The organism is Vibrio sp. A11 (assembly GCF_013048705.1).
Taxonomy (GTDB): Bacteria; Pseudomonadota; Gammaproteobacteria; order Enterobacterales; family Vibrionaceae; genus Vibrio; species Vibrio metschnikovii.
In genome coordinates this window covers 461,370-570,882 of sequence record NZ_VHSI01000001.1, presented here as the reverse complement: position 1 = coordinate 570,882, position 109,513 = coordinate 461,370, and the positions used below count along the sequence as shown (strand labels likewise).

Here is a 109,513-nt window from a genome sequence, read left to right as displayed (position 1 = left end):
GTTGGGGTTATACTCATTGTTGGAAGGGTATGAAACATTGAAAATCTATTCGGAACCGCCGTATGCGATCCACGCTTGTACGGTGGTGTGAGAGGACGGCGGGAGTGATCCCGCCTCCTACTCGATTTCGAATTCTGATTTTAAATTCAAGCGATTTGGTTTATTTTTAATTACTACTTTATCTTTGTATGATTTTAAAATACCATAAGCTATAATATCATTACCTTGTTTTATATCCTTGCAGTAGTTGGCTAACACCTTTGCTTTTATAAAGTTAATATCACTTTCTTCAATATATTTTTTAATTTTTATAATATCAACAACATTTAATCCTGTTTTTTTACATTTAATTTCCATATTCTATCCCACTAATTAATGTTGTTTATATATGTATTTTTTGTGATAAATACAGTTTTTTATTGTATTTTTGTCGTCGGTTTACAGTTGTTTTATTGACAATTAAAGATAAATTTATTGTAGATTTATTGTAGATTAAATCATGATTTAACTCTAGAGTGAACGTTGTTTTTTGTGATCCTACCAGGGGATTGAAGCGGTTTTTGTGAAGAAGGTTTACTTAACTCTATCATGATCTTTTATCAGAGTGTCGAGACGTGACGTTATTTTGAACAATCCGGTGATAGCAAGGTTTGTTAGATAAAGAAATGAGTAAAATGCGCTGGTATAATAATATATATAGAACATTTAAATTAAATAACTATAAAAATAACAAGATAGTTACCTTCTATGAACAAACAACCATAGAGATAACTAATGAAAGAACTTACTTCAACTAGACATCGTACTCTAACCAATGAAAAGAGATTTCTTTCTCTTCCTGTGATTAACCATCATGGTGGATTAGTGATTAAATATTTATTTTCTATTAAAGAAACCTTGGACTTATCATTATATGAATATAGGAGAGTTTATGTTCAACGAGTTGATCTTAGATATCCTAAATTTTATTTAAATTATAATGGATGTACAATTACTCGATTTATTGAGTCATTGAAATCTAAGATAAAGAATGATTTAAGGCGGAAGGGAAAAATTGGAGAGTGTAATATGAGATACGTATGGGTTAAAGAGCAGAATACGTCAGTGTTACCACATTATCACCTGGCATTGTTCTTTAATAGAGATATCTATTATTGCCCTGGCAACTACCAGCATGACTATGGCAATTTGTCATCTATGATAAAGGAGGCATGGGCGAGTGCTTTAGGGTTAGATTGCTTTGAAGTAAATACTAGTATTCATTTTCCTGAAAACTCTATTTATTATGTCAGTAAAAGTAGTGCGAATTTTTTAGATGAATATAAAGTATGTTTTTATCGTCTAAGTTACTTAGCTAAAGTTGATACAAAAGTATATGCTAGCGGATTAAAAAACTTTTCTACTAGCCGAAAATAAAAAAAGAGGATCTGCCTCTTTTTAATGGTATGTTTATTGTGTTTAAAAACCGAAGATATATCTTATCCCACCAAAGAATAAGCCAGAAACAGAACCAATAACTTTACCTATAGCCTTTCCTGGTTTTCCGAATATAGCCCCTATATCGGAGCCGATAGATGCGCCTTGTAGTGTTGTTTCTACAATGGCTTCCCAAAGACTTAAGCTGGTTTTTTTGTTGTAATCGCTGGCGTCGTTATCTTTCCAATTATTCACGTCATTGGAAATGGTTCGGTTCGCCAGAATTACTCTTTTATTTTGAGGTAACAGCTCGACAATGATATACAACAATTTTGATAAGTTATACGGTCTCTGTCGATTCACACCATCACTGTAGCCAGCAACAAAGTAGATAGGCGCAATGGTTATCTGCGTGGCTTTATGTATTCGTTTAGCTACCGATGTTTGCTGTTTTTCAAGAAAAACTAACGCTTCATCGGTTGGCTCATTATCAATATAGTTCCATGCCTTTGGGCCTTTCAACGCTACATCTGCTTGGTTAATACCAACAATCAGTCGTTTTTCTGCTTCATCTCCTAAATGTGGGATAATGATGTCATTAATGAGAGTTAATGGCGTACCTAGATCACGAGACCCGCCATCAAGTATTACTAGTACTAAATCAATTACTAGCTGGTCATGAGCGTCCTTCTTGTTGAGCAAGTGTTTGATCGCCTTTATGTGTCTTGTATCTTCTTCTATACCATCACCTAACCCAGGGGTATCCCACAGTACAAGGTTATTTAATTGGTAATGCTGAACACACTCAGTATGAGGCTCACTATTAATTCCTACTTCAGCTATCGGTATGTTAAATAGTGCGTTAATGGTTGAGCTTTTGCCTGCGCCAGTCGCGCCAGTGATCAGGATATTGAGCGTTGTTTTACGGAGTAGGGCTAAATTATTAAATAATAACTGTTTTGTTGTTGTATCTAACGTTGTACTACTAATATTCTTTTCTAGTGATGAAATTAACTCATTGCTTTTCATAACTGTAATCCTTTATGTGCTCGTGATTTAGTAGAAACTACCTGGTCTCTGCTGAATATGGAATGGAGTAACCACTTGCGATGGGTAATTGATCTAATGAGTCGCTAACTCAAAGTGATTTCATCAAATACTCCCATCGCTACATAAGCGAGAAAGTTATGTTCCCACAGTTGATAGAGTGCTTTTGCTTCATGACTGCCCTTGATTGGGTGCCATCCTTGATAAGCTGCGAAGAACTCTCCACGTTGAAAGTCAAAATCTAAGCAGCGTTCAAGCTCAGGGTAGGGATGACCAAAGTAAGCAAACTCGGTCAGATAATCGATATGCCATGCATCCGCCATTTTGCTGAGCGCTATTTCAACCGGATGAAAGCCGCCATTCTCTGCGCTGTAGGCTTTATCTCGAAAGTGAAACACCAGCAAGCATTGAGCTTCTAAAGCGGATGAACTCAGCGATGAGGCACTGAGCTGCTCATTCAATAAGTCATGCAGCTTGTGCGAGATGGGCAACGTAGACGCTGTAAAGGTGAGTTGAGACATAAATCCTCCTTGTGATATTCGGTAGAGCCATTAAGTGATCAGTGGTGTTATTGAGTGGTGATGACACTTACCGTGATCTCATCAAAAGCACGTCGAGCAAGATGCCTAGCGAAACTTGTTGTCCAGACAGACAATAAGGTTTGCACTTCATCATGAGCCAGACTGGCTGAGCCAACATCGGCTTGGTAGCACCAGCCATTGGGAAAATGAAAATAGAGATCGAGTTCTAGTGAAGAGCTTTGCTGATGGGGATAGGAAAAGCTTGCCATCATGACGATGTGCCACACATCCATCGCACTGTGACGGACAAGTTGTAGCTCCATGGGTGTTAATCCTTGTCGGATTCGGTAATAGCTTGTTTGGCGACAGTTCATTATGATCCGCTTGGCATGCTCGGGGATAGTAAAGCGGCGTAGCACTTGAGTCAGTGGCGCGGCTAATGTTGCTTCGACACTCGTAGTGATGGTGTGTTGAACGGTCATAAAAGTCCCCTTTCAGCAAAAGAGACACAACCTTCACCGACCACAATATGATCCAATACCCGAATATCGACTAACGCTAAGGCGTCTTTTAAACGTTGTGTAATGCGCTTGTCGGCCTCTGAAGGCTCAGGCTGACCGGATGGATGATTATGAGCGAATATCACGGCAGCGGCATTACAGGCTAAGGCGGCTTTCACCACTTCACGAGGGTAGACGCTGGCGGCATCAATCGTTCCTTGAAATAACTCATTAAACTCAATCAAACGATGTTGATTATCCAATAACATCACGGAAAATACTTCCCGCTCTAACCCACCTAATTTAAAGCGTAGAAACTCTTTGGTGGCTTCAGGATGACAAAAGGCGCCGGTTCGTAAATAACGATTAGCCAGAATTTGAGCGGCTTGCTCTAGTACTTCATTTTCTTGGTAATGCTGTTGTTGTTGGTATTTTTTCGATGTTGTCATTTCAGTCTCCTTGGTACATCACTTAGGGGTTCACTGAGATGACATATATCTGATTATTTTTTGAATATGAGTTGGCTTAGGCGCCATCTTATTTTTTACAACATCGCTTTATCCCATGAGGACCACAGACATAGGAGAACGTCCCATGAGATTTTTAAAACTAAAAGAAGTGATGGAAAAAACAGCATTAAGCCGTTCAGCGATTTACCGCAAAATGAGTGAGGGAGAGTTTCCGAAATCCGTGAGTTTGGGTGATAGGGCGGTGGCTTGGGTAGAGAGTGAGGTCGATGAGTGGATGGAAGAGTGTTTACTAGGTCGGTAATTATTTTACTGGAGGGTTGATGGTTAATTCATAGGTAAGCGTTCACCAGTAGCATGTTGACTAGGTATTTAGATAAAAACTCGTGTGCTTAAGGTCGAACACATTTGGGTATGGCTGCTGACGAACCACCGCGTTGGCTATGCGTGAAAGCGTATCAAGTGACGATATTTTCCGCTTTTTACAGGCTTTGATGTGATGGACGCACCTCCCTTCTAGCGTCGTTGTACCAAACTAATAGTACAACCATTAAGAGCAGGAGTAACAAGTATGTCTATTAAAGTTGTCGGTATTGATATAGCGAAAAATCTCTTCCAAGTGTGTGTTCTGGGTACAAATGGACAAATTTTATCAAACAGAAAGGTAAAGCGAGATAAGCTTCTCGATACTGTCCGCCAACTACCAGAGCAAACTGCTCTAGCAATGGAGTCATGTGCAACTTCTCATCATTGGGGCAGAATATTTCAAGAGCTAGGATATACAGTGGCTCTTATTCCAGCTCAGCATGTAAAACCATTTGTTGGGCGGCAAAAGAACGATGCTAATGATGCAAGAGCCATTTGCGAAGCCTATTCTAGACCTAATCTTCACTTCGTGCCTGTTAAGTCTGTTGAACAACAAGACCTTAAAGCGATACGCAGTGTCCGTAAACGTTTGGTAGAAAACAGAACTGCCTTGGCGAACCAGATCAGAGGATTGGCTGCTGAATACGGGGTAGTATTTCCTCTCTCTATTAAAGCTTTACGAAGTCATTTACCGCTAGCTCTTGAAGACGCAGAGAATGCCCTTTCCCCAGTAATGAGGAACTTACTGCAAACTTTATACTGTGACTTTGTCAGTCTTAGCGAAGAGATAGATGAAATGACCCAAAGTGTCACCATATTGAGTCAGCAAAATCCAAAATATGAGGCTATTCGGAATATTCCTGGGTTTGGTCCGATTTTGACAGCGGCGCTGATTAGTGAGGTAGGTGTTGGAAACCAATTCAAAAATGGTCGCCAGTTCTCAGCATGGTGTGGCCTAGTTCCAAAACAAAATAGTACAGGCGGAAAAAGTAGTCTTGGCTCTCTATCGAAGAATGGCAATCGCGAATTGAGAGCATTACTTATTCACGGTGCTCGCGCAGTGGTTCGGTGCGGAGCTAACAAAACGGATGCTATGGGAGCATGGTTGAGAGGACTCATTGCACGCCGAGGAAAAGCAAAAGCGATTGTCGCTCTTGCAAACAAGCTCGGTCGGGTAGCATGGCACATCTTGGCGAAAAATAGTGAATACGATATTAATCAGGCATTTAAGCCTGTTTGACTAAAAATACTAAGTTCTAAGGAGATATCCTCAAGAAGCAACTGAGTTTGCAATAGCTGATGAATAAACGGTGAACCATCCTTACTACACTCTGATAACGCAACGAGGTTATTGAAACCGAGGCTTTGAAAAGACAGTGAGGAGCGGATTACATCATGGCGCAGGTCACATAGTAGACCTAGAAAGACGTCGGATATATGTTAGCGACCGTATCATTGAATCAGTCATTGCATCCTGAGGTGCGTCCATATATGTTGCGTAATTCGGTCAGAGAACCAAACTGCCTGCAATTGGTTGATTCTTATACAATACACTGAGTTTCAGGCATACCAAGCCCTGTAAGTTTGTTCAGCGCTTTAATCATCGCGTAAGTTTCACCAACCTGAGCATTGTAGTTTCTCAGACTTAATCGCCCACCTAACAACTGCTTCACTCGATACATTGCTGTCTCTGATAGTGAGCGTTGATGATAGCCGTACCGCTTTTTCCACTTATTGTTGGAGCCGTAGAGCTTCTGGCAACCTACCGCTAAATTCCTAGGGTGACCATTCTCCCAGAAGGCTGCCCCTTCTCTTGGAGGGATGAGTGGAACAGCTCGCTTGAACCGTATGGCATCGTAGCAATCCCTTGTGTCATAAGCGCCATCGCCAGATATCTCGATAATTCTTCGGCGGGTTTGCTTGAGCAAGTTAGGGAGGACTTCTGCATCGGTAACATTAGATAAACTCAGTTCTGCCGCGACGATTTCGTGAGTGCTGGTGTCTACCGCTAAATGCAACTTTCTCCAGACTCTACGCTTCCCGTCAGTACCATGCTTCTTGACCTTCCATTCACCTTCGCCATAAACCTTGAGACCTGTTGCATCAATAGATAGATGCTGTATTGCGCCTCTACTCTTTGGTTTAAATGAAACCTCGACTTGCTTAGCTCTTCGACTGATACAACTGTAATGTGGGCAGACTATAGGGACGTTAGCCAATGAAAAAACAGAATCGATAAATCCTTGCAATGCTCTCAACGGCATTGAGAAAACTCGTTTCACCATAAGCGCAGTAGTAATGGCTAAGTCGCTGAACTGACGAGGTCTACCTCGTTTATTTTGTTTGCTCTGCTTCCACTGGCGAATGGCTTCTTCATCAATCCAGAAAGTGAGTGAACCGCGGTTGATTAAGGCTTTGTTGTACTGTTTCCAGTTCGTTGTTTTGTAGCGAGGTTTCGGCAGTGGTGGTCGCATACTGAATATGATTGATCTGACTGATGTTTATATGACCTTTTTTCTACCCGCTGCACAAGCCGGACGTATTGCGATAGGTAGTGAAGTGCGGATTATTCTGGATGCGGCGCCACATGTTTCTATTCCGGCGCAGATATCCTATGTAGCTGATGTTGCTCAATTTACCCCAAAAACGGTAGAAACTGCCAGCGAACGTGAAAAATTGATGTTCAGGGTGAAAGCTCAAATTCCCCCTGATATATTGCAAAAACATATCACACAGGTAAAAACAGGTTTACCTGGAGTAGCCTGGGTAAAGCTCAGTACCGATGCACAATGGCCTGCACATCTCCCTGAGCGAGTTACGCCATGACTGTCGCTCGAATCAAACGAGTAAGCCTGCACTACGGTAAAAATCAGGCACTGAAAAATATAACGCTTGAAATCCCATCTGGCAAAATGGTGGGGTTACTTGGTCCGGATGGGGTAGGGAAATCCAGTTTATTGTCACTACTGTCTGGTGCAAAAAAGATACAGGATGGGCAGATAGAGGTGTTAGATGGTGATATGAGCAGTAAAGCGCATCGCGACAAAATTTGCCCTCATATTGCTTATATGCCGCAGGGGCTCGGTAAGAATTTATATCCTACCTTGTCGGTGGAAGAAAATTTACAATTTTTTGCCCGTTTGTTTGGTCACTCTACTGCAGAGCGTCGTCGCAGAATTGACGATTTAACTAAATCAACAGGGCTACATAAGTTTCTTGACCGCCCTGCGGGTAAATTATCTGGAGGCATGAAACAAAAGCTTGGATTGTGTTGTGCACTAATCCATGACCCGCAATTTTTAATTCTGGACGAACCGACGACAGGTGTAGATCCACTCGCCCGCAGTCAGTTTTGGCAGTTGATTAGCCGGATTAAACAAGACTATCCGCAGATGAGTGTGGTTGTTGCCACCGCCTATATGGATGAAGCTGCCGCTTTCGATTGGCTGGTTGCCATGGATAATGGTGAAATTCTAGCTACCGGGACTCCAGAGGAAATACTTGTCCGAACCTCATCATCTTCGTTGGAAGATGCCTTTATTAAACTTCTACCGGAAGAAAAGAAACGTGGCTACAAGCCAGTCGAAATAACACCTCTTAGCGGAGATACAACTGATATCGCTATTGAAGCAGAGAGGCTGACGATGCGTTTTGGCGACTTCACTGCCGTTGATAATGTCAGTTTTCGTATTCGTCGTGGCGAGATTTTTGGTTTTTTGGGATCAAATGGTTGTGGTAAATCTACTACGATGAAAATGCTTACCGGCTTGATACCAGCAACCGAAGGTAAGGCTTGGTTATTTGGTAAGGAAGTCGATCCCAGAGATATCAACACCCGTAAACGCGTTGGTTATATGTCACAAGCGTTTTCATTATATGGTGAACTGACAGTAGTACAAAATCTGGTGTTACATGCCCGGCTGTTCCATGTTGCGGAGCAAGATATTCCTGGCAGGGTAGCCGAAATGATCATGCGTTTTGATTTAACTGCAGTGCCAGATGAACTACCGGAAAGCTTACCTCTTGGTATCCGTCAGCGCTTGTCATTGGCTGTTGCTATGGTACATAAGCCAGAGTTACTGATCCTGGATGAGCCGACCTCTGGCGTTGACCCTATTGCCAGGGATAATTTTTGGCGCTTGCTGACTGCTTTATCCAGGCAGGATCAGGTGACTATTTTTATTTCTACCCATTTTATGAATGAAGCCGAACGTTGCGACAGAATGTCGATGATGCATGCCGGAAAAGTGCTGGACAGTGATAAGCCTGCGCTACTGATGCAAAAACGCGGTAAAACAACGTTAGAAGCGGCCTTTATTGATTACTTAATTGAAGCCAGCGGTGACAGTCAAGCAGCAGAGCCTGAAATAGTTGATGTTACGACACCAGCCAAGAGCAAAGTGTTGACCTCGCCAAAACAACTTTTTAGTGTCCAGCGTATGCTCAGTTACATGTGGCGCGAAGCGTTAGAGTTACGCCGCGATCCGGTAAGAAGTACCCTTGGCTTAGTCGGATCACTCATCCTGTTATTTGTAATGGGTTTTGGCATCAGTATGGATGTAGAAGATTTACGCTATGCCGTATTGGACAGAGATCAAACGGTATTAAGCCAGAATTACACCCTTAGCTTGTCGGGATCCCGATATTTCTTAGAACAGGAGCCACTACGAGACTATGCAGAGCTTGATAATAGAATGCGTAGTGGCGAGCTTGCTTTAGTGTTGGAGATACCGTCTGGTTTTGCTAGAGATATTGAACGGGGAACCCCCACTTCGGTTGGAGCCTGGGTAGATGGCGCTATGCCACAACGGGCCGAAACAGTTAAAGGTTATGTACAAGGCATACATCAACATTGGCTGACGGAGCAGGCCCGTCTGCGAACTAACAATAGCGTGAGTAGTGCCGTAGGTATAGAAACTCGTTACCGCTATAACCCTGATGTGCGTAGCCTGCCAGCGATGGTGCCCGGCATTATTCCGCTGTTGTTACTGATGATGCCGGCAATGCTAACGGCGCTGGCAGTAGTGCGGGAAAAAGAACTGGGCTCTATTCTCAACTTGTATGTTACCCCGGTAACAAAAATAGAGTTTATGCTAGGTAAGCAGTTACCCTATGTTGCTTTGGCGATAATCAATTTTTTGTTAATGTGTTTGCTGGCTGTTACTTTGTTTGAGGTGCCCATTACCGGTAGCTTTATCACCCTGCTGTTTGCAGCTGTTTTATATTGCATTATTGCTACAGGCTTGGGGCTTTTAGCTTCAACGATTACTAAAAGCCAGATAGCGGCTATGTTTTTTGCCATGTTAGCCACGATGATCCCAGCAATACAGTTTGCCGGGTTATTGGATCCGGTATCTTCAATGGAAGGCGCTGGCCGCCTTATTGGCGAGCTTTACCCTGCGACTCATATGATTGACATTAGCAGAGGTGTTTTCAGCAAAGCGCTTAATTTCAGTGATTTGTATCATTCGTTTTTACCATTGGTACTGGCAATACCCGTAATTCTTACTGCGGCGGTGTTATTGCTGAAGAAGCAGGAGCGTTAGTATGCGAATATTAGCTAATATTTATCGCTTAGGGGTGAAAGAACTCTGGAGTTTAAGGCGTGATAAAATCATGCTATTTCTGATTTTCTATACCTTTACAATATCGGTTTATACCGGAGCCACTGCTATGCCAGAAACATTGCATAAAGCCCCGATAGCGGTAGTTGATGAAGATGCTTCACCACTTTCTGCCCGAATTGTATCGGCGTTTTATCCGCCCCAGTTTAACATCCCCGAGTTAATTTCTCTGCAGCAGATGGACCCTGGAATGGACTCAGGCCGTTATACTTTTGTGGTTAATATACCACCTAACTTTCAAAGCGATATTCTAGCTGGGAACATAACCAATATACAGCTCAGTACAGATGCAACCCGAATGAGTCAGGCATTTAGCGGCAGCGGTTATATTCAGCAAATTATTATGGCGGAAATCAGCGAATTTTTGCAGCATCAGCGCGGCCTGGCGTCAACCCCTGTAGATCTTGAATTAAGGGTTAGGTTTAACCCCACGTTGGAAAAGGTGTGGTTTGGCTCCGTCATGCAGATTATCAATAATGTGACGATGCTATCGATTATCCTGACTGGCGCCGCCCTGATACGAGAGCGTGAACACGGTACCCTAGAGCATTTGCTGGTAATGCCTGTTACACCCACAGAGATTATGCTGGCAAAAATTTGGTCGATGGGCGTTGTAGTGTTGTTTGCGGCCGCGTTTTCTTTGACTTTTGTGATTCAAGGCGCTTTAAAGGTACCAATTGAAGGTTCTGTCATGCTGTTCCTGCTGGGCGCTGCTTTACATCTGTTTGCAACAACGTCATTAGGTATTTTTATCGCAACCCTGGCTCGGAATATGCCCCAATTTGGCATGCTGATGATACTTATCTTATTGCCGCTACAAATGCTCTCAGGCGGTTCCACGCCAAGAGAAAGTATGCCTGATCTAGTCCAAAATATTATGCTGGCGGCACCCACCACTCATTTTGTTAGCCAAGCGCAGGCTATTCTTTATCGTGGTGCCGGCTTGGATGTTGTTTGGCCCCAATTTCTTTGGCTAGTGATTATCGGCAGTGTTTTATTTACCTTTTCATTATCACGTTTTCGTAAAGCTATTACGCAAATGGCGTGACCAACTGTCTGCTAAGGCCAGCATACGTTTATTTCTTAGGTTTAATTTATAATATTAATGGCTGCAGTGTTTTCTAAATCGTCAAACAGGATACGCTTAATCTCTAAAATAGCCGCAGCGGTTTCCTGAACACTGTGGCCAGAGACAATAACTGTTTCAGATACCGCTTCAGGCAGGTGAGCGCTTTGGTAGGGAACTAAGCCATCATCACTGTCTTCTAGCTTTCCATCAGAGTGCGTTCTGGCAATGATAGAGTGATAGTCCACTGTCGAGGAAATTGGAAGCTTAGCAGAGGCTAAAATAAAGCTATCATCTGCTTTTAAGTTATCAATACTGTTTGGGAGGTATAGCCGATGCTTTGGGTTTGTTCCGCTAGCATCAGCGCTGCCCTGCAGTACATCAGCAAAATCCTCAAGAATAGTTAACGGCAGTTTGATCATGCCTGCGACAAAACGCCCTAATCTTTGTCCTGCAAAGGGAGTACCTCGGTGAGGCGCGGCAATAAAGATTGCCCGAGACACTTCTGGCATTGGATAGAATTGTAATATTGGCTTAATGTGCGCTTCAATGCGTTGCCGACGTTTGGGTTCGAACTCAACATCCCGGAATACTTCGCTCATCAGGTTTTCACTGGACGATACCATTAACCGGGCGATGACACCGCCCATACTGTGGCCCATAACGACCATGTTTTTTGATGCTGTCGCCGAACCTTGTGGATCATAATGATGAAGCACTGCATTGATAGTATTGCGGATCTCGAAGTGATTAATCGGGATAGGAATATTAGTGGGGTAATATACCTGCCACACCTGAAATTTTTTGCGCAGTATTTCATCACCCATTATTTCATTTGCCACGTTTACCCAAGCTTCAGGGCTACTGGCCAGCCCATGGATCATTAAGATAACCCTTCGGTCCGGATCATATGGCTGCATCAAGTATACATGTGGTTTGTCGAAGTTTTGCTCACGGCCCAGTAAGGTACGTATCGACTGCCGGGCAAAACCCGCCTGAGCCAGCCACAGCCCATAGCCTGCGGTAAAGTGTCCGGCTAAAGGGATATGTTGCTCGTATAGCTGGGTAGCAAAGTACCGGTAAGGATCATACACCGCGAAAGTCACTTCAGTAGTGGCTAAAATATCTGCAAGGGAATCACTTTCAAAGCGCAATAAAGCGGTAACAACCGGGTACGGCATCTCGCTCCAGGTCGGTCTGGCTGCAACGTGATCTTTGCTATCGCTATTTCTGGTTAGAACGCCAGCATTAGTTTTCACGCTTCGGTCAGCAACCAACTCTGCACCAAAACCATCGCGTCGATACTGACTGCGAAGCCCCGTAAAAGCTAGAGAGGGAGCGGCAAATAAGTTATGGATCGGTTGCTCACTTTGCGCAATATTGGTTCCTGACAAATCTGTTTTGATTAACCAGCCACTCATGGAAAATGGGGCGATGTCAGGACTGACATTATTACTCCGCTCATGCGCTTCAAACAGAATGGTAGCCGTCTCTTGCACGGCTAAATTGTAATAATCACGTACCTGAGTTTGTCGGTCTTCAAATGCTCGCTCTCCGGCAGAGCGGTTAGTAAAAAACAGATAAGCATAAGCATAGCGGGCAGCTTGCAGCCAGGCATGCAGACGTGCTTCGGCGGCTGTTGTTTGCGATGTTGACAGCGCCTGCTGCACCCACAGTTCTGACAAAGTAGATAAACGTCTTTCATCATTAATGCCGCTTGTTTGCAGCAGTGCGGCAATGCATTCATGGCCCGGGTTATCTAAATTGAGACAGGCGCTAACATCTAATCCAGCTACTTTTATCGTCTCTATAGAGGCCGCACTAGGTCTGTTGCTGGTAAGCACATCGCCCCGTTTAATTCTGATGTACTCGTCAGTATTCATTGAGCGAACGGCAACCGGGCTATCGAACTGCTTTAGGGTACTGCAGGCATTAAGTAAGGCTGAACACAGCAGGATAAAAAATAGCCAGGCAAGTTTGTTAAAGCCTAAGGTCATTACTAATCCTCTTTGGAAATTGCGGCTATATCAGTTCTGATCGCACGGGAAAAATTGGGATCTTCGTTGGCTTGTTGCGCGCGAACATTAATATAACCCGAAGTTTGTAACTGACTATAGCTATAACCTGGTATTAAAGCGCCCTGCTCATAAGCATACTCGGCAAAATGGCCTGACAACAAAAGCCGGTAATCTAGGGGTATACCTGGTGCAATCTGGCGGGCTAGATCAAACACAATGGTTGTACAATTGCTTGTTAGGGTATTGTAAAACTGCGGTGTGGTGCGCAGTGACTCTGCCGTTGTCAGGTAACCCAAAAACAGGGTACGAAGTTGCTGCGGGTTTAATGCCAAAGGATACAGATAAACGTCCTCTTGGCGGGCATTACTTCTGGTTAGGATAATGTCTCGTTCATCTGCTGCAATAATCACTTGCTCAAATTGTCGGAAGAAACCGCCTATGGCGGAAAAGGACTCATGCCGCTCTTTGCGGATCTCTAACGAAAAAACCAGCTGTTGGCCGTTATCAAAACCAAAGGAAACCAGAGTATGTGCAATATGCGGCCCCATCCAATAGGAAAGAATTAAGTCAGCTGAGACCAACTGCTCTAAATTGTAGTGGCGGGTTTCCCAGTTTGCTGTGTAGTCGCTTTCACTACGCCATTTGAAATTACGTACATTATACAGCGTAACCTGGTTACCCTGCATCTCCGATTTAAGCAAATAAGCAACATCATCAGCCCAGTCACGTTGATGAGAGGGGGTAACAGTTTGCCACCAAATGAGTAATATTGCGCCTAAGAGCAGGTAAGCAATCAGCAAGTTGCGCATTCTTCGCCGATATCTATACCCTAGCGTTATTACACAAGCGATACCTAAGACACTCCAGCATGTCAGGACAAACAAGCTTACAGCAAAAGGGAAATCATATAATTGATACCATAGCGCCAGGCTTCCACACGCCGTTGAGATTAAGAGTATCAAGCCAACTAGCAATCGCAACATAGAGATATACATAGAGTTTCCAAAGTTATAGCCAACACCATAGCAACGCAGCTATGTCTAAACCAGTATCTTCGAGACCAACCAGGGGGGCTCGCAACCTAAATAGTTAATCTGCATATTTAAGCCAACAACGGCTTTGGCTTGACATGCTAATTAAACTACGATTAAATTTCGGACTGACTGGTCAGTCCGAAATTTATCTTAACCAAATAGAGTGATATATGAAAGCCAAAATTAATGAGAGTGAACCTAAACGGGTACACAAGAGTGCCGGGCAACGAGAAGATGAGATTCTGTTTGCCGCGTCACAAATTTTTGCTGATCGCGGTTATCAGAGAGCCGATGTTCAAGCGATTGCTGATCTGGCGTGTGTTGGTAAAGGCACGGTTTATCGCTATTTTTCAACTAAAGAAGTGTTATTTAAAGCGGCGATGCATTATCAGTTGAACTTACTAGTCAGTCGTCTTGAGGTCGTGCGAGATAACCATCTTGAGCCGCTGAGCCGGCTTTATGAAATGATGCGAGTATTTCTTAAGTACTTTGACCAGCATCCTGAAACAATAGAACTTTTTGTACATGAGCGCGCCGAGTTTGGCCGTGAAATTATGCCGATATATTTTCAGCTAAAAAATGAAGAATCTCATAAATGGTTGTTTATTTTCGCCGATATCCAGCAACATTACCCAGTAAGACCTGAGCTGAGCACGGAAGAGATGTCTTCACTGTGTGGTGAGTTATTGCACGGTAGCCTCTATATGACCATGGCAAAGCAGCCTCCAGTCACAGCAGTTAGCCGGTTAGAACAAGTTTTTTCATTTTATATACACGGCATTATGCAGATTGACGACCCGCTAAAGCTTATCCAGCGACAGTAACAAGTTTTTTAACATTGTACTTTTTGTAACTACGGAGAAACCCCCTATGACGTTTAATACCAAGCCAACTTTGTCAGGCAGAAAAAGCCTGAGCTGGCTTAACATTGCTGGTATGTTAAGTGCAGTTTTAATGTTAAGCGCCTGCGGTGGTGAAACATCAGAAGAGAAAAGCGCCGCTGCGGCGCCAGCGATGCCGGTAACAATTGCAGAAGTCACGACGCAAGCGGCAACTTACCAAGTGCAATACCCGGCCCGGGTAAGAGGGGCCAGGGAGGTTGAAGTGCGGGCGCAAGTCAGTGGTATTTTGCAACAACGACATTTTGAAGAAGGCAGCTTTGTTGAAAAAGGCCATACCTTATTTCAGTTAGACCCAGAGCCCTTTCAACTGGCGCTCGACACGGCAACAGCAGAGCATGATGAAGCTACAGCTAATCAGCTACAAGCACAGCGAGAATGGGACAGGGTAGCTGAGCTTTTTAGGGAAAATGCGGTGAGTACCCGAGAATATGATCAGGCTCAGGCTCTGTTTGCAGCAGCGAATGCGCGACTTGCCCGTGCCGGTTCAGCTTTAAATGATGCGCAACGAAACCTGCGTTATACCAGAGTAGAGGCACCAATAAGTGGCGTAGTAAAAGTTGAAACTGTGTCTGAAGGAAATCTGATTGCGCAAGGCGCAATTCTTACTGAACTGGTACAGATAGATCCGGTTCAGGTGCATTTTGCTATCCCGCAGACTGATATGTTGCGCTATCGCGATAATACCATTGAGCAGCGTGCTGCAGTTGAAAACATCCAATTCATCTCAGAGCAGGGTGCAGCATTCGCAATAAAAGGCACGCTAAATTATCAGGCGCCTAGCGTTGACCCTGCCACTGGCCGTGTATTGCTAAGGGCGATTGTCAATAACGCCGATAATAACATGCTGCCAGGTCAATTCGTACGTGTCGCACTGAATCTCCAGCACTTCGAGCAGGCTATTTTAGTCGAACCCAGTGCGATCAGCCAAGGGGCAGAAGGCCCACAAGTCTTTGTCGTCAATAACAGTAATCAGGCTGAAGCTAAAAAAGTGACTCTTGGTCCGGTTATCGACGGTAAACAAGTCGTCCTCACGGGCTTACAAGCAGGCGATAAGCTGGTGGTTAATGGTCAGGTTGCCTTGCGCAATGGTGTTGCGGTGCAGATCACTAACGGCTAATCAGCCAACAAGGACTAATAATTATGTTACGTTTTTTTATTGACCGACCGCTTTTTGCATCGGTTATCTCTATTATTATTATGATCGCCGGCATAGTTGCCTTAAGGGCACTGCCCATTGAGCAATATCCCGATGTTGTACCACCGCAAGTCGTGGTCACCGCAACCTACCCAGGGGCCAGCGCTGATGTATTAAGTAACTCAGTGGCGACACTACTGGAGCAAGAAATAAACGGCGTAGATGATATGCTGTATATGGAAACCTCCAGTAACGATTCGGGTATGTTACAAATTATCGTATCTTTTGAAATGGGCACCGATCCGGATCAAGCGACTATTAATGTTAACAATCGGGTGCAAGCGGCTACTGCACGCTTACCGCAGGCAGTAAGAGACTTAGGGGTGAGAGTTGAATCACGCTCCAGCAATATTTTGATGCTTATTGCACTGTACTCTGATGACAACAGCATTAGTGAACTAGATATTAGTAACTATGCACTGCTCAATGTCTTGGATGAGTTGGTGCGGGTAGAGGGGGTAGGTAATGCGTCGTTATTTGGTGCACAAGATTATTCAATGCGCATCTGGACCGATCCGGCTAAATTGGCCGAATATGCTTTAAACCCGGCAGATATTACAAATGTAATCCGTGATCAAAGTGCGCAGTATGCTGCCGGGCGCTTTGGTGCAACACCTAGCCCGTCTGATACGGCGTTTACTTACACAGCCACCACCGATACCCAGTTAACTACGCCGGAACAATTTTCCAATGTGATCCTACGTTCAGACGAAACAGGTAATGCTATTCGACTGGGAGATGTGGCACGGATAGAGTTGGGAGCACAAGATTATGGTTTTTCTGCTACCTTTAATAACCAAGGCAGCGTACCGCTGGGGGTTTATTTGCAGCCTGGTGCCAATGCATTAGAGACAGCTCAGAATATTCACAATGCGTTAAACTATTTACAGCAACAATTCCCGGCCGGATTGTCTTATCAAATCCCATATGACACCACTGAATTTATTCAGATTTCGGTAAATGAAGTGGTTGTCACTTTATTAGTAGCAGTGGTGCTTGTGGTATTGGTTACCTTTTTGTTTTTACAGCATATTCGCGCCACCTTAATTCCGGTTGCGGCGATACCTGTATCACTTATTGGTACATTCGCTGGCATGCTGGCGTTAGGCTTTTCTATTAATATGTTAACGCTGTTTGGTTTAGTGTTGGCCATCGGCATCGTGGTAGATAATGCCATTATTGTCATGGAAAATGTTGAGCGACTTATTGCTGAAAAAGGCATGACAGCGAAAGATGCAGCCATCGAAACCATGAAGCAGGTTTCCGGTGCGGTGCTGTCTTCCACCTTAGTGCTGGTAGCCGTGTTTGCGCCGGTGGCTTTTCTGGGCGGTTTAAGCGGCGAGCTGTATCAGCAGTTTGCGGTAACTATTGCTGTATCAGTCGTGGTGTCTGGTGTAGTTGCACTAACATTAACGCCAGCTATGTGTGCCTTACTGTTAGATAAACAAAGCCATAAAGTCTCGGCGCCTTTTGTACTGTTTAACCGGTTTTTCGATAAGCTGACGAATGGCTATGTTGCTGGTGTATCATTTTTAATCCGGCGCTGGCTGCTTGGCATCGCCCTTTTTATCGGTTTTAGTCTTGTTACCGTGGTGTTAGTCAGCCGTATGCCAACTGGCTTGGTGCCGGCTGAAGATCAAGGTATAGCTCTGGCCGTTGCGCAGTTACCTCCCGCCTCCTCATTGGCACGCAGTGAACAGTTTCGTGATCAGCTGTCAGAACAATTTCTGGCAATGGATGGGGTAGAGGATTTTATTGCCTTTGCAGGTTTTGACATTTTAACCAGCTCGATGCGAACCAACTCGTTGGCAGGTTTTATAAATTTAAAAGACTGGAGTGAACGTACCGGTGCAGGGTTAAGTGCACAGGAAATAGCACAAAAGATTATGGGTATGGGCTTTGGTATGCAGGAAGCCAATGTGTTTGTTTTTGTGCCACCACCCATTCAGGGGCTTTCTTTAACCGGTGGTGTAGAAGGCTATATGCAGTTACGCGGCGACGCTGATCCAGGCACACTCAATAATATTGCGCAGCAGGTGGTTGCGGCAGCAAATCAGCGGCCGGAGTTAGTCGGTGTGCGTAGCATGCTGGAAACCAATGTACCGCGCTATATGCTGCAAGTTGACCGCGAAAAAGCTCAAACTATGGATGTACCGTTAAACTCGCTGTTTAGCACCCTGCAAACTACCTTTGGCTCCAGCTACATAAACGATTTCTCCTACCGAGGTCGCTTATGGCAAGTCAATATGCAAGCAGAGGGGGAATATCGTCAGTCACCAGAAAATCTGCGGGAGGTCTATGTGCGGGCGAATAGCGGGGCAATGGTGCCGGTAAGTGAGCTCGTTACCGCAGAACGCGTGACCGGTGCTGATGTGTTGAATCGCTTTAACCTGTACGCTGCAGCTAAAATTATGGGTGATCCCGCTCCCGGCTATACCTCCGGCCAAGCAAAAATGGCACTAGATGAGGTTATTAACGGTTTTCGCGATCAAGCTAATATTCAAATGGGCTGGGTCGGCGAAGCTTATCAATTAGATGCAGCGTCTGGCGCGGCCGCTTCAGCCTTTGGATTGGGCTTGTTGATGGTTGTGTTAATACTTATTGCGCAGTATGAGCGGATTAATTTGCCGTTTGCTGTTGTTACTGCCGTACCCTTTGGTGTTTTTGGGGCGGCGCTATTTTCAATGCTTCGGGGATTCCCTAACGATGTCTATTTTCAGGTAGGTTTATTAGTGCTTATTGGCTTAGCTGCCAAGAATGCGATTTTGATCGTCGAGTTTGCGGCGCAAAACCGTAAAGAGGGTATGAATTCTACTGAGGCTGCTATTACTGCCGCTCGCCAACGTTTCCGAGCTATTATCATGACCGCTGCAACCTTTATTATTGGATGTTTACCACTGATGTTTGCGTCAGGTGCTGGGGCAGCGAGTCGTCAGGAGATTGGTACTGTGGTAGTAGGTGGCATGATAGCCGCCAGTTCGCTGGCTTTATTCTTTGTGCCGTTGGCCTACAAAGTGTTAGAAGACTTCAGTAGCTGGTATCGCAGTAGAAACGTTAAATCATCCGCTATGCAAGGATTTGAACATGACTAAGCACAGTTTAAATTTAACTTTAGTGGCGCTGAGTATAGCTTCAGTCAGTTTGCTCAGTGGCTGTACTATGGGGCCTGATTATGAAAAAGCGGATATCGCATTGCCAGATCAGTGGTTATCTCCTATCGCTCAGCGTAACGAGCAACAAACCGATTGGCAGAAGTGGTGGCAGCAATACGATGACCCAGCATTGAATGCTTTGGTGGAACGAGCGTTGCAAGATAACCTTAATTTGCGACTGCAGCTGTCCCGTATTGAACAAGCACGCGCAGAACTCGGTTTTGAGCGGGCAAATCGTTGGCCAACCTTGTCGGCACAAGCTGCCGTAAGCCGAGAACAGCAACCCGCTGCTGCTATGGTTGCCTCCCCCGGTGGGAACAGTGTTAATAACCAATACAGCGTGACCGGAATGTTAAGTTACGAAATTGATTTATGGGGGCGCTTAAGCCGGCAACGTGAGGCGGCTGCAGCCTTGTTAGAACAATCAATATTGGCTGCAGACGCAGTCAGGTTAGCTCTGGCTGCTGATGTTATCAGCTATTACTTTAGTGTACAGGCCATACATCAACAATTGATGATCCTTGAAGCTAATATTGATTCGTTAAATCAAACGCTGGCGATAGAGCAGCGTCGCTACGAGCTTGGTGCTACAGACCCTTTGACCCTGCAGCGTAGTAAAGCGGCTTTGGCTGGAGCAACAGCGATGCTGCCCGATTTACAAGAAACACTTCAGTTAAGTCAAAGCGCGCTGGCTATTCTGGTCGGGTATAGTCCACAGGAACTGCTGAGTAAAGTGAGTTTTGGTCAGCGCTCCATGGCGGATTTAAGTATACCGGATAAGCTACCTGCACATACTCCATCAGAACTGTTATTAAACCGACCCGATGTGCGGGCGGCGGAAGCTAATCTGAAGGCCGCCAATGCCCGAATTGGTATTGCGCAAGCCGCCCGATTTCCGAGCTTTAACTTGAATGCTGTAGGAGGTAGCTCTGCACTAAACAGTAGTTATTTATTTAGTTCAGGTGCAGAGCATTGGTCTGTAGCCGGAAATCTAGCGGCGCCACTATTTGATTTCGGTCGTTTAGCGCGTCAGGTAGAAAGTGCAGAGGCGCAGCGTGAGCAGGCTAATGTCGCTTATCAGCAAACAGTACTTGCTGCTGTGGGTGACGCGCAAGATGCTATTTCGCTACTTCACATTTCGGCAACACGCGCACAAGCTTACACAGAGCAACATCAAGCCCTGGCAGAGAGTCACAGGCTGGCGCAGTTACAGTATAAGGCTGGAGCGATAAGTTCTTTTGAGTTATTAGCCAATCAACGCGAGCTATTGAATACTGAAATTGCAGTTACAGATGCCAAGCGTCAGCACTTGTTAGCATATACCACGCTATTTAAGGCTTTTGGTGGTAGTTGGCAAACTGATAACTGAATTAGTAAGCTTTCAGCTAGTATTATTTAGATAAGACCGATAAATTTGCCTGGTTTTACATAGTGTAAGATTGGGCTTTTTTTGCGCCCTGGAAGGCTAGAGAATGTGTAGGAATACAGTTTACCGTGTGGTATGTCTGGATGGATATGTTACAAGACAGCTGAGGGATCCCCACAAATTTCCCCCATAATATCAACTCTTTGCCAATTTGATTAATGCCCAGTCCCACTGAGCAAGCCAGTGCACGATTTGCTTTAGCCCTTGCTGATAATGTTGTCTACGAATGGGCAGCTTAGGTTCATTACAAAGCAATATGCCAAGGAAATTCAGAGCAAGTACCCTTCGACTTTTTACCGTGTTAGCCTGATATCGTAAGTGTACGCCTGCTATTTCACCTGCCGCCCCCAGTAGGTAGTGGAACCAATTTGCCAGTGCCGCCAATAGCAGCAATATATTTAAACGTGATTTGGATTTGGTGCCATGCAAGTCACTCCCTAAGCCATAACGCGGGCTTTTCTGGTCACGGAAGCTTTCTTCAATTTGCATTCGGCTGCTGTAGCATTTAGCGATTTTATTCGCATAGTCATGACACTCAGGTAACGATGAAACCAACAACCAGGGTTCTTTGTAAGACTTATTTTTGTCTCGTTTTAATAGCTTATAGCCTTTACCAACCAGAATAGCGCGGGTTTCATACTGCTGCGTCTGAGTCAGCACGATTGTGCCTAAGTGTTTGGGGGTAGCGCGAGCTTTTTTATAAAGCACATTGACGGTCATAAACTCTGTTTGCTCTGCCAGTTTAAGCTTCACGTTACCTCTGACTCTGGCGACATAATGCCAGCCTAATTTGCGTACCTGCTTAAGCCAGGGCACTTTGAAGCCCGCATCGGTGACGATAACCGGCTTACAGTCTTTGGGTAACATGGCCTTGAGCTGTTTTAAAAATGCGCGGTGTACATGTGGGCAACTATAGTCTTCTGCCGCCGCCACTTTTTGTAATAGCGTGAGTGCTCTGCCATCAGTGGCCATACTGGCCCGCAGAATAAAATGCCGTTTCGCGGTATCGGCGTTGCTCCAGTCAACCAAAATAAGCGGCTGAGATTTACTGCTCACGACAGATTTGGTCATTGCCGCATAGATAAGAGGCAGTTCCCGTTGCAGATTGGCATTGTTGAGTAATCTGTCTGCACGCTTAATGCTGACTTTATCCGACGAGCCTGGCATAGCACGCCCAATAGCTGTAACGGTGCAACGAGCATCTTTAGCAAGCGCAGTAACCGCGTCTAGTAGGACAGAAAATCGGGCTTTATGCATGGTTTGGGGGGTGACAAATCGGAGGAAATCAGCGAGCATAGTTTTAACATTCATGGCGGTACTCTTGGTTAGATGTTTTTGGCGAAAGATCAGATCGGGAAACGCCATGAATGTTCCCTAATCGCCTAACTTTTTATTTTAGCTAATGAATTTCTGGGGATACCTCAGACAAGACAGATAGAATATCTATCCGCCTTGAGCTGGCGATACATAGCACCCGACATGTATGGTAGTATGTCTAATAAGCACCTGGCCTATATCTGGCAGGGGTAATTCAACCATTTACTCTCTTAAACCTGCCTAAATGAGACTAGGATGATTAACTTACTTAGCCGATCAGATCGCAACCTTCTGATTTAGTTCCCTCGAATTACGCAACAAAGCCCAATTGAAGCTGGTAAGAATCTTAAATGTATTGAAATTCCTCCACAAAATAATGAATACGGAATTATTAAGATTAGTGCTGTGACCTGGGGTATTTATGATGAAGAACAAAGTAAAACTCTCCCTAGCCAAGATCTATTTATTGAGTCACGCAGGATTAATGTTGGTGACTTTTTGATCTCTAGAGCAAACACAATGGAGTTATTAGGTAACCCTGTAATAGTTCATCAAGTAACTAAAAACCTTATGTTAAGTGATAAAGTTCTACATTTAGTTATGGAAGAAGAAGATAAACCATGGGTTTGTATGTTTCTTTGTTCTATTGATGGCCGTAACGAAATCGAGTCAAGATCTACAGGAAATCAAATGTCTATGCGTAATATTGGGCAGAAGGCTTTACTAGATATTGATGTACCCAAAGCTCCTATCGAAGAACAAACCGAAATCGTTCGACTTGTAGACCAATATTTCGCTTTTGCCGACACCATTGAAGCGCAAGTAAAAAAAGCCCAAGTATGGGTGGATAACCTGACGCAAAGCATTCTTGCCAAAGCCTTCCGTGGTGAGCTGGTGGCGCAAGACCCAAGCGACGAGCCTGCCGATAAGCTACTAGAGCGCATTGCCAAGGCGCGTGCCGAGGCTGAGCAACTGGCGAAAGCGGCAAAAAAATCGACATTTCATTACTATGCCTCTCAAAAACATTTTGATGGAGAGTCAGGTATGTGTAAATAAGTCAGTTACAGTCAGTATCAAAAACGGGTTATCCGGTTTTTATCTGAGTTTCTCGGTGTACATACGCCATTCTCTTATGAACGTACTCAAAACAACCATCTTAAAGTACTTATAGACGGTGTCTCCAAACCGCTTTATACCGGTTCAACGCCATCGGATATGAAGTCTATCAATAACTTTATGGCAGAAGTTAAACGTGAGTGTCGGGCGGCTCAAACCGAACCTCAAACTGTGTTGGCGATAGCGGAGCCTCCTCAATCGGTAATAACGACTATATATTCCGACAAATTGATTAAAACTTGCGTTAAATCACTGAGAACCCAAGTGAAGGTAATAAAATCCCATGAGGAATCTCAGGTATTAGCGACAAACACCGTCGATGGTCTAGCGGTATACTGGCTGGATACAGTGAAACATTCGATTAAGTTAGCGCTGCAAGCTCGTAAGCAGGGTGGATACATAAAACCCAAAGAGATGAAAGCCATTGAAAAGGCGATTATCAAGCACCTTAATTTTATGTTACCCAGTCTGGCTTATTATGTCGATCTACTTGGCTGTAAGCCAATTGATGTGGATGCTATAAATGATGGATTGGTTGAAGATTATACTCTATAAAGGCTGGTAAACCAGTTGTTTCTCTGACAGAGGCATATAAACGTAAGAAGCAGTCTAGAGAATATACCGCTTCTGCCACCGAAATAGAGCCTAATCAATGCCAGTTGTCTGCGCTATCGGTTGTATCTGAGGCATTACCGCAAAGCTGTGAGTCACCAAGTAAAGTTTCGGATAGCACCCAACTGCTAATGAGTCTACCGCAAGCTAACCGCATCAATCTATTGCGTAAACTGAGTAAAACGCAGGCTTTAAGTCTGATGGAGGATATTCAGCAAGCTATGGCAATTAATCAAAATGAGGATATTGTAGCTGTTGTGGCGATGATCCGTGAAAAAGATCTACCGCTTGAAACAATCATTGCTAGGTATGAAGCGGCTTAACCAGTGGTTACACCGGAGTTTATAGATCCTAAAACCGATCATATTGTGATAAAGAATATATAGAGGTTAGATTAATCATTGGATAAGGAGGCGTAGTGCTCTTGGGTATCTAAGTCCGATTAACTTTGCAAATCGAAATGTCGCTTAATGAAGTGTCCAGTATTGCTGAGGCAGATCACATTCTCTTAGCGGCATTAGTCAAGATAAGGTGTTAAAAAATTAAGTTGAATATTTGATTTAATGAGAGAAATGTGTATTTGGAGGTATTGATGATTCCTTTCATAATTGCAGCAGCAGCAGCAGCAGCTGCTTACAAGTATTGGTCTGACGATGACTCAGATGAGAATAATAATCATAATCTTGGTGATTTTGCAGTATGGGGGCAGCCGGATTCAGGAAAAACAACATTCATCTCAAGGCTAAAAGATGAAGATATTACTCCGGACAATAAGAAGCAAACCACATCCAAGGTGCTTCACACAAATATTATCCTCAAGGGTGGGGATGAGAAAAATTATATAATTAAAGAATTAGTTGACTTACCTGGCAGTCGTGATCGCTTAAATGATTGGCTTAAAGAGGTGGAAAGTAAGTCTAATATTTTCTATATCGTTGACCTAAATAAGTTGAGTAAAACAGATGAAAATTATTCATCGAAAGTCAAATCAGATATTAAAAAGACGGTGGATAAGATTAAGTCAGAAGGGAAAGATAAAAGAGTAAAAATTATTGGGACACATCTGGATGAGTCCCGTTGGAAAGATATTTCTCCTGCGGATGTTAATAATGTAGTAGTAAATGATGATGCTATGAGGCGTATCTACGAAGAATTGTCTGATTGTCAGGGTGTAATATACACAGTTAATCTTCACGATAATAAAAGTTCTTGTAAGTTGATTGAGGATATTATTAATGATTGCAAATAACCATTTAGGGGGCGTTTTTTTCTACGCTCAAACGCTGGACAACTCTGGTGATAGCATTTGTAAGCATGCATATCATATTGATGTTATTAATAATATTGATGATTCTGATCCCTGTCGGGCAATGATGCTTCAGCGTATCGATAAAATTGCGGAAAAGGGGCGTAGCTGGTTGGTATCAGACCCAAGAGTTTCGTTTCGTATATTGCTGAATGGTGATTGCTTGTTAACCATTATACCTTTAACTCTTGATGACTCTGGTCGTTGGGCACCAATTCAGGTTTTGTTTAATGTGTATAATTCTGAACGTAATCTGTATGCTGAATTGATTCATGAGGGGGTACGAAAAATGGGAAGGGTAACTCCTCCAAAGTTTGATGAAAATGTTAAGGTGATGAGTAATATTCTATGTCTCCCATTTTTTCTGATTCTTTTGCATGTGTTCTTTAACAGAGTGAAAAATAATGATTAAACCTATCACGCAGAAAGTTTTCTTTGTTGACAATGAGTTTCTTTGTGAGCTAAAAGAAGCTTCTATTGCAAAGTATGAATATTTTCAGCAACCGTCACTTGATACGCAGATTATTAATCTGTCAATAATAGATGAAAACGCTATTAATAAACTTCATCTACTTATGGATGTTGAACATATACGGCCTGGAAATGTATTAGTGAAAACTCAGTATTCTAACCAGTTTTCACCAATAGATTGCTTTGATGAAGATGTAACGCTTAAAAAATTTATGCTTTGGCAGTTACTATGTATGGCTCTGGGGGCTAAGCAGGTGTCCGTTAATAGTGTTGAATCCATTTTGATTGATTCGGATTCATCCGCCGAATACTCTGCTTCTGCAGAGCTTAAGATGCCTGTCGGTAGTGGTGTTATAGGAGGGAATTACAGTGCTCGTAGTTCAACTGAAAATTTGAAAAAGAAAATGATAGAGATGAAGGCAAAAGCTACCGGTAGTTTACCTGATTTAACCGCTGCTGATGAGATTCTTACTAAGAATGGTTTGATACGTGACGACTTATTTAGAAGTATCCGTGATATGCGCTCATTTCCTTCTAATCAGCTCATACAGCAACATTTTACTTTGGATATGACCAAAGATGTGAAGAAAATGTTTGATTCATCAATGACAGCCAAGCTTGGAGTTGTGGCTCAATTTTATAAAGCTCGTTTCGATGTTTCTGCTATTGAAAAGTCACTGGAAAAATCAAAGGAAGCAATAAAAGTGACGGTATCTGTTGATTTCTGATTGTTCGCTATTGTCATGCTGTATGTTATCGACGGGTCGAGAGGTAGCCGACTTTCTGCGCTACGAACTATGATGGCTTGCTGATGATTGGGTGGGATAATAGCAAATTTAAAATTGGTGATCGGGATTAGGTATTGCTCACTTCCTTAACTCATTTATTACAAATAACCTCAGCTTTTGTCGTAGCAAAGGAGTATACAATGCCATTTCCCCCCCAACCTGGCTTTGTTGCGTAATAGTGATTTCACGCAGAATTGTTACCTACATTTAGAATAAAATTCTTAGGTCACTTCATCTATCTACCAAGCACATAAGGTTTTAGTGGGCTTATCCTCTCTTGAGGAATGACTGGTGAAGTGGATTATTCTTTTACGCAACAAAGCCCCCCAACCTTATAAACTGGTTTGCCCACAGTGTAACTGGAGTTCAGTGCGAGCGCCAAAAAGTGATGTATTGTCACCAAAAGATTTGTCTAATGAATGTCCTCAATGTGGCGGCCACACGTTAAAGAGAGAAGCAGCATCAACGGTAGAAAAAGCAATAGCAGGGCTGTTTAGAAAATTTTAACGTGAGTCGTTTTAGTTAGCTGCGACACAATTTGTCTTGCCTCACGTTATTCTCAATTTAACGATAATTATCCGCTCTGTTGCTTAACTTAGCCTTGCATATTGGGTATAACCTGTATTGGTGCAACAGAGGTAATATAAGGTCGCCATGATGATCTACCGAGCTCGGTTTTTTCTCTGCTTGCAGTGTCAACGTGAGTTTTGTAAATCACATCGCTGCCTCAAGTGCTGCTCATTCAAAGTGAGTGAAAATTACAAAATCATTAACTAAACCCGTAACCTCAGTAAAATGGCATGAGTATGGCGAAACGAGCATCGACCCAAGAATCGTTACATATTGCGTTTGAAGTTTTAAAACGCATTCCCAAAATTGGTCAAATTACCGCTAGTGAAATTCATCAGCAGTTGCTGGCGATCGAGATTCAGCGTGATTTTCGTAGCATACAGCGCACGTTAGATATTCTATCTCAGCATTTTGATATTGAAAGAGATGAACGTACCAAGCCTTACGGCTACCGATGGAGCAAACATAGCCATGGCTTCAGCTTACCCAAATTGTCGCCTTCCGAAGCGTTGTTGCTCTGCCTAGCGGAAGATTATTTAGCCAAACTATTACCAGCCAATCTAGCCGTTTCGCTGGAGAGTTTTTTCCGTGAAGCAAAATATACCTTAGCGCCCACAGCAACCAACAACAAAGAGCGCGAGTGGTTAAAAAAAGTTCGTGTAGTGAGTGAAACGCAGCCCTTACTACCACCGACCATTGACAGCGAGGTATTTCATGCGGTCAGTGAAGCTCTATTTCATGATCGCTTGCTTAACATTAGTTATAACAATGCTAAACAAGAGCAGAAATCCGCCACAGTGTTGCCATTAGGTCTGGCTCAGCAAGGGCATCGGTTATATCTAGTTTGCCGTTTTGATGGTTATGACAATGAGCGTAGCTTAGCATTGCATCGCATCAGTAAAGCCGTAGTGTCAACCTTTAGTTTTGTACGGCCGAAAGAGTTTCGCCTCAGCCAATACGATGGTGATGGGCGTTTTGGCTTTGGCGAAGGAGAGTATTGCCAAGTGCAGTTTAATATCGCTAAATCCGCCGGTTTTCACCTGTTGGAAACACCGTTAGCCGTCGATCAAACCGTCGAAGAATATGACAACCATTTCCACATCTGCGCCACGGTGATTCAATCCAAACAATTGGAACGCTGGCTAAACAGCTTTGGTGACCAAGTGTGGGGGGTAGAGATAATGAGTAGTCAATGAAACCGATTAGCAGAACATATATAGAGAACAGCATGAAAACGAAATTAGTATCACAATGGAAAGTCCCACCTGAATTCGCTGCCCAACTTGGCTTTGAAAGCGACCCGGTAAAAAATGCGAAAAATCTCATTGAACAAGCGGTAGAGCTGTTTCTCGAGCAGAGTCAAACGACTAACCCAATTACTCAACTACTTAATGAGTGCTACCACTCGCTAGAGCAAACATTAGCCGCAGAGCGATGGGTGTGCTTAGAGAATGAGATTTACTTTGATAAAAAAGCCCAAGGATATTGGTTGATCAAAAAGAATATGAGCAACTTTGGAAAGTATGACAGAGGAACAGAACTTGCTCATATCGAAGAGGATATTAATTCCGTTATTTCCGATCCCATTAATCAATGGTCAATTCCCAATAAGGAGGAGTTACTCTGTTTAACTCGTCTAGGTACTGCACCTTTTGCAATAAGCAATGGCAGGCCTACGTATACTTGTGATTACTTGTATTATCAGAATCACTTGTGTCGTTGTTTTAATACAGATTTAAGATCGTTGGGAGATATAAGTGCTGGATTGTTGGGAGATATAAGTGCTGAAGGACATCCACTTCCTTTTTTGCCTTACGGTAGTCGTTATATCACCAATAAAGGTTTATTGGTTGATGTATTACAGTGTGGTTTTATGATCAAGGAAATGGTGGACAATCAAGCTTATGTTATATTACTTAAACTGTTTCATTACGATAAACCTGATCTGTTTACCACTGGGCAATCAGCTGCTGATCAACTGATCGCTCAGTATATAGATAACAAAATTATCAATACACTATTGCAAGCAGATACCCAGCGCGCCGATATCCAGCCGTACCATTCGAAAATGCTCCAAGATACCGAATTAGGCCATTGGTCATTATGGCAAGATGAACTGAATACCGAGGATTATATCTCGATTGATCTACCTAGTCAGATGGTGGCGCGTGACCCGAAAAGTAGTATCCATGATGGTGTAGTGGCCATTGATTTTGGCACTAAAAGTACTGTGGTGGTGTATCAAAAAGACAATGTGACCATTCACCCCATGCGTATCGGCACTGGTGATTTAAGTAAAGAGATTGCTGCTCATCATTACGAAAATCCAACCATTATGGAGTTTATCCATCTCGAACCTTTTATTCAGGCATATTGCGCCCAAGCATATAAACCGGACACTCGTTGGCGAGATCTAACTATTTCACATACCGCACAAAACTCCATGCAAGGCAGTGAATCGAGTAAATTTAATACCTTTCTCGATGCGATCAAGCAGTGGGCGGGGGATAAAAACCGTAAACTTAAAATCGTTGGCCAACACGGTAAAGTGATCGATTTGCCGCCGTTTTTAGAGTTAACCGATCAAGATTTTAACCCAATTGAGATTTATGCCTATTACTTGGGATTGTACATCAATAACCTTAACAACGGTATTTTTATCGACTACATCATGTCGTTCCCGGTGACCTATGAAATGGCGGTGAGAGATAAGATTATCGAGAGCTTTAGAAAGGGGCTTGCTAAATCATTGCCGGGAGAACTTGGTCAAGAGACCATTAATCAATTGTCGGTGAGCAAAGGAGCTAGCGAACCGGCTGCTTATGCGCTCACTGCCTTGCAAGAATATGACATCGAACCTGAGAGTGAAGAGCGTATTTTCTACAGTGTGTTTGATTTTGGCGGTGGGACGACAGATTTCGATTTTGGTATCTATCATGAACCTACTAATGCGAGAGACAAACGCCGCTTTGATTATGTGATAGAGCACTTTGGTGCTGGTGGTGATAAGTTTTTGGGTGGAGAGAACCTACTGGAGCTGCTGGCTTTTGAGGTATTTAAAGCTAATAAAACTCGCTTGCTGGAAAACGGTATTCAATTTGACAAGCACCCTGAAAAAGACGTCTTTGCCGGTAGCGAGCAGTTGATCAGTAGTTCACAAGAAGCCAGAACTAATACCAAACAGCTTTGTATCGCCTTACGACCTTTTTGGGAAGAACATGCTGATTTTGAGTTTGATGCTTCAGGTGAGCTTTCTGTCACCTTAACCGATAAAGATGGAGTGCAGCATTCTGCTTTTGCGCTCGATATTGATGTGCAGCAGTTGGAGCAAATTTTATCGGATCGCATTGAACGTGGGGTAGTCAACTTTTTTGAGGCTTTACGATTAGCGTTCAGTAATAGTCAACAAATGCTGTCGGATATCGATAGTGTGAAAATTTTCTTGGCGGGTAACTCCAGTCAATCTCGCTTTGTAAACCAGCTATTTGAAAAGCATATTGCGCTCCAGCATCAAGAGATGGAGCTTGGCGATGGTCTAAGCCGTTTTGAATTATTTCCTCCTTTGGGCGCCGATAAAAATAACGTTGAAAAACCTACGGGTAAAACCGGTGTGGCATTTGGACTAATCACTTCCCGTGAAGGGGGGCGAATTAAGGTTATGGATCACAATCTTGGTGAGCAAGATATTCGTTTCAAATATTATTTAGGTGAAGCGCGTAAAGGGAAATTTAAACCGTTGATTGACCGTGAAATTACATTTAATCAATGGGTTGAATTCACCTATGCCGATTACCAAAAGTTTGAGATTTTCTATACCGAACAGCCAAGTTGTAGTACAGGTCAAGTGGTGATTAACGATCCGAGCATCAAGAAAAAGACGGTTAAATTGGAATTGACCGATGAGAATGCATCAGTCTATTTGCGAGTTGTCTCCCCTAGCGATATTGAGTATGTCATTGCCCAACCGAATGACATAGCTGAGGGCACTTACTTAAGCGATATTCAACATATTGAACTATAGGAGCAAAAAAATGTTATTTATTCCACCAATGGTACCCAGCATCATTACCAGTGTTATTGTCGCAATCAGTAAATTCGCCACCACACTTGGACCAATGATCACCAAGTATGTGCCAATAATGATTGAAACGCTCGGTAAGCATTTGCCCAAGGTGCTCCAAACGATTGAAGCGATCGGTCTCACTACGAATGTGCTTCGTCCCAATGAACGCACTGAAGAGTTAGGCGCTAAGGCGATGGCGGCCAATAAAACCCCCGAGGATTTTGAGCAGATTAATGATTATATTGATTATCTGAGAAATGAGGTTGAGGTTGATAGTGAAAAGTTAAGCCAAGATCCTGTTGATAGCACGATTCGCCATGTAGTCGGCGCAACCATTGCCTTAAAAGGTGTTGGTGAAGTTATTGGTACAGAGCTATCACTGCCTTTTTTAAGAACAGTTAGCCAGCTAGGGTTAGAGCCAAAACTTATTTTAGCCATAGTCAAATCTTACGCAAAAAGTGGGTTAAGTGCCGATGACGTCGAGCAGTACTTGAGTGATAAATTAACCATCGAGCAGTCGCAACGGCACAGTGAAGCTTTGGTGAGTGCTTATCAATTCGTCGATCCAGAACTAGATCGTCAACAGGCTGAAGACGCCGTGATTAACTTACGTTAGAGAACCAGTAATGTCTAAACAATCACTAATTGAACTGCTAAAAAATACGGCGGCGGGTTGGCTCGCTCCATCGAATATTGAGCCACCAGTTGAAATATTAGGTCATGAGTTTTCACTTTATCATATTAAGCAAGTTACATTTGATGAAGATTCACCACGTAAAGAAGCATTTGAAAATGTGCTCAATGCCTTAGCTATCGAGGGGGTTATTTTTACCTATCTTCTTTTGGGGAACAAAAAACAAGTAAACTTCTATTTTGGTATTGCTAAAAACAAGCGACATCGAGGTTCGCTGTCTCTCGAAGTGGATGATATTGGTGAAATGATCCTGAAACCCTCGTTGGAGGGGAATTTTCGAGGCAGTGTTGTTGAAAAATTAGAAAAAATACAGCGTAATGAAGTAAAGGATATTATTGGCAGTTTTACACATATTTCTAAGTTAGAAGGTGTCCCCAACGTTCATGAAGATAATGAGCAGTTTCAGGGCGTAGATCGCTTAGTGGATATTATGAGTGGCGATGAGTTTTGCCTAGCGGTACTTGCCGACCCGTTATCATTACTTGAGATCAATAAGATCGAAAGCGAATTACATAATATTTATGATAAGTTGATGCCATTAGCAAAGAAAAGTATTCAAAGCGGAGAAAACGAGTCTAAGAGTATTGGTGAAGCGGAAGGTAAAACAGTTACTGATTCCACGGGTACCAATGATAACCTCAGTATTACGCAAAATACCGGTAAATCAGTCTCGGTGACGAGTGGAACTTCAGACAGCGGGAGTAGTAAACAGACCTCAAAAAGTGCCGCAGAAACTGATCATGATAAATATAGAAGTGGTTCTGAAGCGACAAGCAAAGGTACGACAGTTTCAAAAGCTATCGCAATCAATACCGGCAGCAATACTTCAACACAAAGCGGAACATCATCCAGTGAATCAAGGGATTTTACTGATAAAAGTATCCAAGAGTGGCTGAACTATATTGATGAAGTGTTATTAAAAAGGGTTCAGCTTGGGAAGAATAAGGGCTTGTATCTCTCCAACATTTATTTGTTGGCTAATTCCGTTGCCAGTGTTTTGAAATTAGGTAATACCGCACGATCAATTTTTTCAGGGGCTGAAACTAATAAGTCACCACTACAGATTCGAAAAGTAACGGATAATCACGAGATTAATTCGGTGAGAAACTTTCAATTGCCGATATTAAAAATTCGTGAGGCGGAGCAAACGAAAATCACCAGCAGTGAAAGTCAGTTAGCATTGCTGTTATCTAAGAGTCCATTTAATCGTTATGCTTGCAATTGGTTATCGACTAAAGAGCTCAGTGTTGTCGCTGGATTACCACAAAAAGAGGTGGTGGGTTTAACTCTTAAAGAAGAGGTTGAGTTTGGTTTAAATGTTAATGCACAAATCGATGACCAAAACCGTTTGTTCTTAGGCAACCTCGTTAAAAGTGGCTTGCCACAAACGATAGAAGTATTTATGGATAAACGTGAATTGGATAAGCACATTTTTATCGCCGGGGTGACGGGCAGTGGAAAAACCACCACTTGTCACCGTTTGCTCGAATCAGCTCAAATACCTTTTTTGGTGATTGAACCTGCTAAAACTGAATATCGAGTATTGACGAAAAAAAATAAAGATATCCTTATTTTTACCCTAGGCAATGATAACGTAGCTCCCTTTAGGCTTAATCCCTTTGAGTTCTTCCCCCATGAGAATATTACTTCTCGCGTCGATATGATCAAAGCCAGTATTGAGGCCGCTTTTGATATGGAGGCGGCAATCCCTCAATTGATTGAAGCTGCTATCTATCGTTGTTACGAAGAGAAAGGTTGGAACATTGCGACCTCGAAAAATCGGTTGTACGCTGATCCCTTTGCTGATGGCATTTATGCTTTCCCTACTTTAAGTGATTTGATTGCCATGACGGAAGTCGTGGTTAGCGATCAGGGGTTTGATGACCGATTAAAACAAGATTACATCGGTTCCATCAAAGCGCGTTTACAGGGTTTGCTGATAGGCGCAAAAGGATTAATGCTCGATACACCACGTTCAATCAATTTTACGGACTTGGTTCAACGCAATGTAATTCTTGAGTTAGAAGAAATTCGTAATCCAAGCGAAAAATCGCTAATCATGGGCTTTGTATTAGCTAATCTTAACGAGGCGATTCGTGCTAGTTACAAGCAATATCAGCAGCGCGGAGAGAAATTTCGCCATATTACCTTGATTGAAGAAGCACACCGTTTGCTGACAAAATTCGAAGTCGGTGATAGTCCAAATAAGAAGCAAGGGGTTGAAACCTTTGCTGATATGCTGGCTGAAGTGCGTAAATACGGTGAGTCACTGATTATTATTGATCAAATTCCCAATAAATTGACCCCCGAAGTTTTAAAAAATACCAGTACCAAAATCATTCATAAATTATTTGCTCAAGATGATAAAGAGGCGGTGGGGAATACCATGGCTCTATCTGATGAGCAGAAAGATTTTTTATCAAATCTTGAGCCGGGTCGAGTGATCTTATCGAGTTCAGGTATGAGTAAACCTCTGCAAGTACAGATAGAAGAGTTGCTGAGTACCACCACCGAGCAAGATGTTGATCCGACTGAGATTCGGCAGATTGCCCTGCAATATTACGCTGATGCCTATTCAACGGGTTTAATTCAAGGTTTAGAGTGGTTAAGCAGTAAACCTTCAGCAGACGATGTCTCGGACTTCTTACAAGGGGCTGTCGCTGAGTCATGGTATGTTGCGGTAGGTAAATCGAAAGATAGAATAGACTTACTTGAATATCTCAATAAGTTTGGTTGGCAATTTATGTACCAGTATATTTGCTTAACTTGTTATCAGCAAAGTGACAGTAGTGATAGGCTCATACGGGAAAAATCTGTACATGACTTTCTTTGTAAGCTAAATAGTCATCATCAAGAGAGAATATGTATTAATTTGAATGACGTTTTTCGCAAGGATCTTAAAGTTAAATATTAGGAGTCGTTTATGGGATTTTGGAGTAGTGTAGGCTCGGCATTAAGCAGCGTCGTCAGAGGTGCATGTAGTGTGGTTAGCTCTGCGGTATCAATATTGGGTAGTGCTGTAACTAAGGTGGCGACAACCATAGCTGAAATGGGGCTTACTCTTGCAGCGAGAGTGGGCGAGGCGATTAAAGGTGTAGGGATCAGCTTAGGTATTATTAAGCCAGACGATAATTTAGAAGAGTTGGGTGAAAAAGCCATGATGAGCGAGAAAACACCGAAAGATTTCGACTCAATCAATGCTTATATTGCTCACTTGAGAAATGATGTCACTATTGATAGAGAAAAATTTAGTCGCTTAGATGAGAAAGAACTACTGGCGCGTTCAGCGATAGGTTCGGCAATTACTTTGCAAGGGATTAATGAAAAATTAGATACTGTGGTTTGTCCTAAATTTATGGCAATGGTCGCCACGCAACATCTGGAAACGGAAGAGATTATTGCGACAATCAAAGCTTATAAAGCAAAAAATCTTAACACCAGCGAGTATAGCTTGTACCTTAATGATGAACTAAGTATTGAGCAGAGCCAAAAACACAGCAGAGCCAAAAACACAGCAGAGCCTTAGTTGATGCTTATCAACGGCTAGAGCCTGAGTTAAGTATTGAACAGATAGAAGATAAAGTAATGGGGTTAAGGCCATAAATGACAGATTTTATCATTGTATTAAACAATGCTCGTGTCCAAGCACATCGCGTGATTAATAACCAACTCGAACCAATTTTGTTTGCCGGAGAGCTTAAGCTTGATGTGAACGATTTCTGGCAGAAGTTTGAGCAAAAAATTGAGTACACTCAGGATGAAAAATTAGCCTTGATATTAATTGCTGATGATCCAGAGTTTGCCCCAGACCCGCACATTAAAATAGCCGAGCAATTTGAACATGATGCGCAAACTTTGGCATGGCTAATTGAAGAGCTGAGTTTTCCGGCGGCTAGAGTACATGGTTATCCAACTGTTGAAGTGCTGCCCAGTGATTCAAGAATGCTGGTGAAAGCTGAAGTGCCTAATAAAGAGGTTTTGGTCGATGAGCCGCTACCGAATTCGAGTTTGCAAGCTTTCTACCGCAAAAAAACCAGAAATTATCGGGCTAGGTAATCAAGATGGATTTTAAAGAACAACTACTCACAGCACTGAAAGACGAAGAAGTACGCAACCAGTTATGGTTGACCATCAATTCGCTACCTGAGCAATATCAGGATAAATCAATGGACGATCATCTCGACAATGAGTCAGATAAAAACCAAATCTATCAGTCCTTTGAAGAGATGCAAGCAGAGCTTAAGGCTCATGATGAGCAAGTTCAGCAACTGAAGAGTGAGAATCAACAATTGAATCAACTCATTGAAAAAATAAAGCACTTATTGGGGTTAAGCCGAGCGTCTGACTCGAATCTTCTAGAAACGATCAGTCAGTTACGAAAACAACTACAAGATAAAGATATTCAACTCACTGAGTTGGGTAACATACACGATGAACATCAAGCAACGGTTAAGCAGTTACAGCAAGAAAGCCAAGAGCGAGAGAAAAAATTGGCTTTTTATCAAACGCATTTTGCTGATGATTTAAGGCTATCAAGCCTATATCAGGATCTGTCTGAGCAAACTCGCACATCTTTAAGTGGCATTTTTAAAGATACCAGTGTTCAAGGACTGGTTGCTTGCGGTATTCAAGAAAAAAATATTTCTAACTTATGGGATTATGCGAAAAATGAAGTGGTTAACGGCATTAATCCTGATATTGAAAAGATTAGTGCATTATTTGAGTTGTTGTTTAACCGTTTTATTCTTGCTTATCCAATGTTTGCTTTGCAAGCAGTTAAGCAGGGAGATAATTTTGATACGCACTTACATATCAAGCACAATACCAGTTCGAACTCTAGTGGTTCAATCACTAAGGTATTATTGACAGGCTATGTGAACACCAAAACAGAAAAGGTGATTAAGCCATCTGTGGTGGTGATTTAGGGATGACAATAAACGAGAAATGAGCCCTAATAGTTGGTGGGTATATAAGCTAATTCATTAAATGGTTTATCCAGCTCGTGTGGTGTACTGCCTACCGAAGTAAACTTCATAAGAATTGGGGTCATTGCGTTCTTGATAGTTACGCTTCTAATTATAAAATGCCATTTAGCGATTTTATCCGCCATGGATCGGTAGATGAAAAAGTTGCTTCTTTGATAAAGTAGCCATAGAAACGACGAAAGAATAATCTTGGAAAGCGATTTGTTTGCTTAATTTGGTGTGATCTAATGTCAATTTTGATGATTTTCCAAAAGTAATACCTATAGTAATACTTATTGATAATCTTTTTATTAATCTATATTAAAATCAATTGATTAAGTTATTAACCCTGACGTCTCACTCCCGCCATATTCTAAAAAAAGACGCCCTAGGGCGTCTTTTTTTACGCCTTAAGATCATTAAAATTAATGGGTTAGGGTTTCCACATCTTGCTGATCATAAATCACCAGCGTTATTGTCACATGGGATTTTATCTATCTCCATCAGCAGATCCCAACGTATTGGCCTCTTACCCATTTTAAGACCTTTGTCTAGTTATTTGACATGTTTATGTATGCACTGTTTACCTGTTGCCATTAACTAGACATTATGAGTTGAGTTTCAATTTATGCCTAGTTTTTGTGAATCAAAGGTCTAACTTTGTGAATAAGGAAGTGCAATGGTTGCGCCCAAAAGTCTCATCTATCAATTGCATCGCCATTGGGAAGTGGTCGAGCAGCTAACTCGTCTTTCTCGAGAGTTCCCTGCATTTCAGCTCCGCATCCTCGAACAAGTGATAAACCAGTATAAAAATAAAGATGCAGATACTAACACTGTGCTGACGAGTCTTATCAACGCGGACATTTTGCAGCCTATCTGCCGAAGTAGTGATTATCAGATCAACACGTTGGTGGTGGATTTTGTACGTGGTTTGACTCAGGAGCATGAGCTTGGTTTGTCAGCAGTGCTCAAAGCTCGCGTTGAAGCAATCAAAAACGCGACTAGTCAAGTATTAAAGGGACTTGAAGACACCGATAATGATTTACTGCGTACAGGCGCTAACCAATTATCAGAGCTGACGAGAAAAATTACCCAACAATTAACACAAGACAAGCAAGCCATTTTTGACATTGCTGAAGCGGCTAAATCAGCAGACACCAGTGTGCCAATTGAACGGCGCTATCGTGAAGTTCTTGAAGTGTATGACAAGTACGTTGAACCCATGAATGAAATGATGGATAGCGGTCTTGGTGGTAGTTTTTATCCATTGTTGGAAAAAGCGGAAGAAGCGCTCGATAAAGCGGTGGATACTCTGGCAATTCGTGGTTCGTTATATCAACAACGCTTGGCAATGCGTCAGATAGCTTATCAAGTTAAAGATCTACGATACCAAGGACGAATTATCGCTCAACAATGTGCAGATACCTTGTTACCACTGAGAGAGGAAGCGCGGTTACATAACCAGCTTTCTGCTGTGATTAGCAAGCAAATAAGCCAAGTTCGTAAGAAGGGGCTAGTCCGAGGGCTAAACGCGGTCGGCTTACCAATATGGAAAACCAGTCGTACCAGTAAAATCCAAATAGGCAACGAAGTGCGGCAATTGATGGCGGAATTTTTGAATTTCAAACCGAGTTCTATTGTTTTTCCGGATGAAGTATCGCTGCCGGATAACCTCTTAGTGAATTGGATCGATGAACAGCGATTGCGTGAACAACTTTCAGAAGCATTGCCGGTTGAGAATCTCATGATTTGGTTAACGACACACTATCGCTATTTATCTGATACAGAATTACTCCGTCTCTATCATGAGCTGGTACGAGAACCACAATGGCAAAGCCTGTTGGGATCAAATCTTTGTACCACAATGCTCAGCACCGTCTCTGTCACTTATCATCCTCATCAACTAACGACCTTGACTCTCCCAAAAAGTACAAAGGGTATGGATAATGCAAAATAGCAAACTCGACTTAACTGAACTGACACATCTCACAGAACTGTTCGGCTTATTCAATTCAGGTCGACACCTGAACCGTTCGACAGATGCGGCCCTGTGGTATGAACTCGAGCAGCAATCAGAGCAGTATCGACATCTATTTTCTAACCTAGGGTTTGAGCTACGTATCGATGGGCGTGGTTTTGCTTGGTTTCATGACGATGAGGGGAATCAAAACATCAATAAGCAATCGCGTCAGTTGGCTTTGCTGCTGATGGTGATTTTTGATTACCAAGCGGATAATGGTCGTTCTTTGAGTCAGTTTTACCAGTGGAACATTGACAATAAAGTGCTGAATGAGGTCTATGAAAAGCATCAAGGATTGTTGGATGCAGAAGAGTTAGATCAGGGTGCATTGGTAAAAATACTCGAAAATGCGGTGCGAAAAGGCTTTGCGATTCAAGAAAACAACCACTGGCGCTTATTGCCTTCGGTATATCGTTACTTAGACCACTTTGAGGCGATTACCGAGCAAGCCTCTGTCAGCGATGGACTCACTGATAAGGAGGATGAATCATGCTAAATTACGGTTTTCAACGACTAGCATTAATTGGCAGCGCTGGATATCAGCGAGCAGAGCTGCCACTGGATGATTCTGTATCATTAATCGCACCAAATAATCACGGTAAAACCAGTCTAATCAACGCTCTCCAGTTTCTATTGATCATTGACCAAAGAAGAATGGACTTTGGGTCTCATAGCGTTGAAAAGGCACGTCGCTTCTATTTTCCAAACAACAGCGCTTACATTCTGCTCGAAGTTATACTTCCTCAAACCGGAACCGTTGTTTTCGGCTGCGTTGGTAAAGGCGTCGGTCACGAGTATGAATACTTTGCCTACCAAGGTGAATTGAACCTGGATGATTATCGTTTGGCAGATGGTCATATTGTTTCTCAAAACAAACTGGTCAACCATCTGGCTAGCCATCAGCATAGAGTCAATCTATACAATGACAGAGATTTTCGTCATTTGATTTACGGTGGTGCAAAAAGTAAGAGGAGCAGTGATATTGATTTTACGGTATTCAAACTTGAACACGTCAGTGATGCGCGTTCTTTCCAGCAAGTGCTCACCAAAACGCTCAGGTTGGATAAGCTCAATTCCAGCGATGTAAAAGACTACTTGCTCAAGATATTTAGCCGTGAGCTGCCCAATGCGAGTATCGATTTTAAGCAAGAATGGGAGAAGGCATTTCAAGATATCAACTTAGAGCGGGATCAGTATCTAGCGGCGGTGAATAATCTTGCGGCCATCGAAGAACTGGAGCATAAATTTCAGCGTACATTGTCGCTCAGAGGTAAAATCGCTTCGTCACAATCCAAAGTGAATCAACTGTTACAGGATTGGCATGGTTACGTACAAACGATGACCGAAAAGTTATCAAAACAAAAAAATCGGCTTGAAAATACACAAAATGAATTACGAAACCAGGATATCGCTCGTGCTGAAGCTCGCAGTGAATTAAACAACAAGCTCACTGATCTAAAACGTACGGAAGAACAGCATCAAGAGCTTCAAACTCGCTTTGCGTTGATTCCGAATCCAGCCTATTTAGAGAGTCAGCTCAACCTAGCCAAACAACATTATGAAGAACAGACCGCCTTGTGTATTCAATCACAACGTTCTTCTTCATCAGATTTAGCCAGACAATTAAATGAACGGACAGAAAATCGCCAAAGGTTGGAAACGCAACGGCAAACGTTAGATGATAACTTATATCTTCATCTCTCCAAATTGCTCCAAGCACATGAGCTGGAAAAATTGAACAAAGTGCTGAGTCAGCAAGTGATGCAGCGTTCACCCTCGCACTATGTACTCGATATTAATCAACTGCGCGAAATACTGAGTGGTGAAACGGCCTCATCGATCACTGTTTCTGGTTTAACCTTATCTCTTGATGAGCTCATTCCTCAACATGTTCAAAAGACCGAACAAGAGCTGGTGGAAGAGCTAGATAGCGTTAACCAGCAGATAAATAGCCTGACAGAACTGCTAGAGATCAGTCAGCAAAGAGAAGCGGCTGAAAAGAAGAAGAACGAACTGCATCGAGTTGTGAGAGAGTGTGAACAGGCTATCGCCGATTACCGGCAGCTTGAGCAATTAACTGCCAATCAGCCACAACGTTTAGAACAAAAAATCAAGTTCGAGCAAGATCTCTCGGCGATAAATGCTGCCTTAAATAGCGCCAAGGACAACTATCAAGCGCTGACGGATCAAATTAAGCAAGTATCTGAGCAACTGAGTCAATTAACTTTAGATAATGCGAGTGTCGAGAAGCTGAAGAAACAGAGAATCGATGACCAAGCCTTATTTACGGCATTAGTGGAGCAACCTCATACCCCATGGATAGCGACTGAAGAATGGAGTCTAGAGTTATTGCCCATTCGTCTTGAACAGTATATCGAAGACTGTCGAGAACTAGATAAACTAGCTAAAGAATTACGCCAAATAAAAAATGAGTTAGTTCAAAAAGGGCTGACGAAGTTTCACATGGCGTCCACTCAAGATGAAGAGCTAAAAGGCATTATTCAATTTAGCCACTGTTTAGATGATGAAAAGCAAGCCTTAGAGAGAAAAGCGCGTTCTGCGGTGGTTAATGTGACAGCGAGCTTAAGGGAGTTACGTAGTGGTCTGCTTGCTTTGCAAAGTAAAATGAAAGAGTTCAATCGGTTAATTAGCCATCGCCAACTCTCGGATTTAAAAACGTTTAAAATTGAACCGGTTGAGGAAAGTCAGCTAGTGGCAGCGATGAATGTGTTGATACATCAAGCTGAACAGACAGAGAGTGGTCAGAGTTTCGATTTGTTCGATCAAGCGAGCATTTTAGATGATGCTGATCTAGAGCGGGCGAAAAATACGTTAATTGAAGAGGGCAATGCTCGCCAAGGATTAAGAGTCGCAGACTTATTTAGGCTTGAGTTTGTCGTGGCAAAGCAGGGGCAGCAGCAAGAGTCATTTGAAGATATTGATAGCGCCGCGTCTAACGGCACGGTATTGATGGCGAAGTTAGTCACCGGCCTTGCCATGCTGCACCTAATGCAAGACAAACGTCACCAAATGAAAGCAGTCTGTTATTTGGACGAGGCGTTGGCATTGGATACCAAGAACCAAGCCAACTTAATTGAGATAGCCGAGCAATTTGGTTTCGCGTTAATTTTTGCCTCGCCGGCACCGTTAACCACCGCTCGTTATTGTGTGCCGATTCACCAAGTGAATGGTAAAAACGTCATTAGCCGTAATAGCTGGCAGTTATTGTCGTCCATCGAAAGCGGTATCGTGACTCGGCCAATAGTGGAGAAAACACAATGAGTCAGCCATTGATTGCTGCGTTAAAACGGCTCATTAACGCACATCCAGACGCGATTGCAGCGAGTACAATGACGACTGCGCAGAGGCGACAACTCGACGAATTTTGCCGAAAGACTCACAGCATACGTATCTCACCCAGCGGCCGAGGTGTCGCTTACAGTATTCAAGATCTGACCATTGTTAAAGTTACTCTAGAGCAACTCTCACCACACCAAGATCTGCCGCTATCTGTGCCACAAAGAGCCATCAATATAGCCAGTGCCCGAAGCAGTAAACAGGGTAGAGTGACCCACGATATTAGCTATGTTTTAGCAAAAACGTCAGCCAATCCATACTGGGAAATGTGTGGTGTACCCACTCAAGATTTGCATACAGCGACACAATCGTTTGGCGTAATGGCGCTGGAACTCGGTCAAGAAAGAAACCGCAATCTTCACAGTCATCACGCTATTTGGTTAGTGGAGAATCAAGCCCTATTTGATCGACTAGATTGGCTACCAAACAATGAGCCTTGTACCGTTATTTGGTATCGAGGGCAGTTAGATAATAAATTAATCACCTGGTTATCTCTGCCTGAAAGGTCTCCGCTGGTTTATCTTTTTGCTGACTATGATGGCGTTGGGCTAAATAATTACCGCCGATTGAAAGATAAGCTTGGAGAAAGAGCCACTTTTTGGCTAATGCCAAACTGGCAGTCGAGATTAGCGCGCTATGGACAAAATCGGTTATGGGTGGATACCTTTCGTGACTTTGCTATTTTCGAGCGAAATAGCCAACGTCTTTTAGAGCAGTCGCCTCAATTACAAGCTCTGGTGACTGAAATGAAGAAACAAGGTTTAGCTTTGGAGCAGGAAGCGTTTTGGTTAAGTGATTAACTGGTTAGAAAAAGACTTTTCTACAGCAAACGGATAACAAGTAATTCGCTCAATTTCTATCAGCAATCGCCCAAGCGTGATCGGCAACCTAGCACATAAGCAAGATTGCCGATAAGCTGCGTTAAACTCGATTTCAGACTATTTATAAAAAACATCCTGTTAAGTCATCAAGTGAAAAATCCCAAGCGCGGGTGGATAACCTCACGCAAAGTATTTTGGCCAAAGCCTTCCGCGGTGAGCTGGTGGCGCAAGACCCAAACGATGAGCCCGCCGATAAGCTGCTTGAGCACATTGCCCAAGCGCGTAGTGATGCCGAGCAACTGGCGAAAGCGGCGAAAAAAGCCGTGAAAAGTCAGCGATAATCGTTCACTAAGTTTAAGATCGGTGCCCTAATCGGGTGGCCGATCCTAGTCTTTCCACTCGTGATATTACTTTCATAAGCTTATTATCCTCCCCATCCGGCCAAAGCTTGGTTACTCTTTTCGCAACAAGATTGCCAAGGAGAGCCCGCCATGCCCAAGCAAGTTAGCTACACTCAATATCAAAAACGAGTGATCCGCTTCCTGAGCGAATATTTGGGAGCTCAGACGCCATTTACTTATCAACGGACGCAAACCAATCACCTCAAGGTGCTGATTGATGGTGTCGCAAAACCGCTGTATACCGGTTCAACACCTTCAAACATTAAATCGATCAATAACTTGTGAGTGAAAATCATGATTATCAATTGGCCGTAGCCCTATCAGGTTAATGTGATTAACGTACTCAGTGCGTGAGGGACTGAAGTTCATGGGTTTTCTGGTGCTAGGAACAGTGTATTGAATAGGGCGATTTTGTCATCCGCAGATAGTCTTAGCCAAGCGGCGGAGAACCTTGAACAGGGACAAAAAACTATCGACTTATAATCTAACTCAATCGGTCGTGACACGTTCATTTTTCTGTCACGATAATTAATTAGGTTAAATCGTCTTTCAACACATAGCCATTGCTGGTAAAGCTTCATTTTTATCCAACTGGGAATATCAACGATGATTTTTAAACTATTGCTAGTTGTCTTTGTGGCAACGCTCTCTTTTTCTGTGCTCGCCACTGACGTGTACGAAGTTAAACTATTTATCAACCCTGAAACAACCCTAGATCAAGAGGGTAGACCTTCAAATGCGGTGTGGCAGGCGTTTGGTTTTAATAGCAACAAAGTTAATGATCATGTCGTACTGTATATGGATACCGATGCATTGAACTTGCGACAAGAAGGCTGGAGTATACGGATCCGCAAGCGTGATACTCAGGGCAGCCATCGTATTCAGTACAAAAAGCGTTATCCTATTACCAATGGCAATGTCGCTGCTGCCAAATCTCAGGCAGAGTCAGATGGATTTAATTTAAATGATGCGGATTGGAGCATTGAAACTGACTGGGGCTTTACGCAGCAAACGTTCAGTGTTGCTGTTACAGAAAAACAAAAGTTCAAAAATATATCCGCTAGTTTAGGTATGCCAAACTTGGTAGAGGCTATTCATCAAAGTAAACGCAATGCACCGGATGAGTTTAAGTTTTGGTCAGCTACTAACTGGGGGAGCCTTGTATTGGACCAATCTCGGATTTATGGAGAGGTTACCTTTACCCGATTCAATGATGGCAGCATTACTTATAATAATATAGCAATCGCCGATATCAGCCTTGAGATCTGGCGCATTCTGGCAGAGCAAGGGGATGATCATGAGTATCTGATTGAGGTCTCATTTCGAGCTAGAGGCCTACAACAGGCCGATCTTCAGCGTACAGCTCTGATGGAGTTTTTGCTTGCTCAGAATTGGCTAATTTCTGATGATGTACTTAAAACTCAACGGATACTTGAGCGCTATTAATTGTATTTAATGGCAAGCTATGAGCAGGAAGCAAAGATCTATTAAAATCCTGAAAAAATGCTTCAATCCCTTTTTTACTGCACTTAACCGTCATCTTTCTGTCATAGTCAGAAGTTAAAATCTTCGTTTTATTAACGAGTTAGTCATAGCGCATATAGGAAGATCGGTAAAATGAAACGGAATTATTCTTTATTAACCCTAGCTGCTGATGCGGCTCTGTTTGGGGGCATGCCCGTGGTTTTAGCAAATGATCTTACCCGACGAGCCGATGGCAGCAAACCAAGTGAACCAATTGTTCGTATCTGCGGGCTCATACTTAATCATAGTGCTAGAGATAATCATTTAGGGGATATAAAGTTTGGTGATTTATGGTAGCTGAAATGACACCAGCACTACAAATTTCAGGGCTTACCAAGGCTTTTGGCAACCAGGTGGCGTTGCATGAATTGGATTTAACTCTAGAGCGAGGCAAGGTACTGGCTTTACTTGGGCCATCTGGTTGTGGAAAAACCACCTTGCTGCGTTGTATTGCAGGTTTGCTGGAAGCCGATGCAGGTGAGATTAAAATTCAGGGTCAGTGTGTATTTGGCCCGAAAACCAACGCGGCACCAGAGCACCGTCGTCTGGGAATGGTGTTTCAAGACTATGCGTTATGGCCACACATGACGGTCGCTGAGAATGTAGCCTTTCCTTTGATCATGCAGGGGATGAAAAAAGCAGAAATCAAATCTCAAGTTGAGTGGGCACTGGACTTAGTGGGATTGGCGCACTCTGCTGAGAAAGCACCAGGCACCTTATCCGGTGGTCAACAACAGCGCATCGCACTGGCACGGGCAGTTTCTTCCAAGCCTAAGTTGTTGCTTATGGATGAGCCTTTATCTAATTTGGACAAAGGGCTACGTGAAAATCTGGCCGCAGAGATACGTCAGTTGATTGATCGTTTGGCGCTAACGGCCGTGTTTGTGACTCATGATCAACTGGAGGCTTTTGCATTGGCAGATGAGGTTGCTGTCCTAAATCAAGGTTTTTTACAGCAACTGTCAACTCCGGAGGAGCTGTACAAGCACCCATCTACTGCGGAAATTGCGACTTTCATCGATTCTGGTTCAGTGCTCGAAGGGCGCATTGATCATCAAGCAATTCATATTGCTGATCAACGTTTTCAGCTGGGGTTCCACACTCATCAAGGGCCAGTAAAACTGCTTATTCCTCGTCAGGCCGTGACGCTTGATACCAAGCATCAAGCTCGTTTGTTCGGTCAGGTCGTCGGATGTGCTTTTCAGGGAGATTATTACGCCGTGCAATTGCGCCTTGCGGATCAGCAATTGATCACGTTTCGTACTCAACAGCGAGTCTCGCTCAACCAGCCATTAGCAGTTAGCCTTGATTTGTCAAAATTAACTGCTTGGTCTGAGCAGGGACTGGCGTTGGCGTTAACTACTTCTTTTTCTCACACACTTGCGACTAGTGGAGTTTTAGCATGTTAAAAAAATCATTTGCTATCTTAGGACTGTGTTTAGTTTCAGGATTAAGTTTGGCCAGTAACTTGACGGTGTATTCTGTTGGTCCCAATAACCTGATCACGGTGTTAGCTCAGGATTATCAGGCAGCAACTGGGGTAAGAGTCCAGATTTTTCAAGGTACTACAGGGCAGGTGATGTCACGTCTTGAAGCGGAGCAGCGCAATCCGATCGCGGACGTGGTGATTTCGGCCTCTTGGGATTCAGCGGTAGATCTTAAGCAACAGGATCTGTTGGCACCATTACGCTTGCGTAATATGACCCACGTACCTGACTCACTAAAAGATAGTCATTATATTGCTCAAGGAGTTTCTGCCCTGTCGATGGTGTTTAACACCAAAAGTGGTTTGCCTCAGCCTGAGGATTGGTTTGATGTCACCGCAGGCGTTTATCGGAACCAGGTCACTATGCCAGATCCAGCCCAGTCGGGGACGGCTTTTGAGCTTCTGTCTGCACTACTGACTGCCAAAGGTGACGATGCTACTTGGGACTTTTTGGCGACTATGAAGCAGAACCGCATGATTGTACCTGGCCCGAATGCTCGTGCATTGAATCCAGTTTTGCAAGGTGCCAAGAGCGTGGTTTTTGGTGCAGTTGATTATATTGCACTGGGCCATCAGGCACGGGGTGAAAGCATTGAGGTTATTTTTCCTCCAAGTGGCACGGTGATCGCGCCACGGCCAATGATGGTTCTCGCATCCAGCCGTAACCAGGATAGGGCAATGGATTTTGTCGATTTTGTTCTGTCCGAAGCTGGGCAGGCACGAGTTGCTGAAGTTTATTTAATGCCTGCACGAACGGATATTAAAAGTTTGCGCCCAGGAATCAATGATTTGAACATCATTAATATCGATGAAAATCTGACTCAGCAACGGCAGGTTCTGATCAATCGTTTTCGGGCCATCATGGACTAAGTCATGCATCGTTTAACCAACGTTTTTTTAATGCCACTAACCCTGCTCAGCTTGATCGGGCTAGTAGGGCTGCCGTTACTATTTATCCTGTTGCAGGCGATCTTTCCGTATATCACTCGCGGCAGTTTTGCTGAACCCTTTGCGTTGATTCTACCAACTCTCACTGATCCGCTGCTTCTTGAGTTGGTTGGAAATACCCTAGCACTTGGGCTAGCGGTGGTACTTGGATGTTTACTGGTGGCTTTACCTTTGGGTGCGCTTCGAGCGTTAACTCGTGTACCCGGCGGTGCAGTGTGGGACTTGATTTTTCTAATTCCTTTCATGATTCCGCCCTACATTGCAGCATTAGCTTGGATGACGACATTACAAACCCGTGGTTATTCAGAGCAGTTAATGGGGTTTTCTGCCAACGATTTTTTATTTTCATTTTGGGGTATCACTTTTGTGATGGTGCTGAATGTCTTTCCGGTGGTCTATTTTGCCGTATCACGAACTCTGGCCGTAGTTGGTAGTCGTTATGCAGCCGTTGGGCGTGTTTGTGGAGCAGGTGCGTGGCGAGCGTTCTTCAAATTGACATTGCCGCTATCGATTCCCGGTTTGGCCGCGAGCCTACTCTTGGTATTTGCTTTGAGTATTGAAGAATTTGGTACTCCGGCAACTTTAGGAGCACAGGCTGGGTTTAAAGTTCTGGTAACTGGTATTCATGAACGTTTTTCCGACTGGCCGCTGGATATGCCCGGTGCGGCGATTTTATCGCTAATTTTGGTTGGTTTGGCGATGCTTGCTTTTTATCTGCAGCACTGGATAGTGACTCGGCGTTCTTATGTGTCTCAAGGCAGTAAGCCAGCAAGCTTTGAGCCAGTAGAGCTAGGGCGAGCACGCTGGCCGGTTGTTATCCTGTTTGCCTTGGTAGGCGTGATCTCCGTTGGGGTACCGATTTTTTCCGTATTGGCCACTTCTTTGAGTACGACCCTGTCAGGCGGTTTAAGTATTGATAATCTTACCTTTAATCATTATCAAAGCCTATTTGCCAATCAAAGTGGCGCAATGGCAGCATTGACGAATAGCCTTACTTTAGCAACCGGCACGGCCTTGGTTACCGGTGTTTTGGGGGCTTTAGTGGCTTATCTGGTTGTGCGAGCGTCAATTAGTGGTAAGGGTTTGCTCGATCTGCTTTCCTTATTGCCTAATACCTTGCCGGGTATCGTGGTGGCTGTCGGTTTGATTCTGGTCTGGAACCAGCCGGTTTGGTCAATGCCTATCTACAATACGGGTTGGATGCTGCTTTTAGCCTACAGCTGTTTACTGCTCCCTTATCCGGTACGTTATGCCTCAGCGGCTTTACGCCAGATAGGCAGCAATCTTGAGGCAGCGGCACGAGTATCAGGCGCTAGTTTGCTGATCAGTTTTGTACGAATTGTTGTTCCTCTAATGATGCCCGCATTGCTGGTTGCGATGCTATTGGTGTTTGCCATTGCGTCACGAGAGCTGGTTGCTTCGTTGATGGTGGCACCAGCGGGCATGTCAACCGTGTCTACTTTCGTTTTTGGTCAGTTTGAGCAGGGATTGCCGGGAGTGGGGATGGCCATGAGTGTCATGGCCATCTTTTCAACAACAGGGCTATTGGTTTTGCTCACGACTCTGGCTCGAAAGAAGTTGCCCAGCGGGGTGATCTAAACATGTCATGATCACGGCTATATTCAATACTTATTACACCATGACAGCAGCAAGAACGGATTTTTATTATGTCGTATGACGTGCTCATTGATGTGTATATCTTGCTTTTGGCTATGAATGTTTGGCTGTAAATCACGTAAACGTTGTCAACCCGGCTTAATAAGTATTTTGGCTACAGCTAGGTTAGTTCATCTCAGTCACAACTTGAAAACACCGCTATCGAATGAAAATAAAACGCTAGGGCGTGTTGATCTTTGCTGTATGTATTTTGCTCAGCAATACATCGGCAACCACATTATAGTAAACGCCAGCGATACCATACTGGCGTAATTTCTTGCTAACTTATCATATCTCTTTGATATCGCTCGGAAGTGCTTAATCCTCGCGAAAGCATTTTCAACCAAATGTTGATACTTGTAGAGACACCAATCCATGCTTTCTTTGTCGATATCTTGTCCATAATTTCGCTTTGGTATAATCGCTTCACCACCTTTAGAGTCAACATATGTCCTTAAAGCGTCGCTGTCATAGCCTTTATCGGCGATAAATACGTTGACCTCCTTAAGGTGGTCAACAAGACTTTCGGCACGAGCAATATCATTTCTCTGGCCTTCTGATAGCTAGAAATAGATTGGTAATCCACCGCTATCCACGACCAGATGAATTTTCGTTGAGTTACCACCACGACTCTTTCCAATACATTCATTATCTGTGGTCGCAGCTCCAGAGCTATGTTGATGAGTTTTGACTATTGAGTCGTCTGCAAACACCCAGTCATAATCGGAGAGTTTTGATAACTGTTTGAATAATATGTATAACAGGCCTTTCTTCGACCACAGGTTAAAGCGGCGATAAACCGTGTTCCAGTCCCCAAACTCGGTTGGTAGATCACGCCATGGAATTCCTGTTAGCAAGCGGTAAAGGATTTCTTCAAAGGTCATTCTATGTTCAGATTTATTATAAATGCGGCCAGTGTTCTTCATCACTTGAAGTAGCTTTTTCTACCGCTTATCAGTTAGCATTAGTCTCGGCATGGTATGGAGTTACAGTTTATTTTTGGCGAAACAAATTATAACGCCTTACCATGCTGCTCAAAAACTTATCACGAAAGATCAACAGACCCTAGTGAACAAAGTGCGATCCCGCCCTGAAAGAGCGGCATCAAGGGATCTAAACTTTTCTCTCTTTCATTGATTGTTCAAGTCACAAATTTATCAAAATTCTTATTTGTCAAAAATAATTAGATAAAAAGTGTGGTTACTCGCACAGCGGTAACCCTCAAAAACAATTAGAGTTAAAACTCTAAAATAGAGCTTTAACTCTAAAGTGGATCATAATCACCAGCTTAACTAATTGTTTTAAAAAATTTAAATAAACATTTAAAGATTAAATTAACATGGAGGGCGTTATGGAAATACCAACTTGGCAATATGTCATCTCAATGACTTGCTATATTGTTTTTTTGCTCCTTTTAGTTGAAGGAATGAGAAGAACACCACGGTTAACTGCCGTCCTATGGCTCGCATCGTTGTGCACTTTTCCCTTGTGGGCCGATCAACTCGATGGTTGGTTTCGCTGGGTAAAAACAATCAGTGTTCTTTTACCGACAGCGCTTGTGGTAGGATTTGCGAGAGTTGCTTGGTATTACCGCGACAATCCTAATACCATTTTAAAGTTCTTTCGTGGTGATTGGGTACTCAAAGTATTATATGCGGTTCTTTTCCTAAATATTGCAGAAGCCACCTTAAAAGACCTAGTTATAGGAAATTATTTTAACTTTCTATGCGGTATTATTCTTTGTATAACAATCCCATTCCCTCGCTACAAGAATGGAGTTCGTCAATACTGGTTAATATCTAAAGATAAACCAAATGATCTATTATTTTATTCTACAGCAGCATGGAACTTCTTATATACTACCTGGAATCTAGCCTTTGTTTATGGTGAAAATACTGCTTTCTTTGCAAGTTCATTTTGTATATTAATTGCAGCTGAGCTTTATCCTGTTATCAAAAAAACGTCCCGAGCTTTATGTCATAGCCCGAGTTTATACTCTAGCTTTCCACATTTTCATTCGAGCCAATATAGATATTTTCACACCAATCATGGATTCCAGTTCATGGAGAAATGAATCTGTACTTTATTGGTGGGGCGCAATTAATCTACTACTTCATATTCCATTTGCTATTTGGTACTTCCGTAAGAAAAAAGAACAAAAAGAGCCACCTTTTGGTAATAATCCGCCACCATTAACAAAGGATTGCATTAACGAATACGATTTAGCTAATGAAAAAACTGCAATTGAAAAATAATGTTTATCTGCGGCTTACAAAGCCTAAGTCGCAGATTATTAATTAACAAGGAACATCGAGGTTCAATGTGAAATTATTAATTAAAACTTTACTTGTTATGCTATTAGCTATGACAGGTACGATAGCTATCGCCCAAGATCAAGGATACTCAAGCGATCAGTTAATCGGCGAGATTTGGCAAGGAACACATGATGGTGCACCAGGTGAAGGGAGTTTGTTTTTTCGTCTGGAATTTCATTCCGAGGGTCTAGTCAGCGTGATGCGTCAATCTGGAGGTTTCAATAAAACCGAAATACAGAATTGGCATATTAATGACAGCGGAAATGTCGTGATTAAAAGTAACCCAGATGACCAAATCACTAACTTTGATAATGCATCATTACGCTATACTGAACGTGAACAAATGCGTTATACCTTAGATGATAGTTCTAGTAATTTTTATAAGTGGCATAAAACAAATTCATATTTACATATTTTATTTGTCTTATTCGGTCTAATACTACTTAATGAATTATGCCGTCATTGGAAACACGCTAACTATTTACTTTGGTTTATCTTGCCAATTGCTTTAATTCCGATTTTTGCAAGCCATGAGATAACCTACTGGTTTAAATGGGTGAAACTTTATTCTGTCGTAGGTGCTGCTGTATTATTTACTCTCATTCGATTTACCAAAATTGGTAGTATGAAATGGGCTAAGTTTTCTGCTGCTGCATTCCTTGCATTAAATATTTTAGAGGCTGTTTTACAAGACTTCAGTATGGGTAATCTGGCCAACATCCTTAATGCGGTCGGTGGCATTTTATGCATTATTACTCTTGCAGGCTGGGCACAAATTAAAGCCGATGATTCCAAACAGAAAGATATGATATGGCCAGCAATGACCACATTTTGGATCATTGCCTATGACATCTGGAATATCGTTTTTGTTTATCTAAACTTCCCTGGTTCTGCAACGGCACAAGCTATGGTATTGATTGCAGCAACTTTGCCATCTCTACTAATTAAAAAAGGAACTTGGTTGCAAGCAAGAGCATTTACTTTAGCTGGTTCATTTATGTATTACTTCGCATTCCCATCAATGTACGAAAGTCACGTGATTCCGTTACCTCGCAATGATGAATTGATGCTAGCTGCTGGATTAATTAGTTTTATTGTCAACCTAGCTTATGCAATTTTTTTCTTTCGAAAAACAAAAGAGCAGCGTATTGCTTCAGCAGTTGCATAAAAAACATCCATCAATAGCATCTTTTAAATTTAACAATAAATAATATTAATTGGACTAATTTTATGAAAAAACAACTTTTAGCACTAGTAATCACATCAAGTATAATTTCAGTAAATAGCTATGCAAACGACAAAGAGATTGATATGTCTAGCCCCACAGAAGCCTACACAGCCCTTGGAATAGGTTACGGTAACGAAGGGCTTAATTTAAAGGCGATGTACATGCTCTCTGAAGCAGGAGCATCACGAAAGTCAGGTTTTATTTTTGAGGCTAATGATGTCACCGATAAAGAAGGTGGTAACCCAAAATTCTCAGGCATGGGTAGTTCTGGTCCTGAGTTTAATAAAGAAATATCCAATACTAATTATCGCTTTCGGTATGGATCATTGAATACTTTAAATGGTTTAGGGCATATGGTTGATGCCGTAATTAAAGATCACCCTTTCTTTGGTACTACATCAGTAGTACAGGCAGGAGCTGTAGCAACAATTCCAATTGGTAAAAATGCTTATATATGGCCTGTGATACTATTTGGTGGCGTTCTGATGGAGGATAATATGGCTGATCTAACATCGAATCCTGGGGCAAATTTATCTAGTGGTGGTGTTCATTTAGCATCGACTATTTACTCGGCTAAATTTTACGGACGTTATAAATTTAATGACTCATTCTGGTTATTAGGCTCTTGGACATATACCGATGAATTAAATGGTAAAAGTTGGAATAAAGACATACTTGATGGTGGATTACAACTAAGTCCACAACAAATTGAACTGACTCTTGGATATCAGATAACAAATAAACAAAACTTAAGATTTAATTTCTTATCTTATTCAGATAGTGGTGGCTCTGATCGTTTTTGGGTCGAATATAATTACGCATTTTAAATAATTATAATAGGTGAACAGCATGAAAAATAAAATAATCATAGCTTTAACTATTGCCGCAATATCTACATCATCATTAGCAAGAAATATCAGTGGTGTAGAAGTTTTAGAGACGATCCAAGCTAAAAATTTTAGTCTTAATCTAAACGGTGCAGGTGTCCGATCAAAAGTTTTTATGGACCTCTACGTCGGCTCATTATTTACTGAGCAACCAACACAATCTTCTCAACTACTGATCAATGGTGATTATCCGTCCGCCATCCGTTTAAATATTACTTCGGGAATGATCACTGCTAGTAAATTAACTGAAGCATTAAATGAAGGGTTCCAACTTGCTACCAATGGCAATACAGCCATGATTGATGAAAGTATAAATGATTTTATTGAGGCCACATTTAGAGAAGAAGTTAAAAAAGGGGATCAATTTACTTTTGTAAGTGCTCCTAATGATGGACTTTACAGCTACAAAAATGAAATTCTCCTAGATTATAGAAATGATGACGCCTTCCGTAAAGCGCTATTATCTGTTTGGCTTGGAGATAAGCCAACAGATAAAAAATTAAAAAAAACAGATGCTTGGGGGTTGAGTATAATAGCATATACTCTAACAACTTGGAGTTGCAGGTAGGCGGCAAGCGAATTCATCCCCCTGAGAATAGCCAGGCTATTTGATTAGGGTGAACGAATGTAGTCAACACCCCTGCAGCTTCAAGTAGGAAGAGTATAGTTATCCTCTTGGGCGATCAGGGCGACCGCATGAGTGTCTATATTTTCACCACATTATTAAAACCAGCACTTAATACTGCCTCTAGCATCGATGTATTCATCATGCAGCGCTTTTGCTTACCAACAATGCTTAGCTTGGTTGGTTCTTCTCGGAGCATGTTTAAACTCATATGACGTAGGCATGATAGATTCTCTGCACCGTGATCTTTGTATATCTGGCACGCGTCTTCATTCATGGTTACATCAAGCACCCAGTGCATTGATTCTATACCCCAATGTTCTCTGACTGCCATCGCAGCTTGCTCTCCACTAAGCTTTTTAGAACTGGTGTAATAACAGTACTCTAGAGCGACAGATTTTCCTTTCTCAAGGCGAAAATTTTCAACCATAATAATGCTCTGTAAGCCTTTCCAGCGAGAGAAGTTACCTTCAAGTTTCGTACTATCAAAAACATAGCATTGACGAGATTCTATACGGCCGTGTCCTTGCTCTGGAGAAATGTCAGCAACCACATTGGAGCGCTGAGAAGAGAACGCCTTTTCTATTGCTTGACGGAGTTTCCCTTGGTTGCTCTTTACGGCAAGCAAGTAGTCCCCACCTTGCTCTACAATGGTTTTGGCAATTTTGGTTTGGCAGGCCATTGCATCAATGGTGACTAAGGCTCCCTTAATATCGAGCATCTTTATCAGTTCAGGGATCGCGGTAATTTCATTGCTTTTTTCTTCGGTTTTCAGCTGTCCCAACACGAGCTTGTTTGACGATGCATAAGCACTGATAATGTGAATGGTGCTCGCTCTGTCTTCACGATTGTAAGAGCCTCGAAGTGTTTTGCCATCAATTACAATAACTTGACCTTCGGTAAGGGTGTGTATTGATGACATCCAGTTAATGAAGCACTCATGAAACTGCTCGGGTTCAATCGTAGAGATTATTCGAGCAATCGTGTCATCAGCAGGAACACCATGCAAAAACAGGTCATTGCGCTTTGGCGTTGATCGGTAATCGTTTGAAAATGTTCTTTGAAGTGGTCGATGTGCATGATGCTTTCCCTAAAAAGGGAGTATAAGATAACAGCTAAATGTGATCGTCAAATCGATCATGAATTTGATTAAAAAACGTTCGCGATCTCACCCTGCTTGGGCGATGTTTTCATTAGGAATTTAAAAATATTTTTTTTCATTGCCCATAATAAAGATAAATGGGAATAAACTTCCATATTCTACCACTTAATTAATATTTAGGAGTAACCATGAGGCTATTTAAGCTTTGGTGTCGTATATTTGTATTTGATGCTAATAATTGGCCTGATTTAAAAAACATGCTGAAACATTGATGTACTTCACCATGATTTCATTTATAACAGGATTATATAGTTTAATAAAATGGTCATCGGTTGGCTATACTCCATTAGTAATAACCTCGATTTATTGTATAATTTCAGAAATAACGGAAGCCTCATTACTGGGTTAATTAAAATTAAAAACATTTGCGACACATATCGGCTTCTCTGGTATGGTATTTCATGCTTTAAACTTGATCTACCAAACTGGGGGAGTTATTGCATCCCCACAAAGCTTTTGGATCAGCGTACTTTTGGTCGCTTTTTTTTCTTACTGCGGGCCATTATATTGCTTGGGTATGGAGTATTTTAGTGATAGCTTGCTGTAGTATAATGATCTTCAATGATTTATATGGTCAAATGTTACCTAATTTTATACTAAATACGAGCCAAAATAGTCTTGAAGTATGGTCTAGCTTACTCGTACCACTGGCTATTTTGGTTATTGCACAAAGTTATAGCTCTCATAAGCAAAACAAGCATTAAGCAAGCAGCTATAACTCGAGACAAAAGATGGAGTACAGTGCACAGCAAGCACGACAAGGTCAAGAAAAGCTCGAAAAGGTCTTATCACAAGCTCATCTTAACGTCAATAAATTGAATTGTGTGACACAAAATCTTGATAACCAATCCCATTCTTTACGTAACCATATCATAACTTTAAACCAGAACAGCGGTTCACAATCTATTGCTTCGGGACAATTGTCTGAAAGATTATCTCAATTAACTGAAGATATTAATTTTTCAGATCAATCAATTTTGCAGTTAAAACAACGTAGCAATATTATTAATCAACAAGCAACCGTAAGTATAACTTGTTTAAATGCTTCAACTAATGCAATGGATAAAATCCATAATGCTAATCAGAAAATTATTTCAGTAGCTGACTTGATAACTAACATCGCAGATCAGACTAATCTTTTAGCATTGAATGCTGCTATTGAAGCCGCAAGAGTTGGAGAACATGGCCGCGGCTTTGCTGTGGTGGCTGATCAGGTCCGTGAATTGTCAAGTAAAAGTAATTTATTCTCACACGAAATACGAGAGCTACTAAATTCTAGTCGCTTAGAGGTGGAATCTGGTCAACAAATAATTAATTCTACTGAAGCCCAAATAACAAAAATAATTGATGAGATCAGTAATGTTATGACACAATTAGATAAGTTATCCCATTTAATGACTCGAAAAGTATCAACATTATCAGAACTCAGCTCGGCAAGCAATAATGTGGCGGAAAATGTAACCCAAATGAGTATAGTATCAGAATTAGTCTCCGGACAGGAAGAACATTTAAGAGAACAAGTAATAGAATTAAATAATGCTGCTGTTCAACGTACCTCTATTATTGAAAATTATTATTAACTAATACAATTAAGTACACTGTTATATTCATACAATTTAGTCTAGGTTAAATAAACATGTGCAATTAAAATAAGAGTGATAACGAAAAAAAGACAAGAAAAGAAAGTATTTTAACTTCATAGCGTTCACTAATTTTTTAGCAAAGTTTTTTTCTCGACGAGTGTGAGGAAATTAACATTTCTATATTTGGTTAAAGCTAGCTAAAGCTTATGTTGCCAACAAACCTGGTTTCTTTTTAGAAGTTATAGAATATTTGAGGAATACTATCAAAATACAGATCAGTATCTTCCTACCTTTTATATTATTTATCTGTTAATTAAGGGCGCTATACTCAAGGGAAAGAAACTAGCTTGCACCATTTTTTCGGTTAAAATAGATAGTTAATTTTATGGCGTTCAAATTACTACTGAGAAATTCATAACGGGTTAAATCTAATATAATTAAATAAAGTAGTATTCATTAATGATAGTTAATTGGGCCTGTCGATATTTTGTAACGTATCTGCTATTAATAAATAACTAAAAGAACGGTGATAGCCAAAAAACTATAATTAGACGAGCACTTTGGCTGTAACGCAAAGATTAAACCAAAGAAATTAAAGCCAAGAGTCCAATTACCGCCAGTGTCGCGATAGACATTATGGCAGTAATAATTGAGGGGGTAAATTTTTTTCCTAATTTAAGGTTATTTTTTCCATTCAAAATAGATAAAAATGCTGAGTTCATTTTTCACCGTAGACTGTTTATTTAAGCTAAAACTTTATAGATGTATAACAATTATACTATATTTGTGAGCTGAGTCAAATTTTGATGCAAGAGCACTCACGTTTGTACGAAAGGTTAAGCATTTGTGTATTCTAAGCAACTTGTGGTTCAGCTAGCTGAAAAAATGCCTAAGTCCTCATAATCCGAGTATATTCAAACTATGGAATGACAATGGATAGATGAATGGATGCCGCCAAAACTGGTGCTTTGTAAAAAAGAAAGCACAATAAACAACGTCTGTTGACCTACTTGCTGTACTTTTCATTTTTTAATGATGATTTATCAGTTAACTTATTGATCTTAGCCGGCTTCGATGACTTAAATTTCTACTTTCGCATCCATGGATAAACGCGAGACTTCAATACAAGAATATGCAGGCAAAGTTGCATCACGAGTTTAAAAAACTCTCCATATACTTGGTTCACAATTGGAAAATCATTAAGGCCTTTTTGCTATACCGTAGTTTTGACGATATTTTTGCTATTAGCCCAGGTTTTTGAATAATCTCCAGCGCGTGAGACAGCTTGCATATTTTGCTCCGCAACGTCTCCCGGCATTGTTTTTGTATTTAGGTCAATCGGTAATTGACCAGCAGTAATCATTAACTCTCCCAAATTGGCTTCCTAAACGTAAGGACCGCTGGCGATAGGAGCTTTTGAAGCATTAAGGATCTTTGTCATGATATTTACCCAAGTTTAACTATTATAAATAAATCGCTCGCGTCGTGATCATCTTCCAAAAGCCGGCAACATATTCAACATTGCCATGAAGTGAAAAATAGCCGTTAGCAGACCAAAGATTATCAACATGCCTATCATCATATTGCCTCCTGGTGCCATAAAACCCTCATGACCACCTTCTTGTTGGCGAGATTTTCGTGCTAATAGAGCAGGAATAAGACATGCCCATACAGTTGCTGCCGCTCCCGCGTAACCAATCGCAATTACAAAACCAAATGGGAAAAGTAGTGACATAGTAAGAGGAGGTAGAAAAGTGACTAACCAGGTTTTGGTTCGGCCCGATTTACTGTCTTTAAATTTAAAAAGATCGGCTAAAAAATCGAACACTCCAAGACCTACCCCGATGAATGATGACAAGATAGCCGCCATCGAGAACGCATTAATCGCATTCGCCACTTTATTTGAGTCAATAGCACTATCAAGCGCTGCTAGCAACACTTCAACATTACCACCCTGTTCAATCACCGGACCAAATTCGTGGCGAGGCAAGTTACCGTAGATACTCACTATCCATAGAAAATAAAGTGTAAGGGCAATCGCTGTACCGCCAAAAATTGCATTCTTGGCGCGATGTTCACAACCGTAATAACAACGCATGCTAGCCACTGAATGATGATAACCAAATGAGGTCAAGGCAACCGGGAGCATTGCCATAGCGTAAGGGGCATAACTTGACTCTTCATTAATACGATCAAACAACACAGTCGCCTCAATATTGGCAGCCAGACCAGAAACACCAAAAATAAAACTCAATGCCATAAATACGATCAAGACAACAGAAATTCTATCTACTGCTCGTGTAGAGTGCCAGACAAAAAGGGAAAATATAGCAACAAATAGAATAGAAGCAATTTTATTATTAACACCAATTACTCCCTCTATTATTAGCCCTGAAGAAGTAATATAAGCATAGAGTAAGATTCCACCGACAAAATATACAGCAATGTTGTTAATAGCATTAACTTTATTACCTAGCATATCTTTAGTTACAGTATTAAATGAGACTTTTAATTCGTAACTTTTAAATGCTTCTAATAGCATCCAACCAGAAACTGTCATCATGATCATAGTTAATAAAATAGCTATCAGTGACCACGATGTCCAGGCTCCAGCCCCTGCACTAGGTAACCCTAGCATTCCAGCGCCGACACATACACTTGCAATAATGCAAGCCCCGCCGATTAAAGATGGGCTTTTTTCCATAATTATTTCTCGCCATAATAGTTTAATATTTTAGGTATTTAATTAGCATTAAAGTATTTCTTTCACCTCATGTATCATGATCTGACAAAGTTATATAAGAATGAAATTCTATATAAGCTATTATTAAGTAAGTCTTTAGACGTAAAGGCACACCTCCCGCTAGCAAGAGATGTGCATTAGTTAGTTTATATTTCTTTTAGACGAGCGGTAAAATGACGTAACACTGGTGGTTCATAGGTAAAATCTAAACCTTTCACGTTGTGTGCATTTTCTTTCACTTTTTCAAATGCCTCAATCACAAAGTCCATATGTGTTTGGGTGTAAGTGGCACGAGGAATGGTTAGGCGCAATAGCTCAGCGGGACAGTCAAGCTGCTTACCTGTTGCAGGATCACGTCCCAACAATAACGAACCGATTTCAACCGCACGAATACCCGCAACTTTGTAAAGCTCACAAGCCAAGGCATGAGCTGGGAATTGATGTGCTGGTATATGAGGAAGCAGTTTACCGGCGTCAACAAAAGCAGCATGACCACCAGCTTGCTGACAAACTACCCCGATAGCTTCTAGTCCATCGACCAAATACTGCACTTGACCAATGCGGTACTCTAACCACTCTTCACGCATACCATCATACAAACCAACCGCTAGCCGCTCCATCGCGCCGCCTTCAAGGCCGCCATAGGTCGGAAACCCTTCTTGAACCACACACAGGGTACGACACTCGTTATAAACGTCGGTCATTGTCTCGTCTTTGAAACACAGCAAGCCACCCATTTGTACCATCGCATCTTTCTTTGCTGACATCGCAAGTGCATCAGCATATTTGTAAGACTCACGAGTGATTTCTTCTATCGTCCAGTCTTTATATCCTGGCTCACGTTGTTGAATGAAATAGGCATTTTCCGCGTAACGAGCTGAATCCATAATAACTGGAATATCGTAACGCTTGGCAATCTCATACACTGCTTTTAAGTTAGCAATAGAAACCGGTTGCCCGCCCGCTGAGTTACAAGTAATCGTACTCACAATATAGGGAACGTTTGCAGGACCAGCTTCTTCAATCGCTAGCTCTAATTTCTCAAGGTCAAAATTGCCTTTAAAGTCAGCATTTACCGATGTATCAAACGCTTCTTTAGTGTAGACATTTTTAGCAACACAGCAGTTTACTTGTGTATGACCTTGCGTGGTATCAAAGAAGTAGTTAGACAATGCAACCATCTTAGAACGATCAAGGCCTTTTTCTTTTTCACGCTTGTTAATCAATACAGGAATATAAATTTGCTCTGCGCCACGCCCTTGGTGTGTTGGGATAGTCAGCTCATAACCAAAAATATCTTTTACTGCATTAGCCAATGTATAATAACTGCGACTACCACTATAGGCTTCATCACCCATCAACATTGCTGCTTGCATTTTCTGGGTTATGGCACCAGTTCCACTATCAGTGAGCAAATCGATAAATACATCATCACTGTCTAATAAGAACGGATTCATTCCGGCCTTAAGAATTGCCTCTTCACGATATTCACGTGTTGTTGTTTTAACTGGTTCAATAACGCGGATACGAAATGGTTCTGGTAAATGTTTAAATTTTTGCATGATATATCCTTTTGTATTTAATCTTTATCATACCCAAACGACTTTAAGTTTCAGCTAAACTATAAGCAACTTCAGAAGAAAAGGTATCGTCATATTTATTTAAGCGAAAACCGTCGCACTAAATAAATAGTGTAATTAGTATTTATTTAAAAATAAAAATAAGACCCAAAATAAAATAGGACTCATTGATAGTTTTAATTAATCTTTAGATTTACTATGAAAAATAGTAGAAAACTAGAACTAAAAATAGGCTCTAGCAGTATGGATTTATCAGTGCGGGAAAACAGGGAGGACAGAAATTTTGTAGTCGTTTGTATACCAAGCCAATGAGCTTGACCATAACTTATCAATTCTTCTTAGATTAATATGCATATCTAATTCCATCGTTAGTTACAGCAGATTATTTAACAAATCCATTATTAGATAAAATAAAATTAAGTAAATTTAAAACAACGCCAAATGTGACTTTCATCAACATATAGAACAGAAAAATAAACTCTTAATCACAAATTTCGTTTTGATACAAAAAAAAGGATAACACTATTATATCCAAACAACTTGGAATTTCAGGCAGGCGGTGAGAGAACATTGGAGGATAGACAGGGTAAGATCATGAACATTTCTTGTATAACGTAAAGTTAAATTTGACCTGACGCGCGTGCTGTGATCTTATGCTCTTCTTTTGGGGAGCGACCATGGATATTAATACCATCAAAAAGCATTTCAGTATTATCCGTGACGAACGATAGTGTGCAAAAGTTGACTATTCTCTGTTTGATATTTTGTTTGGGTCTATCTGCGCCGTGATAGCCGGAGGTCAAGGCTGGACTGACGATGGCAAGACTTTGCGCGACTCTTACGATAGAGACGACAGGCAAAGCACCATCACATATGGTGAGCGCCTATGCAAGTGCTAACCAACTGGTACTGGGTCAACTCAAAACCAACAATAAAAGTAGTGAAATTACCGCGATTCCAGAGCTGATTAAGATGCTTGACTTGCGAGGAGTTATCGTGACGATTGCCTGCCAGACCAAGATTGCCAAGGCGATCAGTAGCAAGGGCGGTGATTACTTGTTGGTAGTAAAGGGTAATCAAGGCAAGTTGTCGGCAGTCATACATACAGCCTTCGCCCTACACCGCCGGTAACTATTCACCCGCGAGCTATTGACGTCGGGTTATGCTAAAAACGCTGGCGTCTGATAATCCACTTTGATCATATGATACTCGACGATTTCACACAGCCAGTTATAAGCTGATAGCTGTTGGAGTTTAGCGGTCTCGATAAGTGAGAACATCCGTTCACGGGACAGGTCTCCTCGATATGAACGGGTTACGTAACAGCACTTTCTCATCAATATGTAATTACGAAGAACTCGTTCCGCTGCGTTGTTCGTTAGCGGACATTTGGAGTCATCCATAAAGCGCCAGACCATAGCATCATCTGCGATGAGATTACGACATCGACCTCGATATCGTTTTGAACATTGATAACTACCCAGTTTCAGCCAATAAAGCCAGCTCTTTCTTAATCGCCTAAGTCGACGATAATATTGATTCTCCGTAATTTTATTCTCGATATATCGATGGTGGCACCTGAATACGCTATGAGCGATTAAACTGAGTTTTTCTCCGATTTTTTGGTTTTCGGGGCAAACGCTCTCCTCGATAGCGATAACGTTTCTTAAGATGTGAGCCCAGCATAACTGCCCCTTAGAGCCATCAATATATTTGTAGGCTGAATATTGGTCAGTCACTAAAAGGTGTGAAACTGCCTCACCAAGCAATCGCTTGGCAGCATGTTGGTTTCTACCACTGTTGATTTGGAAAAAAGCAACGTCATTACTGAGTGCAGCCCACATCCAGCGCTTATCATTATTGCGTTGATGTGAGGTTTCATCAGCCATGATCAGTTCAGCCGCTTTAACTGTTTCATGAATTTGTTTATGAGTATTCGCTAAGTATTCCGTTACTCGCCCTTGAGCCGCTGATATCGCACCGGTAGAGAAGCTCAACTGAAAGACATCTTTCAGCATCGATTGTATTTTACCTATGCTTTGATGATGCTGTGTCGCTTGGATTGCGATAAAGCTGTGTAGATTTGGTCCCATCTGAATATCAGGCACGTATTCTGGAAGCTCGGCTTGATGCTTATCACCACACCATGAGCACTCACCTTTGAAGGCTTGATGCTCAATAAGTGTGTATGAAATGTCAGGTAAATCAAAAACTTGATGTCGTTTAAAAGGCTTTCTATTGGGAATAATGCAACCACCGCAGTGGCATGTTTTATTTGGTAAATATTGCTCAACCGAGGCACTGTCTTCAATTGGATGAAGCAGTCGGCGATGACCTTTATGACCTGGTTGAGCCCCTTGCTTTTTTCCAGACTTCTTCCTATTCGGCGAAGTATTTTTAGCTTTATTATGCAATGGCTGCTGTGATGATGGTACAGAAGAGTTTCGACTGTTTTGGTTTAGTCGGTCTTCAAACTCTGCCAGCTTATTCCATAAAAAGCTGATGATATCTTTTGCCTCTTCAGGCGAATCGAAATCTGGCGGTGGAGGTAATGTTTTCTTATTCATACCTCAAGATTGCCACCACAAAAAGATCACTCAAGTTGAATGTGGGATCAAGTGAACTAAGTCACATAATTTTGGTGTCAAGGCATTGCGGGTGGAGAGTTACCACCGCCGAACCCAATTGACAAAACCACCTATCAAATCGAGAAACAAAAGGGCCGCGTAGAAGCACGTACTTGTCATGTACTCAAGGCTAGCGAGTTAGAGGGTGACTTCTCAACGTGGAGCGGACTAGCCAGTATTGTCATGGTTGAAAATTACCGAGTAGCCAAAGGTAAAGCGCCAGAGTTGGAGTACCGCTTCTACATAAGTTCAACTGACAACCTGACTCCAGAGCAGGCAGGAAATGCCATTCGAGCCCACTGGGGCATAGAGTCGATGTACTGGATTTTAGATGTGGGCATGCGAGAAGATGCTTGTCAGATTTACCGACAAAACGCGGCTGAAAATTTGGCAGGGTTAAGACACATGGCGCTTAACATGCTAAGAGCTGAGCCAACCAAAATTAGTGTGCCAATGAAGCAGAAACGTTGCATGATGACCCCCAGCTTCTTGGAGCATGTCTTAGTTGCTGGATTTAAGTCAATGACTAAATCCTAACCATTCATGCGGACGCCCTGGATTTTATTCGAGAACTTTAAGTAAAAATATGATAATTTTCAAGGGCACTGTTGGTTTTACACTTATTGATTTCATATCATCGCAAGTACACATGCTATTTCTATCAATACAAGATATTGAGTGCGTATATTGATATCTATAGTTAATTGCTGAAATATTTTAGCATACCCCAATTTGGTTATAGTCTCTTTGCTAGTAATCAATATAATGCGAGCAAATATTACAATTGTTTAACTAATCTATCAGATTTAACAAAGCCGCAGTTCCATTGATACAGGATACTTATGAAAACTCATGATAAAATCATACTCGCAAGCTTAAAATTATTTAATGAAAAAGGAGAGCGTGCAGTTAATACAAACCATATTGCTGAGTATTTAGGCATTAGCCCTGGGAATCTCTATTACCATTTCCGCAACAAAGAGGACATTATTAAATCTATCTTCGAAAAATACATAGAACATACGCAACAAAGCTTCATTGCTGATGACGAAAACACTCCAGCCGAGGTATTTCTCCAACAGTACTGTGATCAAGTATTCAATAGCTTCTGGCAGTTTCGCTTTTTTCACAGTAGCATGCCCGGTATTGTGCTTCGAGACAAAGAGTTACATAAGCGTTATCTTTCTGTCCACAGTGTATTAGGTGAAAGAGCGAAGTATTCAGTTATCAGGCTTAAAAATGATCAAATCATTAATATTGATGAGCAAGACATTGATGATCTTGTTGAGTTGATGCGAGTGGTGGGTAGCTTTTGGATGAATTACTTAATGGCCAATAAATTGAACGGAAAGATAACCAAAACCGAACTCTATCGAGGTATTCTCAAAATCATCAATTTACTTTGGCCTTATACAACACCGACAGGTAAACAGCGACTGTCAGTTTTGCGTGTACGATATCAAAAACTCACCCGTTCAAAAAAATCTCTTACCTAATACCCATACTCAGCTTTTTAATTATCCTTAACAGATACGGTATTGCTTGGTATGTCGTTAAACTCTACACCAAGCAATCCGATCGACTCATTGACTTTTTACAACTATCAATACGCAAAAAAACTCCCATTAGATCTTGCATTTCACATCACATTTTTAATAAAAAATGCAGTCGAATTAAACAGTATCTGAAAAGTGTGGTTAATTGCACATCATTTGGTCATTCATTGTTTTAGAGTTAAAGCTCTAAATGAGAGCTTTAACTCTAAAAAAGGGGAGTGCTCTTACTGTTTATATAACCAAACAACTTAGAGTTACAGGTAGACGGCAAGTGAGTTCATCCCCATGAGCATAGACAGACTATGTGATTGGGATGAACGAATGTAACCAACACCCCTGCAGCTTCAAGTAGGAAGGGGATAAAACTAATAACGATAAAAGTTGTGTTACAAACATAAACTCATTTTGTTCTTTATTTCTGCATTAATTAGTAATGGGGCTATAAGCAAAAATTCATCGATTAACAATATGAGTTTGATAGTAATTAAATCTTAGGTGCTGTTGAACAGTATAAGTGAGGTCCCAATGTTTTTCTTTGAATCTATACCTTGGTATAACTGGATAATGTGGTTGATTGTACTTGTTACATTAATGGGTTTAAATGAAATTATTCGTGCTAGCAAATGGGCAAGCTTGGCTATTTTTATTGCTTTGCCTATCGCTCTAACTCCAATATGGCTATATATGGGTAGTGATGTTACCTCTTGGTTTACTTGGGTAAAGGTATATTCCGCTTTAGCCGGTAGTATTATATATTTAGTTATTCGCTTTACCGATTTTCACAAAAAGCATCCCTGGTATCTTATTTTAGTGCCCGTAATTCTCGCTATTAATATTTTTGAAGCTGTAATGCGGGAATTTCAAGTCGGTATCTCTGGTTTCAATGGTATCGTCGATGGAATGCAGTATATTTCTGGTGGCTGGAACTATGTGAACGCTTTCGCAGGCATACTAAATATTATCTTGATTTGTGGATGGACAGGCATCTTTGCGTATAGAGGGCAAAGAACTGGCGGAATTCGCTATGACATGCTCTGGCCAGATCAAATTCGCCTGTGGGTAATCGCTTATGGTATCTGGAATATTGCCTACGTTTACTCTTGTGCTCCCGGCAATGCATTTTATTCGGGTGTCGCACTTAATATTTCAGCCACTATTCCAGCTTTATTTTGGGCAAAAGGGACTTGGATGCAAAACCGAGCGGCGACCCTCAGTTTTTGGATGATGTGGGTAATGACTTTCCCTTACTTTTTTGCCATCGGTAGTACATTTAACGTCGCTCCCAGTTATAACCCAATGGCTAACTGGAGCATATCTCTACTCTCTTTAGTATTAAATCTGTATTTGGCAAGCTGGCAGCTACGTCGAATTTTACTAAAACGTTTAAACCCAATGAGAGATGAAATTTTTTCAGATCAGGAAGAATATAAATCCATTAATGCTTATCGCCAATAATCTTTAACATGCCCACAATAAATAACTTACATGTGGGCATCACTTTATTAAAAAGGAATCTATTATGAATAAAGCACGCTTGATAGTTGTTACAATTATCATTCTGCTACTCAGTTTGCCAATCTATGTTATGTCGACTTTCATCTTCAAAAATCCTATACCTGATGATGAATTCTCAGCAAATTTAACCAGTATTGTCGATAATCTTGAAACCAAAATCGAAGGTAAAGGTGAACATACCCTAGTTTTTATCCATGGCTATCCTGATAGTCTCGAAATGTGGGACAAACAAGCCGATTTCTTTAAAGAAAACTATCAAGTCGTCCGTTTCACTCTACCAGGTTTCGAACAAACAGATCGCGAGTTACGCCCACACTACAGTATCAAGCAGATGAGAAGCATTATTGATAAATTTATAGAACATTTAGATCAACAATCAATTACCGTTATTGCCCATGACTGGGGAGCAGTATATGCCTCTCATTACCTAAAACAAAACGATCTCGTTGATAGGCTTATCTTGCTTGACATCGGTAGTTTTGCCGATGAGCCGCGACCTAAAATAAATGTTCAATACACGTTAGCTTTAGCAGTTGCGTGGACTCTACCTGATTATCTTGGTACCAAGCTCGCGCTTTTCACTGCTGATAAAATCTTACAAGTTCCACGTGTTGATCTTCATAAATCTATTGAAGATTTAAGACCAGATTCTAGATTGACTTATCCGTACTGGCATTTATGGAAAGAAGTACTGACAAGTAATACGACACAACCTGTAATAGTCGATGATTATGGAACGCCATTTTTATTTATTTATGGCAAAGACAAATCAATCTGGTTTCATGCAAAAACATGGGAACAAGAAGTAATTGATAAAAACAAAGGTCAAATTGAAGTAGTGCCCGGTGGCCATTGGTTTATGCATTCATATCCTGAATTAGTGAACCAAAAAATCTATAATTGGTTAAATACGAGATAGATTCAAAATAATTTTACATGTCTTTGCCTACAAAAAGATAAACCATTTAAACAAACTACTTGGTGTTTCAGGTTGGCGGTAAATTAATGAATCTCTTATTGACCCAAGGCACGGCCATCGCTTCACCAATGCCTCTTGCAGGGCATATCCAGCCAAATAAGTAGGCGTATTCAAACTGCTGTTGTTTCACGGCTCTAGGCCTTGTACCTCGTGCTGCCCAAAGTCGGGTGGTGGTATTTTGTTGTCCAAAACGAGCTTCATGTTGAAACCAAACATCGACATTCTCCAGCCCCATGTGGCCTGGGATCTTAAGGATCGTTTCAATTTTTAATTTTTTTAAAATCGTCTTGGATTTGCTGTAATTGTTTGGGGTGTTTTGACCGAGAAGTGATCCATGAGAATCCCATATGGTCGAGTAAATAATAAGTAGAATCAGGATGATTATGTTGACCAAATTCTTTGACAATATAAGCATGGATATCAGCAACAATGAGTTGTCCACCTTGTGGATTTGTAATGTATTGATCTATTTGATTTTTTCTCAGGGGGTTAATAAAGGAGGTCTTCCCGTTCTTGGTTTTTCCTTAAGTCCCTCCAGTCCTTCCTCAAGGAAGGTTTGCACCCACTTATTGACACTAGTACGGCTCACTTTAAGAAATTTAGCAATTTGGGTGCGAGAGTGGCCATCTTTAAAGTGAGCGAGGGCGAGCAATCTCATTTTCATTTGAATGGATTTTTGTTGGCTCTCCAGTTTTTTGAAGTCGATATTGTGTAAGCTATCCATGGTTAATCCATCCTGATATTGAATGGAGTTAATTAGGTCATATTTTTATTTAGATTGTTATTACATACAAACAGCCATGGACTTTGTTATTGAATAATTTGAAAAATTGAAAGACAATGCGCACAACGTGAAGGGGTTAGATTTTACCTATGAACCGTCAGTGTTGCGTCATTTTACCGCTCGTCTAAAAGAAATATAAAGTAACTAAGGCACATCTCTTGCCGCGCGAGGTCTGCCTGTATTGCCGTTGCGAAGAGATGAAAAAATAGAGTGATGGATGCAGATCGCTGAGTCTAACCGTTTGCTTAAGTGAATGTTCTTTATCGACTTGCTTGAGAAGTTGAACATCCACCTGTTTTTTACTATCTAAACCCCCGATAGGCTAAATATCGCCAGCCCCTTTCCAACGGGCCTTGCCCATAGTGACGTTGCCAGAAATCAGCAAACCATATTTGAAAAACGGTTAACACCATGACTAAGGCCATCAGTTCAGGTCTACCAAGTTGCCCCCATAACTGCGGAGCAAGCCAAACAAAGATCAAATAAACCATGACGCTTTGTAATATATAGAGCGTAAATGCCATTCTGCCCACTTGCTTCAATAAGCGAACCAACACATGATGATGGTTGGTAAATAACATCAGTAGTGAGCAGTAACCAATCGCTGAGAGCAACCCCGTCAACATCATCAAAAGTATCGTCGAGAAGCCAACGTCTAAGCTCAGCCCGAATGTTATCCGTAGCTGCTGTACACCCCATCCTGAAATTAATCCGAGTAGTAAGCAACCAAGTCCCCAAGGTAGCCAGCGACTTTGTTGAAAGAAACCGTTTTTGTACAGCAAAATACCGATCAGCATTAAGCCGGTGTTATACCAAAGCACGGTTAATGGAATAAAGAGTAAGAATTGTGCAAAGTTGATGGTTTGTGCCAATAATCGGTCTGGGTAACTGATCCATGTTTGTTGCAGTGTCGTGAGTGCTGTTCCACTCAAGGGTAGCTCTGCGGTGAAAATCGGGATGTCGTGATACATCAGTAGGGCAACGAACCCTAGCATCACCAGTTGGCCTAAACCCATCAGTACGAATGCCAGAACGCATTGCTTTTTGCTGCTGAGATCGAGTAAGCGTATCAGCAAAAATCCACAGCAGGCGTATAGCGTTAAAATATCGCCCTCAAAAAGTAAGAAACCATGCAAAAGGCCAAACAATAATAACCAACGTAGCCGTGATGACAATCTGGCCCGTGCTGGAAGGTTTTTAGTGAGCGCACTTTGATACTGAATATACAATCCCACACCAAACAGCAGGCTGAAGATCGACATAAAGCGGCTCTCAAACAACAGGCTTTGCAGATGATACACAGGCACTTCCCATGCTGATAAGCCTTCGCGCCAAAATGGGCTGTAATAGGCCTCAATAGGGGTTGCCATCGCCATGATGTTCATAAACAGTATACCGAGAACGGCAACGCCTCGGATAAAATCTAGGCTTTCAATGCGTTCAGCCATTGTATTTCCCTTTGCTACTACCAACAGAAAAAGCGCTGAGCTTCGAGATTTTAATTACTTGAATCTACACGTTTTACTGGTCTTAATCGTTTTTATTATACGCGTAAACGCACCTAATTATCGTCATCTAAATCACGGCTTTTGCTCGTTAACGCCAATCAATATTAGTTTAAAGTTCGAGCTTTTCTGCTATGTGAATATTCTTATAGGCCTAAAGTTTTTAAGGTTTATCTACTATTTAATGAGCCAGAAAGTGCCAAAAAACAAGCTTTGTTTCAATTCGATTAGTGATTTTCTTTCATACCAAATTAAGTGGTGTAAACTGCTGACGCAAGGTCAATTTGACCATGGATCCACTTTAAATGATTGATAAGGTAATGGAGTGAAAAAACTTATTTTAATCGTGGTATGTGCCATGTTTGCGATCGCAGCAATCGCAAGCATAGCCGCCACCGCTTTTATCTCACGTGACGAGATAGATCATATTATCCTTGAGCGTTCTCAATCTCAGGCTGAACTTCTGGCTGAAAACGCCAGTTATATTTTATCCCACTCTACGAATCCCGAAGCTGATTTGCAGTCAATGGTTGAATCATTAGGAAAACGCAGTGATATAAGTTACGCGGTTGTGATTGATAGAAATATTAAAGCAATCGCGCATAGTGACCGAGAGAGGATTGGTCGTGCTTATACGGATGATTATACGATTGCCGGAGCAGGACGAGGTCAGCCTCAACATTCACGTTGGTACGCCGATGTTCAAGACGTGTGGGTATACGACATCATGATGCCAATCTATGTTGATGGACGTTTATGGGGAGCATTTGATGTTGGTATTCCGATAACAGAAGTGGATAGCGCTGCAAACGGTATCGCGATTGCACAGCTCACCGCGATTGGTTCGATTTTTGTGGTTTGTATGCTGGTACTGATCTGGGTATTGGATCGTTTATTCGCCCCACTTAAAGGATTAGAACATGCATTGGCCGATATTTCCAAAGGGGATGGTGATTTGACGGTACGCTTACCCGTGACTGGTAACAATGAAATCACCCGTATCTCAGTGGCTTTCAATACTTTTGTTGAGAAGATTGATCACATCATTAGCAATGTTGTCGAAACTGGTGAAGAGCTTGGACGGTCGGCGGAGGCTTTACGTGATAAGGCGGCACAATCGCTCAGACGCGGAGAGTCCCAAAGCGAGCAGGCCTTGCTGGTGGTGACCTCGATGAATGAGATGATCGCGACTATTAATGAGATCTCACACAGTGCCTCGAATGCCGCAGATTCTGCATCGTCGGCTAATGATGAAACTGAAGCAGGTAAGCAAACTCTGCTCGAAGCGACGCAGACGATTAATCAACTTGATACGGAAATGGACAATATGTCGACGGTGATTACTTCCCTCGCTGAACGTACGCAGTCTATTGTTTCGATTCTGGATGTGATTCGTGGTATCTCTGAGCAGACTAACTTACTGGCGCTCAACGCTGCTATTGAAGCCGCGCGTGCTGGTGAAGCCGGACGAGGATTTGCCGTTGTTGCGGATGAAGTACGTAGTCTTGCCACTAAGACGTCAAAATCGACGGAAGAGATTCAATCCACTATCAATCTACTGCAAAAAGAAGCCCAAAATGCGGTTGATGCCATGGATACCAGTAAGGCGTTAACGAAGGAAGGCAATCGTGCCACGGAACAAGCCTTACGGGCATTGGAAAGTATTGCTACTCAAGTCAGTACTATATTGGACATGAACACTCACGTGGCAACCGCGACTGAAGAGCAATCGAGCGTGGCTAACGAGATTAATATCAATATGGATAACGTTAACCAAGCAGCGCAAGCCGGTTTAGAAGATAGTCACAGCTTGGAGGCTAGTAGCCAAGATTTGTCAGGGTTGGCCAAAACGCTTGATCACCATGTAGGGGCATTTAAAGTCTCTGTAAGTAAATAGTCAATTAGGTCACGTCTTGCTTCCTACTTTTGATGGATTATACTCTTTCCGTTGGAAGCTGTGGCGGCCTTGATTGTGTTCGTTGATCCCAATCATAGGGTTTATTCATGTGATTGGGAACTTATCAACTGACGGTGGGTCTATGGTTTCAAGTCGTTTGAGTATAGATGTTGCTTAAACGGTGGATGATAAAATGATTCAATTTAAACGAGGTGTTATTGTGAAGAAAAAACCGTTTCCTCCGCAGTCAAAAGCGGATCATACGCAGGAAATAGCGTTAGATCATGGCCGAGGGGTGATCAAAGATAATGCGCTGAAAGCCGTGGTCACCAGTTCGTTATTTCGTACTCGAGTGGTTAAGGCGCAAAAAGGCAAAGGTAGTTTTAAACGACAAGCGAAACATAAGGGTCAAGAACCCTGTACAAAAGGGAATAGGTTCTTTTTTGTACAGGGTTTTTCTTTTATCACTGCTTAACCTCCCGCCATAAACGCTATTCTTGTCCTGCAAATACTCTAACTTGAATCAACACTGACACTTCTTCGCCACATTAATCACCGGTTTTTTATTTCCAACCAAAGATTGGCAATCTTATTGTTATGTTATAACATTTGGTTTTGCTTGGTGGTGGTATCAATCTAAACCGCACTAAGTCACCGTTTATCAAGTTCGAAAACGAAATTGATCAGTTGCCGTGCACTTATGTTCATTCTGGTTACTGATTCGAATTCATATTCAGTTTGGAGTCACTGCTATGAACCAGAAAAAACTTGCAGTCACGGTCCTGTCTGGTTTTCTTGGCGCAGGAAAAACCACCGTGCTCAGTCATATTTTAAATAATCGTCAAGGCAAGAAAGTTGCGGTGATCGTCAACGATATGAGTGAAATTAATATTGATTCAGCTACTGTAAAAAGCGAAGTGTCGCTCAATCATCAAGAAGAAACGCTGGTGGAAATGAGTAATGGCTGTATTTGTTGCACCCTACGTGAAGATCTGTTGCTTACGGTCAATCAATTGGCGAAAGAGGGGCGTTTCGATAATCTGGTGATTGAATCAACAGGGATTTCTGAGCCACTACCGGTTGCAGAGACGTTCACTTTTGCGGATGAGGAGGGGGTTTCACTTTCCGATGTTGCGATTTTAGACACTATGGTTACTGTGGTTGATGCGGTGAATTTTTTACGTGATTACCACGCGGCTGAGTCATTACAAGAGCGTGGCGAACACCTCGATGACGAAGATGAACGCAGTGTGACAGATTTATTGATTGAGCAAGTTGAGTTTGCTGATGTTATTTTGATCAGTAAGGTGGATCTTGTTTCTCAAACGGATCTCGAACATTTAACCTCAATTTTAAAGGTCTTAAATACCCATGCTCGCATTATCGCTATCCAAAATGGGCAAGTTGATATCGCCGAGGTATTAGATACTGGGTTATTTAACTTTGAACGTGCGCAACAGGCGCCCGGTTGGTTAAAAGAACTCAGAGGCGAGCATATCCCAGAAACAGAAGAGTATGGGATCAGTAGTTTTAGTTATCAGGCTCGTCGCCCTTTTCATCCTGAAAAATTATATCATTTTTTACATAACACCAGCGATTTTGGCAAATTGCTCCGGTCGAAAGGTCACTTTTGGTTAGCGTCACGCCCAGATCTCGTCGGGCAATGGAATCAAGCTGGGGGCATTGCAGACTATGGTTTTGCTGGCTTATTTTGGAAAGCAATCCCTAAAGACCAATGGCCAACGAATGAAGAGGATTTAGCAGCGATTGAAGAACATTGGTTAGAGCCCTTTGGCGATAGGCGTCAGGAGTTGGTGTTTATCGGTCAGGGGCTAGATAAAGTCGCGATGACTAAGGCACTGGATGAGTGTTTGTTAAGTGAAGAGGCGGTGTTCGCTGGAGAAACGTTTTGGCAGACGTTGCCAGACCCATTTGTAGGATGGGAGGACGAAGCATGAGCGATAAAATAGCGTCTAAATTGGTTCCTATTGAAAAGGCAGAGGCCCTGCCGATAGGTTCTCTGCCGAGCATTTTAACCGATATCTATCAACCTGAGCATAACATTGCGATATGGCAACGTGTTTTATCTACCGAGTTGCAACACAACGTCGAATTATTGATACAGCAAGCCCCATCACTGGCTTTAGTGCTACGAGTCACACCATTGAATGTGGCTGAAGACTTACGCGAGAAACTTGCTGATTATGTTTGCGCAGACATATTGAGTGAAGATATCGCAATGATTGTCGACATGTTTTGTTGTTTGTTTGATGTGCAAGAAGTCGGGGTGCGGCTAACGATACTTGATAAGCCGATGTGTCCTAAATTTCATGTCGATCATGTTCCATGCCGACTGGTGACCACTTATGCTGGTTCTGCCACGCAGTGGCTGGGTAGCCAAGGACTCGATCGAACGAAACTGGGTGCCGGAAGTCTGGGTCAGTCTGATGATTGCTCGGGTTTATTCGCTAAAGAGAGTGTTATCCATCAAATGGCGACGGGTGATGTCGCATTGCTAAAAGGCAGTGGCTGGGAAGGGAATGAAAACAACGGGTTAGTTCACCGCTCACCAGCATATGTCCCAAACGAACGGCGTTTATTATTGACCATTGATTTCGTATAATTCAAAAAAACAACCCAAGCGATATCGAGATAGCTTGGGTTGCTGATTGATTTTGACAGTATTAATAACTGCTATTGCTGACGTGAACGACGCATCCACATCAGAGCTAATAAACCTAGCCCTGCGCCAAATCGAAAATCATTCTGCTCATGGCTATTTATCCTCTGACGATAGGCTTAACGGCGGTTCTGGTATCTCTAAAAAGCAGGCAATGACTCGATACAATTCACCTTCAGCAACGGTAACCTTACCGTTTGATTCAATCGCCAATCGACAAGCTTTGACGACTTGCGCTCGTTCTCGCTCTTTTAACTGCAGTAGTAATTCCAATGCGGTACGGCTTAATGGCCAATTATTCTCTGCAGGTTCAAGAGGAATCACTGGCAAACTCAGATGGCGCAGCGCATTGTCAAAAGCGATTTGTGCACCTTGTTGCTCATCATGGCAAACCCAAGCCAGTTCACGCAGTAACCAATAGACGCTAGATTGCAACTGCTCCAGAGATTTGTTTTGACGCGTAGGACCAAGTGTCGGCAGTAATTGTTTCTCTAGGAGATTAATCACACACCATTCGGCCAACGAATAGTGATGATCAGTGAGTGACAGTTCACGTAACACTTCACACAAACGATGTCTTTGTCCTTCACTGAGTGATTTAAGTGCTGGGATACTTAATTCCAGTAAAGGCAAGCGAAGATGGGTTGGAATGGCATAATCCAGCCAAGGTAGAATAGTGGCTTGGGATACCATCGGAATATGCTGTTTGATGATATGACGTTGCGCTTCACTGCCATCAAAAATCAGAGCAAAAGCAACAAAGCGAGCACTGTATGGTTCTCGTGCCATCGCAATTAATGGTTGTTGCAACTGACTAATCAGCGCTTGCCCGCTAGCGCAGAGTTCAGTAGATGTTGATATTGTGCTAGAGGCGGCGGGTGCCGAGCTTGCACTTGCTGCAAAGCCGCTGACTGATGAATCAGCAAACGAGCGGGTTTGATGCTCGTTGACGCTTTGTACACTGCCATCCCAATACGGTTCAATTCTGCGGATGCGTTCTTCTAAAGGTGGATGAGTGGCGAACAGCGCTGCAAGACCACGTCGGCGGCTTTGACCAAACATCATATGGCTTATTTCGTCGCTGGCTTTGGCGGATAATGTCGATCCTGGTGAATAACCAGCAATTTTTTTTAGTGCGCCAGCGATGCCTTGATCATTACGAGTAAATTGTACCGCACTGGCATCAGCCAGGAACTCGCGTTGCCGAGAGATCGCCGCTTTAATCATTGAACCAAATAGCGTGCCAATCCAACCGAAGACAATGCACACGACACCAATCGCAAATAGCGCTGCGACACCTTTGTCTGAATCAGAAGAGCGTCGGATCGTCCGCCGCCGTGAGCGAGATAAACTATCGACGATGAGATGACCAAAATAGGCAACACAGGTAATACCAAACAGTAAACCAATCAATCGGGTATTAAGGCGCATGTCCCCATTGAGAATATGACTAAACTCATGGGCAATAACCCCTTGCAATTCGTCACGATTGAAATTATCCAACGCACCTTGAGTAATGCCAATCACTGCATCGTCAATACTCATTCCGGCGGCAAAGGCATTAATCCCTTGTTCATCAGCTAACAAATACACTTGTGGTACCGCAATACCGGCGGCGATGGCCATTTCTTCCACGACATTAAGCAGCTGACGATGTTTGGGGTGGGTAGTATCACTGGCGATTAACTGGCCACCGAGACTTTCGGCCACGCTACATCCCCCTTGCTTTTGCAGATCATACAAACGCAGCCAAGCACTCAAACCAATCACGAGACTCAGTGCGGCAAAGCACAACAAGCTTAAGCGGATTGCCGTTTGCCAATCCAATGAGGCATGAGAGACACTTAAATAAATGAACATACTGCCAAGGCTAAGCAGGGCAGTAATCGACAACATAGTGAAAGCCAATAACAGCACCAAGCGCCGAGTTTGTTGACGGGCGGTATCTTGATGTTGAAAGAAATCCATTAAAAGCTCACCTTAGGCGCCTCTTGAATTGCTTCACTGTCAGCAAACTCAAGCAAGTTACCGTTTTGAAAACCAAACATATTGGCAAATAAAACGGGAGGGAAAGTTTGCTTATAGGTGTTGTAACTGGTTACCGAATCATTAAAGGCTTGACGAGCAAATGCGACTTTATTTTCGGTGCTGGTGAGCTCTTCTTGCAGTTGGATCATCGTTTGACTGGCTTTAAGCTCAGGATACGCTTCCACCACCACATTCAACCGGCCCAGTGCATTCTTGAGCATCCCCTCCGCTTGACCGAGAAGTTGAATGGCCGTTTCACTTTCTGGCGCATCACTCGCGGCTTTTAGACCAGAAATCGCTTGATTACGCGCCTGAATCACACGCTCAAAGGTCTCTTGCTCGTGTTGCATGTAGCCTTTCGCTGTGCTCACTAAGTTAGGGATAAGATCATAACGACGCTTTAGTTGGACTTCAATTTGCGCAAAACTATTTTTAAAGCGGTTACGTAGGGTAATCAATTTGTTGTAGATAGAGATCGCGTAAACGCCGATAAGCAGCACTATAGCGATGATGATGATAAAAGTAGTCATGGACAGCCCGGTTAGATAGAAGTATCAAGCCATGTTATATAACCAGTTGAGATCGAAAAGCAAATTTATATATTTACACTTTATTTCGTTATTGACGGAGTCATACTCGTGACAAAAAATAAAAAATGTTTGATAAATCAATCAGTTTGAAATTTTTATCACACTGAAGTTCAAAACGAGGATTTTTTACTTTTGTGATGAATTAGAATAAAATTCATATAAAACAAATAGATAAAAAATAACCAGCCTAAAGCCGTGAGGATTAATACTTGAGTATTTTACTCGGGTATTGTATCTTTGCGTCATAAGATTATCGTCTGCGGTCGCCATTATGGGTACACTATAGGCCTATGACAAAGCAGCGCATAAAGACATCAGCGAGAACCGAAGTTATGACTGAACAAATTCATGAAGCATTATCCCGTAAATATGAGGCAGGCTTCGTCTCTGATATTGAGTCTGAAACCTTTGCTACAGGCTTAGATGAAAGTGTGATTCGTCGTATTTCAGCCATGAAAAACGAACCAGAATGGATGTTAGAATGGCGTCTGAAAGCTTACCACAATTGGCTGGCGATGGAAGAGCCTGAATGGGCTCATGTTCACTATCCGAAGATGGATTATCAAGCCATATCCTACTATTCAGCTCCTAAGAGCATGAAAGATAAACCTAAATCACTTGATGAGGTTGATCCAGAGCTATTACGAGTGTATGAGAAGTTAGGGATTCCTCTCTATGAACAGGAAATGCTCGCTGGGGTTGCTGTTGACGTCGTGTTCGATTCCGTGTCCGTAGTCACCACCTTTCGTGAAAAACTAAAAGAAGCCGGCGTGATTTTCTGTCCGATTTCGGAAGCGGTGCAAGAATACCCTGAACTAGTGAAAAAATACCTTGGCTCTGTGGTGCCACGTTCTGATAACTACTTTGCCGCGTTAAATAGTGCTGTATTTACTGATGGTTCGTTTGTGTATATCCCGAAAGGGGTACGTTGCCCGATGGAATTATCAACCTATTTCCGAATTAATGAACAAAATACTGGCCAATTTGAGCGTACCTTAATCATTGCCGATGAAGGCAGTTACGTCAGTTATCTTGAAGGTTGTACCGCGCCTCAGCGCGACGAAAACCAACTTCATGCTGCTGTGGTTGAATTGGTGGCGATGGACGATGCGCAAATTAAGTACTCGACTGTTCAAAACTGGTATCCCGGTGATGAAGATGGTAAAGGTGGTATCTATAACTTTGTAACTAAGCGTGGCATTTGTCATACCAATGCAAAAATCTCGTGGACACAAGTTGAAACCGGGTCGTCAGTCACTTGGAAATATCCAAGTTGTATTTTAAAAGGCGACAACAGTGTCGGTGAATTCTACTCTGTTGCCTTAACCCGTAACCGCCAACAAGCGGATACCGGTACCAAAATGATTCATTTGGGTAAAAATACTCGCTCAACGATTATCTCGAAAGGGATTAGTGCTGGAGAAAGTAATAACACTTATCGTGGCTTGGTACATATGGGGCCGAAAGCTGATGGCGCTCGTAACTTTACCGAATGTGATTCGTTGTTAATTGGCGACCGCTGCGGCGCGCACACTTTCCCATACATTGAAAGTCGTAACCCAAGTGCCAAAGTAGAACATGAAGCGACCACTTCTAAAGTGAGCGATGAACAGCTGTTTTTATGCCAACAACGAGGATTAGATACCGAGAAAGCGGTATCGATGATCGTCAATGGTTTTTGTAAAGAAGTGTTTAAAGAGTTGCCAATGGAGTTTGCCGTGGAAGCCGGTAAGCTGCTTGAAATTAGTCTGGAAGGCTCAGTAGGATAATTATTACATGTTAAATATTAAAAACTTACACGCTCGTGTGGAGCAAAAAGACATTATAAAAGGGCTAAATCTCGACATTAAGCCGGGCGAAGTTCACGCGATTATGGGACCTAACGGTGCGGGTAAAAGTACCTTAGGCTATGTGCTTTCTGGGCGCGACGGCTATGAAGTGACCGACGGCGAAGCGATGTTACATGGCCAAAGCTTACTGGATATGGACGTTGAAGAACGTGCTCGACACGGCTTATTTCTAGCCTTTCAGTACCCGGTAGAAATTCCTGGTGTCAGCAATATGGAATTTATGAAAGAGTCAGTGAATGCCATGCGTGCCCATCGTGGACAAGAGCCATTGACGGCTGCTGAGTTTTTGAAAAAAGCCAAAGAAGCCAGTAAGCAAGTTCAACTGCCGCTCGATTTTCTGAAACGAGGCGTTAATGAAGGCTTCTCCGGTGGTGAGAAAAAACGTAACGAAATCATGCAAATGATTTTATTAGAGCCAAGCCTATGTATTTTAGATGAATCGGATTCAGGATTGGATGTTGATGCTTTGCAAGTGGTTGCTAACGGCGTGAATAGCCAGCGCAGTAAAGATCGTAGCTTTGTGGTCATTACTCACTATCAGCGCTTGCTTGATTACATTGAACCCGATTTTGTCCACATTTTGGCTAACGGCCAAATTGTCAAAAGCGGTGATGCTTCATTAGCCAGAGAAATTGAGCAACAGGGTTACGCATTTCTTGGCTTAGAAGATAGCGAGGGGGCTGAGTAATGAGTCAATGGCTTCAGCAAGTGATAGACCGTGGCTCGAAAACCAATGATTGGCTGAGCCCGGTTCGTCAACAAGCGCTTAATGCTCTGCGTCAAACCCGCTGGCCGACCCGACGTACTGAAGCTTGGCGTTATACCTCACTCTCTTGTTTAGAGCAGCTAGAACTGTCGCCGAAATCAGACAATGCGCCGTTCAACTTAGCGCCAATCGCTGGGCTTGAAACCATCGATTTAGTGTTTGTTGATGGTCAATTGCAGACCGATTTAAGCGCGCTAAATTTACCACAGGGTGTCAGTATCTATAGTGCTCAAAGCCTACCCGCTGACCAACAAGCAGCTGCGGTGAGCCGTTTTTCTCAGGTCAAACCATCGCGCCATTTATTCGGTATGGTCAACGATGTATTGGCTGATAATGTATTGTTTATCGATGTTGATCCTGAGTGCCATTGCACGACTCCGATCCGAATCGTTCATCACAATCATCATGGCTATGAAGCCCATTATCGTGTGCAAGTTAATCTTGGTCACCATGGCAAATTAACCTTGATTGAGCATGCTCAAGGCAGCGGTGATAATTTACGCACCGGTTTCACGGAGTGTTTGCTTGATGCACATGCTGAGCTAGAGCATTATCAATTTCTGATCAATAGCCCGCAAGCTTTGTATTTTGGTGGCACGCATTTCTCGCTTAATGATTATGCTCAACTAAACAGCACGGTGATTGGCTTTGGTAGCCAATTGTCACGCCTTGATGTTGATATTATTCATAGTGGTGAGCATGCAGAAGCAAAAATGAACGCCGTTTATCTATTGGGTGAATCGGAGCATTTTGATCTGCACAGTACTATTGAACACGCAAAACCTAATGGTACTAGTGAAGAGAATGTACGTGGTATTGTCGGTGACAAAGCGACAGCGGTATTTAATGGCCGTATTCACATTCATCGTGATGCGCAAAAGACCCTTGCTGAGCTGAATAATCGTAACTTACTTTTGTCACGCCGTGGCCAGATCAATACCAAGCCAGAGTTAGAAATTTACGCCGATGATGTGAAATGTGCCCACGGTGCGACGGTGGCTGAAATTGAAGAAGAAGCGCTGTATTATTTGATGTCGCGTGGCATTGGCCGTTCACAGGCATTAGTCATGCTCAATGTTGGCTTTATTCAAGAATTGATTAACCAAATGCCAAATCAAGTTTTGGCTGAGTGGTTAGCGCCTATATTGAGTGCTCGTTTTAAAGAGATGGAGGTAAGATAATGGTCGAAACCTCTGCGTTCGACGTTGCTGCGGTTAGAGCGCAATTTCCTATTCTTAATCAAAATGTTGAAGGTAAGCCTCTGGTTTACCTAGACAATGCCGCGACGACGCAAAAGCCGATGGCGGTTATTGAAGCGATTACTGATTTTTATACTCAGTGTAATGCTAATGTTCATCGTGGCGTTCACCGTTTAGCGGATCAAGCAACACAACGTTATGAACATGGCCGTGATGTGGTCGCTAACTATATCCACGCTTTTGATCGCAGTGAAGTGATTTGGACTAGCGGGACTACCGAGTCGATCAACATTGTTGCGCATGGTATCGCGCAGCGTTTGCAGCCTGGCGATCAAGTATTGGTCACCGAAATGGAGCATCACGCGAATTTGGTGACTTGGCAACAGGCGTGCCTGAAGAGTGGTGCCGAATTGGTCATCGCTCCTATTCAAGATAATGGTGAGCTGAATGTCGAGCAATTTACATCGCTGCTGAATTCATCGACCAAATTGGTGGCGATGCCACACATTTCTAATGCGCTTGGTACGGTTAACCCTATCCATGCCTTAACGGCACAAGCCAAAGAGGTGGGTGCACTGGTCTTAATTGATGGCGCGCAAGGCATTGCTCATGGTGGTGTCAATGTGGCTGATATTGGCTGCGATTTTTACGCCTTCTCTGGTCATAAGGTTTTTGGTCCAACAGGAGTGGGCGTACTTTGGGGCAAAGCTGAGGTATTGCAAGATTGGCCGGTGTGGCAAACGGGCGGTGAGATGATTGCTAAGGTGACTTATCAAGACGCTACGTGGGGAAGCCTTCCTAACCGATTAGAAGCGGGTACACCCAATATCGCTGGTGTGATTGGTTTGGCCGCTGCCATTACTTGGTTTAGCCAGTTTGACCTCGCAGCCGTGCAAGCACACGAGCGGGCCTTGATGGAGCGAGCGTTGCAACACGCGAGTGAGCTAGAGGGTTTCCAATTAATTGGTAATGCTAACGACAAAATTGGCGTGTTGAGCTTTTTACTGGAAGGTTGTCACCCAGCCGATATCGGTTTTATTCTAGATAAACAAGGGATTGCAATTCGCACCGGCGATCATTGTGCGCAGCCATTGATGCGTCGTTTAGGCGTTCCTGGTACGGCGAGAGCGTCATTTTCTATTTACAACACGATAGAAGAAATCGATGCGCTGTTCATTGCACTTAAAAAAGCTCAGCAAATGTTAGTTTAAGGTAAATTATATGCAGGTAGAAACTTATACCCCTGAAGTGTCGAATCAACCAGTACTGACATTAACCGACAGTGCGATTCGTCATTTTGAAAATAAATTAGCGAGTCAGCCTGACCATGTTGTACGCATCTCTGTGAAAACCAGTGGTTGCAATGGCTATGCCTATGTTCTCGATATCCAAGAGCAGGCGCTAGAGTCAGATCGAGTGATCAACGCAAGCGATAAGTTGACGGTCAGTATTGCTGCTGAGGCGATTGCGATGCTGCAAGGTACTGAACTTGACTACGTTAAAGATGGTTTAAATGGCGTGGTAAAGTTTAATAATCCTAATGTGGTTGCTGAATGCGGCTGTGGAGAAAGTTTTAATGTCAGTTAACACCTTAGTGGTCAGTGTTACTGTCTTTTCGAGCATCAAGGTTAACTAAATGCAACAGAGAATTGTAAACCTTGAACGCGATTGTATGGTTAGGCGAGTGCCTAATGGCGATAAACAGCTTCTTACTCAAGGTGAGTTTGTCACCATTACTCAGGATCTGGGCGGTAACTATACCATCACGTGGCGCGGAAATATGTATCGTGTTGATGGTACTGATGCCGATGCGATTGGTCGACAGCCTCTGAAACTTGAATTTGATACACCCAAAGATGGAAATATCGATCAAGCGCAAATATATCAGGCTTTAGAGACCGTCTATGATCCAGAGATCCCGGTTAACTTATTATCGCTAGGTCTGATCTATCAAGTGTCGATTGATCAGGCTGCTCGCTGCGTACAGATTGAAATGACGTTAACGGCACCAGGCTGTGGAATGGGGCCTGTTTTAGTCGGTGATGTTGAACATCGTGTCAGTATGGTGCCTCATGTCGATAAGGTTCAGGTCAACTTAGTGTTTGATCCACCATGGTCACGTGAGATGATGAGTGAAGAAGCCCAACTCGAAACCGGACTGTTTTTTTAATTCTTGGCTCCACGACTAGTGTAGAGCCGTTACGACACCTTAATCCAGTCGATGTCGTATCAATTCGTAAGGATATAGAGCTTAAAAATGAACCTACCAAGTGACCAAGAGATCATCGAAGATTTGGCTTTTTTTGACGATTGGGAGCAACGCTACCAATACATCATCGATTTAGGCAAGGCATTAACGCCGTTTGATGAGCAGCAAAGGCGAGATGAAGATCTAGTACCGGGGTGTCAGAGCCAAGTATGGCTGCATACTCAAATTGAGCAGGGTCGTTTACAGCTTTTTGCTTATAGCGATGCGATCATCGTTAACGGTTTATTGGCGATTGTCTTGGCGGCTTATCACAATAAGACTGCCAGTGAGATCCTAGCGTTTGATATCGATAGTTATTTCAAAACGTTAGATTTAGAGCGTCATATTAGCCCGACTCGAGGTAACGGACTAAGAGCGATTGTGGGTAAAATTCAACATTTGGCTCGCCAGCAACAATAAGTCAGGTTTTGGCCTATAAATAATAAAACCCACGCAAGTCGTGGGTTTTATTATTTATGTTGTCACTTTAAGCGGTTTAGCGCAGAAAATCTTCAATCTTATTACCGGTAATGGTCGAAATACTTTTAAATAAGTAGATCAATGCTCCCATCATGATGATCGTGACGGGTAAAGCAATGACTGGAAAGCTGAGGGCGGTCATCTTACCGATCTCTTCATTAAACGCTTCTGTCCCTGCTGGGCTCGTCACTATCCATTTGGCGAGTACATAGTTTAATACCGTAGAAACCAGAAACGAAAAAGCAATGATGTATGAGCAGATATTAATTTTGCTCTCAAATTCAGCGTGATTGTTGGATTTTTCTAACGCTTGATTGAGTTTTTCATTATCGACAATATCATCGTTAAGCAGCATCTTTTTGACAACCGGATATCCGATGGCATTACTAATCAATATACCAATAAAAATGATCCCTGGAATGGCCGCTTCTTTAATCGCAATGTAGGCGGGGTCTAATTGCAGTAAACCGATACCACCAGTCAACAGAACACTGATTAAACCAAGAGCGGAGTAAAAGTTGATTTTTCTTTCTTGAATAAAACTCACGATACCAAAAATCAATGGGAAGGCGAGGGCAACGATCAGCGCCCAGGTCGGTCCTAGATTATCTTCACCACTCATCTTACTGAGAATAACGACAGGGATGATAATGTTCAGTAACAGATTACTGATTAAACTCTTGTTTTTATTTGATTTCATTGTAAATGATTCCTACTTGCAGAGAGCAAAGTATACTAATGCTCCCCACTAACGCAAGTCCATCAGTAACCTCAAATCGAGCTCAATTGTAAGCAGTCGTCTCATGGTTTCTTCTTACTATTTGAGTTTAAACCCGCCCTTATTTTTATAATTGAGTAAAAAGAGTTTGCCAATACGGCGCATTAGGCTTACTGTTATATCTGTGTATAACACCATATCGGTATAAAAATATGACAGAGTGGCAAGATAACCAGCCCATTTTTCGTCAGTTAGCCGACAAGATCATTGAACAGATCTTACAAGGGGTTTGGCAAGAAGATCATGCCTTACCGTCAGTAAGAACCGTGGCGGCTGAACTGAAAATTAATCACTTAACGGTAATGAAAGGTTATCAATTACTGGTTGACGAAGGACTGGTTGAAAAGCGCAGGGGGCAGGGAATGTATGTCATAAAAGGTGCACTTCAGCAGTTAAAAAACAGCCAGAAACAGCATTTTTTGCAGCAGCAAATCCCAGAAATAGCCCACACACTTCGTGTGCTAGAGATGCCCTTAGATGATTTTATTAGCCAATTAAAACGGCATATTGAAGGTGAACAATGAATCCATTAGTTGAAGCAAAGCAGGTTTCTAAACAGTACGCTAAACAAGCAGAGGCGCTTCATGAAGTGAGTTTTACTCTTCATGCTGGGCAAGTATTAGGCGTGTTGGGCCATAATGGTGCGGGTAAATCGACCCTAATTAACGCTTTATTAGGGGCTCACTACTACCAAGGTGACATCGCGATTAACGGTCTTCATCCGATTGCTGATCATGCTCAGGTCATGGAAATACTGGCCTATATTTCTGATGTCAATGTGCTGCCGGACTGGATGACGGTGAAGCAATTGTTACGCTATACCTCTGGCGTTCATCCCAGCTTTTCGTTAACCAAGGCCCGTTCAGTGTTAGCAGAAACCAATATTAATTTATCGAGTAAAATTCGCACGTTATCCAAAGGGATGAAAGTCCAGCTCCATTTAGCCTTAGTGATTGCAACCGATACCCAAGTGCTGATTTTGGATGAGCCCACATTAGGACTTGATCTTATGTATCGAGAAACCTTTTATCGTCATTTATTAGAGTGGTTTCATGATGGTGAGCGAGCGTTAATTATTGCTAGCCATGAAGTGGCAGAAATTGAATATTTGCTGACCGATGTGCTGATCTTAAAACAAGGCAACGTCGTTTTACAAGATTCGATGGATAATCTAACTGAGAATTATTGTGTATTAGAGGCGAACTCTAGCTACGCAGACGAGATTGAAAAACTGAATCCGTTACGTGCACAAGTCGGATTAGGCACCACCAAGTGGTTGCTGGCCGCAGAACATCGAGAAGCAGTACAAGCTTTCGGAACGGTACATAATATCAAATTAGCGGATTTATTTATTGCTCTACAAAAGGAGAAAGCATAATGCATGCAAGTCTATATATGCTTGAAAAAGAGCTGATTGAAAATAAAAGTGTTACCCGAATTCCTCTATTTTTATTAGCCTGCGGAATATTATTATTCATTAGCTTATTAATGAATGTTTCACTTGGGAATAATCTATTTTTCGATGTCGAATATTCTGACACGCTTGCTCATGTTGATGGTTCTGCCGTTGAGAGTTTCAATCAATTCATTACGATGATGATTGGCTTGGTATCATTAATGTTAAGCGCTTTATATTTTCCGAAAACGTTTCGTAAAGAACGAAAAGAAGGTAGCGCGATGTTTTGGCGCAGTATGCCGGTCACAAATACCATGGTCCATATGGTGAAACTGGCTTTTGGACTACTATTAATCCCAGTTATCTGCTCTTTATTGGTTGTTTTTGCAGATATTTTTCTCTGGGTGCTCAATATGGCAACCAATGAAAGATTTGGATTTTTATTTGCTCAGCGTTCTTTGTGGTACGCATTGCAGCATGGTTTGAGTTACATTGGTTTAATGTGGCTAGTCGGTTTGTGTTTAATTCCATTAGCATGTTTTACTTTACTTATGTCACAACTGTTTAATTCACCATTATTGGTCATGTTTATTGGTGGTTTTACCTTAAAATGGTTGTCGATCGCGATGTTTAATTCTTACCTTATCAGTGATTTCTTTAACGCTATCTTTAATTTTCCGCTAAAATTAGTCACGGCTTCGACCATGTCCAATATAGTCAATGAGGTTGGTATCGGTAATTTCATGGCGTATCTTTTGATTGGCATGGTCAGTTATTGGGCAAGTTACCGGCTTTATCGTACGAATGAAAGTTCATTGGCCGCGCTATGGGCTAAATAAACGGATCATCCTCTTCGATATATACCCAAACCACTTGGAGTTGCAGGTAGCCAACACCGCTGCAGCTTCAAGTCGAAAGGGTATAAACAGAGGTGATGGGAAATCCCTTCTCACCACCTCTAGTGTTGCCGGTATTGTTATTTGATTTGGAGTATCAAAAGGCACAGTAGTGAGAGGAGAGGAATGTGAGTAGTGATAACGGTGGGATCCCGCGCCCAAGTGGCAAGGTTAACCCAATTGATACGGACTATACCGTTGGCCAAGATAATGTGGTGTTATCGGTTGGGCCTTTTGGCCTAGACATTCATAACCGAGTGTTCGCCGTATCTGGGCTAGCAATCATTATTTTTGTATTTACGACATTAATTTTCCGTGAACAAGTAGAACCTATCTTTTTATATATGCGTGGTTGGCTGACCTCGCATTTAGATTGGTTTTTCATGTTATCGGCCAATATCTTTGTCTTGGTGTGTTTAGGTTTGGTGGTATCGCCATTAGGCCGAGTGCGTATTGGTGGCACTGACGCGGTACCCGACTATTCTTACGCTGGTTGGCTAGCCATGCTATTTGCTGCAGGAATGGGGATTGGTTTGGTGTTCTTTGGTGTGTCAGAACCCATGTCACACTTTAGTAGTTCCTTATCAGGCGCAGCCATAGAAGATGGCTTACGTACCGATTGGGCGCCACTGGGCGGCGCAATGGGAGATACCGAAGCGGCTCGTCGATTAGGTATGGCAGCAACGATTTACCACTGGGCGCTGCACCCATGGGCAATCTATGCATTACTGGCACTAGGGTTAGCCATTTTCTCATTTAATAAGGGATTACCACTGACAATGCGTTCAATTTTTTATCCTCTCTTTGGTGAGCGGGTATGGGGTTGGACAGGGCATGTGATCGATATTTTGGCGGTGGTAGCGACCGTGTTCGGTTTGGCGACTTCCTTAGGCTACGGAGCGTCTCAAGCAGCGACTGGACTTAACTTTTTATTCGATGTCCCCTTAACCGATACTACACAAGTGGTATTGATCATTGTGATCACCGCGTTAGCATTGATTTCGGTGGTCGCTGGGCTAGATAGTGGTGTTAAACGTTTATCAGAAATCAATATGGGCCTAGCCGCCTTATTGCTGCTGTTTATTGTCGTTGTTGGTCCGACGTTAGCGATTTTAACGGGATTTTTCGATAACCTTTTAGCCTATGTGACTTATCTACCTGAATTAGCCATGCCATTTGGTCGCGAAGATGTGAATTATTCACAAGGTTGGACGGCGTTTTACTGGGCGTGGTGGATTTCTTGGTCGCCATTTGTCGGTATGTTTATTGCGCGAGTATCGCGTGGTCGTACGGTACGTGAATTTATTGTTTGTGTGTTGTTGATCCCATCGACGGTCTGTGCATTTTGGATGACAGCCTTTGGTGGCACAGCGATTAGCCAATACGCTAATGATGGTTATCAAGCAGTGATGGGCGCTGATTTACCCGTTAAGTTATTTGCGATGCTGGATGCCATGCCGTTGGCGAGTATTACGTCGGTGATTGGCATCATTTTGGTCGTGGTCTTCTTTATCACTTCTTCAGATTCAGGATCATTAGTGATTGATACTATTGCGGCAGGTGGCAAAGTGAATGCGCCGACGCCACAGCGCATCTTCTGGTGTACCTTTGAAGGGTTAGTCGCTATTGCATTAATGCTAGGTGGCGGGTTAGCCGCAGCGCAGGCGATGGCGGTCACAACCGGTTTCCCGTTTACCATTGTCTTACTGGTCGCGACGGTGTCACTGATTAAGGGATTAATGAGCGAACCCCGAAAAGCAAAAGCCAAATAAAGAGCCAATAACGGCATATACCGAAAGTCGGAAGAATACCGTTGTTTCTCGATAAAAAAAGCCCTAACAGAGAGTTAGGGCTTTTTGTTGTACGACTGACTGAAAATTAACGAATCAAAAGCAGCGGGACGTTGGATTCAATGATGATTTTTGTGGTGTTGCTACCTACAAAAAACTGACGCAGTTTTGAGTGACCATAAGCGCCCATCACAATCATTCCCAACTGATGATGCTGTTGATAATCGAGAATCGCGCGGTGCACGTCACCGGTTAAGCTGGCTTCCACCACATTGACGCCATGAGTACGCAACTTTTCCGCTGCGCTAGCAAACGCGGTCGCTTTTTCATCTGAGTCTTCGACCATCACTAAGTGACAAGTCAGCCCTTTGAGTAGCGGAGTATTGATCGCTTTTTCAACCAGCTTTTGGCTCACTTCACTGCCATCAAACGCTAACAAATAATTTTGCGGCGCTGCAAAGTCCCCGGTCGCGACTAAAATATGACTTTTAATGGTGCGAACCACACTTTCCAATTGTGAACCAACGGCTTTAGTATTGCTTTGGTTCACCTCACCAGATTTGCCGACCACGAGGACGCGGATATCTTTTTCCATATCCAACAAAGTTTCAAGTAAGTCACCGTGTTTTTGCAGTTTTTGTAGATCAGTAAAACCAGACTCAAGGGCTTTGGCTTCTAGCTCATTAAGTAAAGCCTTTCCGTGTCTTAATGCTACTTTGGCGCGTTTTTCATCTAGCTCGACCAGTTCTTGCAGTAAATGCTCACGACTGCCTAGTCCAATGTTGCCGGACATCTCGCTGGCGGTTTCTCGCTCTGATTTATCGAGCACATGCAGCAGAGTTAACGGTGCGGACAAGGTTTTCGCGGTCCATACGCTAAGATCAGCTACAGACTGTGAATAGGTAGAACCATCGATACAGGCAATAATATTAGTCATGACTTGCTCCTTAGTGTCCGCCCATCAGTTTTTCAACTTCTTCAGGCTTATCGTGTACGCCAAATTTGTCGACAATCGTCGCAGTGGCTTCATTCATTCCGATAAGATTGACTTCAGTGCCTTCGCGGCGGAATTTAATTACTACCTTATCTAGGGAAGAGACGGCGGTAATATCCCAGAAATGTGCCGCAGACAAATCGATAGTGACACGTTCAATGACTTCTTTGAAGTCGAATGAGTTAATAAATTGATCTGACGAAGCAAAAAAGACTTGTCCAACAACACGATAAGTACGCTGGGTTCCATTTTCTGCTAGGTCGCTTTTGATAACCATAAAGCGGCCGATTTTATTGGCAAAGAATAGAGCAGCAAGTAACACACCAACAGCAACACCAATCGCGAGGTTGTGGGTCATAACGACAACGACGACAGTGGCGATCATGACAATATTGGTCGAAATTGGGTGTGATTTAAGATCTTTAATTGAAGCCCAAGAAAAAGTACCGATAGAGACCATGATCATTACTGCAACCAGGGCTGCCATTGGGATTAAGCTTAACCAGTCGCTTAAAAATACCACCATAATCAGTAGGAATAGGCCAGCAACAAAAGTGGAAAGTCGGCCTCGACCACCCGATTTAATATTGATGATTGATTGACCAATCATCGCACAGCCGGCCATGCCACCAAGAAAACCAGTGGCAATGTTCGCCACACCTTGGCCTTTACATTCGCGGTTTTTATCACTGCCTGTATCGGTGAGGTCATCAACAATCGTCGCGGTCATCATCGATTCAAGCAAGCCGACGACAGCAAGACCCGCAGAATAAGGTAAAATGATCAGTAAGGTATCTAGGTTAAGCGGCACATCTGGCCATAAGAAAATCGGCAGTGTATCGGGTAAATCCCCCATATCACCGACGGTACGAATATCGATACCAAAGCCTAAAGCAATCGCGGTGAGTACGACGATACACACTAGTGGCGAAGGCAGCATTTTTCCGATCACTGGTACATAAGGGAAAAGATAAATAATGCCTAAACCACCTAATGTCATGGCGTAAACATGCCAGGTGACATTAGTCAGCTCTGGAAGTTGGGCCATAAAAATTAATATCGCTAATGCGTTAACAAAACCGGTAACCACTGAACGCGATACAAAACGCATCAAATTACCTAGTTTCAAATAACCGGCGATAATTTGCAGAACACCGGTTAAAACGGTGGCCGCCAATAAATACTCTAAGCCATGCTCTTTAACCAGCGTGACCATCAACAGTGCCATTGCTCCTGTCGCAGCAGAAATCATGCCCGGACGGCCACCGACAAAAGCAATAATAACGGCAATACTAAATGAAGCGTATAAGCCCACTTTTGGGTCAACGCCAGCGATAATCGAAAAAGCGATCGCTTCAGGAATCAGTGCTAACGCAACCACAATACCCGCTAAAACATCCCCTCGCACATTGGAAAACCAATCGCGCTTAATACTCTGTAACATATTTTTTCTCTATAAAAAATGAAATCAAAAGGTGTGAATTGAGAGGTGAAGGTCGCTCTAAGGCGGCGTAAGTGGCATGCACTGAATCTCCTATTGGCCATTTAGAAATGTGATCTTAATCATTGCCGCCTAGAAGGTCAACCAAGGAAACCGTTAAGACGGTGCTTTGCTTTTTACTTTTTGCCAATGAGTAAGGAAAAAAACAGCATTGAACTTTGACTTTTTGCTTCGAAAGTCTTAATCTCAAACACATTCGTTTTTTCATATGTGTTTGTTATGTGTGATACGTTAACCTTCTATAAATCATTAGCTGAAGAGACTCGGCTTAAATCATTATTGCTGATCAGCCAGCATCGAGAACTGTGCGTGTGTGATTTAATGACCGCACTCTCTCTCAGTCAACCCAAAGTCTCTCGTCATTTAGCCGAGCTACGTAAAAACGGTTTGGTGATTGATGAGCGGCGGGGCAAATGGGTCTATTACCAAATTAATCCACAATTACCGAATTGGATGCGTGAGGTATTAATGATGTCGATGGAAAACAATCGATCACTGATAGCAAAAGAGAGCCAAACGATTAAACAGTACTCCTGTACCAACTGACTCAATTTGTTTCTTGATTTATCTATATCGGATGTTTTCGACCAATATGCGTTAACTACTAGTCCAGACCTGCTTTAATTCAGGCCATCCCCAAGTTGTTAAAGCGACATTGTGAATTAAATCGTGGAAATGTAGCACTTGTTGCTCGTGATAGAGTGGTTGCAAAACACCATGATGGATCAAAGTTGCTACCAAAGGCTCTAATACCACAAGGTACTGCTCTATACAGACGTTTGCACGTATATCCGCTAACGATTGACGTAGCCATTTACTGGCCAGATCATCCAGCGCATGGTGAAGCAGCGGGTTACTGTAAAGAAACTGATAGGCACTGGTATGACGATTATCATCTAAGTTAATACTGCTCAAGATTAGGGTTTCATTGAGAGTTCCCTGTGCTGCTTTTTGTTGCAAGGTTTGATAGTCGTAACTGTGGATGATGACTTGAATACCGTGATCAGCCAACCGCTTAGCTATCGCTTCAGCACACTCAATCAATGTCACGTAGTTGTATACGGCCATCGTCATTGATGTCGGTAATGGGCACTGAGTGGCGGGGAATCGAGATAACTTGGTCCAACAAGGCAATAAATGATCCGCGGGAGTGAGGTTTGAGTGCGCTATATCGCTCAATAACCAGTTTGGCTCAAGCAAGCTAAGTAACCATTGGCGTTGCTGGTCGTCGAGCGGTAGGTCAGCGTGGTGATTATTTAATAAAAAAATCGCCCCCTCTTCTTGGCGAGAGAATTGATTAATTTGTTCGTTTTCAATCTTCGGAGATTCTGCCGATACGTAATATTGGCAGCTTCGGCCAGCGTGAGGAATGGCGTCGGTTGCAGTTGTTACATCTTGGTCGAATAGCCAGATAGTAATTTGGTCGCATAATGAACGGCAGCCATAGTATCGATTGAAAGCGTGCAGCACTAATTGCTTATCGGTATGAGTATAAACTTTGAATGCGCCACTACCAATTACGTTGGAGTTGGACTGCTGAAGCTGTTTAACTGGTTGAATAGAATAACTGACACCGCTAATCAGACCCGCAAAGCTTTGATCAGGAGCGGTGAATTCAAACAGTATTTCCCGCGGATGCGGGGCACTAATGCGTTTTAAATGAGCAAGTTCATGCTGATAATTCGCTAAGGATTTTAAGCCTGAAAAGAGCTCGACAATGCTTTGCGCATCGATCATTTGTCCGTCATGAAAAGTTAGCTCAGGGCGTAAATAAAAGCGCCACTGATAATTCTCAGCATCATAATGCCAATGGTGAGCCAGTTCCGGATGTACTTGTCCGTCAGCATCACAACGGACCAAGCAAGCGTAGATTTGTCGTACTAAAAAGCGTTCACTGTTACGTTGTGGATGATGAGGCAGCAGAGCTTGAAAGGGGCGGCGATAGGTCAATTGGATATGCAATCGTCCTTCGTGCATTGAAGCTCCTGAGGTTTGCTGTAATAGCCGAGCGAAAATCTGTTCATCTTGCTCCAAAAGATCCAAGGCCTTGTCATACTGTCCACGCAAAAGACAGTCACTGGCTAGAAGTTCTTTGAGCCGCTCAGGATCTTGCAATAAACACAGCGTTGAACGCTTATTTCGGCCAACCTTAGGCTGCCACGAGAGCCAGCCTTGTTGCTGCATTTGTTGTAGCAAGACACGCGCATAGCGCGGGCTACTGCATAATCGATTGGCAATCTCCTCTAACGTAGCACTGATGGGTTGTTCTATCGCATAACCATCGAAGCGTAAGTAATAACGATATAAATTAAGGATAGACAAAATAGGTTTCCTTTTTAAATTTTTGCTCCCTATTTAAGGGGGTAATGATAGATCGTTTTCCATTAAGAGCCATCTTATGGTCTATTTAAAGCTTTCATGAGCTCTTTCAGTCCATTGTGTATTGACGGTGTCAATGAGTCATTCGATTTATTTTTAAATAGGGATATAAAATAAATTATCCTGTCAGTTTTTCTTTTCCTTAAATCTAGCATACTAAAGATATCCCAAGCCAGAAGAGGATACCATAATGCCAACCACATCAGCCGTTGCTCGCTCAAGCAAACCTATTGAAACGGGGTCTGTTGTTCACCCGCAGCCATTAACAGAATACTACTTACAACGCTTAGCGGTATGCCAATCTCGCTCAGAAAAGCAAGCGCTATTCGCTTTGATCCAACTATGCCAATGGCAACAAGAGATAAACAATAAATCTAACTGAATAACCGCATGGCACCTTATTTACGCCCGCTCCTGACCCCCATCAACAGGCAAGTAAGGTGCCATTTTTACGTTTTCTATTCATCGATATTTCTCGAAAACTTCACTTTGCTAGCTTGATTACGACTTCAACATCTTGTGCTTGACGAGCGTAAAATAAGACATATGATTTATCATATATCTGAAAAATCGAATGTGATGGTGCTCTATTCAGAGCTAAGTTACGCCACTCATGATTCGAATCGTTTGTTGCTAATAAGGTGAATCTACCGATGAAAATCACGCGCATCATCTTAATAATGGCTAAGCCAATCATTGATGATGCGTTATTTTTAGCTATTGAAATATGATGAATCGAAAATTTTAGGAGAAAAATCATGGGATTATTTGAGCGCTACTTATCCGTTTGGGTAGGGCTGGCGATCATTGCTGGTATTACACTTGGCTCAATAGCGCCGGATGTCTTTGCGATATTTGCTCGCTTTGAATATGCGCAGGTGAATATTGTTATCGCGGTGCTGATTTGGTTAATGATTTACCCAATGATGGTGCAAATTGATTTTTCTTCCATTAAAGATGTCGGTAAAAAGCCTAAAGGTCTGATACTGACTTTAGTGATCAACTGGCTGATTAAACCGTTCACCATGGCATTTTTAGGTTGGCTGTTCTTTAAGGTGTTTTTTGCTAACTGGGTCGATCCACAAACCGCCAATGAATACATTGCTGGGATGATTTTACTTGGTGTTGCCCCTTGTACGGCGATGGTGTTTGTCTGGAGCCAATTAACCAAAGGCGATGCAAACTATACCTTAGTTCAGGTTTCGGTAAATAATGTCATCATGATCTTCGCTTTTGCGCCTATCGCTGGGCTGTTGCTGGGGATGACCGATATCACCGTCCCTTGGGATACCTTATTACTCTCGGTGGTTTTGTATGTGCTGATCCCGTTACTCGCTGGAGTGTATACGCGCAAAAAGCTAGCTAAAAATAATGATCTGTCACGTTTAAACGCTTTTACCGCAAAAATGAAACCTTGGTCGATAATTGGTTTGTTAGCAACCGTAGTGCTGCTATTTGGGTTTCAAGCCGAGACCATTCTCTCTAAGCCTTTGGCGATTGTATTAATTGCCATTCCGCTGTTGATTCAAACCTATGGCATTTTTGCGTTGGCTTACTTCGCTGCTAAGAAAATCGATTTACCACATAATATTGCCGCACCAGCGTGCATGATCGGCACTTCTAATTTTTTTGAACTAGCGGTGGCGGTGGCAATTGCTCTGTTTGGGTTACATTCTGGTGCCGCGCTGGCAACGGTAGTTGGCGTGTTAGTGGAAGTACCCGTGATGCTAAGTTTAGTCTGGTTTGCTAATCGCACGCGTCATTGGTTTAATTAATCACCCGATCGATTGGTCGCTGCCGAATAGGGCAGCGTTATGGATTATTCCTTCAATAAAAAAACAGCCATCTCTTATAGAAATGACTGTTTTCCTCAGAGCTCTCAACCTCGATTCGATAGAGACTGAGTGCGTTCGTCGAGTCAGAGAGAACTAATACTTTTTGGCGAGTAGTTCAGCCATCTCTTGGTCGTTTTTATGGCGCACATCTAAACCTTTGACAAAGTAGATGGTGTACTCACAGACGTTGCGCGCATGATCGCCAATTCGCTCCACGGCGCGGCCTATCCAAGTGATCTCTAAGATGGTTTGGAAGTGAGAACAGTTAAGCAGCATATTTTGATTGTTTTGGCGTAAAATTTCGCTATAACTGTTATCAATATGCTTATCCAACATTGCGGCTTCTAAGGCCGCTTCGGCATTCATATCATGAAACGCATCCATGGATTTTTGTAGCATATTAATCACGTGAGCGTTGATTTGTTCGAACTCATCTTCTTGCAGTTCAATACCCTCAAAGTAATTTTTCTTTCCTGGATGCTGTTCTTTTAAACGTAGTACCGCGCTGGCAATGCGTTTTGATTGATCACCAATCCGTTCTAAATCCATGATTGCCTTCATGATGGAAAAGATTGCTCGTAAATCGCGTGCTGCAGGCTGGCGTTTAACGAGAATATCCACACATTTTTGGTCGATACTTAGCTCGAGTAGGTTGATCTGATGATCATTTTCTATTACCTGCTTAGCGAGTCGAGTATCACCAGTCATAAAGGCATTGAGTGCGTGGCGAACCTGCTCTATCACTAAGTCGCCCATGTTAACCACAGAATCGACAATCGAGCGTAATTCGCTGTTGTAACTGTGTGAGGTGTGCCCATCAATACGATGAGTTGGCATAAATCTCTCCTGAAAAATTGTGAATTAACCAAAGCGACCCGTGATGTAATCTTCCGTGCGGCTATCACGCGGGTTGGTGAATATTTCTCGTGTATCATTGAGCTCGACAAGATTGCCCATATGGAAAAATGCGGTTTTATCGGAGACACGCGCTGCTTGTTGCATATTGTGCGTGACCATCGCGATGGTGTAGCTGCCTTTCAGTTCATCAATCAAGTCTTCAATGATTGAGGTCGCAATAGGGTCGAGTGCCGAACACGGTTCATCCATTAAGATGACTTCAGGATTGACGGCAATCGCGCGCGCAATACAAAGGCGTTGTTGTTGACCACCAGACAGCCCAGTTCCGGGAGCAGAAAGGCGATCTTTGACTTCATTCCACAGTCCTGCACGGCGTAAACTGTTTTCAACAATTTCTTCTAAGTCGGCTTTATTATCGACTAAACCGTGCAAACGGGGCCCATAAGCAATATTTTCGTAGATGGATTTTGGGAATGGATTCGGTTTTTGAAAGACCATACCCACTTGCGCACGGAGTTGTACGACATCAAGGCTCGGGTGATAGATATCTTGCCCATCCAAGGTGACGGAGCCTTCAACGCGTGCGCTATCAATGGTGTCATTCATGCGATTTAAACAACGTAGAAAGGTCGATTTACCACAACCGGAAGGGCCAATAAACGCGACGACTTCATTTTCTACAATATCCATGTTGATGCCATGCAAGGCTTGTGATTCACCATAGAACACTTTGACATCACGGGCGGCCATTTTGGAATTTTTTACCGCAGTGGATGACGATGCTTTACGCACAATATCAGGGTTAATCATCGGCTGTTTATTCATTACTGCTTCACTTATCATGTTGGATTACCACCGTGTTTCAAAGCGTCGACGTAACCAGATGGCCAACGCATTCAGACTAATCATTAATGCTAGCAATACGATGATTGCAGCAGAGGTTCTTGCTTCAAAGAAGTTACGGAGTTCATTACCTTGCCATAAGAAAATTTGCACTGGCAGAGCGGTTGACTGATCCATCGGCGTACTTGGAATACTGGCAACAAACGAGTTCATACCGATTAATAACAGCGGTGCGGTCTCGCCCAATGCTTGTGCGATACCTAAAATCGCCCCGGTCAAAATGCCTGGAAGAGCCAGCGGCAGTACGTGGTGAAATACCGCTTGAGTTTTTGATGCGCCAATACCTAGCGCTGCTTGACGGATCGATGGTGGAATCGCTTTTAAGGTTGAACGAGTCGCAATAATCACCGTTGGCAGTGTCATCAGAGTTAACACTAAACCGCCGACAAACGGTGCCGATAATGGCAGTTTAAACCATAAAATAAACACCGAGGCACCGAGTAGACCAAACACAATTGAAGGAACGGCGGCGAGGTTATTAATGTTCACTTCAATAAAATCCGTCAGTTTGTTTTTCGGCGCAAACTCTTCCAAATAAATCGCGGAAGCTACCCCAATCGGTACCGCGAGCACCATGACGATCAGCATCATAAATACCGATCCCATAAATGCCCCCGCTAAGCCAGCCGACGCTAACGAGCTGCGTGAGTCGACATTCATAAATAAAGCGGTGCTAAATTTATTTTGAATCACGCCACGGTCTGCCAGTTCATCAGCCCAAGCACGCGTGCGAGCACTTAATTGCTGGCGCGAGTCGGGTAAATCGCGATCAATATTGCCTTTTAACCACACATCGACATTCGCATCGGCCAATAAATCTAAGCGTAGTGTTTTACCGACCAATGACGGGTCATTGACTAACATGTCGCGCAGTGCGAAACGTTCACCACTGGTGATTAAGCGTAATGCATCACGTTGATAGCGGGGCGCTTCCGGTATTTCTGTGGCTAAACTATTGACGATAATGCGGTTGAAATTGACCATGCCTACTTGACCTTGCCAAGCGAGTAGTCGTTGTTGAAATTCACCTGCGGATTCGCCACTGAGCTGAACGGGTTTCGGCTCAATATTGATTACCTCAGGATCGAAATAAACGTTCAAACTTACCGTCGCCTGCCAAAAAGCAGGAATGCCTTTGGAAAAAACGGAAACAAACAGGATCAATACAAAACTGAGGGCTAAGCCAACAGCTCCCATACCAAACGCTTTAAAACGACGTTCACTGGCATGGCGTTTTTTGAGTGATTTTGCAATACGCAGTTGTGTTTTCTCACGTAGCTTATTCGTATCGCTCATTGATTGAGTTGAAGTTGGCATAATACTGTCCATGAAATTACTCATATTGTTCGCGGTATTTACGTACGATGACTAACGCAATGACGTTAAGAAACAGGGTAATCACAAACAGCGTTAACCCTAAGGCAAAAGCCACCAGTGATTGCGGGCTAGAGAAATCTAAATCGCCGGTTAATTGATTGACGATTGTCACGGTCATCGTCGATACAGCTTCAAAAGGATTAGCGGTTAAGACCGGGCTATTGCCCGCAGCCAACACGACAATCATGGTTTCGCCAATCGCACGGCTGGCGGCGAGTAGTACGGCTCCGGTAATGCCCGGCAGCGCTGCGGGCAGGACGACTTTACGTATCGTTTCTGATTTTGTCGCTCCGAGACCCAGCGAGCCATCTCTTAAGGCTTTAGGAACTTGGGTGAGGATGTCATCGGAAAGAGAAGAGATGAACGGGATGATCATTAACCCCATCACGACCCCTGCTGTTAGAGCTGAGGTAGCACGGATATCAATATTGAAGAATTCACCTATCTCACTCAGAAAAGGGCCGACGGTGATCAGGGCAAAGAACCCGTAGACAATCGTTGGGATCCCTGCCAGTACTTCAATAATCGGTTTCGCTACAGAGCGAACTCGACTGGGGGCATATTCGGCTAAGTAAATCGCGGCCATCAAACCAACTGGAATGGCGACGGCAAGAGCGATAAACGCAATCATGAACGTTCCCGCTAACAGCGGTAGCATACCAAAACCACTTTGGCCGCTGGTGCCTACGGTTGAGAAACGCGGGTTCCATGTCGTACCAAAAAAGAAATCGAGTGGGTCAACAAAGCTAAAAAAGCGAAAGGCTTCTCCCAGCATCGACAGCACAATACCAATCGTCGTCAGAATGGCTACACCAGAACAGAGAATAAGTACGATGTGCAACGCACGTTCAACTTGGTTACGAGCACGTAAATCAGGGCGAATGCGACGGGTGCTAAAGACGACGCCTGTCGCAGCTAAAGTCGCCATTAAGCTACTTAAGATAACGTGACTGGTAAATTGTACCTGCTGTAGGTACTCAGCTGCTGCGATTTGATAATCACTGAATTCACTGACTACGGCAAAGCCGCTGGCTAAGTTATTCAATTGGTTCATCAATACACGAGCGTGATCGGCGGTAGCGGGTTGAAACTCGCTGGGGATACTGCTGAGCACTAAGTTTTGAATGAAATTAGGGGAAAATGTCGTCCATAAAACAAACACTAAAAAAGCGGGTACGACAGCCCAAAGTAGGGTCAATACACCGTGATAAACTGGACGAGAATGCAAGCGTTGAGTCTGCCCGCTGCTGGTTGATGCCACTCTTTTACTGCGCACTAGCCCGAGCTGATAAGCCAGAGCCATGACTGCCAGTAGTACCACCATTAGCATCATATTATTCATAATTGTGATTACCTTTTAAAAGCAATAGTAAGAGAGACGTTAATGCCTCTCTTACTGAATTATTACTTTATTTATAAAGTCTTACGGTTGCGAATGTCGTTTGAAACTTGCGCGCGCTCAGCGTCATCCATTGGGATTAGGCCAGCTTCTTCTAATGGGCTACCCATGCCACCAATCTGCTCACTAACAAAGAATTGCGCGTATTCAAGTAGGCCAGGGACAACACCAACGTGGGCATTTTTGATATAGAAGAATAAAGGACGAGAAACCGGATATTCACCCGTTGAAATGGTCTCTAAACTAGGAGTGACACCATCGACCGTTGCCACTTTTAAGCGGTCACGGTTTTGGTCATAGAAGCTGAGGCCAAAAACACCTAATGCGTTACGCTGTGCATCGAGACGAGCCAGTGTTTCTGTATAGTCACCAGCGACTTCCACCACGCGTCCATCGGTACGAATCGCGTTACAGAAGTTTTCTTTGGCTTTGCTATCCATGGCTTTGACTTCAGCAAACGTTGCACAACCCGGGTGGACAACTTTTTCTTCATACACTTCACGGGTGCCGTGGTTAGAGCCAGGGATCACTAATAAGATATCTTGATCCGGTAGTGAAGGATCAATCTGTTTCCAGTTGGTGTAAGGGTTATTAACCATTTTACCGTTTTGAGGAATTTGCGCTGCGCCTGCTTTAAATACATGTTCAGGTTTTAGTGCAAAACTGCCACTGTCGGTGCGTGAAGCAAAGACAATACCGTCGTAACCGATTTTCACTTCGATGACTTCATTCACGCCGTTGGCTTTACAGTTCGCAAGCTCATTGGGACGGATAGCACGAGAAGAGTTAGCAATATCAATGGTGTTGACACCAACGCCTTGACAAAACTGGCGAAGGCCGCCGCCCGAACCACCTGATCCAACAATCGGTGTATTAAATTGAGCAAAAGTTTGCCCAAACTCTTCAGCAACGATTGATGAAAATGGCAGCACAGTCGATGAGCCAGCAATTTGGATAGTTTCACGAGCCATTGCAGGTGCTGAGATAGCCGTGGCGATGGTTGAGGCAAGCAATAGCGCGTTGCGTCCAAACTTCATAGTATTTCCCTCGTTCATTCACATTGTTAACCGCTATGGCATCATGCCTTCAAATTGCGGTTGTGTTTGGTTTAACTAAAACGGATTTTGGGTGGTTTGTATGACAGTAAAATGGAAGTTATATGACAATCATGTGACAGTGGGGGTGTGGCATAACCCGGTTTCTCGGTCAGTCAGCGCAGATTAGCACTGGGGGATGACGCTCTGATGACATCAACAAGATGATCTTTTTGAATATGAAAATTTCATGACAACGGCTGGATTACCATTGACAGCGATTAGAAGGCAGTTAATATATTCGCATATCCATATAAGGTAATGAGCTTATGCTACCTCATCAATTTTTTAAACTGTTGGCTGATGAAACCCGAGTGCGTTGCTTATTAATGATCGCTCGTGAACAGAACCTCTGCGTTGCGGAGTTAACCGCGGCATTAGAAGAGAGCCAACCCAAAATATCGCGCCATCTTGCTTTATTAAGAGCGAGTGGCGTTGTCGTCGATGCCCGTCAAGGTCAGTGGGTATTTTATCGCTTATCTGATCAGCTACCTGGCTGGATGAAAAAACAGATCCAAGGTCTCGTGGATTCAAATTGTTTACGAGCGGAATACCAGCTTGATATTGACCGTTTGACGGCGATGAAATCACGTCCGCTATGTTGTGCCTAATTATCACCTTGCGATTTGAATCGATTTCAAATGGCTTGGATAAATTCATCATTATTAAGGAAATAAATCATGACGATTAAAGTAGGAATTAACGGTTTTGGCCGTATTGGCCGTTTGGCATTGCGCGCGGCTTATGATTGGCCAGAGCTGGAATTTGTGCAGATCAATGATGTAGCTGGCGATGCGGCAACGTTGGCACACTTATTGGAGTTTGACTCTGTGCAAGGTCGTTGGCATCACCCTGTCTTGGCAGATGGCGACAGCATCATGATTGGTCAACATAAGATTCAAACCTCTCAACAAAAAGCCATTGATGCCGTAGATTGGTCAGGTTGTGATGTGGTGATTGAAGCGACGGGTAAACATCGTAAAACGGAGTTACTTAATCTGTATCTTGCTCAAGGTGTTAAGCGAGTTGTCGTTTCCGCCCCAGTAAAAGAGCCGGGTGTAGCGAACATTGTCGTCGGTGTTAACGATCATATTTTTAACCCAGATCAACACCGAATTGTTACGGCGGCATCGTGCACGACCAACTGCATTGCACCGATTGTTAAAGTGATCCATGAAAAATTAGGCATCGAGCAATCCTCATTTACGACCATTCACGATTTAACCAATACGCAAACCATTTTAGATGCGCCGCATAAAGATCTGCGCCGTGCTCGTGCGTGTGGGATGAGCCTTATCCCAACAACGACCGGCTCAGCAACCGCGATTGTCGAAATATTCCCTGATCTGAAAGACAAAATTAATGGTCATGCGGTACGAGTACCACTGGCTAATGCATCACTGACCGATATTATTTTTGATGTTAAACGTGATACCACCGCTGATGAGGTTAATGCTTTGCTTAAAGCGGCATCAGAGAATGAACTGCAAGGTATTTTAGGCTTTGAAACACGTCCATTGGTATCGATTGACTATAAAGGCGATCAGCGTTCAACGATTGTTGATGCGCTATCAACCATGGTGGTGGGTAAACGGATGGTGAAAATTTACGCTTGGTACGATAACGAAATGGGCTACGCAACGCGTACCGCTGAACTGGTGCGTAACGTTGGCTCAGTATAAGGAAAAGACAATGACACATCCAACTTGGGAACTGCCGATTACCGATCAAGCCGGGCTGATCCTCACGCCTTGTCCGGGCACAAAACAAACGGCGCTGACCGAAAGTATCGCACAATTAAAGGCGCAAGGAGTCACGGTTGTGGTGACCGCGCTGAGCCAACAAGAGATGCAAGAACATGGCGTTGGCCAATTGCCAGAAGAGGTAGAGAAAGCCGGATTGCTTTGGTTACATGCCCCAATCGCTGATGATTGTGCACCGGATGAAGCGTTCCATGTTCGCTGGCAACACATTGCGCCTTTAGTACATAAAGCCTTAGGTCATGGTGATAAAGTGGCGTTGCACTGTATGGGGGGCTCGGGTCGTACGGGATTATTAGCCGCTCATGTTTTGCTTGAGAAGGGCTGGCCACTGGAAACGATCATTGCCAAGGTGCAGGCTTTGCGTCCAGGTGCTTTCACTAAAGCGGATCAGGTCGATTATATTCATCAGTTTGTCGGTCAATAACCCCCTAGTAAGAGCTGCATTGATGCAGCTCTTTTTCAAAAAGAGTGATCATCCATGTTGTCCCAATTCAATCACAATGTTCGTCAATATATGCTGGTGACGTTCAATTACTGGAATTTTACCATTACCGATGGCGCATTGCGCATGTTGGTGGTGCTGTATTTTTATGATTTAGGTTATTCGACGTTAGCGATCGCTTCGTTATTTTTGTTCTATGAATTTTTTGGCGTGGTGACCAACTTAATTGGTGGCTGGCTTGGTGCAAGGCTTGGCTTAAATCGCACCATGAATATTGGCTTAGGGATGCAAATCATCGCGTTATTAATGTTAGCCGTACCTGCCGCGTGGTTGACGATCCCGTTAGTGATGGCAGCACAAGCGCTCTCTGGCATTGCCAAAGATCTCAATAAAATGAGCGCAAAAAGTGCCATTAAAACGTTGCTGCCAGATGATGCACAAGGGGCGTTATATAAATGGATAGCTATTCTGACTGGGTCAAAAAATGCGTTGAAAGGCGCTGGTTTTTTCCTTGGTGGTGTCTTGCTCTCGCTGATCGGTTTTCAATATGCAGTGCTGGCGATGGCTGGCGTATTATTGGCCGTCTTTGTTGGCAGCATCGTTAGTCTACAAGCCGATATTGGCAAAGCCAAAAATAAACCCAAATTTTCAGAAATTTTTTCCAAATCACGTAGCGTGAATATTTTATCGGCGGCGCGGATGTTCTTATTCGGAGCCCGTGATGTCTGGTTTGTGATCGCTTTACCAATTTATCTTGGTAGTGTATTTGGCTGGGATCACAGTGCCGTGGGCGGATTTTTAGCCTTGTGGGTCATTGGCTATGGTGTTATCCAAGGGTTTGCGCCGAAAATCACCGGTAGTGCTTCTGGTCAAGTACCGGATGGACGTTCCGCCATGGGGTGGGCCGCCTTATTGGCTTTAGTGACCGGAGTGATTGCTTACAGTATTCAGGTCCAATGGCATCCGCAAATGGTGATCATCGGGGGATTATTACTTTTTGGTGCGATTTTCGCGGTTAACTCATCCTTGCATTCTTATTTAATTGTCAGTTATGCCAAGGGAGATGGCGTGTCATTGGATGTTGGTTTTTACTACATGGCCAATGCGATGGGGCGCTTGATTGGCACCATTTTATCTGGTTGGATATTTCAAGAGTGGGGATTAGCCGCGTGCTTATGGGTTTCTTTTGCTTTCTTATTACTGACCACCTTAATTTCGATTGGCTTACCAAAAGTCAAACCACAGGATAGATTAGCGACCTAAATTGACTGGCATGAGCTTGTTCGTTGAGGCTGCAGTTAGATGGATAACCGTTGGTATGCTACCCCATCAAACTGCAGCTTCTACTTTTTTGCTTTCACAGTATCTCTGTCGGCGGTAGACGTTTTCTCGTTCTATCCTTTATTCCCCACACAAACGCTGATAACGAGGTAGCATACTTTCATTGCCTAACAAACCGCCTTGATGAATATAGATCAACGAATATTGTTGGTTGTTCGGTAGCCAATCAAGTAAACAGCGCCACATCAATGGGTCGTACAGCAAATCAAACTCAACATGAGTTTGCTCATAGAGCTGCTGCCAAATTTGATAATCCTCGCGATATAAATGGCCAAAGTGATGTTTACGCGAAGGTTCGATAATCGTTGGATAAAGGGTATCTGCGAGTTGTTGCCACTGTTGGCGTAAATAGTCCGCACCACCGACACAAGGACAAGTAATCACTTGGATATCATGAGGTTGCAGTGCCTTTTGTAGGTAGAGCGAAGTCGCTCCGGTGCCTGAGGGTAGGGCAATGATCCATTGTTGCTTAGGTTGCTGCTGGATCCATTCAAGTAATTCAAGTGCTAACTGTTTGACGCCATATTCTGCTAAAGGTGATCGACCACCTTCTTCAATAAATAGACAATCTTGATCCGGTTTACGTTGTTGAACGATGTAATCATAGGGATGTGAGATAGCTTGATCTTCAGTGCTGATAACTTGCGCACCCAGTTCGAGCGCGGCCCGATAGTTACCGATTGGCCGTTGTTGCAGCCACTTAGGGATCCGATGAACATAATATTCTAATTTCCAACCACGAATCGCTGCGAGTCCTGCCAGTGAATACAAAGAATTGGCTTGCACGGATCCATAGCTAATTAAAGTGGTGATCGCCGGCGCTTCCAATTCGAGTAGACCAAGAAATTTACGCGCTTTATTGCCGCAAAATTGTGGATGCAATTTATCATCACGTTTTAAATAGAAATCCACACCTTGAAAGCGATGCTGGGTGATTGGGCTATGAGAGAGCTTCATGAATTCATGGAGTATTAACAAGTCAGCAGAGCATTATACGCTTTCTTAGCCATTAGCGGTATGAGATGCAAAAAAAAGCCCAGAACAAAATGAACTGGGCGGATACAAACATAGGAGTTAATAAGGAAAAAGCAGCATTTACCTTGCCACTTGAAGCATCGACGGGATCCGCTCAACCTTCAAGTCGTATCGGTATCGTGTAGTTGCCAGTGACCAAGAAAGTTCGACGGCCGTAAAACTCTGAATGCTCTACCAACTACACTAAGTCAGACTGGATGAATAACAAAGAGTTCCCAAATAATAGAAAAATGATCAAAAAAAATGATTATTTCTCTTTGCTCTCCTTTAAGAGCCTAAGAGTGCAGGATGATGTGGATGACTGATTGATTTTGTCTCGCGGCGAAAACGTCTGGTCGGACCATGTTTAAAAAGTGTGATGTTAATTGCTTGTTAATCTCGTGTTTCAAAGGTATATTTCAAACAGTTGTTTGATACGGATGATTGAAATGGCCCCTAAGAGCAGTACCAAAGAAAAAATACTCGATGTAGCAGAAGGGCTATTTGCTGAGCATGGTTTTAATGATACCTCTCTTCGTACCATTACTAGTAAAGCTAACGTCAATCTGGCGTCGGTGAATTATCACTTTGGTGATAAAAAAACGCTGGTACGAGCGGTACTAAATCGTTACTTAGAAGCATTTATGCCAGCTGTTAAACAGTCATTAATGGCGTTGAATGAGCAAGAACGTTACAGCATGGAAGAAGTCTTTGAATCGTTACGTGGTCCCTTAAAAGCGTTGAGTCAAATACGCCCAAGCGGTACTAGTCGTTTCATGCTGTTGATTGGCCGAGGTTATACCGATGTACAAGGTCATTTACGTTGGTTTATCACCACTCGTTATGACGACGTTCTCAGCTTATTTACTCAGTCAGTGATGAAGGCAAACCCCAATTTAACTCGCGAGACGCTGTTTTGGCGGCTGCATTTTACCCTTGGGACCTGTGTTTTTACCATGGCATCCAGCCAAGCTTTAGCGCAAATAGCTGAAAATGATTTTGCGACTAAAGTTGACGCTAACTCAATGATTGACCAGATTATTCCTTATTTGGCTGCTGGAGTGGCGGCCAAATAATTGAACCAAACGAAACTATAATAAGTATAAATCTTAACCAGTGAACAAAAGGATCGGAATTATGAGCTCTCTAAGAAGAAAATGGATTAGTGACCCCGCTTTCAAACTTTTTAAGCAAGTGTTGCCTCCGCTGTCTGCAACCGAAAAAGAAGCCATGGAAGCCGGAAGTGTATGGTGGGATGGGGAGTTGTTCTCTGGTAAGCCTAACTTTACAACGCTACATCATTATCCTAAGCCAACTCTCACGGCGGAAGAGCAATCATTCATGGATAATGAGCTTGAAACGCTACTCGGTATGATTGATGACCATAAAATCATCAAACACGATCGTGACCTACCCAAAGAGGTATGGGATTATCTGCGTAAAGAGCGCTTCTTCTCATTAATTATTTCTAAAGAATATGGTGGCCGTGAATTCTCGGCATTGGCCAATTCAACCATCGTATCGCGTATTGCGACGCGCAGTATCAGTGCTGCCGTTACCGTGATGGTGCCTAACTCTCTAGGCCCTGGTGAACTGCTTTCTCATTATGGTACTCAAGAGCAGAAAGATTATTGGTTGCCACGTTTAGCTGATGGTACCGACATTCCTTGTTTTGCATTAACGGGTCCAGAAGCAGGCTCCGATGCTGGCGGCATTCCTGATCAAGGTATCGTGTGCTACGGCAAGCATGAAGGTAAAGAAGTCTTAGGTATTCGTTTAACGTGGAACAAACGTTATATTACGCTTGCCCCGGTTGCTACCGTTCTTGGTTTAGCGTTTAAACTGAACGATCCGGATGGACTGCTCGGTGATAAAAAAGAGCTCGGTATTACTTGTGCCTTAATTCCAGCCAACCATACCGGTGTGGAAATTGGTGAGCGTCATGACCCGCTCGGTTTAGCGTTTATGAACGGACCAACTCGTGGTAATGATGTCTTTATTCCGATGGAATGGCTGATTGGTGGCGTGGACTATGCTGGTAAAGGCTGGCGTATGCTGGTTGAATGTCTTTCTGCTGGGCGGGGTATTTCTTTACCGGCTCTCGGTACGGCGATTGGTCACCTCACTTCTCGTACTACAGGAGCTTATGCTTATGTTCGTAAGCAGTTTGGTATGTCGATCGGTAAGTTTGAAGGCGTTGCAGAAGCGCTCGGTCGAATTGGTGGTTTGACTTACCTACTCGAAGCGACACGCACCTTGACAACAACCTCTCTCGATATGAAAGAGCGTCCTGGGATCATTACCGCGATTGCTAAATACCATATGACAGAAATGGCGCGAACTATCTTAAATGATTCAATGGATATTCATTCAGGGCGTGCAATTCAAGATGGGCCTATGAATTATCTATCGACCCATTACCTCGGAGTTCCCGTTGCGATTACGGTGGAAGGGGCCAATATCCTGACCCGTAACCTGATGATCTTTGGTCAAGGTGCGACGCGTTGTCACCCTTATGTTCTTAAAGAGATGGAAGCGGCTGCTAACCCAGATAGCGAACAAGCCGCGAAAGATTTTGATAAGTTATTGTTTAAACACATTGGTCATGCAGTCAACAATACCTTTGGTGCTTTTGGTGCTGCTCTGACGGGTTCACGATTCATCAAAGCGGAGATGAGTGGGCCGACCCAAGGGTATTATAAAGAAATGACTCGTTTAAGCCGTGCCTTAGCGGTTAGCGCCGACTTTGCCATGTTGACTCTGGGTGGTGAGTTGAAACGTAAAGAGATGATCTCTGCGCGTTTGGGGGATGCACTGAGTTTCCTTTATATGGGGTCAGCGGTTCTAAAGCGTTACGAAGATGAAGGCCGTCAACAAACGGATCTCGATTACGTGCACTACGCGATGCAACACTGTTTACATCATGCTGCGAAAGCCCTGGGTGATACTTATCGTAATTATCCGATTAAAGCGGTCGGTGGATTATTAAAAGGATTGATATTCCCACTAGGTAATCACTACCAAGCGCCTAGCGATACACTTACCGTCAAGATTGCCGAAAGTTTAATGACGCCGGGAGCCCATCGTGATCGCTTAACCCATTTGTGTTACATCGGCAAAGATGAAGATGATAGCGTCGGCTTAATGGAAAAAGCTTTCCTTGCTATGTATAGCGTTAAAGGATTAGAGCGACAAATGAATAAAGCGGTGAAAGAAGGTAAAGTGGCTCGTAAAGGACCTTTGACTGAGCGTCTTGCTCAAGCGAAAGCGGCTGGTGTCTTGACTGAAAATGAAGTTGAAGCGATTTTAGCCGCAGACAAACTGCGTTCGAAAGCGATTCAAGTGGACCATTTCAGCCACGACTTAAGCGAAGTGCGCACTCACAACGTTAATCCACCAAAACTGAATAATGTGGCATAACTCATCCTATTCAATTTGCTAATGTCTTAAGGCCTCTTTTGAGGCCTTATTTTTTTGCTGTTAGTGGTACAGTAGCGCTGATTTTTTGTGATTGGTCTTGTCTTGCGTGTTTAAGATAGGATGATCCTGAACCATTTAGGTTAAGAACAGCTCCAACCACTCAGTAAAAAAGTGCTTTTGGGCAGAAATAAGATGCGAAGTGGCGCTGAAACTTTTATCCTAACCGAGATTTTTGAAGGAAGTTGAATATGATCATCAAACCTAAAATTCGTGGATTCATTTGCACAACCACTCATCCAGTGGGCTGTGAAGCGAACGTAAAAGAACAAATTGCTTATACTAAAGCACAAGGCTCGATTAAGAATGCACCCAAACGTGTGCTGGTCGTTGGCTCCTCTAGTGGCTACGGCTTATCTTCACGTATTGCTGCCGCCTTTGCTGGTGGTGCTGCAACGATTGGCGTCTTTTTTGAAAAACCGGGTACGGAAAAGAAAACCGGAACCGCTGGGTTTTACAATGCGGCCGCGTTTGATAAGTTAGCTCACCAAGAAGGTTTATATGCCAAGAGCCTCAATGGTGACGCCTTTTCTGATCAAGCTAAGCAAAAAGCCATTGAGTTGATCAAACAAGACCTAGGTCAAATTGATTTAGTGGTTTA

General features: G+C 42.9%; 95 protein-coding genes and 7 pseudogenes (1 of these 102 running past the window's edge). 71 read left to right on the top strand and 31 right to left on the bottom strand.

All coding sequences use genetic code 11. The features are described from left to right. A pseudogene (locus tag FKQ60_RS17765) lies at positions 1–91 on the top strand (RNA-directed DNA polymerase); the annotation flags it as partial. A gap of 26 nt (positions 92–117) precedes the next feature. On the opposite strand, the gene FKQ60_RS02500 reads toward FKQ60_RS17765, so the two are convergent. Continuing rightward, on the bottom strand, positions 118–357 hold the full coding sequence (locus FKQ60_RS02500; protein ID WP_170905959.1) for a hypothetical protein: 240 nt from the start codon (positions 355–357) through the stop codon (positions 118–120). Between the two features lie 417 nt (positions 358–774). On the opposite strand from FKQ60_RS02500, the gene FKQ60_RS02495 reads away from it, so the two are divergent. Further along, positions 775–1,416 (top strand): inovirus Gp2 family protein, encoded by a 642-nt coding sequence (locus FKQ60_RS02495; protein ID WP_170905958.1) that lies wholly within the window; start codon positions 775–777, stop codon positions 1,414–1,416. 42 nt (positions 1,417–1,458) lie between these two features. Here the strand turns inward: FKQ60_RS02495 and FKQ60_RS02490 are convergent, their stop codons facing one another. The 4 genes from FKQ60_RS02490 to radC all read right to left on the bottom strand — a co-directional run bounded on the left by FKQ60_RS02490 (position 1,459) and on the right by radC (position 3,933). Then, a complete protein-coding gene (locus FKQ60_RS02490; protein WP_170905364.1) occupies positions 1,459–2,445 on the bottom strand; it encodes a GTPase family protein in 987 nt (328 codons plus the stop codon). Positions 2,446–2,549: 104 nt separating this feature from the next. Beyond that, a complete protein-coding gene (locus FKQ60_RS02485) occupies positions 2,550–2,984 on the bottom strand; it encodes a DUF2787 domain-containing protein (RefSeq protein WP_170905363.1) in 435 nt (144 codons plus the stop codon). A gap of 47 nt (positions 2,985–3,031) precedes the next feature. Beyond that, entirely contained in the window at positions 3,032–3,466 is a 435-nt protein-coding gene (locus FKQ60_RS02480) for a DUF2787 family protein (protein WP_170905957.1), read from the bottom strand. Beyond that, the gene (gene radC, locus FKQ60_RS02475; RefSeq protein WP_170905361.1) at positions 3,463–3,933 is read right to left on the bottom strand and encodes a DNA repair protein RadC; all 471 of its coding nucleotides are present in this window, start codon (positions 3,931–3,933) and stop codon (positions 3,463–3,465) included. Before radC ends, FKQ60_RS02480 begins: the two co-directional genes overlap by 4 nt. A gap of 115 nt (positions 3,934–4,048) precedes the next feature. On the opposite strand from radC, the gene FKQ60_RS02470 reads away from it, so the two are divergent. Together FKQ60_RS02470 and FKQ60_RS02465 are read left to right on the top strand one after the other, a co-directional pair. Beyond that, positions 4,049–4,255, top strand: a complete 207-nt coding sequence (locus tag FKQ60_RS02470) for an AlpA family transcriptional regulator (protein ID WP_170905360.1) — start codon at positions 4,049–4,051, stop codon at positions 4,253–4,255. 267 nt (positions 4,256–4,522) lie between these two features. Then, positions 4,523–5,557, top strand: coding sequence for an IS110 family transposase (locus tag FKQ60_RS02465; RefSeq protein WP_170905359.1), 1,035 nt, complete (start codon positions 4,523–4,525; stop codon positions 5,555–5,557). Positions 5,558–5,858: 301 nt separating this feature from the next. Here the strand turns inward: FKQ60_RS02465 and FKQ60_RS02460 are convergent, their stop codons facing one another. Next, the gene (locus FKQ60_RS02460) at positions 5,859–6,779 is read right to left on the bottom strand and encodes an IS5-like element ISVpa3 family transposase (RefSeq protein WP_170905976.1); all 921 of its coding nucleotides are present in this window, start codon (positions 6,777–6,779) and stop codon (positions 5,859–5,861) included. Between the two features lie 43 nt (positions 6,780–6,822). Between FKQ60_RS02460 and FKQ60_RS02455 the strand changes: the two genes are divergently transcribed. The 3 genes from FKQ60_RS02455 to FKQ60_RS02445 are packed head-to-tail and all read left to right on the top strand — an operon-like array spanning position 6,823 to position 10,989. Next, complete coding sequence (locus FKQ60_RS02455) at positions 6,823–7,143, top strand: HlyD family efflux transporter periplasmic adaptor subunit (RefSeq protein ID WP_249374186.1); 321 nt, start codon at positions 6,823–6,825, stop codon at positions 7,141–7,143. Further along, the gene (rbbA, locus tag FKQ60_RS02450) at positions 7,140–9,863 is read left to right on the top strand and encodes a ribosome-associated ATPase/putative transporter RbbA (protein ID WP_170905956.1); all 2,724 of its coding nucleotides are present in this window, start codon (positions 7,140–7,142) and stop codon (positions 9,861–9,863) included. The genes FKQ60_RS02455 and rbbA overlap by 4 nt, the downstream gene beginning before the upstream one ends. 1 nt (position 9,864) lies before the next feature. Continuing rightward, complete coding sequence (locus FKQ60_RS02445; protein ID WP_170905955.1) at positions 9,865–10,989, top strand: ABC transporter permease; 1,125 nt, start codon at positions 9,865–9,867, stop codon at positions 10,987–10,989. A gap of 41 nt (positions 10,990–11,030) precedes the next feature. On the opposite strand, the gene FKQ60_RS02440 is transcribed toward FKQ60_RS02445, so the two are convergent. Both FKQ60_RS02440 and FKQ60_RS02435 read right to left on the bottom strand, forming a co-directional pair. Then, positions 11,031–13,004, bottom strand: a complete 1,974-nt coding sequence (locus FKQ60_RS02440; protein WP_170905954.1) for an alpha/beta hydrolase — start codon at positions 13,002–13,004, stop codon at positions 11,031–11,033. Between the two features lie 2 nt (positions 13,005–13,006). Next, positions 13,007–14,020 (bottom strand): DUF4105 domain-containing protein, encoded by a 1,014-nt coding sequence (locus FKQ60_RS02435; protein ID WP_170905953.1) that lies wholly within the window; start codon positions 14,018–14,020, stop codon positions 13,007–13,009. A gap of 209 nt (positions 14,021–14,229) precedes the next feature. Between FKQ60_RS02435 and FKQ60_RS02430 the strand changes: the two genes are divergently transcribed. Genes FKQ60_RS02430 through FKQ60_RS02415 form a run of 4 tightly spaced genes read left to right on the top strand, consistent with a single transcriptional unit; the run spans position 14,230 to position 20,677 of the window. Next, positions 14,230–14,883: a TetR/AcrR family transcriptional regulator gene (locus FKQ60_RS02430; RefSeq protein ID WP_170905952.1), complete on the top strand. Its 654-nt coding sequence runs from the start codon at positions 14,230–14,232 to the stop codon at positions 14,881–14,883. 46 nt (positions 14,884–14,929) lie between these two features. Next, a complete protein-coding gene (locus FKQ60_RS02425) occupies positions 14,930–16,078 on the top strand; it encodes an efflux RND transporter periplasmic adaptor subunit (RefSeq protein WP_170905951.1) in 1,149 nt (382 codons plus the stop codon). A gap of 23 nt (positions 16,079–16,101) precedes the next feature. Continuing rightward, positions 16,102–19,248: a multidrug efflux RND transporter permease subunit gene (locus tag FKQ60_RS02420; RefSeq protein WP_170905950.1), complete on the top strand. Its 3,147-nt coding sequence runs from the start codon at positions 16,102–16,104 to the stop codon at positions 19,246–19,248. After that, the gene (locus tag FKQ60_RS02415) at positions 19,241–20,677 is read left to right on the top strand and encodes an efflux transporter outer membrane subunit (protein WP_170905350.1); all 1,437 of its coding nucleotides are present in this window, start codon (positions 19,241–19,243) and stop codon (positions 20,675–20,677) included. Before FKQ60_RS02420 ends, FKQ60_RS02415 begins: the two co-directional genes overlap by 8 nt. Before the next feature lie 192 nt (positions 20,678–20,869). Here the strand turns inward: FKQ60_RS02415 and FKQ60_RS02410 are convergent, their stop codons facing one another. After that, positions 20,870–22,045, bottom strand: a complete 1,176-nt coding sequence (locus FKQ60_RS02410; protein ID WP_170905349.1) for an IS4 family transposase — start codon at positions 22,043–22,045, stop codon at positions 20,870–20,872. Positions 22,046–22,801: 756 nt separating this feature from the next. On the opposite strand from FKQ60_RS02410, the pseudogene FKQ60_RS02405 reads away from it, so the two are divergent. The 25 genes and pseudogenes from FKQ60_RS02405 to FKQ60_RS02285 form a co-directional block, all read left to right on the top strand. Next, positions 22,802–23,107, top strand: a pseudogene (locus FKQ60_RS02405) (hypothetical protein); the annotation flags it as partial. 324 nt (positions 23,108–23,431) lie between these two features. After that, positions 23,432–23,722 carry a hypothetical protein gene (locus tag FKQ60_RS02400; RefSeq protein ID WP_170905949.1) on the top strand — a complete coding sequence of 97 codons (291 nt, stop codon included), beginning with the start codon at positions 23,432–23,434 and terminating at the stop codon, positions 23,720–23,722. Positions 23,723–23,910: 188 nt separating this feature from the next. Next, positions 23,911–24,102: a hypothetical protein gene (locus FKQ60_RS02395; protein WP_170905948.1), complete on the top strand. Its 192-nt coding sequence runs from the start codon at positions 23,911–23,913 to the stop codon at positions 24,100–24,102. A gap of 269 nt (positions 24,103–24,371) precedes the next feature. After that, positions 24,372–25,028, top strand: a complete 657-nt coding sequence (locus FKQ60_RS02390; protein WP_170905947.1) for a GTPase — start codon at positions 24,372–24,374, stop codon at positions 25,026–25,028. Further along, positions 25,015–25,497: a hypothetical protein gene (locus FKQ60_RS02385; RefSeq protein ID WP_170905946.1), complete on the top strand. Its 483-nt coding sequence runs from the start codon at positions 25,015–25,017 to the stop codon at positions 25,495–25,497. Before FKQ60_RS02390 ends, FKQ60_RS02385 begins: the two co-directional genes overlap by 14 nt. After that, positions 25,490–26,284, top strand: coding sequence for a hypothetical protein (locus tag FKQ60_RS02380; RefSeq protein WP_170905945.1), 795 nt, complete (start codon positions 25,490–25,492; stop codon positions 26,282–26,284). The genes FKQ60_RS02385 and FKQ60_RS02380 overlap by 8 nt, the downstream gene beginning before the upstream one ends. Positions 26,285–26,635: 351 nt before the next feature. After that, positions 26,636–26,851 carry a hypothetical protein gene (locus tag FKQ60_RS02375; protein ID WP_170905944.1) on the top strand — a complete coding sequence of 72 codons (216 nt, stop codon included), beginning with the start codon at positions 26,636–26,638 and terminating at the stop codon, positions 26,849–26,851. Between the two features lie 299 nt (positions 26,852–27,150). Continuing rightward, the gene (locus tag FKQ60_RS02370; RefSeq protein ID WP_170905943.1) at positions 27,151–28,110 is read left to right on the top strand and encodes a WYL domain-containing protein; all 960 of its coding nucleotides are present in this window, start codon (positions 27,151–27,153) and stop codon (positions 28,108–28,110) included. A 32-nt stretch (positions 28,111–28,142) separates the two neighbouring features. Continuing rightward, entirely contained in the window at positions 28,143–30,935 is a 2,793-nt protein-coding gene (locus FKQ60_RS02365; protein WP_170905942.1) for a molecular chaperone DnaK, read from the top strand. 10 nt (positions 30,936–30,945) lie between these two features. Then, complete coding sequence (locus FKQ60_RS02360) at positions 30,946–31,593, top strand: hypothetical protein (protein WP_170905941.1); 648 nt, start codon at positions 30,946–30,948, stop codon at positions 31,591–31,593. A 10-nt stretch (positions 31,594–31,603) separates the two neighbouring features. Then, a complete protein-coding gene (locus FKQ60_RS02355) occupies positions 31,604–34,585 on the top strand; it encodes an ATP-binding protein (protein ID WP_170905940.1) in 2,982 nt (993 codons plus the stop codon). A 9-nt stretch (positions 34,586–34,594) separates the two neighbouring features. Then, positions 34,595–35,197 carry a hypothetical protein gene (locus FKQ60_RS17455; protein WP_249374264.1) on the top strand — a complete coding sequence of 201 codons (603 nt, stop codon included), beginning with the start codon at positions 34,595–34,597 and terminating at the stop codon, positions 35,195–35,197. A 128-nt stretch (positions 35,198–35,325) separates the two neighbouring features. Then, positions 35,326–35,727 (top strand): hypothetical protein, encoded by a 402-nt coding sequence (locus FKQ60_RS02345; RefSeq protein ID WP_170905939.1) that lies wholly within the window; start codon positions 35,326–35,328, stop codon positions 35,725–35,727. A 5-nt stretch (positions 35,728–35,732) separates the two neighbouring features. Then, positions 35,733–36,596 carry a hypothetical protein gene (locus tag FKQ60_RS02340; RefSeq protein WP_170905938.1) on the top strand — a complete coding sequence of 288 codons (864 nt, stop codon included), beginning with the start codon at positions 35,733–35,735 and terminating at the stop codon, positions 36,594–36,596. Positions 36,597–37,314: 718 nt separating this feature from the next. Next, a complete protein-coding gene (locus tag FKQ60_RS02335; RefSeq protein ID WP_004394971.1) occupies positions 37,315–38,592 on the top strand; it encodes a hypothetical protein in 1,278 nt (425 codons plus the stop codon). Continuing rightward, positions 38,582–39,151 carry a hypothetical protein gene (locus tag FKQ60_RS02330; RefSeq protein ID WP_040904213.1) on the top strand — a complete coding sequence of 190 codons (570 nt, stop codon included), beginning with the start codon at positions 38,582–38,584 and terminating at the stop codon, positions 39,149–39,151. Before FKQ60_RS02335 ends, FKQ60_RS02330 begins: the two co-directional genes overlap by 11 nt. After that, positions 39,145–41,937: a hypothetical protein gene (locus FKQ60_RS17450; RefSeq protein WP_004394973.1), complete on the top strand. Its 2,793-nt coding sequence runs from the start codon at positions 39,145–39,147 to the stop codon at positions 41,935–41,937. The genes FKQ60_RS02330 and FKQ60_RS17450 overlap by 7 nt, the downstream gene beginning before the upstream one ends. Beyond that, positions 41,934–42,812 (top strand): Wadjet anti-phage system protein JetD domain-containing protein, encoded by an 879-nt coding sequence (locus FKQ60_RS02320; RefSeq protein WP_004394974.1) that lies wholly within the window; start codon positions 41,934–41,936, stop codon positions 42,810–42,812. Before FKQ60_RS17450 ends, FKQ60_RS02320 begins: the two co-directional genes overlap by 4 nt. A 158-nt stretch (positions 42,813–42,970) precedes the next feature. Next, positions 42,971–43,174: pseudogene (locus tag FKQ60_RS02315) on the top strand (type I restriction endonuclease subunit S); the annotation flags it as partial. Positions 43,175–43,324: 150 nt separating this feature from the next. Then, the gene (locus FKQ60_RS02310; RefSeq protein WP_040904215.1) at positions 43,325–43,519 is read left to right on the top strand and encodes a hypothetical protein; all 195 of its coding nucleotides are present in this window, start codon (positions 43,325–43,327) and stop codon (positions 43,517–43,519) included. Positions 43,520–43,840: 321 nt separating this feature from the next. After that, positions 43,841–44,680 carry a hypothetical protein gene (locus tag FKQ60_RS02305; RefSeq protein WP_004394976.1) on the top strand — a complete coding sequence of 280 codons (840 nt, stop codon included), beginning with the start codon at positions 43,841–43,843 and terminating at the stop codon, positions 44,678–44,680. A gap of 171 nt (positions 44,681–44,851) precedes the next feature. Then, positions 44,852–45,055 carry a hypothetical protein gene (locus FKQ60_RS02300; protein WP_040904217.1) on the top strand — a complete coding sequence of 68 codons (204 nt, stop codon included), beginning with the start codon at positions 44,852–44,854 and terminating at the stop codon, positions 45,053–45,055. A 5-nt stretch (positions 45,056–45,060) separates the two neighbouring features. Beyond that, positions 45,061–46,167, top strand: coding sequence for an ABC transporter ATP-binding protein (locus FKQ60_RS02295; protein ID WP_115152741.1), 1,107 nt, complete (start codon positions 45,061–45,063; stop codon positions 46,165–46,167). Further along, a complete protein-coding gene (locus FKQ60_RS02290) occupies positions 46,161–47,114 on the top strand; it encodes an extracellular solute-binding protein (protein ID WP_004394978.1) in 954 nt (317 codons plus the stop codon). The genes FKQ60_RS02295 and FKQ60_RS02290 overlap by 7 nt, the downstream gene beginning before the upstream one ends. 3 nt (positions 47,115–47,117) lie before the next feature. Next, on the top strand, positions 47,118–48,791 hold the full coding sequence (locus FKQ60_RS02285) for an iron ABC transporter permease (protein WP_004394979.1): 1,674 nt from the start codon (positions 47,118–47,120) through the stop codon (positions 48,789–48,791). A 272-nt stretch (positions 48,792–49,063) separates the two neighbouring features. On the opposite strand, the pseudogene FKQ60_RS02280 reads toward FKQ60_RS02285, so the two are convergent. Then, a pseudogene (locus tag FKQ60_RS02280) lies at positions 49,064–49,777 on the bottom strand (IS5 family transposase). A 422-nt stretch (positions 49,778–50,199) separates the two neighbouring features. Between FKQ60_RS02280 and FKQ60_RS02275 the strand changes: the two are divergent. The 4 genes from FKQ60_RS02275 (at position 50,200) to FKQ60_RS02260 (ending at position 53,846) form a co-directional block, all read left to right on the top strand. Beyond that, positions 50,200–50,922 (top strand): hypothetical protein, encoded by a 723-nt coding sequence (locus FKQ60_RS02275; protein ID WP_249374263.1) that lies wholly within the window; start codon positions 50,200–50,202, stop codon positions 50,920–50,922. 248 nt (positions 50,923–51,170) lie between these two features. Further along, entirely contained in the window at positions 51,171–52,331 is a 1,161-nt protein-coding gene (locus FKQ60_RS02270; RefSeq protein WP_004394981.1) for a DUF5692 family protein, read from the top strand. A gap of 62 nt (positions 52,332–52,393) precedes the next feature. Then, the gene (locus FKQ60_RS02265; protein ID WP_004394982.1) at positions 52,394–53,218 is read left to right on the top strand and encodes a hypothetical protein; all 825 of its coding nucleotides are present in this window, start codon (positions 52,394–52,396) and stop codon (positions 53,216–53,218) included. A gap of 22 nt (positions 53,219–53,240) precedes the next feature. After that, positions 53,241–53,846, top strand: coding sequence for a chalcone isomerase family protein (locus FKQ60_RS02260; protein ID WP_170905937.1), 606 nt, complete (start codon positions 53,241–53,243; stop codon positions 53,844–53,846). Positions 53,847–53,982: 136 nt separating this feature from the next. Here the strand turns inward: FKQ60_RS02260 and FKQ60_RS02255 are convergent. Continuing rightward, positions 53,983–54,983, bottom strand: a pseudogene (locus FKQ60_RS02255) (ISAs1 family transposase). A gap of 813 nt (positions 54,984–55,796) precedes the next feature. On the opposite strand from FKQ60_RS02255, the gene FKQ60_RS02250 reads away from it, so the two are divergent. After that, a complete protein-coding gene (locus FKQ60_RS02250; RefSeq protein WP_170905936.1) occupies positions 55,797–56,645 on the top strand; it encodes a methyl-accepting chemotaxis protein in 849 nt (282 codons plus the stop codon). A gap of 1,216 nt (positions 56,646–57,861) precedes the next feature. On the opposite strand, the gene FKQ60_RS17445 is transcribed toward FKQ60_RS02250, so the two are convergent. The 3 genes from FKQ60_RS17445 to tnaA form a co-directional block, all read right to left on the bottom strand. Next, a complete protein-coding gene (locus FKQ60_RS17445; RefSeq protein ID WP_224215258.1) occupies positions 57,862–58,011 on the bottom strand; it encodes a RidA family protein in 150 nt (49 codons plus the stop codon). A 126-nt stretch (positions 58,012–58,137) separates the two neighbouring features. After that, positions 58,138–59,352 carry an aromatic amino acid transporter gene (locus FKQ60_RS02240; protein WP_004394986.1) on the bottom strand — a complete coding sequence of 405 codons (1,215 nt, stop codon included), beginning with the start codon at positions 59,350–59,352 and terminating at the stop codon, positions 58,138–58,140. 185 nt (positions 59,353–59,537) lie between these two features. Continuing rightward, positions 59,538–60,953, bottom strand: a complete 1,416-nt coding sequence (tnaA, locus tag FKQ60_RS02235) for a tryptophanase (RefSeq protein ID WP_004394987.1) — start codon at positions 60,951–60,953, stop codon at positions 59,538–59,540. A gap of 695 nt (positions 60,954–61,648) precedes the next feature. Here tnaA and FKQ60_RS02230 point away from each other — a divergent pair. Then, positions 61,649–62,060, top strand: a pseudogene (locus tag FKQ60_RS02230) (ISAs1 family transposase); the annotation flags it as partial. 71 nt (positions 62,061–62,131) lie between these two features. Here the strand turns inward: FKQ60_RS02230 and FKQ60_RS02225 are convergent. Further along, positions 62,132–63,538, bottom strand: a complete 1,407-nt coding sequence (locus tag FKQ60_RS02225; RefSeq protein WP_170905733.1) for an IS66 family transposase — start codon at positions 63,536–63,538, stop codon at positions 62,132–62,134. A 138-nt stretch (positions 63,539–63,676) separates the two neighbouring features. Here FKQ60_RS02225 and FKQ60_RS02220 point away from each other — a divergent pair. The 4 genes and pseudogenes from FKQ60_RS02220 to FKQ60_RS02205 form a co-directional block, all read left to right on the top strand. Next, a pseudogene (locus FKQ60_RS02220) lies at positions 63,677–64,135 on the top strand (ISAs1 family transposase); the annotation flags it as partial. 305 nt (positions 64,136–64,440) lie between these two features. Beyond that, the gene (locus tag FKQ60_RS02215) at positions 64,441–65,094 is read left to right on the top strand and encodes a TetR/AcrR family transcriptional regulator (RefSeq protein WP_170905935.1); all 654 of its coding nucleotides are present in this window, start codon (positions 64,441–64,443) and stop codon (positions 65,092–65,094) included. A gap of 585 nt (positions 65,095–65,679) precedes the next feature. Then, complete coding sequence (locus FKQ60_RS02210; protein ID WP_170905934.1) at positions 65,680–66,609, top strand: DUF5692 family protein; 930 nt, start codon at positions 65,680–65,682, stop codon at positions 66,607–66,609. Positions 66,610–66,673: 64 nt separating this feature from the next. After that, positions 66,674–67,588, top strand: coding sequence for an alpha/beta hydrolase (locus tag FKQ60_RS02205; protein ID WP_170905933.1), 915 nt, complete (start codon positions 66,674–66,676; stop codon positions 67,586–67,588). Positions 67,589–67,655: 67 nt separating this feature from the next. On the opposite strand, the gene FKQ60_RS02200 is transcribed toward FKQ60_RS02205, so the two are convergent. The 4 genes from FKQ60_RS02200 to FKQ60_RS02180 all read right to left on the bottom strand — a co-directional run bounded on the left by FKQ60_RS02200 (position 67,656) and on the right by FKQ60_RS02180 (position 69,880). Then, positions 67,656–67,883, bottom strand: a complete 228-nt coding sequence (locus tag FKQ60_RS02200) for a hypothetical protein (protein ID WP_170905932.1) — start codon at positions 67,881–67,883, stop codon at positions 67,656–67,658. 25 nt (positions 67,884–67,908) lie between these two features. Beyond that, positions 67,909–68,067 carry a winged helix-turn-helix domain-containing protein gene (locus tag FKQ60_RS02195; protein WP_346009477.1) on the bottom strand — a complete coding sequence of 53 codons (159 nt, stop codon included), beginning with the start codon at positions 68,065–68,067 and terminating at the stop codon, positions 67,909–67,911. Positions 68,068–68,129: 62 nt separating this feature from the next. Continuing rightward, positions 68,130–68,372, bottom strand: coding sequence for a helix-turn-helix domain-containing protein (locus FKQ60_RS02190; protein WP_170905931.1), 243 nt, complete (start codon positions 68,370–68,372; stop codon positions 68,130–68,132). 362 nt (positions 68,373–68,734) lie between these two features. Further along, the gene (locus tag FKQ60_RS02180; protein ID WP_170905930.1) at positions 68,735–69,880 is read right to left on the bottom strand and encodes a DUF418 domain-containing protein; all 1,146 of its coding nucleotides are present in this window, start codon (positions 69,878–69,880) and stop codon (positions 68,735–68,737) included. 382 nt (positions 69,881–70,262) lie between these two features. Here FKQ60_RS02180 and FKQ60_RS02175 point away from each other — a divergent pair, with 382 nt between their 5' ends. The 4 genes from FKQ60_RS02175 to FKQ60_RS02160 all read left to right on the top strand — a co-directional run bounded on the left by FKQ60_RS02175 (position 70,263) and on the right by FKQ60_RS02160 (position 74,457). Further along, positions 70,263–71,834: a methyl-accepting chemotaxis protein gene (locus FKQ60_RS02175; protein WP_004394995.1), complete on the top strand. Its 1,572-nt coding sequence runs from the start codon at positions 70,263–70,265 to the stop codon at positions 71,832–71,834. 193 nt (positions 71,835–72,027) lie between these two features. Continuing rightward, on the top strand, positions 72,028–72,309 hold the full coding sequence (locus FKQ60_RS02170) for a ribosome alternative rescue factor ArfA (RefSeq protein ID WP_158143737.1): 282 nt from the start codon (positions 72,028–72,030) through the stop codon (positions 72,307–72,309). 277 nt (positions 72,310–72,586) lie between these two features. Beyond that, positions 72,587–73,792, top strand: a complete 1,206-nt coding sequence (gene zigA / locus FKQ60_RS02165) for a zinc metallochaperone GTPase ZigA (protein WP_170905929.1) — start codon at positions 72,587–72,589, stop codon at positions 73,790–73,792. After that, on the top strand, positions 73,789–74,457 hold the full coding sequence (locus FKQ60_RS02160) for a DUF1826 domain-containing protein (RefSeq protein WP_170905928.1): 669 nt from the start codon (positions 73,789–73,791) through the stop codon (positions 74,455–74,457). The genes zigA and FKQ60_RS02160 overlap by 4 nt, the downstream gene beginning before the upstream one ends. 153 nt (positions 74,458–74,610) lie before the next feature. Here the strand turns inward: FKQ60_RS02160 and FKQ60_RS02155 are convergent, their stop codons facing one another. Together FKQ60_RS02155 and FKQ60_RS02150 are read right to left on the bottom strand one after the other, a co-directional pair. After that, positions 74,611–76,482, bottom strand: a complete 1,872-nt coding sequence (locus FKQ60_RS02155) for a M48 family metallopeptidase (RefSeq protein ID WP_170905927.1) — start codon at positions 76,480–76,482, stop codon at positions 74,611–74,613. Next, positions 76,482–77,072: a LemA family protein gene (locus FKQ60_RS02150; RefSeq protein WP_170905926.1), complete on the bottom strand. Its 591-nt coding sequence runs from the start codon at positions 77,070–77,072 to the stop codon at positions 76,482–76,484. Before FKQ60_RS02150 ends, FKQ60_RS02155 begins: the two co-directional genes overlap by 1 nt. A 392-nt stretch (positions 77,073–77,464) precedes the next feature. Between FKQ60_RS02150 and sufB the strand changes: the two genes are divergently transcribed. The 7 genes from sufB to FKQ60_RS02115 all read left to right on the top strand — a co-directional run bounded on the left by sufB (position 77,465) and on the right by FKQ60_RS02115 (position 83,615). After that, positions 77,465–78,901, top strand: a complete 1,437-nt coding sequence (sufB, locus tag FKQ60_RS02145; RefSeq protein WP_004395001.1) for a Fe-S cluster assembly protein SufB — start codon at positions 77,465–77,467, stop codon at positions 78,899–78,901. Between the two features lie 7 nt (positions 78,902–78,908). Then, on the top strand, positions 78,909–79,670 hold the full coding sequence (gene sufC, locus FKQ60_RS02140) for a Fe-S cluster assembly ATPase SufC (RefSeq protein ID WP_154167785.1): 762 nt from the start codon (positions 78,909–78,911) through the stop codon (positions 79,668–79,670). Further along, positions 79,670–80,929 (top strand): Fe-S cluster assembly protein SufD, encoded by a 1,260-nt coding sequence (gene sufD, locus FKQ60_RS02135; RefSeq protein WP_158143741.1) that lies wholly within the window; start codon positions 79,670–79,672, stop codon positions 80,927–80,929. Before sufC ends, sufD begins: the two co-directional genes overlap by 1 nt. Beyond that, positions 80,929–82,158: a cysteine desulfurase gene (locus tag FKQ60_RS02130; RefSeq protein WP_004395004.1), complete on the top strand. Its 1,230-nt coding sequence runs from the start codon at positions 80,929–80,931 to the stop codon at positions 82,156–82,158. Before sufD ends, FKQ60_RS02130 begins: the two co-directional genes overlap by 1 nt. Positions 82,159–82,168: 10 nt before the next feature. Beyond that, positions 82,169–82,534: an iron-sulfur cluster assembly accessory protein gene (locus tag FKQ60_RS02125; RefSeq protein WP_004395005.1), complete on the top strand. Its 366-nt coding sequence runs from the start codon at positions 82,169–82,171 to the stop codon at positions 82,532–82,534. A 49-nt stretch (positions 82,535–82,583) separates the two neighbouring features. Then, on the top strand, positions 82,584–83,117 hold the full coding sequence (gene sufT / locus FKQ60_RS02120; protein ID WP_040904222.1) for a putative Fe-S cluster assembly protein SufT: 534 nt from the start codon (positions 82,584–82,586) through the stop codon (positions 83,115–83,117). Positions 83,118–83,204: 87 nt separating this feature from the next. Next, positions 83,205–83,615 (top strand): SufE family protein, encoded by a 411-nt coding sequence (locus FKQ60_RS02115; protein ID WP_154167798.1) that lies wholly within the window; start codon positions 83,205–83,207, stop codon positions 83,613–83,615. Positions 83,616–83,691: 76 nt separating this feature from the next. On the opposite strand, the gene FKQ60_RS02110 is transcribed toward FKQ60_RS02115, so the two are convergent. Continuing rightward, a complete protein-coding gene (locus FKQ60_RS02110) occupies positions 83,692–84,375 on the bottom strand; it encodes a VC0807 family protein (RefSeq protein WP_154167801.1) in 684 nt (227 codons plus the stop codon). 230 nt (positions 84,376–84,605) lie between these two features. Here FKQ60_RS02110 and FKQ60_RS02105 point away from each other — a divergent pair, with 230 nt between their 5' ends. From FKQ60_RS02105 to FKQ60_RS02090, 4 genes are all read left to right on the top strand, one after another. Beyond that, entirely contained in the window at positions 84,606–84,977 is a 372-nt protein-coding gene (locus FKQ60_RS02105; protein WP_161426446.1) for a GntR family transcriptional regulator, read from the top strand. Continuing rightward, positions 84,974–85,831, top strand: coding sequence for an ABC transporter ATP-binding protein (locus FKQ60_RS02100; protein ID WP_170905925.1), 858 nt, complete (start codon positions 84,974–84,976; stop codon positions 85,829–85,831). Before FKQ60_RS02105 ends, FKQ60_RS02100 begins: the two co-directional genes overlap by 4 nt. Further along, positions 85,831–86,688, top strand: a complete 858-nt coding sequence (locus FKQ60_RS02095) for a hypothetical protein (RefSeq protein ID WP_170905924.1) — start codon at positions 85,831–85,833, stop codon at positions 86,686–86,688. The genes FKQ60_RS02100 and FKQ60_RS02095 overlap by 1 nt, the downstream gene beginning before the upstream one ends. Before the next feature lie 185 nt (positions 86,689–86,873). Next, positions 86,874–88,517 (top strand): BCCT family transporter, encoded by a 1,644-nt coding sequence (locus FKQ60_RS02090; RefSeq protein WP_158143746.1) that lies wholly within the window; start codon positions 86,874–86,876, stop codon positions 88,515–88,517. A 106-nt stretch (positions 88,518–88,623) separates the two neighbouring features. Here the strand turns inward: FKQ60_RS02090 and FKQ60_RS02085 are convergent, their stop codons facing one another. Continuing rightward, positions 88,624–89,472 carry a universal stress protein gene (locus tag FKQ60_RS02085; RefSeq protein ID WP_158143747.1) on the bottom strand — a complete coding sequence of 283 codons (849 nt, stop codon included), beginning with the start codon at positions 89,470–89,472 and terminating at the stop codon, positions 88,624–88,626. 10 nt (positions 89,473–89,482) lie between these two features. Beyond that, on the bottom strand, positions 89,483–90,973 hold the full coding sequence (locus FKQ60_RS02080; RefSeq protein WP_170905923.1) for a SulP family inorganic anion transporter: 1,491 nt from the start codon (positions 90,971–90,973) through the stop codon (positions 89,483–89,485). Between the two features lie 276 nt (positions 90,974–91,249). Here FKQ60_RS02080 and FKQ60_RS02075 point away from each other — a divergent pair, with 276 nt between their 5' ends. Then, a complete protein-coding gene (locus FKQ60_RS02075; RefSeq protein WP_170905922.1) occupies positions 91,250–91,576 on the top strand; it encodes a metalloregulator ArsR/SmtB family transcription factor in 327 nt (108 codons plus the stop codon). A gap of 51 nt (positions 91,577–91,627) precedes the next feature. On the opposite strand, the gene FKQ60_RS02070 is transcribed toward FKQ60_RS02075, so the two are convergent. Continuing rightward, positions 91,628–93,352, bottom strand: a complete 1,725-nt coding sequence (locus tag FKQ60_RS02070; protein ID WP_249374262.1) for an SgrR family transcriptional regulator — start codon at positions 93,350–93,352, stop codon at positions 91,628–91,630. A gap of 247 nt (positions 93,353–93,599) precedes the next feature. Here FKQ60_RS02070 and FKQ60_RS02065 point away from each other — a divergent pair, with 247 nt between their 5' ends. Continuing rightward, positions 93,600–93,791: a hypothetical protein gene (locus tag FKQ60_RS02065; RefSeq protein WP_170905921.1), complete on the top strand. Its 192-nt coding sequence runs from the start codon at positions 93,600–93,602 to the stop codon at positions 93,789–93,791. A gap of 376 nt (positions 93,792–94,167) precedes the next feature. Then, positions 94,168–95,184, top strand: coding sequence for an ACR3 family arsenite efflux transporter (arsB, locus tag FKQ60_RS02060; protein ID WP_161429854.1), 1,017 nt, complete (start codon positions 94,168–94,170; stop codon positions 95,182–95,184). 153 nt (positions 95,185–95,337) lie between these two features. Here the strand turns inward: arsB and phoU are convergent, their stop codons facing one another. The 5 genes from phoU to FKQ60_RS02035 form a co-directional block, all read right to left on the bottom strand. Continuing rightward, complete coding sequence (gene phoU, locus FKQ60_RS02055) at positions 95,338–96,081, bottom strand: phosphate signaling complex protein PhoU (RefSeq protein WP_158138588.1); 744 nt, start codon at positions 96,079–96,081, stop codon at positions 95,338–95,340. Between the two features lie 24 nt (positions 96,082–96,105). Continuing rightward, positions 96,106–96,912: a phosphate ABC transporter ATP-binding protein PstB gene (gene pstB / locus FKQ60_RS02050; protein ID WP_249374266.1), complete on the bottom strand. Its 807-nt coding sequence runs from the start codon at positions 96,910–96,912 to the stop codon at positions 96,106–96,108. A 39-nt stretch (positions 96,913–96,951) separates the two neighbouring features. Beyond that, positions 96,952–98,322: a phosphate ABC transporter permease PstA gene (pstA, locus tag FKQ60_RS02045; protein ID WP_170904624.1), complete on the bottom strand. Its 1,371-nt coding sequence runs from the start codon at positions 98,320–98,322 to the stop codon at positions 96,952–96,954. Positions 98,323–98,338: 16 nt separating this feature from the next. Continuing rightward, on the bottom strand, positions 98,339–99,724 hold the full coding sequence (pstC, locus tag FKQ60_RS02040) for a phosphate ABC transporter permease subunit PstC (protein WP_154167834.1): 1,386 nt from the start codon (positions 99,722–99,724) through the stop codon (positions 98,339–98,341). A gap of 71 nt (positions 99,725–99,795) precedes the next feature. Then, positions 99,796–100,818, bottom strand: a complete 1,023-nt coding sequence (locus FKQ60_RS02035; protein WP_170905920.1) for a substrate-binding domain-containing protein — start codon at positions 100,816–100,818, stop codon at positions 99,796–99,798. Positions 100,819–101,144: 326 nt separating this feature from the next. Here FKQ60_RS02035 and FKQ60_RS02030 point away from each other — a divergent pair, with 326 nt between their 5' ends. From FKQ60_RS02030 to arsJ, 4 genes are all read left to right on the top strand, one after another. Continuing rightward, the gene (locus tag FKQ60_RS02030) at positions 101,145–101,486 is read left to right on the top strand and encodes a metalloregulator ArsR/SmtB family transcription factor (protein ID WP_154167837.1); all 342 of its coding nucleotides are present in this window, start codon (positions 101,145–101,147) and stop codon (positions 101,484–101,486) included. A 69-nt stretch (positions 101,487–101,555) separates the two neighbouring features. After that, the gene (locus FKQ60_RS02025) at positions 101,556–102,557 is read left to right on the top strand and encodes an ArsJ-associated glyceraldehyde-3-phosphate dehydrogenase (RefSeq protein ID WP_158138584.1); all 1,002 of its coding nucleotides are present in this window, start codon (positions 101,556–101,558) and stop codon (positions 102,555–102,557) included. Positions 102,558–102,567: 10 nt separating this feature from the next. Beyond that, complete coding sequence (locus tag FKQ60_RS02020; RefSeq protein ID WP_154167841.1) at positions 102,568–103,062, top strand: cyclin-dependent kinase inhibitor 3 family protein; 495 nt, start codon at positions 102,568–102,570, stop codon at positions 103,060–103,062. A gap of 54 nt (positions 103,063–103,116) precedes the next feature. Then, entirely contained in the window at positions 103,117–104,343 is a 1,227-nt protein-coding gene (gene arsJ, locus FKQ60_RS02015) for an organoarsenical effux MFS transporter ArsJ (protein ID WP_154167843.1), read from the top strand. 138 nt (positions 104,344–104,481) lie between these two features. On the opposite strand, the gene FKQ60_RS02010 is transcribed toward arsJ, so the two are convergent. Next, positions 104,482–105,378 (bottom strand): 1-aminocyclopropane-1-carboxylate deaminase/D-cysteine desulfhydrase, encoded by an 897-nt coding sequence (locus FKQ60_RS02010; protein WP_170905919.1) that lies wholly within the window; start codon positions 105,376–105,378, stop codon positions 104,482–104,484. A 506-nt stretch (positions 105,379–105,884) separates the two neighbouring features. Here FKQ60_RS02010 and FKQ60_RS02005 point away from each other — a divergent pair. From FKQ60_RS02005 to fabV, 3 genes are all read left to right on the top strand, one after another. Then, positions 105,885–106,511 carry a TetR/AcrR family transcriptional regulator gene (locus FKQ60_RS02005; protein WP_170905918.1) on the top strand — a complete coding sequence of 209 codons (627 nt, stop codon included), beginning with the start codon at positions 105,885–105,887 and terminating at the stop codon, positions 106,509–106,511. A 61-nt stretch (positions 106,512–106,572) separates the two neighbouring features. Next, entirely contained in the window at positions 106,573–108,855 is a 2,283-nt protein-coding gene (locus tag FKQ60_RS02000; protein ID WP_170905917.1) for an acyl-CoA dehydrogenase, read from the top strand. A gap of 248 nt (positions 108,856–109,103) precedes the next feature. Beyond that, positions 109,104–109,513: the 5' portion of an enoyl-ACP reductase FabV gene (gene fabV, locus FKQ60_RS01995; RefSeq protein ID WP_170905916.1), read on the top strand. Its footprint extends 793 nt past the window's final position; the window shows 410 of its 1,203 coding nt (coding positions 1–410); it begins with the start codon at positions 109,104–109,106; the stop codon falls past the right edge of the window.

Coding starts and splice junctions, on each gene's coding strand:
- FKQ60_RS02330 (WP_040904213.1), top strand. CDS start 38,582: ATGCAAAATAGCAAACTCGACTTAACTGAACTGACACATCTCACAGAA.
- FKQ60_RS02410 (WP_170905349.1), bottom strand. CDS start 22,045: ATGAATGTTAAAACTATGCTCGCTGATTTCCTCCGATTTGTCACCCCC.
- FKQ60_RS02065 (WP_170905921.1), top strand. CDS start 93,600: ATGCCAACCACATCAGCCGTTGCTCGCTCAAGCAAACCTATTGAAACG.
- FKQ60_RS02130 (WP_004395004.1), top strand. CDS start 80,929: ATGGTCGAAACCTCTGCGTTCGACGTTGCTGCGGTTAGAGCGCAATTT.
- FKQ60_RS02000 (WP_170905917.1), top strand. CDS start 106,573: ATGAGCTCTCTAAGAAGAAAATGGATTAGTGACCCCGCTTTCAAACTT.
- FKQ60_RS02480 (WP_170905957.1), bottom strand. CDS start 3,466: ATGACCGTTCAACACACCATCACTACGAGTGTCGAAGCAACATTAGCC.
- FKQ60_RS02025 (WP_158138584.1), top strand. CDS start 101,556: ATGACGATTAAAGTAGGAATTAACGGTTTTGGCCGTATTGGCCGTTTG.
- FKQ60_RS02200 (WP_170905932.1), bottom strand. CDS start 67,883: ATGGGGCTGGAGAATGTCGATGTTTGGTTTCAACATGAAGCTCGTTTT.
- FKQ60_RS02380 (WP_170905945.1), top strand. CDS start 25,490: ATGATTAAACCTATCACGCAGAAAGTTTTCTTTGTTGACAATGAGTTT.
- FKQ60_RS02420 (WP_170905950.1), top strand. CDS start 16,102: ATGTTACGTTTTTTTATTGACCGACCGCTTTTTGCATCGGTTATCTCT.
- FKQ60_RS02435 (WP_170905953.1), bottom strand. CDS start 14,020: ATGTATATCTCTATGTTGCGATTGCTAGTTGGCTTGATACTCTTAATC.
- FKQ60_RS02415 (WP_170905350.1), top strand. CDS start 19,241: ATGACTAAGCACAGTTTAAATTTAACTTTAGTGGCGCTGAGTATAGCT.
- FKQ60_RS02310 (WP_040904215.1), top strand. CDS start 43,325: ATGCCCAAGCAAGTTAGCTACACTCAATATCAAAAACGAGTGATCCGC.
- FKQ60_RS02390 (WP_170905947.1), top strand. CDS start 24,372: ATGATTCCTTTCATAATTGCAGCAGCAGCAGCAGCAGCTGCTTACAAG.
- FKQ60_RS02305 (WP_004394976.1), top strand. CDS start 43,841: ATGATTTTTAAACTATTGCTAGTTGTCTTTGTGGCAACGCTCTCTTTT.
- FKQ60_RS02335 (WP_004394971.1), top strand. CDS start 37,315: ATGGTTGCGCCCAAAAGTCTCATCTATCAATTGCATCGCCATTGGGAA.
- FKQ60_RS02340 (WP_170905938.1), top strand. CDS start 35,733: ATGGATTTTAAAGAACAACTACTCACAGCACTGAAAGACGAAGAAGTA.
- FKQ60_RS02355 (WP_170905940.1), top strand. CDS start 31,604: ATGTCTAAACAATCACTAATTGAACTGCTAAAAAATACGGCGGCGGGT.
- FKQ60_RS02180 (WP_170905930.1), bottom strand. CDS start 69,880: ATGGCTGAACGCATTGAAAGCCTAGATTTTATCCGAGGCGTTGCCGTT.
- pstA (WP_170904624.1), bottom strand. CDS start 98,322: ATGCCAACTTCAACTCAATCAATGAGCGATACGAATAAGCTACGTGAG.
- FKQ60_RS17450 (WP_004394973.1), top strand. CDS start 39,145: ATGCTAAATTACGGTTTTCAACGACTAGCATTAATTGGCAGCGCTGGA.
- pstC (WP_154167834.1), bottom strand. CDS start 99,724: ATGAATAATATGATGCTAATGGTGGTACTACTGGCAGTCATGGCTCTG.
- FKQ60_RS02125 (WP_004395005.1), top strand. CDS start 82,169: ATGCAGGTAGAAACTTATACCCCTGAAGTGTCGAATCAACCAGTACTG.
- FKQ60_RS02275 (WP_249374263.1), top strand. CDS start 50,200: ATGGAAATACCAACTTGGCAATATGTCATCTCAATGACTTGCTATATT.
- FKQ60_RS02370 (WP_170905943.1), top strand. CDS start 27,151: ATGGCGAAACGAGCATCGACCCAAGAATCGTTACATATTGCGTTTGAA.
- FKQ60_RS02445 (WP_170905955.1), top strand. CDS start 9,865: ATGCGAATATTAGCTAATATTTATCGCTTAGGGGTGAAAGAACTCTGG.
- FKQ60_RS02495 (WP_170905958.1), top strand. CDS start 775: ATGAAAGAACTTACTTCAACTAGACATCGTACTCTAACCAATGAAAAG.
- FKQ60_RS17445 (WP_224215258.1), bottom strand. CDS start 58,011: ATGATTACTGCTGGTCAATTACCGATTGACCTAAATACAAAAACAATG.
- FKQ60_RS02035 (WP_170905920.1), bottom strand. CDS start 100,818: ATGAAGTTTGGACGCAACGCGCTATTGCTTGCCTCAACCATCGCCACG.
- FKQ60_RS02425 (WP_170905951.1), top strand. CDS start 14,930: ATGACGTTTAATACCAAGCCAACTTTGTCAGGCAGAAAAAGCCTGAGC.
- FKQ60_RS02360 (WP_170905941.1), top strand. CDS start 30,946: ATGTTATTTATTCCACCAATGGTACCCAGCATCATTACCAGTGTTATT.
- sufB (WP_004395001.1), top strand. CDS start 77,465: ATGACTGAACAAATTCATGAAGCATTATCCCGTAAATATGAGGCAGGC.
- FKQ60_RS02100 (WP_170905925.1), top strand. CDS start 84,974: ATGAATCCATTAGTTGAAGCAAAGCAGGTTTCTAAACAGTACGCTAAA.
- FKQ60_RS02490 (WP_170905364.1), bottom strand. CDS start 2,445: ATGAAAAGCAATGAGTTAATTTCATCACTAGAAAAGAATATTAGTAGT.
- FKQ60_RS02395 (WP_170905948.1), top strand. CDS start 23,911: ATGAGTCTACCGCAAGCTAACCGCATCAATCTATTGCGTAAACTGAGT.
- FKQ60_RS02215 (WP_170905935.1), top strand. CDS start 64,441: ATGAAAACTCATGATAAAATCATACTCGCAAGCTTAAAATTATTTAAT.
- FKQ60_RS02470 (WP_170905360.1), top strand. CDS start 4,049: ATGAGGACCACAGACATAGGAGAACGTCCCATGAGATTTTTAAAACTA.
- zigA (WP_170905929.1), top strand. CDS start 72,587: ATGAACCAGAAAAAACTTGCAGTCACGGTCCTGTCTGGTTTTCTTGGC.
- phoU (WP_158138588.1), bottom strand. CDS start 96,081: ATGCCAACTCATCGTATTGATGGGCACACCTCACACAGTTACAACAGC.
- FKQ60_RS02440 (WP_170905954.1), bottom strand. CDS start 13,004: ATGACCTTAGGCTTTAACAAACTTGCCTGGCTATTTTTTATCCTGCTG.
- FKQ60_RS02155 (WP_170905927.1), bottom strand. CDS start 76,482: ATGGATTTCTTTCAACATCAAGATACCGCCCGTCAACAAACTCGGCGC.
- FKQ60_RS02385 (WP_170905946.1), top strand. CDS start 25,015: ATGATTGCAAATAACCATTTAGGGGGCGTTTTTTTCTACGCTCAAACG.
- arsB (WP_161429854.1), top strand. CDS start 94,168: ATGGGATTATTTGAGCGCTACTTATCCGTTTGGGTAGGGCTGGCGATC.
- arsJ (WP_154167843.1), top strand. CDS start 103,117: ATGTTGTCCCAATTCAATCACAATGTTCGTCAATATATGCTGGTGACG.
- FKQ60_RS02240 (WP_004394986.1), bottom strand. CDS start 59,352: ATGGAAAAAAGCCCATCTTTAATCGGCGGGGCTTGCATTATTGCAAGT.
- pstB (WP_249374266.1), bottom strand. CDS start 96,912: ATGATTAACCCTGATATTGTGCGTAAAGCATCGTCATCCACTGCGGTA.
- FKQ60_RS17455 (WP_249374264.1), top strand. CDS start 34,595: ATGGGATTTTGGAGTAGTGTAGGCTCGGCATTAAGCAGCGTCGTCAGA.
- sufD (WP_158143741.1), top strand. CDS start 79,670: ATGAGTCAATGGCTTCAGCAAGTGATAGACCGTGGCTCGAAAACCAAT.
- FKQ60_RS02455 (WP_249374186.1), top strand. CDS start 6,823: ATGACCTTTTTTCTACCCGCTGCACAAGCCGGACGTATTGCGATAGGT.
- FKQ60_RS02085 (WP_158143747.1), bottom strand. CDS start 89,472: ATGACTAATATTATTGCCTGTATCGATGGTTCTACCTATTCACAGTCT.
- FKQ60_RS02190 (WP_170905931.1), bottom strand. CDS start 68,372: ATGGATAGCTTACACAATATCGACTTCAAAAAACTGGAGAGCCAACAA.
- FKQ60_RS02205 (WP_170905933.1), top strand. CDS start 66,674: ATGAATAAAGCACGCTTGATAGTTGTTACAATTATCATTCTGCTACTC.
- FKQ60_RS02465 (WP_170905359.1), top strand. CDS start 4,523: ATGTCTATTAAAGTTGTCGGTATTGATATAGCGAAAAATCTCTTCCAA.
- FKQ60_RS02500 (WP_170905959.1), bottom strand. CDS start 357: ATGGAAATTAAATGTAAAAAAACAGGATTAAATGTTGTTGATATTATA.
- FKQ60_RS02225 (WP_170905733.1), bottom strand. CDS start 63,538: ATGAATAAGAAAACATTACCTCCACCGCCAGATTTCGATTCGCCTGAA.
- sufC (WP_154167785.1), top strand. CDS start 78,909: ATGTTAAATATTAAAAACTTACACGCTCGTGTGGAGCAAAAAGACATT.
- sufT (WP_040904222.1), top strand. CDS start 82,584: ATGCAACAGAGAATTGTAAACCTTGAACGCGATTGTATGGTTAGGCGA.
- FKQ60_RS02365 (WP_170905942.1), top strand. CDS start 28,143: ATGAAAACGAAATTAGTATCACAATGGAAAGTCCCACCTGAATTCGCT.
- FKQ60_RS02150 (WP_170905926.1), bottom strand. CDS start 77,072: ATGACTACTTTTATCATCATCATCGCTATAGTGCTGCTTATCGGCGTT.
- FKQ60_RS02005 (WP_170905918.1), top strand. CDS start 105,885: ATGGCCCCTAAGAGCAGTACCAAAGAAAAAATACTCGATGTAGCAGAA.
- FKQ60_RS02260 (WP_170905937.1), top strand. CDS start 53,241: ATGAAAAATAAAATAATCATAGCTTTAACTATTGCCGCAATATCTACA.
- FKQ60_RS02285 (WP_004394979.1), top strand. CDS start 47,118: ATGCATCGTTTAACCAACGTTTTTTTAATGCCACTAACCCTGCTCAGC.
- FKQ60_RS02160 (WP_170905928.1), top strand. CDS start 73,789: ATGAGCGATAAAATAGCGTCTAAATTGGTTCCTATTGAAAAGGCAGAG.
- FKQ60_RS02295 (WP_115152741.1), top strand. CDS start 45,061: ATGACACCAGCACTACAAATTTCAGGGCTTACCAAGGCTTTTGGCAAC.
- FKQ60_RS02320 (WP_004394974.1), top strand. CDS start 41,934: ATGAGTCAGCCATTGATTGCTGCGTTAAAACGGCTCATTAACGCACAT.
- FKQ60_RS02010 (WP_170905919.1), bottom strand. CDS start 105,378: ATGAAGCTCTCTCATAGCCCAATCACCCAGCATCGCTTTCAAGGTGTG.
- FKQ60_RS02030 (WP_154167837.1), top strand. CDS start 101,145: ATGCTACCTCATCAATTTTTTAAACTGTTGGCTGATGAAACCCGAGTG.
- FKQ60_RS02115 (WP_154167798.1), top strand. CDS start 83,205: ATGAACCTACCAAGTGACCAAGAGATCATCGAAGATTTGGCTTTTTTT.
- FKQ60_RS02080 (WP_170905923.1), bottom strand. CDS start 90,973: ATGTTACAGAGTATTAAGCGCGATTGGTTTTCCAATGTGCGAGGGGAT.
- FKQ60_RS02110 (WP_154167801.1), bottom strand. CDS start 84,375: ATGAAATCAAATAAAAACAAGAGTTTAATCAGTAATCTGTTACTGAAC.
- FKQ60_RS02020 (WP_154167841.1), top strand. CDS start 102,568: ATGACACATCCAACTTGGGAACTGCCGATTACCGATCAAGCCGGGCTG.
- FKQ60_RS02250 (WP_170905936.1), top strand. CDS start 55,797: ATGGAGTACAGTGCACAGCAAGCACGACAAGGTCAAGAAAAGCTCGAA.
- FKQ60_RS02210 (WP_170905934.1), top strand. CDS start 65,680: ATGTTTTTCTTTGAATCTATACCTTGGTATAACTGGATAATGTGGTTG.
- tnaA (WP_004394987.1), bottom strand. CDS start 60,953: ATGCAAAAATTTAAACATTTACCAGAACCATTTCGTATCCGCGTTATT.
- FKQ60_RS02485 (WP_170905363.1), bottom strand. CDS start 2,984: ATGTCTCAACTCACCTTTACAGCGTCTACGTTGCCCATCTCGCACAAG.
- FKQ60_RS02170 (WP_158143737.1), top strand. CDS start 72,028: ATGATTCAATTTAAACGAGGTGTTATTGTGAAGAAAAAACCGTTTCCT.
- FKQ60_RS02265 (WP_004394982.1), top strand. CDS start 52,394: ATGAAAAAACAACTTTTAGCACTAGTAATCACATCAAGTATAATTTCA.
- FKQ60_RS02430 (WP_170905952.1), top strand. CDS start 14,230: ATGAAAGCCAAAATTAATGAGAGTGAACCTAAACGGGTACACAAGAGT.
- rbbA (WP_170905956.1), top strand. CDS start 7,140: ATGACTGTCGCTCGAATCAAACGAGTAAGCCTGCACTACGGTAAAAAT.
- radC (WP_170905361.1), bottom strand. CDS start 3,933: ATGACAACATCGAAAAAATACCAACAACAACAGCATTACCAAGAAAAT.
- FKQ60_RS02105 (WP_161426446.1), top strand. CDS start 84,606: ATGACAGAGTGGCAAGATAACCAGCCCATTTTTCGTCAGTTAGCCGAC.
- FKQ60_RS02290 (WP_004394978.1), top strand. CDS start 46,161: ATGTTAAAAAAATCATTTGCTATCTTAGGACTGTGTTTAGTTTCAGGA.
- FKQ60_RS02075 (WP_170905922.1), top strand. CDS start 91,250: ATGTGTGATACGTTAACCTTCTATAAATCATTAGCTGAAGAGACTCGG.
- FKQ60_RS02300 (WP_040904217.1), top strand. CDS start 44,852: ATGAAACGGAATTATTCTTTATTAACCCTAGCTGCTGATGCGGCTCTG.
- FKQ60_RS02095 (WP_170905924.1), top strand. CDS start 85,831: ATGCATGCAAGTCTATATATGCTTGAAAAAGAGCTGATTGAAAATAAA.